Source organism: Promicromonospora iranensis (assembly GCF_028994775.1).
Taxonomy (GTDB): domain Bacteria; phylum Actinomycetota; class Actinomycetes; order Actinomycetales; family Cellulomonadaceae; genus Promicromonospora; species Promicromonospora iranensis_A.
This window is the reverse complement of record NZ_JAJQMN010000017.1, coordinates 1-94,520: the sequence shown is the minus strand read 5'-3', so window position 1 is coordinate 94,520 and position 94,520 is coordinate 1. Positions and strand designations below refer to the sequence as shown.

The following is a 94,520-nucleotide window of genomic DNA, read 5'->3' as shown; positions in this document are numbered from 1 at the left end:
CCCGGACCGGAGGAGGCGCAGAATCGCCCCACGCAGCCGACACCGGCGTGGACCCCGGCCGTCGGCATGGGCAACCCCAGCGGACGCATCCCACGCAGCCGCTACACGATCGGCTGCCACAGTCGCCCCGACCGAGGAGCCATCGCCTACCGGCCGGCCTCGAACACCGGCCCGGGGCGCCGGCCACCTCGGCGCGCACGTCCGGCCGACCTCTCCTGGGCTATGACACGACCCCCGGAATCAGCGCATGGGCGATCACCGTGATCGAGTTGTTGAAAGCGTGCACCGCCACGCCCGGCCAGACCGAGTCGCTGCGCCGTCGGAGCTCCGCGGTGATGATCCCGACCACCAGGGCGGCGGGCAGCACGACGTTGATGCCGTGGAGCAGCGCGGAGATTACGGCGCTGCCGACGGTCGCGATGACGGGGCCGTAGCGGAGCAGACCGGTCGTCACCACGCCGCGGAAGAGAAGCTCCTCGCCGATCGGCGTCAGGACGATGAGCCCACGGTCAACACGGTGGTGTCAGGGCACGAGGACGATCCGCCCGAACACCGTGCCGTCATCCATCTGCTGGTGCGCCTCAGCGGCCTGGGCCAAGGGCAGCACGTCGTGCACGACGGCGTGCAGCTCCCCACGCGCCGCCGCAGCGAACTGTTCGGCCCGGACGGCGTCCCTGGCCGGGACGGGCACGCTGTCGAGGCTGAACGTCGCGACGGAACGGGACTGCTGGAACGAGCTCAGGAGTCGGCCGCCGAAGTCGGCCGGCGGGAATCCCGCGACCGCCCCGACCAGGACCAGGCGCCCGTTCGGTGTGAGCCGGTCGACGAACTCGGCGGTATCCGGTCCCCCGACGATGTCGATGATCACGTCGAAGGACGCCGGCGCGTCCGGTTCGCCGTCGCCGGAGCGGTCGAGGGCGTGTGTCGCCCCGAGCTCCCGGAGCCGGGCACCGCGTTCGGCCGACGACGTCGTCACCGCCACCGCGCTCGCGCCACCACGTACCGCCAGCTCCACGGTCGCGATGCCGATGCTCCCCGCGGCACCGCGCACCAGCACCGACTCGCCGGGTGCGAGGTGCGCGTGCGCGAGCGCGAAGTGGGCGACAGGTGCCGAGCTTCCGAGGGTCACCGCGTCGATCGACGACAGCCCTTCGGGAAGCGCGACGACGTCGTCCACCCGGGCGAGCGCCTGCTCGGCGTAGCCACCGCCGAGACCCGTGAACGCCCATGTCCGGCGACCCACCCACGACTCGTCGACGTCCGGACCGACCGCCGTCACGGTGCCGGCCACCTCGCTGCCCAGGATCAGTCCCGTCGTGATGCCGTACCCGCTGATGGTGCCGCGGCGGATGACGGCGTCAACACCGCCGACCCCGATCGCCTCGGTCTCGATCAGGAGCTCCCCGGGCCCGGGGGCCGGGGCGGGGGCGTCCGTCATCGCCATGCCGCTCGGGTCGCCGAATCGCTCGACAGTCATTGCTCGCATCGTTCGTCTCCGTTGTTCTGTCCGTGGCTTCTGTCCCTGCGTCGGCGACGTTAACGGACGGGGGCGTCCGCTTCGGCGAAGTGAGAGCAACGGCGAATCCGTTGCCTCACATGCTCACGGTGGAGAGCGATGACACGATCCTGGGACGCTGTCCTCATGACGTTCGCCGACCTCCACCACGGCCCCCGACCACTCCTTCTCCCCAACGCGTGGGACGTCGCGTCTGCCCTGGCTTTCGTCGAGGCCGGCTTCCCGGCGGTGGGTACGACGAGCTTCGGCGTCAGCGCCGCCCTCGGAACACCCGACGCCGGCCGGACGAGCCGCCAGGCCACGGTGGATCTGGTCCGACGCCTGCGGGCACTCCCCGCCTACCTCACCGCCGACATCGAGGACGGTTACAGCGACGACCCGGCCGAGGTCGCCGACCTCGTCGCGGCCCTGGCCGACGAAGGGCTGGCGGGCGTCAACGTCGAGGACTCCACGTCCGGCGAGCTCATCGATCCCGCCGCACACGCCGCGAAGGTGGCGGCGATCAAGGCGGCGGCACCCCACATGTTCGTCAACGCCCGCGTCGAGACCTATTGGCTCAACAAGAACGCCACCGTCGACGCCACCCTCGACCGGGCCCGCGCCTACGTCGACGCCGGGGCCGACGGCATCTTCGTCCCCGGCGCCACGGACCCGGCAGTGCTCGAACGGTTCGCGAGCGCGCTGCCGCTGCCGCTGAACGTCCTCGTGGTCCCCGGCCGCACGGTGGGGCAGCTTGGTGAGCTCGGGGTCCGGCGGGTCAGCACCGGCTCCCTGCCCTACCGTGCGGCGGTCGACGCGGCGGTCGCCGTCGCGACCGCCGTCAGGGACGGTCACGACGTTCCGCCGGCCACGCCCTACCCGGAGGCGCAGGCCCGCCTCGAGCGGCACGTGCGTCGAGCGACGGACGGGTGACGACCGCGGGCTCCGGTCAGCTCCGTCCCAGGACGTCCGCGTTGAGGATGCTGCCGCCCAGGCTCCACCCGCCGTCGGCCACCTCCTCGAGGATCACGAGCGTCGACGCCCGCGCGCGCTCGCCGTACACGTTCGCGAAGGCATCGGTGACGGCGTCCTGGAGCTTCTTCCTCGATTCCGCGGTGAGGGTGTCCGCTGGCACCTTGAGGTTGGCGAACGGCATGGATGCTTCCTTCCGGAGTATGGCGACTGAGCCGGACGGCTCAGACTGACGACGGCCACGGTGCGCGGCACGACGTCGTCCACTCTGCGGGGCTCCTGCCGGGAGCAGGAGAGGACTCCTGATCGAGGGGCCCGCGATCCCTGGTGCGCTCGCTGTAGCGTGGCGCCGTGATCGAGGTCCCGGAGTCGTTTCGCGCGATGCCCAGGTGGTGGCACGCGACGCCGCCGGAGCTGCGGTGGCTCACCGGTCTGCCGCACCTGGTCGAGTCCTGGTGCGAGCGCTGGGACCTGACGGTCGACGGGCGGCCTCGGCACGGGTCGAACGCGCTGGTCGTACCCGTGCGCCGCGCCGGCCGGCCGGCCGCGCTCCGTCTCGCGCCGCCGGGCGACGACGTCGCCGCGCTCTCCGCCGCGCTGCGGTTCTGGCGCGGCCACGGCGTCGTCGCGGAGCACGCCGCCGACGCCGCGGAGGGCGTGCTGCTGCTGGAGCGGCTCGATCCCGACAGGTCGCTCGCGAACGAGCCCCTGGAGCTCGCGATCAGCGAGATCGCGCGGATCGCCCGCCTGCTCGCCGTCCCGGCCCGCGACGGCGTGGCCGCCGGCCTGCGGCACACCTCCGACGACGTGGCCGAGCTGACGCCACGGCTCCGCGTGGTGTGGGAGCGACTGGGCAGACCGTTCGACGGTGCGGACCTCGACGTCGCGACCGAGGCGGGGGCGACCATCCTGGCCGGCGACCGCGAGCCGGTCGCGGTGAACGCCGACCTGCACTTCGGCCAGGTCCTGCGCCATCCGGACGGCCGGTGGTGCGTGGTCGACCCGGTGCTGCGCCGCGGCGACGCCGAGCGCACGGCGGTGGAGGTGCTCTGGCACCGCGTCGACGAGATGGCCGACGGCGATATCCCCCAGTGGTTCGACCTGCTTGTCGACGCGGGCGGGCTCGACCCCGGCCTGACCCGTGCGTGGGCGCTGTGGCGGACCACCGACTACCGGCTCTGGGGCCTGGAGCACGGCCTGACGGAGGACCCGCCTCGGTGCGCCCGGCTGCTGCGCGCACTGCGCTGAGCCGCACCAGCACCCCCTCAAAGCGGACAGGATGCGAGCGGCATCCCGGCGCGGCACGGTGGGAGCGCGGGACACCCCGCCGTCGGCCCCCACGCAGGGAAGTCGTACCGAGGGAAGGAGCGAGACATGGCCCAGCAGACAGTTGCGGACGTCATGACCCCAGCACCCACCACGATCGGCATGTCCGAGACACTCGAGACCGCCGCCCGGACGATGGCCACGCAGGATGTGGGGGCGCTGGTCGTGCAGGCCGGTCCCACCACCGTCGGCATCGTCACCGACCGGGACCTCGTGGTGCGCGGCCTCGCGGAAGGGCTCGGCCTCGAGGCCATGGTGGGCGAGGTGGCGAGCGAGGAGCTGCTCTCGATCGGCCCCGGCGTCCCCGTGGAGACGGCCGTCGAGCTGATGCGCGTCGCCGCCGTCCGCCGCATCCCGGTGATGGAGGGCGACGTGCCGGTCGGCATCGTCTCGATCGGCGACCTCGCCGTCCTGCGCGATCCCACCTCGGCGCTGGCCGACATCTCCGAGGCGGAGCCGAACGGCTGAGGGCGTAGGCCGCGACATGGTCGCTCCCCGGATTCCGGTGCGCCTCGCGCGGCCGGCCGGACTTCTCTCGGCGGCCCACCGCGCCTGGCTGAGGCATCCGCGCTGGTCGCTCGCTGTCAAGGGCGCGCTGGCGGCGAGCCTGGCCTGGTTCGTGGCGCTCATCGCACCCGCGCCGTTCTCGGAGTACCCGTACTACGCACCGCTGGGCGCCGTGCTCGCCACGACGAGCACTGTGGTGCGCTCGGTCCGCGACTCCCTCCAGTCCGTCGCGGCGGTGCTGGTGGGCGCAGTCATCGCCCGCACCGTCGGCCTGCTGCCCCTGCCCGGCCTGCTCGAGCTGGCGCTGGTGGTGGGCATCGCCATCCTGTGCGTCGCTTGGCGGATCTTCGGCGACATGGGTAGCTGGACGGTCATGTCGGCCATCTTCGTGCTCATCCTCGGCAGCGGTGACGGGTTCGACTACATCGGCTCCTACGCCGGCCTGATCGTCGTCGGCGCGTCGATCGGCATCGGCATCAACCTGCTGCTGCCGCCGCTGCCGCTCACGCCGTCCGAGCTCGCGCTCGGCCGGCTCCGGAACGGCGTCGCCGAGCAGGCCGAGGTGCTGGCGAACTGGCTGGAGGACGAAGGGACTCTGGACCCGGACGAGTGGGAGGAGCGCCGCCGACAGCTCTTCCCCACCGTCGAGAGCGCGCGTGCGGCGATCGCACAGGCGCGCGAGGCATCGCGCGCCAACGTGCGCGTGCGGTACAAGCGCAACGAGTACTGGATGGCGTCCCTGATGCGGCGGGCCGGCGCGCTGAGCACCGCGGCCGAGGTGGTCGACGAGGTCGTGCGCCTGCTCGTCGAGTGGGAGCGGGACGGCCGTGACGACGTCGCGCTCGGGAAGGACCTGAGACCGGAGTTCGCCGTCACGCTGCGTGCCTTCGCCTCCGCGGTGCGCGCCGCGGAGACCGAGGACACCGGCGACGACACGACGGCCGACGCGGCCGGCAAGGAAGCCGCGGACTCGGTCACCCAGCTCGATCTGGCCGTCCAGCAGCTCCGGGCCGCGGTCCGTGCGGCGCAGCACTCGTCGCAGTACGACTACTTCGTGGCGGGCGCGCTCGCGGTGGCGCTCGGCCGTGGCGCCGACGCACTGCGTGCCTGATCTCGAAGGGCGCGCGAGCCACGGTCCGCGTTACGTTGAGAGAGGTCGAGAAGTGGCTGCCGATGCGACCTGCCGAGGTGTCTCCGTGAAGGCCATGTTCATCAGCTGCACCCTCAAGCCGTCCCCCGAACCGTCCAACACCGAGGCGCTCGCCGCGGTGGTCGCCGACGCCCTCCAGGAGCGCGGCGTCACCGTCGAGCACGTCCGGCTCGCCGACCTGGACGTGAAGCCCGGAGTCCAGACCGACATGGGCGCCGGCGACGCCTGGCCCGGCGTGCACGACCGCCTCCTGGACGCCGAGATCCTCGTCGTCGTCACCCCCACCTGGCTCGGCCGCCCCTCGTCCATCGCCCAGCGCATGCTCGAACGCATGGACGCGATGCTCTCGGAGACGGCAGACGACGGCACCCCGGTCGCCTACAACCGGGTCGCCGGCGTGGTGGTGACCGGCAACGAGGACGGCGCGCACCACGTGATCTCCGAGATCGGCGGGGCCCTGGGCGACATCGGCTACACCGTGCCAGGCCAGGCCTGGACCTACTGGAACCAGGGCCCCGGTCCCGGCGCCGAGTACCCCGACACCGAGCACGGCCACGAGTGGTCGCACAGCACCGGCCGCCTCATGGCCCACAACCTGCACGCCGTGGCGACGGCGCTCGCGGCCCACCCCGTGCCACCGCCGCCCGGCAGCTAGCGCGCCCGACAGCGAGCACGTCCGGCAGGCGAGCGGGATGCGAACGGGACGCCACCGAGGCATGGTGGATCTGTCGGTGAAGCAGCCCGCCGTCGGCCCTAGCGAGGGAGGAGAGCGACATGGTACAAACCGTCGCCGATGTCATGACCCCAGCGCCGACCACCGTCGACGTATCCGATTCGGTCCAGGTGGCCGCCCGGGCGATGGCCGCCGAGGACGTGGGTGCGGTGGTCGTCCAGTCCGAGTCGAAGGTCGTCGGGATCGTCACCGACCGCGACCTCGTCGTCCGCGGTCTCGCCGAAGGGCTCGGCCTCGACGCCACCATCAAGCAGGTCGCGAGCGAGCAGCTCGTCACCGTTGGCCCCAGCGACCCTGTGGAGACCGCCGTCGAGGTGATGCGCTCAGCAGCCGTCCGACGCGTTCCCGTGATGGACGGTGACGTGGCCGTCGGCATCGTCTCCATCGGTGACCTCGCCGTCGAGCGCGACCCCTCGTCCGCGCTCGCGGACATCTCCGAGGAGAAGCCGAACAACTGAGCGGACGCCGGCCGGGCTCGTCCGTCGACGTCCTCGGCGGACGAGCCCGGCCCGTGCCACCTGACGTGAGACCACCTCGGAGCGGGCCGCGCACCGAGTCCGGTGAGGAGACGCCATGAGCCCCACGCCCGTCGACCTGACCCCCGCCGAGAACGTGCGCGTCCTGGGGAAGGTGCTCGCCCCCCTGGTGGCCCAGGGAGCGATCGTCCGCCGCCCGCGGATGACCGCCTGGGCCGAACGCCACCAGACCGACCGCACCGCACGTGCCGTCCTGGCCGACCTGCGTGCGCGCCACGGCGGGGCGCCGCTCGTCGTACGCCTCGGCACGCGCCGCCTCGTCGTCGTGGTCGAGCCCGACGACGTGCGTCGCCTGCTCGAGGGCTCGCCCGAGCCGTTCACCCCCGCGACCAAGGAGAAGCGCGCCGCCCTCGCGCACTTCCAGCCCGAGGGCGTGCTGATCTCCTCGACCGCCGAACGGTGGCACCGCCGGCCGTTCAACGAGAAGGTGCTGCAGACCGACCAGCCGGTGCACGACGACGGGGCGGCCGTCGTCGACGCCGTGCAGCGCGGCGCGGCCGACCTGAGCCGAGAGCTGGGCGCGAGCGGGCGGTTCGACGCCGAGACCTTCACCGACGCATGGTGGGGCACCGTCCTGGAGGTCGTCCTCGGGTCGAGGGCGCGCGGGGACCGCGAGCTCGTGGCACTGCTCAACACACTGCGGGGCGACGCGAACTGGTCGTGGCTGCACCCGGCCCGACCGGATGTTCGCGAGGAGCTCGAGGGCCGTATCGCGTCCTACCTCTTGAACCCTGAGCCCGGCTGCCTCGCCGCCGTCGCCCACCAGTGCGGACCCGCCACCGCGGTGGGCCAGGTGCCGCACTGGCTCTTCGCGTTCGACGCCGCGGGTGCGGCGACCCTCCGGGCGCTCGCGATCGTCGCCGCCCGTCCGGCGGTCCGCGAGCGCCTGCTCGCCGAGGCGGAGCCGGCCGGGCAGGGTCCGGCGCTCCTGCCCTACGCGCGGGCGTGCGTGCTGGAGTCGCTGCGCCTGTGGCCGACGACGTTCGCCGTGCTGCGTGACTCGACGGGCCCGACCGACTGGGGTGAGCGCACCCTGCCCGCCCATACGGGTTTCGCTGTGGTGAGTTCTTTCTTCCACCGTGACCCGGACCGGCTGGAGCACGCCGACGCGTTCCTTCCGGAGGCGTGGCTGGACGGCCGCAACAACGCCGACTGGGGGTTGGTCCCGTTCAGTGGTGGTCCGGCCGCGTGCCCGGGACGCAACCTCGTGCTGCTGGTCGCGTCCCACATGCTCACGCGGCTGGCCGGCCACGATCTGCGGGTGGCCCGCGGCCGCTACCTGGCCCGTGACCCGCTGCCCGCCACGGTGGACCACCTGGGCTTGCGCTTCCGGGTCGCCGGCAGTCGCTGACCCCGCCGGAGAGGCGGAGAGAGGAGGCTCGCTCGATGGAGGAGCTCGGGATGCTGCCCGGCGTGCCGCACCTGCGTTCGCTCGCGGAGGTGCGGGAGCTCGTCGAGGCGGTCTCGCCGCTCTACGTGCGGTTCAGTGGGGGCCCGGTGGCTGACGCCGCCACCGTGAGCCGGGACCACGAGAGCGGGTGTCTGCTGCCCGGTCTGAGCGTGAACCCGCTGACGCCGGAGCCGTGGTGGGACCGGGAGGTCGAGCACTGGCTCGCGCGGCAGCTGTGCCAGTACGCCCACCTGCTGGCGCCCGACCGCTACCCGTGGGCGCTGACCGGCGAGATCGCGGGGCGCGGGCCGGACTGCGAGCCGCTCCTGGTCGCGACCACCGCCGTCGCCTCGATCGACCGGTCGGTGGTGGACGAGGCGGCGCGGCTGTACGCGCGCGTCTTTCACCCGGGGGCCGACGGGCGGTGACGGACTCCTCGCCGGCCCTTCAGCGGCGGGTGGTGTTCCTGCCGTGGAGCACCCCGGCCAGCAGGACCACCAGCAGGCCGGCCAGCGGCACCACCAACAGGCCGTAGCGCAGGCCGACGGCGTCGGCGACCAGGCCGACCAGCGGCGGGGATGCGAGGAAGCCCAGCCGCATCAGCCACGACACGATGGTCAGGCCGGTGCCGGCGCGCAGGCCCGGAAGCTCGTCCGCCTCGTGCATGGCGGCGGGCACCAGCGTCGCGCTGCCCAGGCCGACCGCGGCGAAGCCGATGATCGTGCCGGGCACGCTCGGGAAGGCCAGGGCCAGCCCCATGCCGAGCGCGATGACGACGCCGCCCCCACGGGCGACCATCCGCTGCCCGAACCGGTCGACCATGCGGTCGCCGAGCAGCCGTCCGACGAACTGGGTCCCGACGAGCGCGACGAACCCGGTGGCGGCCAGCGCGGCGGGGGCGCCGAGCGTGCCGGACAGGTACAGGGCCGCCCAGGAGCTGCCGGCGTCCTCCGCGAGGGTGCCGCCGATCGCGATCAGCACGAGCGCCGCGAGGATCAGCAGCGTGCGCGGGCTGGCCGCGGCGCCACGCAGCCTGCTGTCCGGCCTCGAGCCCGCCGCCGCGTCGTCGGCGTCGCCGTCCTTGCCGGGAAGACGGAACCGCAGCGCCACCAGCGCCACCGTCGCGAAGATCGCCGTGGAGATGCCGAGGTGCACGCCGAGCGGCAGCCCGATCGCGATCGCCCCGGCCGCCATGGACCCACCCAGCACGGCGCCGACGGACCACACCGCGTGGAAGCCGTTGATGATCGACCGTCCGTAGCGGCGCTGCACGCGCAGGCCGTGGGCGTTCTGCGCCACGTCCGTGACGGCGTCCATCGCGCCGCCCAGCAGCAGGGCGAGGATCAGGAGACCGAACGAGGGGGAGAGCCCGGCGGCCAGCACGCCCAGGCCGGTGAGGATGGTTCCCGCGACCGCTGCCTGCGCGGACCCGAGCTTGCGGACCATGAAGCCGGCGCCGAGGCCCGCGATGATCGCCCCGGCCGGGAAGGCCGCGACAGCCAGGCCGTAGGTCGCGTTGTCGAGGCCGAGTGCGGCCTTGATCTCCGGGTAGCGCGGGACCAGGTTCGCGAACAGGGCGCCGTTGGTCAGGAACATGGCGGCGACGGCGGCGCGGGCGCGCCGGTCGGCGGGCTGCGGGCCGGAACCCGGGACAAGAGGCATGGGCACGACCCTACCCACTCTGCGTACGCTCGTACACATCGCCCGCTAGGGTGACCGCATGACTCAGGACTACTTCGCCGGAGACTCCCGGACCAACCGCGAGCGCATGCTCGCCGGCGACCTGTACATCGCGGACGACCCGGAGAACGCGCGGCTCGCGCAGCGCGCCCTGCGGCTCGCCGACGCCTACCACCGCGCCTCGGTCGCGGACGACGCCGGTGCCCGGTCGCTGCTGGCGGACCTCCTCGGGACGCTGGGGGAGGACGCGTACGTCAAGCCGCCGCTGTTCGTCGACTACGGCGAGAACATCCACATCGGCCCGCGCACGTTCGTCAACTACAACCTGACGGCGCTCGACGTCGCGCCGATCACCATCGGCGCGGACTGCCAGCTCGGCCCGGGGGTCCAGCTCCTGACGCCGACCCATCCGGTCGAGCCGGAGCCGCGCCGGGACAAGCTGGAGGCGGCGCTGCCGATCGTGCTGGGCGACAACGTCTGGCTCGGTGGGGGCGTCGTCGTGTGCCCGGGGGTGACGATCGGGGACAACACGGTGGTGGGAGCCGGCGCGGTGGTCACCAAGGACCTGCCGGCGAACGTCGTCGCCGTCGGGAACCCCGCCCGCGTGGTCCGCGAGATCTGACGGGAGGCGGCGGATGACCGTACGGCGGCACGACCCCGACCGCAGGAGCCGCATCATCGACGTGTGCCTCGACCTCATCGCGGAGGTGGGGGTGGCGGGGGTGTCCCACCGCAAGGTGGCGGCCGCGGCGGACGTGCCGCTCGGGTCGATGACCTACCACTTCACCGGCATGGACGAGCTGCTGCGGGAGGCCTTCGGCCGGTTCTCGCGGGGCGTCAGCGACGGGTTCGAGCAGCGGATGAGCGAGGCCACCGACCTCACGACGGCGCGCGCCGCCGTGGTCGAGATCATCACGCGGGACGTGTTCGGCACCCACCGGGACCTCGTGCTGACCCACGAGCTGTACACGCTCGCGGCCCGTGAGCCCGCCTACCGGGAGCTGACCAACGCGTGGATGGCGCGGTCCCGCGCGGCGCTCGAACGACACTTCGACCCGGTCACCGCCAGGATGCTGGACGCCCTGATCGAGGGGCTGACGATCCACCGCGCCCTGGACACCGAGGCCCCGCGGCCCGAGACGGTGACGGAGGCGGTGCGGCGGATCACAGCCGCGGGCTGAGCGGGTGCGGGAACATCCGTGCACCCGACGTGTTGACCCGGGTGTGAGCGAGGAACTGCGCCGGGCGACGGCGGTGGTGATCGGCGGCGGGCAGGCCGGCCTCTCGGCGGCGTACCACCTGCGGCACCGGGGATTCGTCAGCGCGGTCGAGCAGCCGGACGCCGAGCGCACCTTCGTCGTCCTGGACGCGAACCCCGCGCCCGGCGGTGCCTGGCAGCACCGCTGGGAGTCGCTGCGGATGGCGACGGTCAACGGCATCTTCGACCTGCCGGGCCTGGCCCAGCCCGCCGTCGACACGACGGAGCCGAGCCGCGCCGCGGTCCCGCGGTACTTCGCCGGCTACGAGCGGGAGTTCGCGCTCCCGGTCCTGCGCCCGGTCCACGTGGTGGCGGTGCGCCGCGCCGACGACGACCCGGACGGCGACCTCGTCGTGACGAGCGACCGTGGCACCTGGACCACGCGCGCCGTCATCAACGCGACCGGGACCTGGACCAACCCCGTGCTGCCGCGCTACCCGGGGCAGGAGACGTTCGTCGGCCGCCAGCTCCACACCCGCGACTACGTCCGGGCCGAGGACTTCGCGGGCAGACGCGTGGCGATCGTCGGCGGCGGCATCTCCGCGATCCAGCTCCTGGAGGAGATCTCCCGCGTGGCGACCACTCGCTGGTACACGCGCCGGGAGCCCGTCTTCCGCGAGGACGGGTTCCAACCCGAGACGGCGGGCCGCGAGACCATCACCAAGGTCATGTCCGACGTCGCGGCGGGCCGGCCGACCGGGAGCGTCGTCTCGTACACGGGGCTGATCTGGACGCCGTACGCGCTCGCGGCGAAGGCCCGCGGCGCCCTGGAGCGGCGGCCGATGTTCCGGGCGATCGAGCCCATGGGCGTGCGCGAGGCGGACAACACGTTCACCCCGGTGGACGTCATCCTGTGGGCCACCGGGTTCAAGGCCGACCTGGCGCACCTCGACCCGCTGGACCTCCGCAACGAGCTGGGCGGCATCGCGCTGACCGGTACCCAGGCCGCGGCCGAGCCACGGCTGCACCTCATCGGGTTCGGGCCGTCGCAGTCGACGGTCGGCGCCAACCGCGCGGGCCGGGAGGCGGCGGCGACGGTGGTGCGCCGGCTGCGGGTGCCCGTGGCGGGCTGACGGTCGTGCGAGGGTCAGGCCACCGCGTACGGGTGGCCCACACCACCCCGCGGCGGCCTGCCGCACCGCCCGGCCGTGTGCCAAAATCGGATCAGGACCTGAGGAGGTCCCCGGACGAGGGTTGCCGTACCCGGTGCGCGACAAGACGGCAACGAGGGAGCACACCATGTCCTGGATCGTCCTTGTCGTCTCCGGCCTTCTCGAAGCCGTCTGGGCCACCGCCCTCGGCCGTTCCGAAGGGTTCCAGAACGTCGGACCGACCATCGTCTTCGGGGTTGCCCTGGTCGCGAGCATGGGCGGCCTCGCGTTCGCCATGCGCGACCTGCCCGTGGGTACCGCCTACGCCGTATGGGTGGGCATCGGGGCGGCGACCACCGTCGCCTGGGCCATGGCCACCGGCGCCGAACCCGTCTCCGTCGTCCGCGTGCTGCTGATACTCGGCCTGATCGGCTGTGTGATCGGGCTCAAGGTCACGCACTGACAGCTGGTAGGCCGATCGCCGGTGGCGAACATCGGCAGGAAGCGGCTGTCGACCTGCTTGTGGGCGTGAGGTTCCCGCGTGGTGCTCACTGGGCCTCCTTGTGCCTGTGCGCTCCAGCTGTGTTGCTGTGCGTCGACATTGTCCACTGCGGGCAACACAGCCGGAGCGCGAGGGCTCAGCCCTCGACGGACGCCACGACCAGCCAGGCGGTGATCAGCACGATCACCACCATCAGCGACGTCTCGCGTCCGGCGCTGCGCCGCAGCAGGTTGCTCGCCTTGCGCGCGCTGCGGATCCTGGAGCGCCGTGCCGCCAGCTTCGGGACCACCCGGAAGTGGTTGTACGTGCCGATCGCCCCGACGACGGCGACGACGGCGACCTTCGCGAGCAGGAGGAGGCCCCAGGCGCTCTCCCAGATCTGCGCCGGACGGTCCAGGATCTCGACCGCCAGCACCACCCCCGCCGCGCCCACCACCGCCACGGAGACCGCGGCGACGACGGAGAAGCGGGCGCCGAGGAGCGCGGCGTCGAGCGCCCGTCCGTCCCGGCGCCGTTGGCGCAGCAGGATCACCGTCGCGACGACGCCGCCCACCCAGGTGGCCGCGGCCGCGAGGTGTGCGACGTCGGCGATCACGACCACCCAGCGTGGCTCGGCCGTGTTGCTGTGGCCGCCGAGCACGTGCCCGGCGCCGACGAGCACGCTCCCCAGGATCGCCAACCACGAGCCCGGCAACGTGCGCCAGGCCCCGACCGCGATCGCCGTGGCGCCGACGGCCTGGAGCCCGAGCGCCCAGCGGGTCGTTCCGGTGAGCGAGGCTGCGATCGAGGTGGGCGAGACCGCGGCGGCCAGGTCGCCGTGCGCCAGGTGCACCGATCCGGCCGCGACCTGGACCGTCAGGCCCACCAGGATCAGCGGCCCCGTCCAGCGGACCGTCCGCAGCACCACCGGGACGTCCTCCCGGTCCGGCCCGCGAAGCACCAGACCGGCGAACACCAGGGCACCGGCTGCGACGAGCCCGCCCCAGAGGGCCGCCGCGCTGCCCACACGCGTGACCACCGCCGCGGCGTCGGCCGCCGGGCTGTCCATCTCGGCGGCGTCATGGCCCATGTCGTGGTCCATGCCGCCGTCACCCTCGTGGCCGGTGTGCGGGCTGCCGCCGGCCGTCTCCTCCGGCTTGCCGGGCGCGGGTTCGGACGGTGCAGGGTCGGTCCCGGTCCCGGTCCCGGTCCCGGTCCCGGCGACAGCGAACCCGAAGGTGCCCTCCAGCGGGTGTCCGTCCTGGGCGGCGGCGGTCCACCTCACCGTGTAGTCGCCGGCAGCCAACGGCTCGGCGGGCGTCGCGACGAGGACGAGACCGCCCTCGGCCGTGGCGACGTCGGCCGTGACGGTACCCGCCGGGCCGGCGATGACGATCCCGTCGCCGAGGGAGGTCACCGGCAGGGTGAACGTCAGCGCCACCTCGTCGACCGGGCCGTCGGACGTCGAGCCGGCGGCGGGCGCCGACGACTGCAGCTTGGTGTGCGCGGCGGCGGGCGGTGCGCACCACGTCGCCAGCACGAGCGCCGCGAGCAGGCCGACCACCCAGCGGGCGGAGGCGCGCGCGACCCAGGAAGGTCGGACCATGTCTGGCTCCTCACGGACGGGTGGTGCGCCGGCTCGTCGCCGGCGCACCACCCATCGGTCACATCGAGGCGAGGAGATTCTCCATCGCCTCGATCTCGGACGACTGGGTCTCGACGATGGTCTGCGCCATCTCGACGGCGCTCGCGTCGGTGCCCTGCTCGACCTCTTCCTGAGCCATCTCCAGCGCGCCACGGTGGTGCGCGATCATCTGCTCGAGGAACAGGCGGTCGCTCTCCGGGGCCGTGGCCGCGTCGAGCGCACGCAGGTCCTCCTCCGACATCATGCCGCTCATCCCGGCGTGGCCGGCGTGCTCGGAGGTGCGCTCGGCACCCCACGTGTCGAGCCACTGGGCGAGCTGCTCGATCTCCGGGGCCTGCGCGGCCTTGATCTCGGTGGCCAGCTCGGTGACCTGCGGGTTCGTCCCGTCCTTGGCGAGAACGGCGTCGGCCATCTCCACCGCCTGCTCGTGGTGCGGGATCATCATCTGCGCGAACATGACGTCCGCGTCGTTGTGCGTGCCGGACTCGCCGGACCCGGATCCCGGGTCGGCGACGGTGGACGTGTCCTGCGGCGTCGGCTCCTCGGAGCCTGAGCAGCCCGCCAGGGCGAGTGCTCCGGCCAGGACGACTGCGGACAGAAGGGTGCGCTTCATCGGTTCTTCCTCTAGCTCGTTCAGCTCATCGGGGTAGCACTGACCGGCACGACCACGGTGCGTGGTCGCGCTGGCCGGGTCGACGCGGTGCGCGTCGACGCCGGGTCTACGTCCGGGAGATGCAGAGCTCGTGCAGGGAAGGAGCCGCGAGCGCGCGGAGGTCGACCGCCACCCGGGGTGCGGGCACCGACCAGGCGGGCAGGACCCGCCAGAGGAACCGTCGTGCGGGCACGACGAGGGCGAGCAGCGCGACGAGGATCATGAGGCACATCGCCATGGCGGCGTCGTGCCCGCCGCACCCGTCGCGGCACTCGCCCTCAGAAACCGCGGCGTTCACCGTCGCGGGGCTGTCCGGGGCGGGGACCGAGGGCAACGCGATCCCGCCGGCGGCGGCCACATCCTGCGCGACGACGGTGGAGGCGTCGTGCGGCCCGTGGTGGTGCGAGGTCGGTGACCCGCTCATCGAGTGCATGGTGACCACGCCGATGATGACCATCAGGATCATCAGCGCGCCGTTCAGGCGTCGCCCCGGCTCGGCGACCGCCGAGCGAAGGAACGAGATCACGAGCACGGCACGGAGGCTATCGCAATCACCCGCCGAGGCGAACTCGAGCGAGTGACGCGACCGCGTATGACAATGGTTCAGGTGACCGATACAGACACCTGGTCGCCGACCACGTTCGTGCGCAACGGCGACGTCGAGCTTGCCTACGACCGCTTCGGGGAGCGTGGGGGAGTCCCGCTCCTGCTCATGATGGGCCTCGCGATCTCCCGGTTCTGGTGGCCGGACGGCCTCTGCCGGGCCCTCGCGGACCAGGGCTTCGACGTGATCCGATACGACCAGCGTGACACCGGCGCGTCCACCCGGTTCAGCGACACCGTGCAGCGCGGGTACTGGCGCATGCTGTTCGGCCCCGGCGCCTATACGGCGGAGGACCTGGCTGACGACGCCGTCGCGGTGCTCGACGCCGTCGGCTGGGACCGCGCGGTGATGTTCGGGCACTCGCTGGGTGGCATCGTCGCGCAGCGGGTCGCGCTGCGCCATCCCGACCGGGTGCTCGGGCTCGTTTCGTGCGACGCCCCGCCGAGCGACGCTGTCGGGTACCGCGCGCTGCGCTACGTGCGGTTCGGTCTGGTCGCGCGCAACGCGACGAAGCGGTATCCGGCGGGCCGCGAGGGCGACATCGCCGCCTCCCTGGCCATCGCGAAGGGGATGGCGTCCCGGGCGAACCCGTGCGACGAGGCGGCGGCCCGCGAGCGGATCGAGCGCGGGCTGGAGGCCGGCCCGCGGGACATGGCCGGGATCGGCCGCCAGCTGCACGCGAGGTGGCAGGGCCCGCGGCTGCGCGAGATCCAGGCGCCGACGCTCGTGCTGCAGGGCGAGGACGACCCGCTCATCCGGACGTCGGCGGCCCGCGACGTGGCGCGCGCGATCCGGGGCGCGAAGCTGGTGATCCTCGACGGCATCGGCCACGACCTGCCGCCCGTGGTCTGGCCGACGATCGCGGAGGAGACCCGGCGCCTGGTGGGCTCGCGGACCACCTGACCGGGCCGTGCGGCTCACCGGTGATCGGCACGCTCCAGCTGCTGCGACAGGTCGAGCATCTCGCGGGCGAGGGCGTTCAGGCGGGCGCGGAGACCTGCTGTGCCCCCGGCGTCCGGGGTCGGCGTCGCCTGGGCTCGCAGCCCTGTGAAGGCGTCACCCGGGCCGGTGGCGTCAGGCTCCCGGACCACGTTGATGTCGAAGACGACCCGGTCGGCCCGGTGCCACGTGCGGAACACCTCGACCGGTCGCGCCGCCTCGTCGGTGCTCGTGCCCTCCAGCAGGAGCGCCGGCGTCCCGACCGGCACCTGGAGCAGCTCGGCGGTCTCCGTGTCGGCCCCCACCGCGCGGACCTGACGCTTGCCGGCCACGATCCGGGTGCCGAACCGGCGTCGGATCGTGGCGTGCAGGGAGGCGTCGGTCAGCTCCTCGGCCGTCAGGTCCCCGAACTCCTCGGGCAGCCACGTCTCGATGACGGCGAGCGGCTCCCCGCCGGCGCTGCGCAGCCGTCGCATGCGCAGCACCCGGCCCGAGCCGAGCGCGCCGGTGGCCTCCGAGGCCGGCTCGGGGCCGAGCTCGAGCACCTGGGTGCTGACGTGCACCCCGCCGTCCTCGACCTGGGTCGAGAGCCCCGGGACGCGCTGCACGAGGCGGTGGAGCTCGCCCCGCTCCCGGACGGTGGTGCCCCGGCCCCGCCGCCGCTCCACGAGGCCCTCCTGCTCCAGCGCGGCCAGTGCCTGCCGGACCACCGAGCGGGAGACCCCGTAGCGTTCCTGCAGCTCGGCCTCGGTGGGCACCTGCGCGCCCGGGGCGAGCGCGCGGCCGAGGATCTGCGCGCGCAGCTCGCTGCTGAGCTTGCGGTGGAGCGGCGTGCCGTCCGGTCCCGGGAGCGCCACCGTCAGCTCGCCGTCTTCTGCGCCGTCTGCCACACGTGGTCCCAGCCGGGCGCGAGCTCGGCGGCCCGCTCGATCGCGAGCACGAGGCTGGCCTCCCGGGCGATGCCCTGGCCGGCGATGTCGAAGGCGGTGCCGTGGTCCACGGAGACCCGCACGACGGGCAGGCCGACGGTGATGTTCACGCCGTCGTCGCCGTAGACCGCCTTGAAGGGGGCGTGGCCCTGGTCGTGGTAGCAGGCGATGACCATGTTCCACTTCCCCTTGACGGCCGCGGGGATGAGGGCGTCGGCGGGCAGCGGGCCGTGGGCGTTGATGCCGCGGGCACGGGCCTCCTCGACGGCGGGAGCCAGGATGTCGGCGTCCTCGTCGCCGAACAGGCGGTTCTCTCCGGCGTGCGGGTTGAGGCCCGCCAGGCCGATCGCCTCGTCGGGCCGGCTGAGCGCGGCGGTGAAGGCGCCCGCGAGGTCCAGGACGTTGCGGGTGCGCTCCGGCGTGATGTCCTCGATCGCCTGGCGCAGCGAGACGTGCGTCGTGAGGTGGAAGAAGTAGAGGTCGCCCGCGGAGAGCACCAGCGAGAAGTTCATGACCCCGAACTCGTGCGCGAGGAGCTCCGTGTGTCCCGGCCACTTGTGCCCGCCGGCGTGCATGGCCGCCTTGTTCAGCGGCGGGGTGACGATGCCGTCGACCTTGCCCTCGCGGGCCAGGCGGCAGGCCTCGACGACGAACCGGTAGGCGCCGTCGCCGGCCGCGGCGCTGAGCTCACCGACCGGGACGTCCGCGAGCGACGGCCCGGTCTGGAGCAGCTCGATGGTGCCCGGGGTGTTCGTGGCCTCGTCCGGGGACCCGATCACGCGGACGGTGGTGGGGTCGGCACCGAGCGCGGACACGGCCCGGCGCATGGCGCCCTCGTCGCCGACGACCACGGGGACGCAGCGTGCGCGCAGGTCGTCGTGGCCGAGCAGGGCCTTGGCCGTGATCTCCGGTCCGATGCCTGCGACGTCGCCGAGGGTGACGGCGAGAGTGGGGATGCTCAAGGGTTTACCTCCTGGTGGGAACAGTACGACCTCAGGTTCGCGAGGACGTCGACGACGGTCCGTGGGGTGCCGAACCCGCCGGCCTTCGTCACGACGACGGTGCCGTCGGACGGCCCGCCCTCGAGGTGGCCGAGGGGGACGCCCTCCGCCACCGACCCGGCGACCTGCACGCTGCGGGCGCCGAGGCGGGCGAGGACGGCGCGGGCACCGTCCCCGCCGATGAGGACTATCGCGTCCGGGTGGGTCCGGGCCGTGACCGCGGCGACCAGCTCCGCCAGCGCGTCCGCGGCCTGCGCGGCGCGCTCGCGGCCGGCCGGGGCGGGCCGTGCTGTCGGCTTGGCTGCCGGCTCGGGGTCCGGCTCCGGGGTGCGCACGAGGACCGTCACGGGCCGGGTCCCCGGACCGAGACCGGCGAGCCACGACGTGACCGCCTCGTGTGCCCCGACGGCGGGGTCCGGCACCAGCACCTGTGTGCCTGGTTCGGCCCGCAGGAGCTCGTCGGCCTGCTCGCGGGAGACCTCGTTCAGGGAGCTGAGCACCACGAGCGCCCGGTCGACGGCGACACGCGGCGGCTCGGGCCGTTCGCCTCCGCCGTTCCACCGCGGCGCGAGCGCGCCCGCGAGGCCGGCCGAACCGACCGGGACCGCGAGGGCGCCGAGCAGGGCGACCGCGTCGGCCAGGTGCTCCAGGTCGGTGTCCTCGACGGCGTCGACCACCACCGTGCCCGCGACCTCGCCGGCCTCGGCGAGGCGGAGCGCGAGGGTGCGCGCGTCACCGTCGGCGGAGACGAGGACGGAGCCGGGCAGGAGGGTGGTCAGGTCGCTGTCCTGGACCGGGGTGACGGGGTCGTGGCCGGCCGCGGTGGTGGCGACAGGCGCGCCGTCGACCAGCAGGACGCCGCCGCTGACCGTGCGGCGCAGCGCCGGATAGCTCGGGCAGACGACGGCGAACGCGCCGGGCACCTGATCGCGCCAGGCGGCCAGCGCCCCGGCGACCTGTCCGGCGACGCTCCCGCGCATCGTCGAGTCGATCTTCACGTAGAGCCGCTGTGAGCCCGCCGACGCCAGCGAGCGGACGGCGTCGGCGGTGGCCCGCGCGGCGTCGTCGTCGTCGAGCGGGCGGGCGTCGGTGACCACGGCGACCGCCGTCCGCTCGCCTGCCGGCAGGGCCTGGCCGAGCGCCAGGTGGCTGCGCCACCCGGCGCGGGCGAACTGCACCACGCAGTCGCCCGCTCCGGTGAGGTCGTCGGCGACGACGCCGACCGTGTCCCGGGTCGTGTCGGGCTCGTTCATGGCGTCCTGGCTCATGCCGTGCCGCGTTCCTCGGTCGCGGCGGCAGGCGTGGGCTCGGCGTCGTCCGCCGGGGTGAGGCCACCCTGCCGCTTGAGGACCATGGTCGCGATGAGCGGCGCGAGGATCGCGCTGACCAGGACCGCCGACGCGACCTGGGCCGTCGCCACCGCGACGTACGGCTCGAACGAGGGGTCGATCGCGCCGATGATCGCCGGCGTGGCGACGGCGTTGCCCGCCGTCGTCGCCGAGGCGATGGCGACGCCCGACTTCGCGCCGCGGCGCAGGATGAACCGGTAGCCCGAGTAGGTGAGCGCCGCGGTCAGGGCGACGGCGATGACGCCGACGAGGATGCCGCTCGCCCCGCCGGACACGACGTCGCGCAGGTCGATCCCGGTGCCGAGGGCGAACGCGAAGAACGGGATGACGATGTTCGGCACCGGGCGCATGATCTCGGTCCACCGCGGGTCCAGGTTGCCGACGACGAAGCCGAGCACCAGCGGGATGATCGCCGCGAGGAAAGCCGTCAGCGGGATGTCCGCCAGCCCGGAGGCGCCGAGGAAGAGCATCGAGATGAACGGACCGTCGTTCAGGGCCGAGGCCATGTAGGCACCACGGTCACGGGCGTCGCCGTACTTGCCGGTGAAGGCGAGCCACAGGCCGCCGTTGCTGTTGTCCACGGTGGCCATGAGGGCCAGGATCGAGACGCCGAGGAAACCCTCGATGCCGAAGATGCTGCCCGCCAGGGCGACCAGCGCCGCGGGGATCAGGGACTTCGTCAGGAGCAGCGTCCCCGTCGCGGCCAGGACCGGCCCGGAGGTGCGGGCGGTGATCTGCATCCCGGTCGCGAAGATCAGGACGGCGATCAGTGGCAGCGCCGAATCCTTGAACAGCGCGGTGGTGAACGAGCCCAGCTCGAGGAAGCCCGGGAAGAACGTCCCCACTATCGAGCCGAGGACGAGCGGGATGAGCATGAGCCCGCCCGGGACCCTGTTCATCCAGTCGTAGAGGGGGACTATCGACCTCGGTGAGCGCCCGGCATCCATGGCGAACCTCTCGTTCGTGCGTCGCCGACCATGGCGCGCAGTTGTTAGGACAAGAAAGTACGGACGAAGTTACGCCCTTGCGCGGGCACGGGCAAGTCCCGGCGTCTAGCGTGGTCCCGGTGACGGACGTGTGGACCTGGCCGGCCGAGATAGGCGTGCTGTTCGGCGTGCTGCTGTTCGTCGTGCTTCTCGTACCGATCCTCGCGATCCAGGTCCGCAGGTACGGGGCCATCAGCCTGGTCCGCCTGATCGGCGCGGCGGCGCTCGCGATCTACGGGACGGCGCTGCTGGCGTACACCCTGCTGCCGCTGCCGGGCGGTGACCTGGCCGCCTGGTGCACCCAGCACGGCCACGAGGGCGCGCAGCTGCGGCCGGGGCAGATCTTCGCGGACATCCGCGAGCGCACCGCCGGGCTGTCCCTGGGCGCCACGGTGCGGGACATCTCGGTGCTCCAGGGTGTCTTCAACGTCGTGCTGTTCGTGCCGTGGGGCATCCTGGTGCGCCGCTACCTGGGCTGGGGCCTGCTCGCGTCGGCGGCCTCGGCGCTGGCGGCGTCGCTCCTGATCGAGACGACCCAGCTGACCGGGATCTTCGGCCTCATCCCGTGCTCGTACCGGCTGGCCGACGTGGACGATCTCGTCACCAACACGGTGGGCGGCGTGCTGGGCGCGCTGGTCGCGCCGTGGGTGCTGCGCTGGATGCCGGGTGCGCGGACCCTGACGGCGGCCCGGGGCGTGCCGCGTCCGGTGACGGTCTGGCGCCGCTGGCTCGGCATGGCCGTCGACGCCGCCGCGTACGGTGGGCTGAGCTTCGTGCTCAGCATCACGTGGGGCCTGGTCACCTACCTGACGACGGGCCTGGCCGCCTCCGACACTGCGGTGTCGTGGCTGGTCACCAGCGTGCTGCCCTGGCTGGCGGTGTTCCTCTACCCGCTCGTGACGGGCGCGGGGGAGTCGCTGGGGCAGCGCACGGTGTGGCTCGCGGTGGTGCCCGACGGCGACGGCGCGGGGCTGTCCGCGCGGGCGCGGGCCCGGCGCGGGCTGGCCGGGGGAGCGCTGTGGGGTCTGCTCCAGGTGCTGGCCGACGCCTCCACGACGTTCGACGTGGGCGTGCTCGACGGCGCGGCGGCGCTCGGCTTCGTCCTCGGTGTGGTGTACGTCGTGGCCGCGCCGTTCAGCGTGGGGAAGCGAGGGCTCTCGGGCAGGATGGCGCCGTACCGGCTCGCCGACGCACGTCAGCCCGAGCTTCGACCGTCGCGGCCGAGCAGGTGACGAAGGGCCGGCTCCAGGGTCGGGTGCCGGAACCGGTGTCCGCGCCCGAGCAGGGCCGCCGGGTAGAGCCGCTGGCTGGCCTCGGCGAGCTCGGTCGCCCCCTCCGGGCCGAGCAGCAGCCGCGGTCCCAGGCCGGGGACCGGCAGCACCGCCGGCCGGCGGAGCACGCGGGCCAGGGTCTTCGTGTACGCGGCGTTGCGGACCGGCTCGGGTGCGACGGCGTTGACCGGGCCGGACAGCCCGGCGTCGTAGAGCGCGCGGTGGTAGACGTCCACCAGGTCGTCGATGCCGATCCACGACTGCCACATGTGGCCGTCGCCGAGCCTGCCGCCCAGGCCCGCCGAGAACAGGGGGTAGAACAGGCGCAGCGTCCCGCCGCGCGGCGACTGCACGAGCCCGGTGCGCACGTTGACCACCCGGAGGCCGGCCTCGGCGGCATCGGCGGTCGCCTGCTCCCAGTCGGCGACGACGTCGGCGAGGAACCCCTCGCCCCGTGCGGCGGACTCGTCGAGCACCTCGTCGCCGCGGTCCGGGCCGTAGTACCCGATCGCCGAGGCGGAGACGAACACCGTCGGCCCGTCCGGGGTGCGCCCGGCGAGCTCGGCGAGCGACCGGGTCGGGGCGATCCGTGAGCCGCGGATCGCCGCGCGGTGCGCGTCGGTGAACCGGCCGGCGATCGACGCGCCGGCGAGGTGGACCACGGCGTCCACTCCGCGGAGCAGGTCGTCCGCCGGGGCGGCCGGGTCCCAGCGCCGCTCGTCGGGTCCGTGCGGCGTGCCGCGCACCAGACGGATCACGCGGTGGCCGGCGGTGGTCAGGAACGGCGCCAGCGCACTGCCGACGAACCCGCTGCTGCCGGTCATCGCGACGACCATCGGCCGGTCGCCGCTGTTCCGTGCGGTGGCCTGGGCCGCCAGGTCCATGCGGAGCTGGCGGTGCCGGTAGGCGAACATGGCGCGCAGCAGTCCGGGCGGCACGTTGGTGTGCACCGTGTCGGTGATGCGGGTGCGCGTGCCCTCGTCGCGCAGCTCGTGCACGTGCCGCCAGCGCACGCCCCAGCGCAGCGGCGCGGAGACCAGCTCGTCGACGAACCGTTCCGGTGGCTCGTAGTCCGAGTGCCGCGCCACCCAGCGCAGGCCGAGCGGGAGGCCCAGCACGGCCTCGCCGTCAGCCAGCGACGTCGTCTCCCGGACCACCCGCATCGGTGTCCACGGCGGCGTGAGCCGCGCGACGGCGCCGGGTCGCTCGTGCCAGGCGAAGACCTCGGAGCGCGGGTAGGCGACCACGCTCGACCAGGTCAGCGGCTCGACCAGCGTCATGGCAGGCCTCCGTTCCGTAGGACGTGCACGATGAGGATCATGGTCACGGCGGTGCCCACCGCGTAGTTGACCCACAGGAAGTGCCGCCACCCGCCGTTGGCCCGGGCGGAATCCTCGTCACGCAGCCGCGCGTAGGGGAGCGCGAGCGCGAGGTAGGGCAGCACGAGCAGGCCGGCGAGCGCGCCGGGCCAGCCCGTGGTGGCGACCAGGAGCCCCGCGGCGGTCCAGGCCGCGAGGGCGAGGCGGACCGTGGTGGCGGCGCCGAGCGCCGTCGCGATCGAGGCGATGCCTCCCTTGCGGTCCGGGACGACGTCCTGGACCGCGCCGAAGGCGTGGCTCGCCATGCCCCACAGGAGGAACGCGCCGAGCACCGCGTACGTCCCGGCGGTCGGGGCCGCCTGGGCGAGCGTCAGGCCGTACACCGCCGGGCTGACGAAGTGCACGCTGGACGTCAGCGAGTCGAGCACCGGCACCTCCTTGAAGCGGAACGGCGGCGCGGAGTAGGCGACCAGCGCGAACAGGCTGACCGCGAGCGCCACCCAGGACAGCGGTGGGCCGAGCAGGACCAGCGCCGCCACGAAGGGGACACAGGTGACGACCGACGCGACGAGGATCGTGCGGTGCCGCGCCGGCGGGAGCAGGGCGCCCTCGACGCCGCCCTTGCGGGGGTTGGCGAGGTCGGAGCCGTAGTCGAACACGTCGTTGATCCCGTAGAGCGCGAGGTTGTACGGGACGAGGAAGAACAGCGTGCCGATGATCAGCGAGGCGTCGACGTCCCCGGTCGTCAGCAGGTACGCCGCCGCGAACGGGTAGGCGGTGTTGATCCAGCTCAGCGGGCGCGAGGCGCGGACGAGGTCAGCGATCATGGCGGCCTCCGAGCAGGGACCAGAGTGCGGGCAGCAGGATGACGGCGGCCAGGGGGTAGGAGAAGTCCTCGATGGGCGCCAGGCCGATCCCGATCCCGGAGATGTGGGCCTCGGAGTAGGTGAACAGCCCGCTCGCGATCATCAGGTTGTCGAACACCGCGGTGAGGGTCAGCAGGGCGGCCGCGGCGAGCGCGATGGCGCGCCATCCCGCCGGGGGTGTCTTCGCGCGGTATGCCAGGACGGCGACCGTCGTGGCGAGCGCGAGGAAGCCGAGGGCGAGCAGGAGGTAGGTCATCGCCGGGCCTCCGCGCGGTCCAGGACACGCTGGGCGCCCATCACCAGCACCATCGTGAGCTCGCACAGGAAGAGCAGGAACACGAGCTCCTCGAGGGGCAGCTCGGGGGCGAGCATGACCCCTGTCATGTACTGCCCGGTGCCGTGGACGAACACGCCGAGCGCGATGCCCGCCACGTCCCACGCGAGGAAGAAGGCGGTGCCGACCGCGAGGACGGCGGCCGCGCGCGCCGGGGAGCGCCAGCAGAACAGCCGGAACCTGGCGTCCAGGACCAGCACCCCGGCCGCCGAGACCAGCAGCACGGCGAGGTAGGCGTAGCTCACCCGTCCTCCCGCAGGGGTCCGGCGGTCGTGTCGTCCCGGAGCCGCTTGACGACGAGCTCGGCGCTGATCAGGCACATGGGCAGCCCGATCCCGGGGATCGTCGTCGCGCCGGCGTACAGCAGGCCGGACACGCGCGAGGACGCGTTCGAGCCGCGGAACATGGCGCTCTGACGCAGCGTGTGGCCAGGGCCGAGGGCGCCGCCGCGCCAGGCGCCGAAGTCCCGCTCGAAGTCGGCGGGGCCGATCGTGCGCCGCACGACGACGCGCTCGGCGAGGTCGGGCGTGCCGGTCCACTGCGCGATCTGCGCGATGGCCTCGTCGGCGATGCGCTCCACTCCCGCGTCCCCGGCGCCGTCGACGCCGCCCGCACCGATGGTGGTGTCGGCGGGCACGGGGACCAGCACGAACAGGTTCTCGTGCCCGGGTGGCGCGACATCGTCGGTGGCGCTCGGGCGGCAGACGTAGAGCGACGTCGGCGTCGGCACCGAGCGGTGCTCACCGAAGATGGCGTCGAACCCCTGCTGCCAGTCACGGGCGAACAGCAGCGAGTGGTGCGCCAGTCGCGGAAGCTCGCCGCGGACGCCCAGGAGCACGAGCACGGCCCCCGGGCCTGGGTCGCGCCTCCGCCACCAGCGGTCGCTGTGGCTGCGGTGCGCGGGGTCGAGCAGCTGGTGCTCCGTCACGTGCAGGTCCGCGGTCGACACCACGACGTCCGCCTCGAGGTGGTGCGTGCCGCCGGTGCCGTCGTCGACCTCGACGCCGGTCACGGCGCCGTCCGCCACCGTGATCCGTTCCACGCGCTGGCCGGTGCGTACCTTCGCACCCGCACGCTGGGCGACCCGGGCGACGGCGTCGATCACCGCGCCGAAGCCGCCGCGCGGGTACAGGACGCCCTGGGTCACGTCCAGGTGGCTCATGAGGTGGTACATGCTGGGTGCGGCGTGCGGTGAGGTGCCCAGGAACACCGCCGGATAGCCGAGGATGCGGCGGGCCCGGTCGTCCGTCGTGTGGCGCGCGATGAAGTGGTCCAGCGGCTCCCCGAGCAGGCGGGCGAGGCGCGGCGCCTGGCGGACGAGGTCGCGGTCGAGCAGGGGCCCGAGCGACGCGTACGTCGCGTACAGGAACCGCTCCGTGGCGATCCGGTACGTCTCCGCCGCGGAGTCCAGGTAGGCGTCCAGGCGCCGGGCGGACGGCGGGTCGAGCGCCATCAGCGCCTCGCGGGCGCCGTCGGCGGGCAGGTCGAAGGGTTCGGCGTCGCCCTCGAAGAAGACCCGGTAGGAGGGGTCGAGCCGCACGAGGTCCAGCTCGTCGCGGGCGCTGGTGCCGAGCAGCCGGAAGAAGTGCTCGAAGACCTCCGGCATGAGGTACCAGGAGGGGCCGGTGTCGAACCGGAAGCCGTCGCGCTCCCACCGCCCGGCCCGGCCGCCGAGCTCTGTCCGCGCCTCCAGCAGCGTGACCTCGGCCCCGTCCCGCGCGAGCAGGGCGGCGGTCGCCAGACCCGAGATGCCGCCGCCCACGACGACGACCCGCCGGCCACGGATGTTGTCGGTCATGCCCGTGCCCCCGTCCGAGTGCCGGCGAGGACCGTCGCGGCGATGCGCAGCTTGACGGCTGTCGGCACGGACACCCGCTGCCCGCGCAGCCGGTCGGCAGGAGTGTGCCGCAGCCGGTCGTTGAGCTCGGCGAAGAGGCCGGCGGCCAGTGCCGTGGCCCGGCGTGGCCCGATCGGGAGCAGCGGGATGACGGCACGCGCGGCGGCGAGGTCGCCGTCGATGTCCTTGACGATCACCGCCTTGTGCTCGTCGTCGAGCCGGTCGGGACCCGTGCCCGGAAAGTAGGACCGGCCCAGGCGGTCCTCGTCGTCACCGAGGTCACGCAGGAAGTTGATCTTCTGGAACGCCGCGCCGAGCCGGCGCGCTCCCTCTTCCAGGCGGCCACGTGCCGCGGGGGAGACGGGCGACCCGTGCAGGAAGGCGCGCAGGCACATCAGGCCGACGACCTCCGCCGAACCGTGCACGTAGGCGTCGAACTCCCCGGCGCTGAGCGTGGCCATCGGGTCGAGATCGCGGCGCATCGAGGCGAAGAAGGGGCGCACCAGCGTCTCGTCGATGCCGACCGTCCGCGCGGTGGTGGCGAACGCGTGCACCACGATGTTCGCGCTGAACCCGCAGCGCAGCGCCGCGTAGGTCTCGGTCTCCAGCGCGTCGAGGGTGCTGCGGCACTCGGCGGGCGCCAGGCCCGCCTCGTGCGCGGGGCCGTCGACCACCTCGTCGGCCACCCGCACCAGCGCGTAGATGTCCTCGATCATGGCGCGCTGCGCGGGCGGTAGCAGCCTGGTGGCCAGGCTGAACGACGTCGAATAGGCGCCCAGCACCTGGGCCGCGGCCACGTGGGCCGTGTCCGTGTAGAGCGCGAGGGAGGACGACGGGTTCATGACTCACGCTCCGCGAGGGTGTCCGCGAGGCCGACCAGCTCGCGCCGCAGGCTCGTGGGCAGCGCGGAGCCGCCGATCACGGCGATCGCCTCACGCCGCATGACGTCGACGAGCTCCGTGGTCTGGTCGCGCGCACCGCTCGCGACCAGGGCGTCCCGCAGGAGGCCGGCGCCGGCCCGGTCGAGCTGGGGATCACCCCACAGGTGGCGCACCGCCGTCCAGGCCGGCTGGCCCTCGGCGAAGGCGACGAGCAGCGTCCGCTTGCCCTGGCGCAGGTCGCTCGTCGTGCTCTTGCCGGTACGGTCCCCGTCGCCGAAGACGCCCAGCAGGTCGTCGCGCAGCTGGTAGAGCACGCCCAGCGCGATGCCCACCCGGTCCAGCTCGATCGAGACGTCCGCGCCCGCCCCGGCGAGGGCCGCCCCCGCCCGCAGCGGTGCGGCGAACGAGTAGCCGGCGGTCTTGTTCTCCATCATCCGCACCACCCGTTCGGGTGTCGCCGACGCCGTGCCCAGGCCGAACGCGATGTCTTCATGCTCGCCTGCCGCGGCCCGGAACAGGCTCTCGTCGACGATGTCGGAGAGCTCGGCGCGCACCTCCGGCCGTACCCGGCCGACGAGGGTGTGTGCCGCGCTGAGCAGCAGGTCGCCGCCCAGGATCCCCGACGCGTCGCCCCACGCCGCAGCGACTCCTGGAGACAGGCCGTCGTCCGCCACGTCGTTCGCGAACTCGGCGGAGACGGTGGGCCGTCCCCTGCGGCTGAGGTCCTGGTCCATGACGTCGTCGTGCAGCAGCAGGGCGGTATGGAGCAGCTCGAACGCCGCGGCCGCCGTGGTGGCGTCCTCGAGGTGCGTGCCGCCGAACGCCGCATGCGTGTTGAGCAGCAGCCGAGGGCGCAGGCGCTTGCCACCCTCGGACGACCGGGCCAGCCGCCGCCACAGGAGCGCGTAGTGCTCGGCGAGCGGGGTGGCACGCCGGATCCGGTCCTCGAAGAAGTCGGTGAGGACGGCGTCCACGGCGTCCCGGGCGAGGGTCTCGGTCATCACGGCGTCCCTCCGGCTGGAACCGTTCCGAGGCTGAACGTGCCGGTGGAGCCCGGGGGTGTATAGAGCGTCAGCTCGTAGGCCTGACGCACGAACCAGGGGGAGAACGCCCACGGTGCCGACCGGAGCGCGGTCCCCAGCGCGGCGGGATCGGTCCAGTGCTCGTCCATGACCTCGGCCGGGTTCGGCCACGGCTCGCCGTCGGTGACCGCGAGGTAGACGGGGCAGACCTCGTTCTCCACGATTCCCGAGGCGTCGACGGCTCGGTAGCGGAAGTCGGGCAGTACCACCCGTAGGTCGCGCACGGTCAGGCCGAGCTCCTCCTGGGCGCGGCGGACGACGGCGTCCTCCATCGGCTCGTCCGGCTGCGGGTGGCCGCAGAAGGAGTTGGTCCAGACGCCGGGCCAGGTCAGCTTGCCCAGCGAGCGGCGGCTCACCAGTACCTGGCCGGCGGCGTTGAGCACGTGGCACGAGAAGGCCAGGTGCAGCGGTGTGCTCTCCGAGTGCACGAGGTGCTTGAGCTCCGACCCGATCGGCGCGTGGTCCTCGTCCAGCAGGACGACTCTCTCTGTCGGCACGTGCCCTCCTCGATGGGTTTAACTAGCCAGGCTATATTCAAGCACAGGAAGCATTAATCCAGGGAGGGGAGCGGGCGTGGTGCCTGAATCTGAGCCGGTCGAGCCGACCGAGCTGTCGATGTTGGATCCCCGTGTCCTGGATCCCCACCAGGAGATCGTGCGGAGAGCCGGCCTCGACGACGACGAGGTGGACCAGGTGGTGCGGGTCCTCGCGGGGCTCCGGAGCTGGCGGGAGGCCGAGCAGCGGCTGAGCGAGGCGTCGCGCCGGTACATGAAGCTGGGCGAGACCGACATGCGCGCGCTGCGCTTCGTCATCGCCGTCCAGCACCGGGGAGAGATCGCGACGCCGGGGGCCATCGCCGCGCATCTCGGCATCTCGTCCGCCTCGACCACCAAGGTGCTCGACCGGCTCACGAAGGGTGGGCACGTCCGCCGCCTTCCCCACCGTTCCGACCGGCGCAGCCTGGCGATCGAGGTCACCGAGGAGACGCGTCAGATCGCTCAGCGAACCGTCGGCCGCAGCCACGCCCGGCGGTTCGAGGCGGCAGCGCGCCTGAGCCCGCGGGAGCGGGAGATCGTCACCCGCTTCCTGAACGACCTCGCGGGCACGGGCGATGAAACCCTCCCGGCACCTCAGTCCCAGCATCCGCGCCGTCCGGCGAAGTAGTCCCGGGCCACGCGTGCGTGCTGGTCGTTCACCAGGGCGGGCAGCTCGTCCTCGGTGAAGTGGGCGAGCGCGCGCGTCTCGGCGCCGTCGCACGTCAGGGTCCCGGAAACCGCCTCGGCGACGAAGAAGGTGGTGATCGCCTGCGCCGAGTCCCCGTTCGGATACGTGTCGATCCCGGCGCTGTACACGCCGAGGAGGGAGGCCACGGAGACCGTCAGCCCGGTCTCCTCCCGGCACTCGCGCTCAGCCGCGTCCGCGACGGTCTCGCCGAGCTCTACCGCGCCCCCGGGAAAACCCCAGACGGCCGTGTCGCGGTCCCCCCGCTGCTGCAGGAGCACGCCGCCGTGCTGGTTCGCGATCACACAGCCGGCGAAGTTGAGAATGATCGTCTGCCGGCCGACGAGGCTGCGGATCCAGCCGATGTAGTCCTTCATGTGCTCCCCAGGTGGTGTAGACGGAGTGCGGTACATGACAACTGTCATGCATCGACCGGTGCAGAACGCACCCGAGCACATGACCGGTGACACTGCCCCGCACCAGGCCGCGGCAGCAGAATGAGACGCATAGCGGATCGGACGACGGTCAGCGCACACCGGTTCGAGACCTTCGTGCGCTGGTCCACCTACACGGTCACGTTCGCGCCCGTCGCCTCGCTCATCGGCGGGGCGCTCGCTGACGAGCGGGTGGTCGGCGAGCATCGCACCGCGTTCGTCGTCGCCCTCGCGCTGTCGCTCGCGCTCGTCGCCGGGAACGTCATGATCAGCCGCTGGAGCGTCGACCTCCTCGTCGGGCGCCCACGGCCGGTCGCCGCCCGCGCCGTCGTCGTCTGGCTGCTGGTCCTCGCGGGACTCGTCGCGGTGACCCTCGCCATCCCCGTGCAGGTGATGGGACTGACCGCGGCGGTCGCGGTCGGGTCGGCCGCCGCGGTGCTCGTGCTCATGCTCGACGCGCGCCGGACGGCCTACCTCAACGCCGCGATCGTCGTCCTCGCCGCCCCGCTCGTCGCCGTCGCAGACACCACGCTCGTGGTGACCGGCGTGCTCCTGATCAGCCTCACCCTGTGGAGCTACTGGTCCAGCGGATGGCTGCTGCGAGTCCTGCGCGAGCTCCAGGAGGCGCACGAGGACCGGGCGGCCCTGGCGCTCGCGAACGAGCGCCTGCGCATCTCCCGCGACCTGCACGACGTGTTCGGCAGGACGCTGGCGACCATCGCGGTCAAGAGCGAGCTCGCCTCCGAGCTGGTCCGCCGGGGCAAGGGCGACCGGGCCGCCGAGGAGATCACCGCCGTGCGAGGACTCGCCCAGGAAGCGGGCAGCGAGGTGCGGCGCGTCGTGCGGGGAGAGGTCAGCGTGACGTGGGACGGCGAGGTGTCCGGTGCACGTTCGCTTCTGGGCTCCGCCGGCATCCGCTGCACCGTGGCCGGCGACCCCGTGCCCGAGGAGTGTGCCGAAGGGCTCGGGTGGGTCGTCCGGGAGGGCGTGACGAACGTGCTGCGCCACTCCGCGGCGACGCACGTCACGCTCGCGACCTCGAACCAGGACGGCGAGGTGGTGCTCACCGTCGCGAACGACGGTGTGGGCCGAGGGCCGGACGGCGCTCATGCTGCGGCAGAGCCGAGCGCGGCGCGGCCCGACGGCGGTACGGGCCTGCGCGCGATGTCCGAACGGATCAGGGTGCTCGGCGGGAGCATCACGACGAGCCGCGACGGAGACTGGTTCCTGCTCGAGGCAACGATCCCCCTCCCGGAGAGAGTTCTCGCATGATCCGCATCCTCGTCGCCGACGACGAACACCTCATCCGCGACGCCATCGCCGGGCTGCTCGACCTCCAGGAGGACTTCGAGGTGGTCGGGCAGGCGGCGTCCGGCACAGAGGCGATCGCGGCGGCGCTCCGGCTCCGGCCCGACGTCGCGCTGCTCGACCTCCAGATGCCCGGGCCGGACGGCATCGACGTGGCACGCCGGCTCTCCGCCGAGCTACCCGAGTGCCGCTCCATCGTCGTGACGTCGCACGGACGCCCCGGCTACCTGAAGTCGGCGCTCGCAGCGGGCGTGCGCGGCTTTCTCCCGAAGACGGTGTCCTCCCGCATGCTGGCAGATGTCGTGCGGAAGGTCGCGAGCGGCGGCCGACACGTCGACCCGGAGCTCGCCGCCGAGGCGATCGGCGCGGGCGACTCCCCGCTGACACCGCGCGAGACCGACGTCCTCGCCCTCGCGCGCGACGGTGCCCCCGTCGACGAGATCGCCCAACGGGTCTCCCTGTCGCGGGGGACCGTGCGCAACTACCTGGCGGCGGCGATCGCGAAGCTCGGTGGTGCCAACCGCCACGAGGCCGCGCGCATCGCCGCCGAGCACGGCTGGATCTGACCGACCACGAGCTTTGGAGCATCGATGTTCAAGGAGTGGTCGACGGCCGGCATCACCCGGAATCCAAGCTGCCGGCCGCCTTCCCGGTGCCAGGCGGGGTCATCGAGGTGGCCCCGACGCCGTTCGGCCTCAAGCGCAGGGCTGACTCAGGACGCCCCCGCTCGCGCCTCGGCCTCGAGGAACTCGGTCGGTGGGTCGAACTGCGCCAGGACGAGCTCGGCGCCGAACGGATCGCGGATCGTCGCCTCCTTCGACCACTCGCCGTCCTCCGTGGCCAGCACCGTCGCACCTGCCCGCTCCACCTCCGTGAGCGACCGATCCCGGTCGGCGACGGCAAAGGCCACGGACCATCGCGCCGGCCCGTCGGAGGGCACCACGCCGGCGACCGCGTCGGCGAACCCCGGAGGCACGTTCGCCTGGCGTTCGTGGATGCCCGGGTCGACCGTGTTCGCCAGGTGGTCGCCGTACCCGGGGACACGCGCCATGCCGACCGCGAGGTCGTCGCTCCGTTCCCACCCGAGCAGCGGGCCGTAGAACTGCAGGGCACGGTCCACGTCAGGTGTGAGCAGGTTGCTGAAGTTCCACGTACCCGGCGCATTGACGACCTGGGCACCGATCCGTGTGCCGGCCTGCCACAGGCGGCTGGGCGCCCCCTGCGGGTCGACGATCCGCGCCATCCGGCCCGCCGGCTGACCCGCAGGTCCCACCGCCTCCGGCGGAGAGCTCACGATGCCGCCGAGCTCTGCGACCCGAGCCGCCGAGGCCGCGACGTCGTCCACGGCGAGATAGGTGTGCCACGCCACCTCACCGACGTAGCCCTCGTCCGGTGTGGCGATCGCGGCGACGGCTGTCGCGTCCGTACCGTCCCGGGACGCGACGACGTAGCGTCCCGGTGCTCCGGGCGGCAGCTTCTCCTCGAACCGCCAGCCGAACAGACCGCCGTAGAAGGTGAGCGCCGCGTCGACGTCCTGCACCTCCAGATCGATCCAGCTGGGCACGCCGTGCGGGTAGGTGTGGGCGGTGTGCGAGTCAGCCATGACATCCTCCGGTTCGGTTCTGGTACCCCGATGCTGCCTCGGACCACTGACACTCGCGGCGCCGGGATGGTCAGGACGCTCCCGGCGCCGCGAGCGCCTCCTCCAGGCGGTCGACGAACGCGGCCTGTGCGCTGACGGCGAGGCGTCGCGCGTCGTCGGGCGCCAGCCAGGCCACCCGGTCGATCTCCGGGACCTCGATGCGTCGTCCCGACCGCGGGGGCCACTCGATCTCCACGGTGTTGCCGGCGATCTGCTCCAGGGCAGGGCCGTCCTGGGGCCACTCGCGTGCCCAGGCGAAGACCTTCTTGCCCGAACGCTGGCGGACCTCGCCGAGCTCGATGTCCGGCGCCGACGGTGGTGGCAGCTCGATCCCGAGCTCCTCGCTCGCCTCGCGCAGCGCCGCGGCGTGCGGCTCCTCGTCGGGGTCGAGCTCACCCTTCAGCAGGGTCCACGCGCCCTCGTCCTTGCGCGCCCAGAACGGCCCGCCCATGTGGCCGAGCAGCACCTCGAGCCCGCCGTCGGGGAGGCGCCGGTAGGGGAGAAGGCCCGCACTGGTCGTTGGCATGGGTCCAGTCTCGCGCTCCTTGGCGGTGGGGCGAACTACGGGGGGCTGGAGCGGTTCATCGAAGCGGCCCGCGACAGCGCAGCTGATGTCTTCCCTGACGTGGACGGGATCGAGGGTGCGCTTCGGCTCGTCTCCGAGCATCTGTGGGCGGAGGCCGGATCCGTAGAGGGGAGGGTCCTCGCGGTCGGCGTCGATCGGCGTGGTCAGACCTGGCGCCGCGCGGAGCTTGCGCCGCACCGAAGCGCCTTGCCCCCAGGCGACTACCGCTGGTCCGCGGAGCGTGAGGGTTCCGATTCCCCTGATCCGGGCTGACGCCGTCGGGCCGAATGCCGTGGCAACTTGTTCTCGCGAGTCGGTACGGTCCACGCATGCCCACGCCCCTGCTCCTGGTTCCGTCCGATCCGCTCGCCCTTCGGTTTCCTGACCAGCACTTCATGCATGAGGCCGAAGCCGCATTGCAGGCTGGCATGGAAGTCGCAGTGGTGGACCATGAGGCGATCGTCGCTGGAGATGTCCGGGCGGCAGTGCGCCGGGTTCCGACGTCCGACGGTGAACGGGTCGCCTGGTACCGCGGCTGGATGATGCCCTCCGCCGCGTACTCACGGCTCGATGCCGCGTTGCGTACCTGCCGAGTCCGGCTGCTCACCGACCCCTCCGCGTACCAGGCCGCGCACGAGCTGCCCGGGTGGTACGGCACATTCGCGGACCTCACCCCGGCGAGCGCCTGGACGCCGTGGGAGCCAGGGCGGACACCGACAAGCGCGCACGTCGGCGCCTTGGCCGAGGAACTGGGCGGCGGTCCGGGCGTCGTCAAGGATTACGTGAAGTCCCGCAAGCACGAGTGGCACGAGGCGTGCTTCGTGCCCGATCTTGCCGACATCGCGGCTGCCACCCGTGTGATCGGAAGGATGGTCGAACTGCAGGGAGACGACCTGGCCGGCGGGATCGTCGTGCGCGACTTCGAGCAGTTCATGCACCACACCGACGGGTATACCCAGGAGGCGCGGATCTGGTGGGTCGCGGGGGCGGCCGTACTGATCACCCCGCATCCGGACGCGCCCGTTGGCGCCACAGTGGATGTTCCGTCTGCCGTATGCGACACGGTCGGCGCGAGCGTGCGTGCCCTGGGCGCACCGTTCGTGACCACAGACGTTGCGATGCGGTCCGACGGCGTGTGGCGCGTGATCGAGGTCGGCGACGGACAAGTGAGCGACCTGCCTGCCGTCGAGGAGCCGGTCCTGCTCATGCGGGCGCTCGTCGCGGGAGCTGACGGCGTGGAGGTCTCCAGGGCTGGGACTCGGCGATAGCTGACCGCGACCCTGTCGTCATAGCTGGCGTCGACCGATGGCAGGGCCACGGGGAGCCCGGTTCACCCCCGTCTGAGTGGGGCTCCCGCCGCAAGCAACAAGGCCCCGAATCCCCAGACGAACTGGGGCTTCGAGGCCTTTGGATGCTCCCGCGGTTGGACTTGAACCAACGACCGTCCGATTAACAGTCGGATGCTCTGCCAGCTGAGCTACGCGGGATCGCGTTCGCCCGTCCCGTGCACCGGGAGGGCGACCGGTGAAAACTCTAACAGGTTCAGGCGGGTAGTCCTGCCGCATTTCGAACCCGGGCCTCAGCGGCGTCGATCACACCCGCTATGTCCGGATCGGCGAGGTCGAGATCGCTCCCGCCGATCACCTGGGAGAACAGCTCGCCGTCCACGCGGCGTCGGACCGCGACGCGGGCGGAACCGCCGCCGGGGAGCTTGACCGGCTCCGCCAGGACCACCGACCACTGCACCCGCTCGCGTAGCACCTGCGGCAGGACGGACCGTCGGCCGTCGAGGGGGAGCGGCGTCGGCTCGGCGCCGTCGACCCAGTGCACGCGGATGACGTTGGACTCCGTGTCGTAGGTCGCCCGGTCGACGTCGGCCCACTCCCGGTGCACGACGACGGACGGTGCGCCCCGTGACTCGTCGTCGGCCTGTCCGGCCGGTGCCTCGGGCGCCGAGATCATCAGGAGCTCGGCGCGCGTCGCGAACGCCCATGCCTCGCCGGTGGACGTGACCAGCGCCGCCCGCGCCAGCACGGAGTCGGTGCGGTGCGAGCGCACGGTGCGGCGGACGGCCTTCTGCGGGCGGTGCTCGAACCACGATCGGAACCCCATGCTCCCACCGTAGTGCCGCGGACCGGGCGAACGAACGAGGCCGATCCCGTGTCTCCCGCGGCGGACGCAGAAAGCGCGTCGAGAGCCGAGAGTTCACCCCCTGGCGGGTCGGCTCCAGGGTGTCGGTTGCCGTAGGTTCTGGCCAGTGACCTCGACGAACGCCATGCCACTTGTCGATCCCCCCGGCACGAATGCCGGCGGGACAGCGAGAGAGCGGCGCGAGGCGAAAGACCGCCGTCGCCGTGCCATGCGGTCGATGATCATCGTGACGCTCGTGGTCGTCCTCGCGATGGGCGGGGGCGGGCTCGCCTGGTATGTCGTCGCGGAGACGGACGACCTGGCCAACCAGACCGCCGCGGCAGAGCAGCTGCTGGCCACCTCCGAGGGCAAGGTCGCGGAGCAGACGACGCGCGTCGGACTCTCCGCACAGATCGCCGAGGCCCAGTCCGTGCTGGACGAGTCGGTCCTCACCCGGCTCACCACCGGAACCGGTGACGCCCGGGATACCCTCGAAGCGGCGACGGACGCCGTCGATGCCTCCATGGTCGAGTTCGCCCGCGGCCGCGTCACCGAGGCGCGCGAGAGCCTCGCGGCCGCTCAGGCCCGCGGGGAGAAGATCTACCAGGCGACGAAGGGCAAGGGCGTCGACGACGCCGTCCGAGCCCGCCTGCAGGCCGCCCTCGAGACCATGGCCGCCGCCGACGCCGCCGCGGACAGCACCCTCGGCAGCGAGGACCTGACCGAGCTGGCACAAGCCGCGGATGAGCTGAGCACGAACCGCTCGGTCGTCACCGTCGCGACCCAGGCGCTGTCCGACGCGCAGGACGCGATCACCTGTCCCGCACCCGACCAGACGTGGGACCCGGACAGTGGCAAGGTGCCGAGCTCTGCCCTGGCGGAGATCCCGTGGGCGCCCACGCACTTCGTGCGCGCCGACGTGCTGCCCGGCCTGATCGAGCTCGACGCCGCCTACCAGAAGGCATTCGGCGAGCACCTGACGATCAACTCCTCGTACCGCACGTACGAGTCGCAGAAGTCGCTCTACGACCCGTCGTCACCGATCGCCGCCCCGCCCGGCTGCTCCAACCACGGCCTCGGCCTCGCGGTCGACATCGGCGGCGGTGTCGAGACGTTCGACACCGAGCAGTACACCTGGCTCAAGCAGAACGCCGAGACCTACGGCTGGACGCACCCGGACTTCGCCGAGCCCAACGGGCGCGTGCCGGAGCCGTGGCACTGGGAGTCCGTGCTCGCCCGCGCCGGCCTGTGAGATCTGGCGGTTCCCTTCCGCGCGCGAAGTCCATGCGGGTGAATTAACGTCGTCGCGGAGATCGCGCCGATGGGAGACTTGTGAGCAGCGGGACGACGACGCCGACGTCGGCACTATCGAGGGGCCGGACGCTTCGGCGCACCGCGGCCCTCGCCGTAGCCCCGATGCTGGCGGTGATGCTCCTGATACCCGGCCTGATGGGGCCGCGCACGGCGTCGGCGCAGGAGGCCACCGGGCACCTGTCGCTGTTCAAGCGCATCGAGAACCTCGACACGGGTGCGTCCGAGGGGCGGCGCGAACTGTGGACCATGCGTGCGGAGAACCTGGCGACCGGCGAGGTCATCGAGGGTAACGGTCTCAACGGCGTGCAGGATCGTGTGGTCCCGGCCGGCACCTATCGCATCTCGGAGAGCGGGGGCGTTGCCGGCTACCGGTTCCAGAACTGGAACTGCGGTGGCGAGGACATCCTTGACCCCACCCCTGAGATCACGGTGACCGAGGGTGGCAGCATCACGTGCACGGTGGACAACGAGGCGATCGCGCCGACGCTGACGCTCGTCAAGGACGTCGTCGGGGGGACCGCCTCGCCCGAGGACTGGGAGCTGCGTGCCCAGGGACCCGAATCGATCGCCGGTGCCTCCGGATCGGAGGCGGTGACGAACCAGTCGATGCGGATCGGGCAGTACACGCTGTCCGAGGAGGGCGGGCCGGACGGCTATCTCAGCGCAGGCTGGTCGTGCGACGGGGCGGAGCTGACGGGCGACGTCGTGACGCTGGAGCTGGGCCGCTCTGTGACATGCACGGTGCGCAACGTGGGTTCCGGACCGACGCCGTCGCCTACTCCGACGCCTACGCCGTCGCCTACTCCCACGCCGACTCCCACGCCCACGCCGACGCCCGTACCCACTCCGACGGTGAAACCCACACCGACGCCAACACCCACTCCGACCTCCACGGGGACCCCTGCACAGGGCCCGGACGAGTCCGACGGGTCGGACGACCGTGGCACCGGCACCGGCACCGGCACCGAGGATCCATCCTCCTCCCTGGCGGCGACCGGTGCGGACGCGGCGACCTTCGCTGCGGTCGCCCTCGCCGCCGTGGCCGCGGGCCTGGGCCTGATCTGGCTACGCCGGCGGCACGGCTGATCGCTCCGTGAACGCGATGAGGTCGGCGCGCATGCGCTGGACCTCGGTGATCGGCTCGAACACAGACCACTGACACCCAGGTCGTCGGCCCAGGGGGTTGCCATCTGAGAAACCGGTTACTAGGATCCGGGAAACCGGTTCCCCACTGGTTGGAAAATCATCCGGTGGGTTTGCCCCAGCGTCGGCGCGGACGCGCCTGGCGGCCCCGCATCGCACTACACAGCAATGTCCCGCTTTCAACGACGAACGTGAGGCAATGACGATGAGACGACCAAGAGCAGTACAGCTCCTCTCGGCGGTGGCAGCGGTGACGCTCGCCGTCACCATCGGGGTGACAGCCCAGTCCGCCCCGGAAGCGGCGGCGGCCACCGGCCCCGCCACGGGCTTCGCCACCCAGAACGGCGGCACCACCGGCGGTGCCGGCGGGCAGACGGTACGGGCGAGCACCGGGACGGCGATCCACACGGCGCTGTGCAACCGCGCCACCAAGAGCACCCCGATCATCATCGAGGTCACGGGGACCATCAACCACGGGAACACGACCCAGGTCTCGGGTCCAGGTTGCAGCACGGCCTCCGGGGTGATCGAGCTCAAGCAGATCAGCAACGTGACGATCGTCGGTGTGGGGAGCGGCGCGGTCTTCGACCAGATCGGCATCCACATCCGCGAGTCCAGCAACATCATCATCCAGAACGTGACCGTCCAGAACGTGAAGAAGTCGGGGTCGCCCACGTCCAACGGCGGTGACGCCATCGGCATGGAGAGCGGCGTCCGGAACATCTGGGTCGACCACGTCAACCTGATCGCGTCGGGTGGTGAGTCGGAGGGCTACGACGGCCTCTTCGACATGAAGAACGACACCAAGTACGTGACGCTGTCGTACAGCGTCCTGCGCAACTCCGAGCGTGGCGGCCTCATCGGGTCCAGCGAGAGCGACCTCTCCAACGGGTTCGTCACGTTCCACCACAACCTGTACCAGAATCTCAACTCCCGCACGCCCCTGCTGCGCGGCGGCATCGCGCACATGTACAACAACCACTACGTGGGTCTGGTCGAGACCGGCATCAACTCCCGGGCCGGGGCCAAGGCGAAGGTGGACAACAACTACTTCGAGGACTCCAAGGACGTGCTCGGCACGTTCTACACGGACCAGGCCGGCTACTGGCAGGTCGCGGGCAACGTCTTCGACAACGTGACGTGGTCGGCCCGCAGCGGCGACCACAACCCGGCCGGGCCCAACCCGACGTCGAACACCTCGGTGAGCATCCCTTACTCGTACCCCATGGACGGCGCCAGCTGCGTGCCGGCGATCGTGAGCCAGACGGCGGGGGCGAACAAGGGCAACCGCGTGTCGGACGGCAGCTGCACGCCGACCAACCCGACGGACCCGCCCACCGACCCGCCCACCGACCCGCCCACGGACCCGCCGACCGACCCGCCCACCGGCACCAACCTGAGCCTCGGCGCGGGCGCCGACGGCTCCAGCAAGGCCAGCGGCACCAGCTACGGCAGCGTGCTGGACGGCAACGCCAGCACCTACTGGTCACCCGCGAGCTCGACCGGTCGCGTCTCGGTCAAGTGGGCATCCGCCAAGACGGTTTCCAGCGTCAACATCCGTGAGGCGTCCGGCGCCGTCGGCAACATCGGCTCGTGGCGCATCGTCAACAACGACAACGGCGCGGTGCTGGCCACCGGGAGCGGCGCCAAGGCCGTCAGCTTCCCGTCGACGTCGCTGACCAAGATCAACTTCGAGATCACCAGCTCGAGCGCCACCCCGCGGGTCGCCGAGTTCGAGACCTACGCCGGAGCGCCGTCGTCAGGAGGCGACCCCACCGAACCGCCGGACGACGGCGGGCCGATCGAACAGCCCAGCGCGGACGCGCTCTACGTGGCGCCCGGTGGCACCGACAGCGCCGCCGGCACCGAGGCGAACCCGACGACGCTCGCGTCGGCGATCAGCCGGATCAACCCCGGCGGCACGATCTACCTGCGCGGAGGCACCTACAACTACTCGCAGACGATCGCCATCCCGCCGGGCAAGAACGGCCTCTCGGGCAACCGCACGGAGATCTTCGCGTACCCCGGCGAGCGGCCGGTGCTCAACTTCTCGGCGCAGAGCGAGAACTCGGCCAACCGCGGCCTCGCGATCGGCGGCGACTGGTGGCACGTGCGCGGCATCGTCGTCGAGTGCGCGGGCGACAACGGAATCCTCCTCGGCGGGGACAACAACGTCATCGAGCGGGTGGTGACCCGGTTCAACCGCGACTCCGGGCTCCAGCTCTCCCGGTACACCGCCGGCGCTCCCCGGGCCGACTGGCCCGCGAACAACCTCATCGTGTCCACGGAGTCGCACGACAACGCGGACTCCGACGGTGAGGACGCGGACGGGTTCGCCCCGAAGCTCACCGTGGGCTCGGGCAACGTCTTCCGCTTCACGGTGGCGCACAACAACATCGACGACGGCTGGGACCTGTACACGAAGTCGGACACCGGCGCGATCGGCGCCGTCACGATCGAGGACTCGCTCTCCTACGAGAACGGGACCCTGTCCAACGGCGGCCAGGCCGGCAACGGCGACCGCAACGGCTACAAGCTCGGCGGCGAGGACATCGCGGTGAACCACGTCGTGCGGCGCAGCATCGCCTTCGACAACGGCAAGCACGGGTTCGGCTACAACCGGAACCTCGGCTCGCTGACGGTCGAGAACAACCTGAGCATCGGCAGCACGGAGCGCAACTTCAACTTCGACGGCGGATCCTCGACCTTCCGTAACAACACCTCCTGCAACAGCGGGTCGAACGACCGGATCATAGGCAACGACGCGGGCGGCAACCAGTGGTGGTCCGGCTCCAACGGCTCCCGGTGCGGGCAGTACGCCGGGGCGCTGAGCTGGTCCTTCGCGTCCGACGGTCGCCTGGCCGTGACGATCGGGGGTCGGGCGGTCAACCTCTGACGGACCGGCTGAAGCAGCGGACTGCCGACGAGGGCGTCCTGGGGAGCGCGAGAGCGCACTTCTCAGGACGCCCTCGTCGGCTCTGCCAGACTGCCTGCATGTCGTTCAGCAAGATCTCGCTGGAGGGTCGGCTCACGGTGATCGCCGGCCCGCGGCCGCCGTCGGACGAGGGCTTCCGCTCGGACCGGCTCCAGGTCCTGCACTGGCGCGTCGACGAACCGTTCCGCGACGACGGAACGCACCTCCATCGGGCGAGCGACGAGGTCTACGTCGTCCTGGAGGGATCCATCGACCTCGAGATCGAAGGATCGCGGATCACGGTGGCGGCGGGGGAGGCGGTCACCGTCGGCGCGGGCGTCTCCCATGCCCTGGTGGCTGTCCACCACCCGGCTCGGGGTATGACGATCCGTGGTCCCGCGATCGACGACAAGGTGATCACGGACGACGATTCTCCGGGCGGCGGCTCGGGAGTCGAGCGACCGTGGCGCGACGGCCGGTGACCGCATGAGAGAGGCCCGGGATCGGCGGGATCCCGGGCCTCTGGTGCCCCGTACAGGACTTGAACCTGTGACCGAGAGATTATGAGTCTCCTGCTCTGACCAGCTGAGCTAACGGGGCCCGCGGCATCGAAGCCGCGGGAGGATCTTACTGCCTCGAGCAGGGAATGCAGGGCCACCCACGCGTCCGCGGACAGCGGCTGTGCCGAAATCTCCTGGCGCACGTCCGATGACGGCCCATAGGTTCTGCGAGCCATTCCCGCACAGAACAGGAGCACTTCCATGTCCTCGAACTTCCCGGTCGCTCTCTCGGGCGCCCGGGCCCAGACCCTCATGTGGGCGCACGAGCACGACGTCGACCACGCCGCGCTGAACCAGCTGCGCAACATCTCGGCCCTGCCGTGGGTGGCGGGCGTCCGGGTGATGCCCGACGTCCACCTCGGCAAGGGGGCGACCGTCGGCTCCGTGATCGCCATGCGCGACGCCGTGTCGCCGAACGCCGTGGGTGTCGACATCGGCTGCGGCATGATCGGTGTCCGTACCTCGCTGACCGCGGACGACCTGCCGGACGACCTCTCGCGCCTCCGTGCGCGGATCGAGGCCGCGATCCCGGTCGGGTTCCACTCGCACGACGAGCCCGTGGACCTGCGTCGCCTGCGGCCCGTCAAGGGGTCCGGAGGTCAGGAGCGGCTGCGGGGCGAGCAGGCGTTCTGGGACAGGTTCGAGACGCTGGACCCGAAGGTCCGCCAGCTCGAGACGCGGGCGCGGAAGCAGCTCGGTTCGCTTGGCTCGGGCAACCATTTCGTCGAGCTCTGCCTCGACCAGGACGACCAGGTCTGGCTCCAGCTCCACTCCGGCTCCCGCAACATCGGCAAGGAGCTCGCCGAGCACCACGTCGGCATCGCGAAGCGCCTCGAGCACAACGTGGGCCTCGTGGACCGCGAGCTCGCCGTCTTCCTGGCGGGCACGCCCGAGATGGACGCGTACCTCAACGACCTCTGGTGGGCGCAGGAGTACGCGGCCCGGTCCCGCGCGGTCATGATGGCCCTGACCGTCCAGGCGGTCCGGGACGAGTTCGCGCAGCTCATCGACGGCGGCCGGGCGCTCACCTTCGACGAGGGCGTGAACGTGCACCACAACTACGTGGCGCGCGAGCAGGTCGACGGCGAGGAGCTGATCGTCACCCGCAAGGGCGCGATCCGGGCGGGCCAGGGCGACCTCGGCCTCATCCCCGGGTCGATGGGGACGGGCTCGTACGTGGTGCGCGGTCTGGGCAACCCGGAGTCGTACTGGTCGGCGTCGCACGGCGCCGGCCGGCGCATGTCCCGGACCCGGGCCAAGAAGGAGTTCACGGTCGAGGACCTCGCCGCTCAGACCGAGGGCGTCGAGTGTCGCAAGGACCGCGGCGTGCTCGACGAGATCCCCGGCGCGTACAAGGACCTCGACGCGGTGATCGCCGCGCAGTCCGACCTCGTGGAGGTCGTCGCCCGGCTGCGTACGGTGCTCTGCGTCAAGGGCTGACCGCCTCGGCAGCGGACCGCGGGCTGGAACGAAGGTGGGTGCCTCTGGCAACCTGTGCGCGGTGAGCGTCGCACGGAGGGGTGGGGACGAGGCACCGGTCGTCTCCGCCCGCGTCCGCTGCCTCGTGGTCGTGGTCTGGGCGTTGCTGCTCGGGCACTTCGTCGCCACGTTCCTCTGGGCGGCTCCCGGTTCCCTGACCGGCCGGGCCGACGACAAGCCGGCCAGCCGTGCGGACACCGGCGCGCTGAGTGCCTACATGACCCCGGTCTTCGCGCAGAACTGGTCGGTCTTCGCGCCGTCGCCCCTGCGTGTGGAGTACGCGCTGCGGGTCCGCGGCGTGTACCCGCGGGCCGACGGCGGCCTGACGCCGGGGCCCTGGATCGACGCGACCGCCGTCGAGCTCCGCGCGCTGACCGGGCGTCCGCTCCCCGGGGCGAGCGAGCGGCCGGCTCGCCGGCTGGCCTCCGACACGCGCGCCGCGTACCTGGCGTTGCCCGAGGAGGCGCGGGTCGTCGTCCTGCGGTCGCCCACGGACGCTCCGGCCCCGGAGCGCGCCCCGCCCGAGCCCTGGCCCGCGCTGCGGGCATCATTGCTCGACGCCGGAGCCGCGCCCGGCGTCGTCGACGACTATCTCGCCCGGGACCGCGCCCTGGCCGCCTACGCCACCCAGGTGCTGCGGGCCGGCCACGTCGCGGACGGCCCGGCGAGCGGCTCCGGGGTGGTGGCGTCCCTGGCCTACGTCCAGGCGCGCATCGTGCGCCACGGTGTCGCTCCCTACGGGGCACGGGAGCGTCCGGAGCCTGCGGGGCTCATCATCGGGGCGCGCCCGCCGCACGTGGTCACCGGCCAGGACGACGCGGCATTCCATGGCACGTGGGATGCGCTGGACGGGTCCGCAGCGGCCGGCGGGAGAGCCGGGTGACCCGCGTGCCGGCCCGGCCCGGCCACTCCCTGACGGTGCTCCTGGACGCCGGCGCCCGCTGGATGACCACCTCCGCGCACGCGACGTACGGCATCGCGCTGATGCGCATCACCTTCGGCGTGGGCATCGGCGGGTATGTCGCGGTGAACTTCCCGGCGCGCCACGCCCTGTGGGGCGCGGGCGCCCGCTGGACGACGCCGCTCGGCGGGCAGGCGCTCACCGGCGGCCTGGTGGTGACCGTGGCCTGTGCCGCGCTGCTCGTGGTCGCCGTGCTGGTCACGCTGGGCTGGCGCGCCCGCTGGACGGTGCCGCTGCTGCTGGTCGGCTGGGCCGGGCTGACCTCGATCAACCCGCTGATCGCCGACCAGGGTGACAACATCGCACGCATCCTGCTGGTCTACCTCTGCTTCGCGGACACGTCGGCCCGCTGGTCCCTCGATGCCCGACGGCGGGCCCGGTGCCCTGCCGGGTGCCCTGCCCGCCGCCGACGCGGCCGGCTACGAAACCTGGCCCACAACGCCGCCGTGCTGGCCGTGGGCGCGCAGATCTGCCTGGTGTACGTGCTGTCGGGGCTGTTCAAGCTCCAGGGCCCGGAGTGGCGCGACGGTTCGGCCGTGTACTACCCGCTGCTGCTGCCGCAGTTCCGGCCATGGCCGGAGCTGGCCGACCTGGTGGCGGGGACCGGCTGGCTCGTGGCAGCGGTGACCTGGGGGACGCTGGCACTGCAGCTCACGTTCCCGCTCCTGCTGCTGCACCGCCACCTGCGGACGGCGGCGGTGGCCGGCGCGTTCCTGATGCACGCGGGCATCGCCGTCGTGATGGGGCTGCCGTTCTTCTCGCTGTTCATGATGGCGGGGGACTGTGTGTTCCTGCGCGACTCGACGGTCGCGCGGTGGGCGACACGCAGGAAGCCCGGCGCCACCCAGCGATCCGGCCCGGAACCCGCGAGGGTTCTGGACCGGATCCCTGGGTAGGGCCGGGCTACCGGGAGACGCCCCCGGGAGGAAGAGGGGGTCGTCAGCCCACCTGGTGGAGCCACCGGACCGGGGCACCGAGGCCCGCGTACCGGAACGGCTCGAGCTCGTCGTCCCAGGCGGCGCCCAGAGCGAGGTCGAGCGCCTCCCGCATGGCACGCGGGTCGGCGAGCTCCAGGGCGGCACGGACACGGTCCTCCTGGACCACCACGTTGCCGTGGACGTCCGTCATGGCGTGGAAGATGCCGAGATCTGGAGTGTGTGACCAGCGGGCGCCGTCGGCCCCGTTGCTCGCGTCCTCCGTGACCTCGTACCGCAGATGGGACCAGCCGCGCAGGGCGGACGCCAGCTTGGCGCCCGTGCCCTGCGGACCCTGCCACGAGTACTCGGCACGGTACAGACCGCGACCCGCTGGCTGCGCGGTCCAGTCCATGGAAACGCGCACGCCAAGTACGTTCCCCGCTGCCCACTCGATGTGGGGGCACAGGGCACGAGGCGCCGAATGCACAAAAAGCACACCCCGCGTGATGACACCGGCCATGTCTTCCTCCCTGGGTCGAGGTACGTCTTCCCCTACGTCCTCACCAGGGCGGTGACGCTGTGGTCGGCTGCACAGCGGTGCTTCGGACCACATCCTGCCCGATTCGTCGACGAGATGCGAGGCGAAACGGCGCGCAGGCGTCGAATGAATCACCACGTACGACGAGTTCGTGCGGCACATTCTTGCCTAAAAAGGCGCACCACCACTAGTGCCCCTTAAGACTTTCTTGAGATTGATCCCACAGGGCGTGGCATGTACGAAACGGGGCGGTCAGGCCCTCACAGGCGCGCGCGAAGCTCCCGCATCGCGGCGCGGCGCGCCTCCTTCTGGAGGCGGTCGAGGTAGACCATGCCGTCCAGGTGGTCGCACTCGTGCTGCAGGCAGCGGGCCATGATCCCGGTGCCCTCCACGGTGATCGGCTCGCCGTCCAGGTTGATGCCCTCGACCCGGGCGTAGTTCGCGCGCACGGTGGGGTACCAGAGGCCGGGCACGGACAGGCAGCCCTCGCCGCCGTCCTGCTGCTCCTCGCCCAGCTCGACGATGCGGGGGTTGATCACGTAGCCGATCTCACCCTCGATGTTCCACGAGAAGGCCCGCAGGGAGACACCGATCTGGTTGGCGGCGAGTCCGGCACGCCCTTCGTCGTCCACCGTCTCGACCAGGTCCGCGACCAGGCTGCGGACGCGGTCGTCGATAGTCGTCACGGTGTCGCACGGGGTGCGCAGCACTGGGTCGGGAACCACACGGATCTCACGCATTGCCATGCGGACATTCTCCCATGTCAGAAGGAAGGGGCGCGGGCACGACAGGCCCGGGCGGCGACGTCGGATCGGACGCGACGATCGCGACCGCCGGTAGACGTGCCGACGCTCAGGTCACCGGGGCGACCTGAGCGTCTGACACGTACGAGGGCCTTCGGGGCGGGGTCAGTGGTTCTGGACCACCAGGGCGACGTTGTGCCCGCCGAACCCGAACGAGTTGTTGATCGCGGCGATGTCGCCGCCCGGCAGCTTGGCCGGCTCGTCGCGGACGAGCGGCACCTGGAGCTCCGGGTCGGGGTTGTCCACGTTGATCGTCGGGGGAGCGACGCGTTCGGACACGGCCTTGACCGCGAACAGGGACTCGATGGCGCCGGCACCGCCCAGCAGGTGACCGGTCATGGACTTCGTCGCCGACAGCAGCACGTGGTCGGCGTCGGAGCCCAGGAGCGTCCGGATGGAGTACGTCTCGGTGAGGTCGCCCACCTTGGTTGAGGTGGCGTGCGCGTTGACGTGCACGATGTCGGCGGCGGTCACACCGGCGTCCTCCATCGCGGAGCGCATGGCGGCGACCTGGCCCTTGCCCTCTGGGTCGGGGGAGGTGATGTGGTACGCGTCGGACGACAGGCCCACACCGCCGATCTTCGCGTAGACGCGGGCCCCACGGGCCGCCGCGTGCTCGGCGCTCTCCAGCACCAGGACCGCGGCACCCTCGCCGAGGACGAAGCCGTCGCGGTCGATGTCGTACGGGCGGGAGGCGCGTTGCGGGTCGTCGTTGCGCAGGGAGAGCGTGCGGGACGCCGCGAACGCGCCGAGCGGCATGGGGTGGATCACGGCCTCGGTACCGCCGGCGACGACGACGTCGGCCCGGCCGGTGCGGATCATGTCCGCCGCGTAGCCCACGGCCTCGGCGCCGGAGGCGCACGCGGACACCAGCGCGTGCGTGCCGGCGCGGGCGCCGAACTCCAGGGAGACGTAGGCGGACGGCGAGTTCGGCATGAGCATGGGGACGGTCATGGGCAGCATGCGGCGTGCGCCGCGCTCCCGGAGCGTGTCCCAGCCGTCCAGGATGGTCCAGAGCCCGCCGATGCCGGACGAGACCACGGCGCCGAGCCGTTCGCCGTCGACCTCGGGGCTGCCGGCGTCGGCCCAGGCCTCGCGTGCCGCGACGATCGCGTACTGCGTGGACGGGTCCATCCGCTTGGTCTCAGGGCGCGAGAGCACCTCGGCCGGGTTCACCTTGATGGTGGCGGCGAAGTTGACGGGCAGGCTGTACTTCTCGGCCCAGTCGTTCTCGAGGGTGCGTGCCCCCGACTCGCCTGCGAGGGCGGCCTCCCACGTGGATGCCACGTCCCCGCCGATGGGTGTGGTGGCGCCGAGGCCCGTGACGACGACTTCGCGTGCGGAGGTCATGATGATGCTCCCGAGGGTGGTGGGACGAAGGGGGCAGGTGCGGAAGGTGCTGCCTTGTGGGCAGCGAGTGCCCGACGGCGGCGCGGGCCCTGTCGATCAGGTCGACCAGGTCGACCAGGTCGACCGGGCCACGCGGCCGCCGCCGGGGGGCGGCTCAGTCCTGGGCGCCCTTGATGAAGCTCACTGCGTCACCGACGGTCGCGAGGTTCTTGACCTCCTCGTCCGGGATACGAACCCCGAACTTGTCCTCGGCGTGCGTGACGATGGTCATCATCGACAGGGAGTCGATGTCGAGGTCGTCCGTGAAGGACTTCTCCAGCAGGACGTCGGCCTTGTCGAGGCCCGTCTCCTCGGCGACGATCTCGGCGAGGCCCTCGAGGATCTCCTGGTCCGTGTTGGCCATGGGACTTCCTTATCTTTCGTAACGGTCACCGGCGCCGTCGGGCACCGGAGTCTTGCTGGTCAGATCTTGGCGCATCCGGAGACCGGAATGCACGGCGGGGTCATTCTCCGCCACTGCGCACCCTGCTACGGCAGCACCACTACCTGGGCGGCGTAGACGAGGCCCGCACCGAACCCGATCTGCAGGGCGAGGTCACCGGACCTGGCCTGACCCTCCGCGAGGAGACGGTCGGCGGCCAGCGGGATGGACGCCGCGGACGTGTTGCCGGTCTCAGCGATGTCGCGGGCGATCACCACGGAGTCCGGCAGGCCGAGCTGCTTCTTCATCTGGTCGATGATCCGCATGTTGGCCTGGTGCGGGATGAAGACCTGGATGTCCTGGGCGGTCACGCCTGCCTCGGCCATCGCCTTCTCCGCGATGGGCGCCATCTGGAAGCTCGCCCACTTGAACACGGTCGGGCCGTCCTGGCGCAGCGTGGGCCAGCCGAGCGAGGGGTCCTCGCGCAGCTCGGTCCAGGAGTGTGTCTGCCGGATCGCGGTCGCCTTGGCGCCGTCGGAGCCCCAGACCGTCGGGCCGATGCCTGGCGTGTCCGACGGGCCGACGATCGCGGCGCCTGCACCGTCACCCAGCAGGAAGGAGATGGACCGGTCGGTCGGGTCGATGATCTCGCTGAGCTTCTCGGCCCCGATCACCAGCACGTGCCGGGCGAGGCCCGCGCGGACCAGGGCGTCCGCCTGACCGATGCCGTACGCGTAGCCGGCGCAGGCCGCCGACACGTCGTACGCCGCAGCGGGCGTCGCGCCGATGCGCTCGGCCAGGATCGCGGCACCCGACGGCGTCATGTGCATGTGCGTGATCGTCGAGAGGATGATCGCGTCGATGTCGGCGCCCGTGAGGCCGGCGGCGTCGAGCGCCTTGCGGGCCGCTGCCTCGGACAGGTCGAGCACGTCCTTGTCCGCGCCGGCCCGACGGCGGGTGATGATGCCGGTGCGCTGGCGGATCCACTCGTCCGACGAGTCGATGGGGCCCGCGATGTCGTCGTTGGTCACGACGAGCTCGCCGCGCTCCGCGCCGATCGAGAGGATCCGCGAGAACTGCGTGGGCTGGGCCTGCTGCAGGATGGTCACTGGTCTGCTCCGGTCGCGTTCGTGCCGCTGGGAAGAACGTTGCTGTGCGCGGCGATCAGCGCCCGGGCCGCGTCGAGGTCAGCGGGCGACTTGACCGCCACCGTCTCGACACCCTTGAGGCCGCGCTTGGCGAGACCCGTCAGGACGCCGCCCGGCGCGAGCTCGAGCAGACCGGTGACGCCACGCTCGGCGAGGCCGGTCATGATCAGGTCCCAGCGGACCGGGGCCGTCACCTGGCGCGCCAGGTTGGTGAGCACGTCCGCGCCGGTGCCGTGGCCGTGGGTGCCGCCGGTGTAGGCGGTCCCGTCGAGGTCGGCGAGGAAGGGCAGAGTCGGGTCGGTCGCGTCCCAGCCGAGGGCCACCGGCTCGAACTCGGCCCGCGCCGCGTCCATGAACGGCGTGTGGAACGCCCCGGCCACCTGCAGCGGGATCACGCGGGCCCGGGTCGGCGGGTTCGCTGACAACTCTGCCAGCTTGTCCAGCGCGCCGGCCGCCACCGTCTGGCCGGCGCCGTTCACGTTGGCGGGCCACAGGCCCGCGGCCTCGATAGCGGCCAGCACCTCGTCCGGGTCACCGCCCACGACGGCGCTCATACCCGAGGGTGCCGCCGCTGCCGCCGTGGCCATCGCCCGGGCGCGGCGCGCGACCAGACCGGCCGCACCGTCGTCGGACAGGGCACCTGCCACCGCGGCCGCCGACAGCTCGCCGACGGAGTGACCTGCGGTGACGTCCACGACGTCGGCCGCGGGGCGCCCGTCGAGCAGGGCGCGGAGCGCGAGCAGCGAGGTGGTGACGATCAGGGGCTGGGCCACCGCGGTGTCGCGGATGGTGTCGGCGTCCGACGTCGTGCCGTGCGCCACCAGGTCCAGGTTCGAGGCCTCGGATGCTGCGGCGAGGCGTTGTTCGGTTCCGGGCAGCTCGAGCCAGTCGCTGAGCATCCCGGGGGTCTGAGAGCCCTGTCCAGGGCAGACGACGGCGAGCACGCGTCCACTCTGCCAATCCGGAGAGCCCGCGGGACGTCGCGACCTGTACCAACCTGGTAGAGGCCCATTGTGGAGAACCTACAAGGCGCTGACCTCGGTGAAGAGTTAGGACACGACGGTCAGCCGCGGCCGAGCTGGCCCAGCGCCAGAGCCACCTGCAGCACGAACGACTCGCGGGCGTCCAGCGGGTCCCAGCCCGTGATCTCCGACACCTTGCGGAGCCGGTAACGCACCGTGTTGGGGTGAACGTACAGATGCCGTGCCGCCGCCTCCAGCGAGCGGCCGGTGCCGAGGTAGGCGGACAGGGTCTCCAGCACGGCGCCGCCGGACTCCTGCAGCGGGGTGAACGCCTGGGCGATCAGTGTGGCCCGGGCCGTGTAGTCGCCGGTGAGGACACGCTCCGGAAGGAGGTCGTCGGCCATGACCGGACGGGGCGCCTGCGGCCACGCCGGGGCGGCCGTCAGCCCGGCGAGCGCCGACCGTGCCGACCGGGCGGCGTCGGTCAGGCTCGGCACCTGGGTGCCGATCACCACCGGACCGGTGCCGAAGCGGCTGAGCAGCGACGTGGCGGCGGCGACCAGGTCGCCCTCGCCGCCGAGCACGAGGACCAGGCGGTCGCCGTGGATGCCGACGAGGGCGTCTCCTGCGGCACGCCGGGCGACCCGGCGGATCTCGGCGGTGCGGATCTCGTCGAGCTCCTCGGTCGCGAGCCCGACGACGACCAGCGCGTTGCCACGGCCGCTCCAGCCGAGCGCGGAGATCCGCGAGCGGAGGGAGTCGTCACCGTCGCCGCGGACGAGCGCGTCGACCACCAGCGCCTCGAGGCGGGCATCCCAGGCGCCTCGCCACTCGGCCGCGCGGGCGTAGACCTCGGCCGCGGAGAACGCGACCTCACGGGAGTAGCGCAGCACCGCCTCGCGCAGGTCGCGCTCGCCACCCGGCGCGGCGATCCGGTCGGAGTGCGTCTCGACGACGTCGACCACGACGCGCACGAGCTGCAGGGTGTGCTGCAGCGAGATGGAGCGGGTCAGCTCGGTGGGCGCCGCGGCGAAGATCTCGCTGACACCGTGCGGCGGCCGGTCGGGGTCCGTGAACCACGAGGTGAAGGCGTTGATGCCGGCCTGGGCGACCAGTCCCACGTACGAGCGGTCCTCCGCCGGCAGGTCGCGGTACCAGGTGAGGTCCTCGTCGAGCCGGCGCATCGCGGCGGCCGTCAGCAGGCCGCTGGCCTCGCGGACCCGCTGCAGGTTCATCGGGAAGCCGGCCGGGTCCGTCGCCGCCGCGGAAACCTCTCCGGGGACGGGCCCGGGGGTCGCCTCAGTGGCCTGATCGGTCTCCTGGCTGTCGCCGCGGTCGGCTGCCGGCCCGGGCTCCGGGCCGGTCTTCTGGGCGCTGACCCGCGCGGCCCGTCGTGGTGGTGGCACCCCGGCAGCATACGAGTCCGAGTTGTGGGGAGTCCACAAACGGACTTTCAAGACAGCAGGATCCCAGTGCGCGGCGGAGTAAAACTGTAGGGTCGAGGTATGGCCCTGATGCATCGGCTCCGCCGCCTCATCCGTCGGCCCCTGTCTGCGTCCACGGTCGGTGCTCGTCGACCGTCGCCGTCGGCGCCCCGACGAGGGGACGCGGGACACGAGGACGCGTTGCGCGCCCAGCTGACCGACGATCCCAACAACGAAGAGGCTTTCGGCGCCCTGGCAGAGATCGTTCGCCGTCGGGCCGCCGAGGACCCGACGCTGGAAGACCCCCTGCGGGACTCCGACGAGATCCCCGAGTCCAAGCAGCGTGAGGCCGACCTCGCGGTCTGGGCGCTCGCGGAAGAGCTGGCCGGGCACCCACGAGGCTGGTACCCGCTGATCGAGCTGGGCAGGCTGTCGCTCGCCGACGACCCGGACGGCGCCGTCCGGCGGCTCATCACCGCGGCGGAGCGGGACCCCGACGGCCGCGCGCTGGCGGAGGGCATGGCGATCCTGCGCGACGCGGGGATGCCCGTGGAGGCCCTGGGTCTGGGCGTGGGGCACTGGCGCGTGCGGGAGCACTCGCCGGTGGTCGGCAAGCACCTGGTCCTGGCCGCGCTCGAGGCCGACCGGGTGTTCGAGGCGAAGCAGCACCTGCGGTCGCTGGAGATGCACCCGGACTCGAAGGCGGTCAAGCCGCTTCGGGACGAGCTGGAGAAGGCGATCGCCGCGAGCGAGCAGCAGAAGTCGGGCACCTGACGCCCGCCGGACCACCGATCGGTGGTCCCACGCGAATCGGTGGCCGAGCTCGTCGAGACCAGGTCTCGACGAGCTCGACCACCGATAGGCGTTACCTCGGCGGACCGAGGGTCAGCTGTCGCCGCCCGCGACGCCGGACGTGCCGGCGTTGACGTCGAGCAGGCGGTACTTCTCGACGGCCTTGGCCACGACGTCGGTCGACACCTCGCCGCGGCGGGCGAGGATCTGCAGCGTCTTGACCACCATCGACGGACCGTCGATGAGGAAGAACCGACGTGCGGCGGCCCGGGTGTCGGAGAAGCCGAACCCGTCGGCGCCGAGCACCGCGTAGTCGCCGGGGACCCACGCGCGGATCTGGTCGGGCACCAGGTGGTCGTAGTCGCTGGTGGCGACGAACGGCCCCTGGGCGCCGGACAGCTTCTCCGTGACGTACGGCGTGCGCATCGGCGTCGCCGGGTCGATCAGGGAGTCGTGCTCCGCGGCCAGCGCGTCGCGACGCAGCTCGTTCCAGCTGGTCACCGACCACACGTCGGCCGAGACGCCCCAGTCCTCCTTGAGGAGCTGCTGCGCCTCGAGCGCCCACGGCACACCCACGCCGGAGGAGAGGAGCTGGGCCTTGGGGCCCTCGGCGTCGGACACCGAGATGCGGTGGATGCCGCGCTTGATGCCCTCGACGTCGACGTCCTCCGGCTCGACCGGCTGGACCATGGGCTCGTTGTACACCGTGAGGTAGTACATGACGTCCTGGTCGCGACCGTCGGAGCCGTCCCCGTACATGCGCTCGATGCCGTCGCGCATGATGTGCCGGATCTCGTACCCGAAGGCGGGGTCGTACTGCACGATCGACGTGTTCGTACCGGCGATGAGCGGGCTGTGCCCGTCGGCGTGCTGCAGGCCCTCACCCGTGAGGGTGGTGCGGCCCGCGGTGGCACCGATGATGAAGCCGCGCGTCATCTGGTCGCCGGCCGCCCAGAACTGGTCGCCCGTGCGCTGGAAGCCGAACATCGAGTAGAAGATGTAGACCGGGATCATCGGCTCGCCGTGCGTCGCGTACGACGTGCCCACCGACTGGAACGCGGCGGCGGAACCGGCCTCGTTGATGCCGGTGTGCATGATCTGGCCCTGCTCGGACTCCTTGTAGCTCAGCATGAGCTCGCGGTCCACGGCGAGGTAGTTCTGGCCGAGCGTGTTGAAGATCTTGGCGCTCGGGAAGATCGAGTCGAGGCCGAAGGTGCGGGCCTCGTCCGGGATGATCGGCACGATGCGGTTGCCGAAGTCCTTGGCCTTGAAGAGGTCCTTGAGCAGCCGCACGAACGCCATGGTCGTGGCGATCTGCTGCGTGCCGGAGCCCTTCTTCAGCAGCTCGTACGTCTTGTCCTCGGGCAGCTTGAGGGTCGTCTTCGCCGTGGTGCGGCGTTCCGGCACGAACCCGCCGAGCTGACGGCGGCGCTCCAGCATGTACTGGATCTCCGGCGAGTCGGCGCCCGGGTGGTAGTACGGCGGCAGGTACGGGTCGGCCTCGAGCTCGGCGTCCGAGATCGGGATGCGGAGCGAGTCGCGCAGCGTCTTGAGGTCGTCGGCCTTGAGCTTCTTCATCTGGTGCGTCGAGTTGCGTCCGGCGAAGCCGGAGCCCAGGCCGTAGCCCTTGACGGTGTGCGCCAGGATGATGGTCGGCTGGCCCGTGTGCGCGCGTGCCGCGGAGTAGGCGGCGTAGAGCTTGCGGTAGTCGTGCCCGCCGCGCTTCATGTTCCAGATGTCCTCGTCGGTCATGTTCTCGACGAGGGCCTTCGTGCGCGGGTCGCGCCCGAAGAAGTGCTCACGGATGAACGCGCCGGACTCCGCGCGGTAGGTCTGGTAGTCACCGTCGGGCGTGACGTTCATCAGGTTGACCAGCGCGCGGTCCTTGTCGGCGTTGAGCAGGGCGTCCCACTCGCGGCCCCAGACGACCTTGATGACGTTCCAGCCGGCGCCCTTGAACTGGGCCTCGAGCTCCTGGACGATCTTGCCGTTGCCGCGGACCGGCCCGTCGAGGCGCTGCAGGTTGCAGTTCACGACGAACGTCAGGTTGTCCAGCTGCTGCTGGGCGGCGTGCTGGATCATGCCGCGGCTCTCGGGCTCGTCCATCTCGCCGTCGCCGAGGAAGGCCCAGACGTCCTGCTGGCTGGTGTCCTTGATCCCGCGGTTGTGCAGGTACTTGTTCGTCCAGGCCTGGTAGATGGCCGACGCCGGGCCGAGGCCCATGCTGACGGTCGGGAACTCCCAGAAGTCCTGCATGAGGCGCGGGTGCGGGTAGGACGGCAGGCCGCCGCCCGCGTGCGACTTCTCCTGGCGGAACCCGTCGAGCTGGTCCGCGGACAGGCGACCCTCGAGGTAGGCCCGGGCGTAGACGCCGGGGGAGGCGTGGCCCTGGAAGTAGATCTGGTCGCCGCCGCCCGGATGGTCCTTGCCCCGGAAGAAGTGGTTCAGCCCCACCTCGTAGAGCGTCGCCACGGACGCGTACGAGGAGATGTGCCCGCCGACGCTGAGACCTTCGCGCTGGGCGCGGGTCACCATGACCGCCGCGTTCCAGCGGATCCACGAGCGATAACGGCGCTCCATGGCCTCGTCGCCCGGGAAGTACGGCTCCTCGTGGACACCGATGGTGTTCACGTAGGGCGTCGCCATCGACGCGGGAATGCTCACATTCCGCTCTCGCGCACGGCGCAGCAGGTTGAGCATGACGTACCGGGCGCGGGGTCCGCCCTTGTCGTCGATCAGCCCGTCGAAGGACTCGACCCATTCCTCGGTCTCGGCCGGGTCGATGTCAGGTACGGCGCTGAGCAGACCGTTGATCAGCGGTCCGGTCTCGTCAAACGAAGCCACCAGCAACCTCTCTCGGTGTCGCGCGGCGCGGTCGCGGTTCGCGCTCCTCGCCGCCTCGTCAGAACCCGTCGCGTCGGCGTAGCGTCGCCACAGCTGGGGTTGCGACTGTGCACGCCCACGCACAGGTGGTCCTAGCCATTCTGTCCCCTCACAGCGTGTCCTCACACCATAGGGCGGTCAAGAGTGCGTGATCTGCGTTACGTCTGTGCCGGTTCGCACCAGTATTGATACGGGGTATCGCAATGATGAGACTGAGTGCATGACTGATGCGTTGCCGAGGTCTCATCGATTCATCAAAAAGACACCACGCGTCCTGGTTGCGAGGCATGGCCGGGGTGCGTGCACTACCTTTGGCGACGGAGGGCCCGACGCAGGGCCGACAGAACAGGCATACGACCCGGCTGCGAGTGCCGGACAGAGAGAGGGACGATCAACCAAGTGAGCACGGACACCCAGGGCGCGGGGCGCCTCGGTTTCGAGGCCGGCCAAGTGGTGCAGGAGTTCGGCTGGGGCGACGACGTCGACGAAGCACTCCGGGCCGACATCGAGAAGATCATCGGCAGCGAGCTGGAGGACGAGGACTTCGGCGACGTGACCGACGGAGTCGTCCTCTGGTGGCGGGAGGACGACGGCGACCTCACCGACGCACTGGTCGATGTGCAGACCGTCCTGGACGACGGCGGCCTCATCTGGATCTTCACGCCCAAGCCCGGGCGCGACGGCGAGGTCGGCCACAGCGACATCCAGGAGGCCGCGACCACCGCAGGCCTGCAGACCACCAGCACGTTCGCCATCGCGGAGGACTGGTCGGCGACCCGGCTCGCCTACCGGGGCCGCGGTAAGTGAACGCCTGACAGGACAGCAGCCATGACCGAGCCTGCCGCCGCCGCGTCGAGCGCTCCCGTGGTGCCGTTGAAGTCGGGTGACCCCGCACCCGACTTCACGCTCCCGGACACGCACGGCACCCCGACCTCACTGTCGGACCTGCGGGGGGCGCCGGTGCTCGTCGTCTTCGTCCCGTTCGCGTTCTCCGGCACGTGCACCAGCGAGCTGTGCGAGCTGCGCGACAACATCGAGGACTTCGAGACCGCCGGTGTGCGGCTGCTCGTCGTGTCGACGGACGCCGTCTTCACGCTCAAGGCGTGGCAGGCGGCCGAGGGATACCAGTTCGACCTGCTGTCCGACTTCTGGCCGCACGGCGAGGTGGCGCGCGCTTACGGCGTGTTCGACGAGGGTTCGGGGATCGCGCTGCGCGGGACGTTCCTGATCGACGCCGACGGGATAGTCCGCTGGTGCGTGGTGAACCCACGCGGCCAGGCACGCGACCTGGAGGACTACCGCAGGGCGGTCGCGGAGATCTGATGCGGGTCAGCCGGGAAAATTAGGCTGGATCGGGTCGCGGGCCAGGTATTGTTGTCCGCTGCCGGGGCTCGTAGCTCAGTTGGTTAGAGCGCCACGTTTACACCGTGGATGTCGGGGGTTCGAATCCCTCCGGGCCCACCATGTGATGACGCGGGACATCGTTCATAGATGTCCCGCGTCATCATTTTCTTCAGGCAGCCGGCCGGCGGATGTCGGGAACGTCCGCGCCGCCGTCCGGCAGCCCGGCTCAGAGCAGGTCGCGCGGGTCGAATCCCTGGGCGAGATCGGAGAGCGACTGGCCCGCTCCGGAGACCTGGTCCCCGAGGCCGGACAGCGCACCGTCGGCCGAGCCGGCGAGATCCCCGACACCCGCGGTCGCCTCGTCGAGGGCGCCGGTGCCGAGATCCCCGATGCCTGCGGTCGCCTCGTCGAGGGCGCCGGTGCCGAGATCGCCGACCGACGAGGTGAGCCCTTCGACGTCGACGCCCGACGCGAGCGCCTCGAAGTCCACCCCGAGGTTCGATGCGTTCTCCAGGAGCGGGCCCGCGACGCTGCTCACCGCCGCACCGGCCGCGACCGCGCCGAGGACGCCGACCGCGCCGACGGCAACTCCCGCCACGGCCCCGCCCGTGCCGACCTTGGCGAGCATCGAGCGCATGGCGCCCGGCTGACGAGCCTCCGTGCGTGCGGCTGCCCGGGACAGGTCGGCGACGTCGGCAGAGCGAGGCTGCTCATGCGCCGGAAGCTCCGTCTGCATGCGCTGCAGCACGGCCTGGCGCTGCGCCGGCGTCAGTCGCGCGAACGACTCGGCGTGGATCTGCTCGATCTGGTGCGGTTCGGCGGTCTGCATGAGGTAGTCGTAGCGGGCGATGGCCTGCCGGTCGGCGTCGGAGCCCGCCGAGGCGCTCGGCCGTCCTTGCGGTGCGGGGGCGCTGGGCCGGCCCTGTGGTGTGGGTGCGTGGCCCGGCGCTTGCGCGTCCTGGGAACGTCCGCCCACCGCCGCTGCCACGTCCTCGAGCGTGGACCGCCAGGACTTCTGACCGGTCGAACCGCCCTGCTGCGTCCCCTGTGGCGTCCCCTGCTGAGGTTGCTGCCCGGTCTGGGAGTCGAGCATCTTCTTCGCGAGGCCGATCATGTTGGAGAGCTTGGACATGCGGTCCGTTCCTTCCGTCGGTCGGGCGGACCACACTGCCAGGCCGGGATGAGAAGTTCGTGAGAGCGAGATGAGAGTTTTCGCCCGTTCGCGGACCGACGGCGCGCCTCTTTGCGCTTGCCGTCCGCGCCCTGTCGCCGTCAGGCTGAGCAGGATGTCTACCGACGAAGTGGTCCTGGACTGGCGCGGGCCGGTGTCCGACGCGGAGATCGTAGATCTCACCCAGTCCCACGGCGGCACCCCGGCGCCCGGATGGTGGGACCGGGTCCGCGGTCACTCGCTGGGGTGGGTCACCGCCCGGAGCGCGGGCGGCCTGCTGGTGGGGTTCGTGAACGTGGCGTGGGACGGCGGGGACCACGCGTTCCTGATCGACACCAAGACACGGCCGACGCACCAGCGGCAGGGCCTCGGCACAGCCGTGGTACGTCGTGCGGTCGAGGGGGCCAGGGCGGCGGGGTGCGAGTGGCTCTCCGTCGACTTCGAGCCGCACCTCGAGGCGTTCTACCTTGAGTCGTGCGGTTTCCGCCCGACGCTCGCCGGGCTCGTCCACCTCACCGACACCTGACCGTCCGGGCGTCCGACGTCGCTCCACCACGGTGGGTACGTGCTACAGCGCTGACCGGCGATGGGTTACGGAATGGCGGAGACCGTGCGGGTGGCGGCACGCAGCCTCAGGGTCGCCGCCACACCGAGGACGACGGCGGCCGCGGCGGCCGCTGCCACCGCGGTCGGGGCGGACTGTGGCGCACCGTCCCATCGGGCCACCGCGATCCACGCAAGTCCCCAAGCGATCGCGGCGGCCACGGCGATACGGCCCCCGCTCCGCGCCGCCAGGACCACGCCGACACCGCCGACCACCACGAGGACCGCGACCGCCCACCAGTCCGGGTCGATACCTGCCCCGTCGAACCCGGACCCCGTGAGCGCCGCCGCGATGTTGGCCGCCGTGGCCACGCAGACCCAGCCGAAGTAGAGGCCGAGCGAACCGTCGACGAGGAGGCGCTCCAGCATCCCGGCGGGGCGCGTCCGCACGAGGATCACGAACACCCGGCTGAGCAGCGCGAGCAGCGCACCGATCACGGCCACGCTCGCCCAGAGCCAGCCCGCCTGGACCACCAGGATCCACGCGGCGTTGAGCAGCATGGTCCCGGCGACCGGCAGCCGGAGGCTCCGCTGACGGTCCGCGGACGCCGGGGCGGGGAACCACTGCAGCACCGTGTACCCGGCGAGCCCGGCATAGACGACCGTCCACACCGAGAAGGCAGCGGAAGCGGGTGCGAGCAGCGTGGCGTCGGCGGCGAGCGCGCCGCCGGCCGCCGAGGCGATACGGGTCCCGCCGAACACGCCGACGCCGATCATGGAACCGACCAGGCAGGCCAGGTAGCTGAGCGTCACGACGATCTGCTGGGTCCGGTCGGTCGAATGCTGTCCCGTCATGGGTCCTCACTCCTCGGGTCGGTGGTCCGCTCCCGCCCGCGTGCCTGAGCCATGAGCGGCGAATATCGCTAGCCTATCTAGTAATCTGCCAAGATTCAGGTTGTCGAGCGAAAGGCGGTGCTGCCATGACGGACGGCGCTACGGTCCTCGTCACCGGGGCCACCGGCTACATCGGCGGACGGCTGGTGCCCGAGCTGCTCGCAGCCGGGTACCGGGTGCGCGTGCTGGCCCGGCACCCCGAGCGCATCTCCTCGCGTGAGTGGTCCGACGACGTGGAGGTGGTCGCCGGCGACGCCACGTCCCGTCCGGACCTGCGGCGGGCGCTCGACGGCGTCGACGTCGCGTACTACCTCATCCACGCCCTCGGGTCCGGGCCCGGGTTCGCCGAACGCGACCGCGACACCGCCCGCGGCTTTGCGGTCGTGGCGCGAGAGCTTGGTGTCGCTCGCCTCGTCTACCTCGGCGGGCTGCACCCGGACGCCGAACGGCTCTCGCCCCACCTGGAGTCCCGTCGCGAGGTCGGGGAGATCCTGCTGGACAGCGGTGTGCCGACGGTCGTGCTGCGGGCCGCGGTGATCCTGGGCTCGGGCAGCGCGTCCTTCGAGATGATGCGGTACCTCACCGAACGGCTGCCGGCGATGGTGGCGCCCCGCTGGATCAACAACCGGATCCAGCCGATCGCCGTGCGCGACGTGCTGCGCTACCTCGTCGGAGCGGCGAGCATTCCGCCCGAGGTGAGCCGGGGCTTCGACATCGGTGGCCCCGACGTCCTCACCTACCGCGAGATGATGCAGCGCTACGCCGCCGTCGCGGGCCTGCGCCCCCGGGTCATCCGCGCCGTCCCGGTGCTGACGCCGGGCCTGGCCAGCCTGTGGGTCGGTCTCGTGACGCCGGTGCCGCCGGCGATCGCCCGGCCGCTGGTCGGATCCCTGGTGCACGAGGTCGTGGCACGGGAACGCGATATCAAGGCGTACGTGCCCGACCCGCCCGAAGGGCTGATCGGCTTCGACCAGGCGGTCGAGCTGGCGCTCGCGCGCATCCAGGACCTGGATGTGCGCACGAGCTGGGTGTCCGCCTCGACCCCGGGTGCGCCGTCCGACCCGCTGCCCGAAGACCCCGACTGGGCGGGCGGGAGCCTGCTGGTGGACGACCGGTCGGTCGTGGTGGACACGACCCGCGAGTCGCTCTGGACGGTCATCGAGGGCATCGGCGGGGCACACGGCTGGTACTCCTGGCGGCTCGGCTGGGTGGCCCGCGGCGCTCTGGACCGCCTCTTCGGCGGCCCGGGCCTACGCCGCGGACGGCGCCACCCGCACCGCCTCGCCCCTGGCGACGCGCTCGACTGGTGGCGGGTGGAGAAGGTGGTGCCGGGCGAGCTGCTGCGGCTGCGCGCCGAGATGCGCCTGCCGGGGCTCGCCTGGCTCGAGCTGTCCGTGGAGGGTGAGCCGGGGGAGCGTCCGACGTTCCGGCAGCGCGCCGTCTTCCTGCCGCGCGGGCTCCTCGGGCAGCTGTACTGGTGGGTGATCAGCCCGTTCCACGGGATCGTGTTCGGTGGGATGCAGCGCAACATCGCCCGTGCGGCACAGGAGCACGGGGCGGAGCAGGGGCACTCCGCGGGCCGAGGCGGCCGCACCGGGTGACAAACCGGTGATGGAGACGAAAGTGAACCCGGCGAGCACGGCGGCCGGGCTACGCTGCCGCCCGTGACGGCACAGGAACACGCGGACAGCGCTACCGACATCGGCGTCCGCTCGGAGTACGGCTTCGTGCCCACGCGGGCGGACTACGTGGCGTTGCTGCGGACCAGCCCCGTGGTGCGTGTGGGCAAGGCGCTCGCGTGGTTCTTGCTCGCGATGCTCGCGCTCCTGGTCCTGGCGAGGTTCTTCGTCGTCGATGCCGAGGGTCGACCCGTCGGTGATCCCGAGGTCGTGGCGGCTCTGGTGGCGTTGGGGACACCCCCGGCCCTGTTCATGCTCGCGTACGCCCAGCTGGGCGCGTATGCAGGCTGGCGCAAGCCGCAGAACCGCGAACCGGTGCACGCCGTGCTCGACGCCGACGGGTTCAGCCATGCCGGCCCCAGCGGCCGGCAGTTCATGGTGTGGGGCGTGGCGTCCCGTGCCCGCGAGACGGCTTACGCGTACTACGTCTACGTGCCGAGCGGTGTGGCCTCGATGGTCTACTGGCTGCCCAAGCGGGCGGTCCCGGTCGGTGAGCAGGCCGCCGTCAGAGCGCAGATCCAGGCGCACGTGCCCCGGTACCGGATCCGCTGACCGCCCGGCCGCTGCTCACGTGACCAGGCCGTTGCGGTAGGCGTAGACCACCGCCTGCACACGGTCGCGCAGGCCGAGCTTGGCCAGGAGGCGTGACACGTACGTCTTGACCGTCTCCTGGCTGATCACCAGCGTCGCCGCGATCTCACCGTTCGACTGGCCGTCGGCGATGAGGCGCAGCACCTCCAGCTCGCGCCGGGTCAGCTCGGTGTCACCGGCCGCGCTCTCCGTGGGCCGGATCCGCGCCGCGTACCTGCCGACGAGCTGCCGGGTCACCTCGGGCGCCAGCAGCGCGGCCCCGGACGCGACGGTACGGATGCCGGTCAGCAGCTGCGCCGCCGGGGCGTCCTTGAGCAGGAACCCGCTGGCCCCGGCGCGCAGCGCCTCGTAGACGTACTCGTCGAGGTTGAACGTCGTCACCACGAGCACCTTGACGGGCTCCTCCACCCCGGCACCGGCGAGGAGACGGGTCGCCTCGATGCCGTCGAGGACGGGCATGCGGACGTCCATCACCACGATGTCCGGGCGCAGCCGGCGGGCGAGGTCGACGGCGGCCCGTCCGTCCCCGCACTCGCCGACCACCTTCAGGTCGGGCTGGGCATCGATGATGGTCGCGAACCCGGTGCGGATCAGCACCTGGTCGTCGCAGACCAGGACCCGGGTCGGCGCCGTCACGAGCGGCTCCCGGTGGGGATGCGGGCCAGCACGACGAAGCCGCCGTCGTCCGTCCGGTGTGCACTGAGCTCGCCACCCAGGGCGGTGACCCGTTCCCGGAGCCCGACGAGGCCCCGCCCGCTCCCGGGCGCGGCACCCCGCGCACCGGCCCGGTGGCCGCGCTGTGTGCCGGTGTCCGCGGCAGGCGCTGCCGTGCTGACCTCCACGCTGATCTCCCTGTCGTCGTAGTGCACGGTGACCGCCGTCGGGCGGCCGTAAGCGTGCTTGAGGGCGTTCGTCAGCGACTCCTGGACCACCCGGTGCGCAGTGCGTTCGGCGCTGCCCGCCTCCTGGGCGGGCGTGCCCTCCTCGGTGAGCTCCACCGGCTGCCCGGCCTGGCGGGTCTGCTCGACGAGGGTCCGGAGGTCGCCGTCGGGCTGCGTCCTGGCGGGGCCCTCGTGCCCGGGGTCGAGGAGGTCGAGCAGGTTCCGCAGGTCGCCGATGGCCCGCCGGCCGGTATCGCCGACGGCCGTCAGGGTCGCGTCGAGCCGGTCCGGCGCGGTGGTCAGGTACCGCGCCGCTTCCGTCTGCACGACCATCGCCGTGACGTGATGGGTCACGACGTCGTGCAGTTCGCGGGCGATGCGGGTGCGCTCGGCGGTGCGGGTGTCCTCGGCGACCCGGCGGCGGCGTTCCGCCTCCGCCGCCCGGCTGGACCGCAGCCAGGCGCCGACACCCCACGCCAGGGCCATGACCAGGTAGAACGTGAGGTACTCATCCACGCGCTCCACGCCGGTCAACCGGTCGAGCGTGATTGCCAGCCCCACGTACGCCACGGAGAGCACGGCGCCGACGAGCCGACGGCGGTGCGCCAGGTGCGCACCCGTGCTCACCAGCGCGATGCCCAGCGCGTTGGCCCCGAACGAGTGGTAGCCCTGGACCTGGCTGACCACGAAGCCGAGCGAGACCAGCGCGATGCACAGGGCCGGCCACCGCCGGCGCACGGCGAGCGGGAGGCACTGGAGCGCGATGACCAGCACCGCGACGCCGTCGAACGGACGGGCGGGCACCTCGCCCACCTGCGTCCCGTACTCGCGCAGCACCGGCACGAACGCCGCACCGGCGAGTGCCAGGGCGAGCGGCAGGTCCCGGACCGTGACGTCGAGCCGGTGCCACCGGTCGCGCCACCGGTCATGCCGCTGGTTCGAGACCTGCCGGAGATCGATCACCGGGGGAGCGTAGCGGCCGCGTCGGCCCGGGCGCCGCGACGACGCGGGATGACGTGACCGCGCCGGTAGGCCAGCCGCATGAACACCGCGGCGACCAGCACGCAGAACAGGATCGAGAGCACGCTGCCCTCCGGGCCGAACTCGCCGCCGGTGAGCAGCACGGGGCCCGACGTCGAGGCGTCCAGCAGGCCCTGCGGCGTGTGGTTGCCCGAGACCTCGGTGCTGAAGATGGCGCTCCCCGCGATGTTCCAGCCGAGGTGCAGACCGATCGGCACCCACAGCTTGCGGGTGGCGACGTACGCAGCGGTGAGCATGCCGCCCGCCTCGATGGCGATCGCGAGGGCGCCCCAGAGGCTGGCGTTCGGGTTGAACAGGTGGGCCATGCCGAACAGCACGCTGGTCAGGACCAGGGCGATCCAGGTGCCGGTCCACCCCTCGATGATCCGGAACAGGACACCGCGGTACATCAGCTCCTCCGTCACGGCGACGGCCGCCATGACGCCCAGCAGCCCCACCGCGCCCGCCGTCGTGCCAGGGCCGTGGACCGTGTAGCTGCCGAGGAGAGCGAGGTTCACGATGACCAGGCTGAACAGCGCGACGCCGAGCAGCGTGCCCCAGCCGAGACCGGACACGGCCCCCTGCCGGGACACCTCCATGACGGCGCGGTGCTCGGTGCGCCGCACCACCCAGGCGTAGACGAGGACCGCGACCACGGCGGTCGCCAACCCGACGACGAGCGCCAGCCAGGGGTTGTCGCCGACCAGCAGCGAACCCTGGCTGCCGAGGAACGAGACCGCTACAACGGCCAAGAGCTGCCACACCAGACGCACGATGACTCCTTCGAGAAGCCGCAGCCGGAGTGCCGCGGGCTACCCAGAACGCTATGGATCCGGCCGTCCCGGGTAGTCACCGCACGGTGGACACTCGCAGGTAGCTCGCTCGGGGGACAGACTGGCCGCCATGCGCAGCACTCTCGACCGGATCCGGGCGGAGATCGTCGCCCACGAGTCCAACGCCTGGGCGCGCGACCTCGGCTACGAGCCGCTCTATGCGGCGGCGCCCGGCGCACGCATCGCGCTCATCGGGCAGGCGCCCGGCCGCAAGGCCCAGGAGAGCGGCATCCCGTGGAACGACGCCAGCGGTGTGCGGCTACGGAACTGGCTCGGCGTCGACGACGTGCAGTTCTACGACCCGAACCTGTTCGCGATCATCCCTATGGACTTCTATTACCCGGGCAAGGCCGCCTCCGGCGACCTGCCGCCCCGCAAGGACTTCGCGAGACTGTGGCACCAGCGGATCCTCGCGGAGCTGCCGGACCTCCGGCTCACCGTCCTGGTCGGCGGCTACGCTCAGAAGTACTACCTGGGGGGCCGGGCGAAGCCGACCCTGACCGAGACCGTGCGCGCCTACACGGAGTACCTGCCGTCCGCGATCCCGCTGGTCCACCCGTCGCCGCTGAACTTCCGCTGGCAGACCAAGAACCCGTGGTTCGAGGAGGAGGTCGTACCCGCTCTGCGCTCGCTGGTGGCGGGGGCGCTCGCGGGTGGGTGAGGGGGCGGCGGCCTCACGTCGGCGAGTCCGTCCTGAGGCGAGCCTGCCGTGAGCTGAGCCTGCCGTCAGGACGTCAGGCGGCGTCCTCGGCCGGAGGTGTGGGTGCCGGACCGGGTTCTGACGGCTCGATCCCGCCGAGCGCGTCCCTGAGCAGCCGGGCCCTGTGGGCCAGCTCCAGGATCTGCAGGCCCTTCGCCGTCGGCTGCCAGCCCTGGCCGGTGTAGGTGAGTACATCGTCGCCGTAGGCCAGCCGGGTTGCCGTCAGGTGGTACTTGACCGTCGCGGAGTCCCGCTCGATCGCGTTGGCGGCAGCGCCGTACGAGCCGCGCTCGTGCAGCGCCAGCACGGCAAGCAGGTTCTCGCTCGTGGCCTTCTTGGCGCGCCCCATCGTGGCAGTTCCTTCCCCCTGGCGGCACTGGTGTGGCATACGGCTACACCGTAGGCATGCTGACATGTAGTCGTCAAAGTCCGACAAATCCAAACATTCGATTTCACCCGTAGGTTTTCTTCCTCTGTTCGGCCCTGGGCAACCGCTGGTTGGGTACCGATGGTTCGTTGACCTCTGCCTGAAACGGGCAGGGGCATTGCTCAGGGGGATCTGATGGCTCGCAGGACGACGACCGGTCCGGTCGCGATGTCGACGACGTTGCCCATGCCCGGCGCGCGGTGGTGGACGCGGACGGTGACAGTCGCGGTCACGGCAGCTGCCCTGGTCGGCGTCTACCTGGTGCCGGCCGTGCCGGCGGTCGCGTCGAGCCTCGACAAGCAGTCGGAGGCGGACCGCGCCGCCGCCGCGGCTGCTGCTGCTCCGCCTGCCTCGAGCAAGTCAGAGGGCAAGAGCGACGACGAGGGTGGCAACTGGTTCACGGACCTGTTCGAGGGCGGCGAATCGACCGAGGCGGATCCCATCCCGGCGGACGCCGAGCTGGCGCCCGAGGAACACTCGGTGGATCCGACGGTCGCGACGCCGGCCGAGCCGGGCGAACGCGTGCGCGAACTGACCGGCAAGCGCACCGTCAACACGAGGACGTTCCTGCTGGACGACGGCCAGCGGCAGGTCGAGGTCGCCGGTGAGCCGCTGTTCTACGAGACCGCGCAGGACGACCTGGCGGAGATCGACACCGCCGTCACCGCGACGGGCAAGGCGGTGGCCGCCGCGGGCGCCAAGGGTCTGTCCGCGAAGGCGGGCAAGGCCGCGACCTCCGAGGGCTGGTCCCACGCGAGCGTGGCGAACACCGCTCGGTCGTACTTCGGTGAGAAGGCTGACCGGGTCGTCCGGGTGGAGGACGCCGATGGTCGTGGCGTGACCGTCGGTCTGCCCGACGCCGAGGACGCCGAGCTGTCCTCGCCTCGGGTCGACGGCGACACGGTGACGCACGAGGACGTGGCGGCACTGGGCGGCGCCGACCTGTCGTACGAGGTCCTGCCGGGCAGGGTCAAGGAGTCGATCATCCTCTCCGAGGCACCGGACGACGCGGGCCAGGTGGAGTACACGTTCACGCTGTCCGATCTCGCCGAGCTGACCCCGCGCCTCGAGGAGGACGGGTCGATCGGGTTCTACGGTGAGCTCGATCCGGAGCCCGCCGTGGTGATCCCGGCGGGGGTGATGTGGGACTCCCGCGAGGCGGAGACCTCTGAGGGCGGCAAGATGTCCGCGCCGGACGACCAGGGCGCGTCGGTGTCCGAGGACGTGACCTACGAGCTGGAGCCGTCGGGCAGCGGCGAGTGGACGCTGACCGTCACGCCGGACCTGGACTGGCTCACCGACGAGGACCGGGTCTGGCCGGTGACGGTGGACCCGACGATCATCATCTCGCCGACGGGGAACTTCTCGAAGGACACGATGCTCCTGTCGGAGGCGCCCTCCACGGAGTACTACGCGAGCAGTCGGCTGTCGGTGGGGCGCACGGAGGGCGGCGTTGCTCGCGCCATGCTTGCCTTCCCGCAGCTCGGTGACGTGGTGCCGAACGGTTCCACGGTGACGGATGCGGACCTGGGGCTCTACTTCGACCAGGCGCACACCGACTGGGCCACCCGCGTGCCACTGGAGGTGCGAGAGGTCACCGGTGCGTGGGACTCACCCACGGCCAACTGGTCGAACGCAAACGGCCTGGAGGGCGGGATCGCCGGGCTCCAGCGCACCTTCGACAACACGCACGCCTCGGCGCAGTTCACCGGATCCTGGCCGGCGTCGGCGAACACCGCGCTGACGCAGTACGCGTACGGGCGCACCTACCAGTACACGTACGGCAACGGTGACGGCACGACGGACGAGTTCTCTGTGACGCCGAACCTCCCCGAGGCCGGGGTGTGGCAGATCCGGGTGGCGCACGTCCCGGGGGCTGACCGGGCGCGGGCGGCGAAGCTGCAGGTGACGTTCCCGGGCGGGAGCACGCGCACCTACAACGTGGATATGACGCGGGGTACTGCGACGTCGGGTGGGGTGTGGTCGGTGGTGCAGTCGCACACCCTGAACCCGGGGGCGCGGGTCGCGGTGACCGACCAGGACGTGCAGACCGGGAACGTGGTCATCGCCGACGCCATTCGCCTGATCAAGGGCGGTACGGCGACCCGGACCCCGGGCCAGATCGGCAAGTGGCACAACTATGACGTGACCCAGACGGTGAAGAAGTGGACCACCGGTTCGTTGGCGAACAACGGGTTCATGGTCCGCGCCACCGATGAGACCGTCAACGGCCCGGTGGGCGGACCACGGTACGAGGCGGGGGAGAACGCCTACGGCGGCGAGACCCGCAACATGCCGCGCCTGACCGTGACCTACGGGCAGCCGGGCGTCGTCATGGACATCCCTGACACCATCCACGCGACAGGCGCCGAGCTGTCCTGGTCGACGTACCGGGACCCTTCGTCGGGCACGGGCGACAACCTGGTGGAGTACCAGGTGCACCGGTCGGTCTCGCAGACGTTCGCGCCGTCGTCCTCGACGCTGGTGGCTCCGGTGGCCCCGGGAACGACGGAGTTCGTGGACACGACGGCGGTCCCGACGCCGGCTGACGCCACCGACGAGGGCAAGCTGTACTACTACCAGGTCGCGGTCAAACGGCGTGACGGCAGCATCGTCCCGTCGTCGACGCAGATCGTGCGCCTGCCGAAGGCGGGGCACACGACCAAGGTGCTGGTCGCCTCGGGGGACACCTCGCTGGCCAGCGGCAAGCCGACCCAGAACTGGAACACGATCCAGGACATCACCACCCAGCACTGGGACCTGGTCGGCAACGCGTCGGCGGTCTACGGCGACACCCGCACCGTCATGGAGTGGGACGACGCCACGTGGGACATCCCCGACGGTGCGGTGGTGACCGATGCGTCCCTGCGGATGTGGCAGGAGACGACGGAGACCACGCGCACCAACTCCGACGGCAGCATGGTCTACCCGACTCTCGGCGAGTACGAGCTGCGTCGTGCCACCGTCGACTTCGACGAGACCACCGCCACGTGGAACGACCCGGACGGAGCCGGCCCGGGCACGTGGAACCCAGGCGGCTCGCACTCCTCCGCCGTCCAGTCGACCGTCTCGGGCGTCGGTGAGGGCCCGTCCCGCCTGGCGTGGGACGCCAAGGCCGTGACCCAGGCGTTCGTGAACAACCCGTCCTGGCACAAGTCCCTGATCGTGCGGATGGCTGACGAGGCGGAGTCCCAGGACCGGTCCCTGTTCGCCTCGAAGGAGGCGGCAGCCAACGGCGGCCTGGAGCGCTCCGGTCCCCGCCTGTCCGTGACGTACCTCAGCACCGCGCCGGAGGACACGTTCTACGCGCCGGACACCCCGGAGCGCATGAACCCCGGCTCCACGTACAAGGTGCCGGTGACCGTGTCGAACACGACCCAGACGACCTGGGTCGCCGGGGCCCAGGAGCTGGTCGCGTCCTGGACGCTGCCGGACGGCTCGGTGGCACCGGGCTCGGAGTCGACCACCACGGCTCTGCCGCAGGACCTCTCCTCCGGCGAGGTGGCGGACATGACGGCGACCGTCGTCGCGCCGCCCGTCAGCGACGGCAACCTGCGCTCGGACTACGAGCTGTCGTGGGAGATCGCCAACGGCACGTCGGCCGCGCAGGAGAAGACCGCCCGGCAGGACGCGGAAGCGGCGGGCGAGGACTCCGCGCAGGCCGCGGCGTCCGCCCAGGGGCTGGACACCACCGCGACGGGTGACGTGGCCGAGGAGACCGAGGCGAGCACCCTGGCCGACGCCGGCATCGCGGCGCTGCCGGCCGGGAAGCTGAAGCAGAACGTCGCGGTCGAGGACCCGACGTCGGACCAGCTGGGTCTGGAGAGCTTCTACACCTACGCCGGCAAGAACACGGGTGCCGGTGGCACCCTCATGACCAACGTGGCCGCCGGCAACGCCGTCTGGTCGTACGACGCGCTCAGCAACCCGGGCCGCGGCCTGTCGACGTTCGCGCGGTTCTCGTACAACTCGCAGGACACCTCCGACACGGTGTCCGGGTTCGGCTGGTCCGCGCAGGTGGCCGGGCCGATCCGGCTGGGCGCGCCGCTGGAGTTCCACCCGAACAACGGCCCGCGCGAGATCATGCTGCCGGACGGCGACGGCACCACCCACGTGTTCCGGCTGAACTCCACCACCGGTCAGTGGGACGCGCCTGCGGGCGTGAACTACCGGCTGACGCAGAGCGCCGCCGACGTGACCTGCCCCGGCAACCAGGACTATGTGGCGGACGCATGGCAGCTGCTGCGCCCGGACGGCACGACGTTCGTGTTCGGCTGTGACGGCTACCTGAACAAGGTGATCGACAAGAACGGCAACACGCAGCAGTTCACCTACGCCGAGCGGCAGTCGAACAACCAGCCCCGCAAGTTCCTGCAGTACGTCACCGACCCCGCGGGCCGGCAGACCCTGACCGTGGACTACTGGACCAAGGGCCAGACCGGCTGGCGGTACGTCGACGAGACCACCGGGAACCTGGTGACCGGGTCGGGCAAGCTGACCAACTCGAAGATCTACGACCACGTGCGGTCCATGACGGACGTCTCGGGGCGCAAGCTCGAGTTCTACTACACCGACAAGGGCCTCATGGGCCGGATGATCGACGGCGCGGGTGCCACCGACGACGCCGGCGAGTCGATCGCGAAGCACTTCAAGTTCACCTACGACGCCGACCAGGGCAACAAGAACGCCAAGCTCACCGCGGTGACCGACCCGCGTGGCAACACCACGCGCATCGGGTACTACTACCCGTCCGAGGGGGACGACCCGAAGGACCACTGGTCCGTGCAGACCATCACCGACCGGCTCGGCGGCGACACCTCGTTCGACTACGTGCCGCACGCGACCAACGACGACTGGTGGACCTCGACGGTCACCGATGCCGAGGGGCATGCGACGAAGTACGTCTCGGACGACTTCGGCCGGCCACGGTCGGTCACGAACGCGAAGTCGGAGACGGTCGCGCTCACTTGGGACGGCGACAACAACGTCCGGACCCTGACCGAGGCCAACGGCGCGGTCACCGCGTACTGCTACGACCCGAAGACCGGGTACCCGCTGTGGCAGCGCGACGCGGAGCAGAACGATGCCCGGGGTGGTGCGCCCGCAGCCGCGGAGTGCGTGCCCGGGGAGACGGCCGAGCAGGCACCGCCGGGTGCGCAGGTCATGGAGTACCGGCCCTGGGAGAACGGGTACGTCGCGCAGATCGCACGGACCACGTCGCCCGAGGGGCGGAAGAACCAGTTCACGTACGACGCCAAGGGCAACCTGCTGACCGTCACGGACGGCAAGGGCATCGCGACGGCCACCGCTGGTGACTTCACGACGTCGTACACGTATGACACGTACGGGCAGCTGCTGACGGCCAAGGACGCGAACGAGAACGTCACGAAGTATCGCGGGTACACCGCGGTGGGGTATCCGGAGGTGACCGAGGACGCGCTCGGCAACGTCTCCCGGACCACGTACTCGAACGACGGACGTGGCCTGGTGACCCAGGTCGAGGACCCGCTCGACGGCCTGGTGACGCAGGCGTACGACGCCTTCGGCCGGCCGCTGGCGGGTACGCAGCGCAAGTCGGCGGACGAGACCATCACGACGCCGGCACCGGTCTACGACGCGAACGACAACGTGACCGTCTCGACGGCGCCCAACGGCGCCGTGTCGACGGCGACGTACGACAAGACCGACCAGGTCACGAAGTCGACGATGCCGAAGGACACGTCCACGGGGCCGGAGCGCGCGAGCGTGTTCACCTACGACACGGTCGGCAACCTCGAGACCGTGACCGAGCCCAAGGGCGTGGCCACCACCGGGGACGCCTCCGACTTCGTGACGCGGTACGGGTATGACTCGATCTACCAGCAGACGTCCGTGACGAACGCTGACGGCGACGTCATCAGCTACTCGTACGACGAGGTCGGCAACCTCGTGAAGACGGTGGACCCGAAGAAGAACGCGTCGGCGGACCCGGACGACTTCACGTCCACGACGAAGTACGACCTGAACCACCGGCCTATCTCGGCGACGGACGCCGCGGGCAACACAAGCACGACGGATTACGACGCTGACGGCCTGGCCGTGTCCTCGACGGACCCGGACGGCAACACGTCCTACGTGACCTATGACGTGCGCGGTGCCCAAGTCGAGACGAAGACGCCGCACGAGAGCGTCGGCGGTGTGGTGCAGTACCGGACCACGAAGGTCGAGTACGACGAGGTCGGCAACACCACACGGGTGATCACGCCGCGCGGTGTCGCAACGGCCGACCCGGACGACTTCGCCTCACGGACGGAGTACGACGCGCTGAACCGGCCGGTCAAGCAGTTCCAGCCGTACGACCCGGCGGACACCCGGCACAACGACGCGAACGTCTACACAGAGACGACGTACGACGCCGCCGGGCGAGTGGTGAAGACGTCGATGCCGCCGTCGGAGGACCAGACGGTGCGCAACGACTCGACGACCGAGTACTTCGACAACGGGTGGATCAAGAAGTCCAGCGATGGCTGGGACATCTCGACCGCGTACGAGTACGACGACCTGGGTGCGCAGACGGCGCGGACGCTGACCTCGGCGGACGGGTCCGCGAACCGGACGATGACGTGGTCGTATTTCCCGGACGGGAAGCTGAGGACCAAGGCCGACGACGGTGTGCCGGTGGGATCGCACTCGGTGGTGACGGACAACGACACCGAGGGTCTGGTTGAGCCGACGGGTACGTGGGCGACAGCCTCGGCCGCGGGCGAGCAGGGCACCAACCACCGCACGCATGCTGCGGTGTCGGGGGCCTCGACCGACAAGTTCACCTGGACGCTGGATGTCCCGGCGGACGGCACGTACTCGGTGGCGGTGACGTACCCGCAGGTCTCGGGTGCCGCCTCGGACGCGACGTTCGAGCTGACGCATGGCAAGGACGGTGACGGTCACGGTGGTGTGGTGACGGAGCCGGCGTACACGGTGAACCAGACGACAGGTGCGGGCGGGTGGTCCGACGTCGGACGGGTTGCGCTGCGCAAGGGCGACCCGGTCACGGTGACGTTGAAGCCGTCGGCGACGGGCAAGGTTGTCGCGGACGCCGTGCGGTTGGTGCGGGACAACTCCGCGGACACCGACACGGAGGCGCATGCGTTCGCGTACTCCTACGACGTCAACGGGAACATGACGGGGATCAACGACACGAGCTCTGGTGCCCGGGCGGACGACTACCAGGTCGCGTACACGGGGTTGAACCAGGTGGCGTCGGTGAAGGAGGCGTTGGCGGGTCAGGAGACGGCGACGACGTCGTACTCGTACGACGTGCTGGGACAGCCACTGACGGTGGCTCACCCGGACCAGCGGTCGGAGTACACCTACGACCTTGCGCTCGACCCTCGCGGGCCGCTCACTTCCCTGTCGGTCGACGATCTGAACGACAGCGCCGCGGCGAAGGTGACTCGGTACACCTACGACGCTCTGGGGCGTCAGGCGACGCAGACCAAGGCCAACGGGAATGTCGTCACCAACGGGTACTTCCTGGACGGTGCGCTGAAGTCGCTGCGTGAGGAGAAGTCTGGTGGGGCGCTGGTCGCGTCGCATGCCTACACGTACGACGACAACGGGAACAAGCACACCGATGTCGCCTCGAAGGCGAACGCGGATGTTGCCGGTGCGTATCTGAACAGCACGACGACGTACTCGTACGACCCGGTAGACCGGCTGAGGAAGTCGGTCAAGACGGGTAACGGTGCCAAGACCGAGACGTATGTGCATGACGACAACGCGAACGTCATCGAGCAGTCGGTGGGTGGGACGGCGACGGCGTACTCGTACGACCGCAACCGCCTGCTGACAGCGACGACGGGCACTGCTGCGGCGTCGTACCGGTATGACCCGTTCGGCCGGCAGACGTCGGTGGTCTCGGTGGGGCTGACAATCTCCCGGACGACGTATGACGGGTTCGACCACATCGCGCAGTCCGAGCAGATGAACGACGCCGGGGTGCTGGAGTCGACGACGTACGAGTACGACCCGCTGGACCGGACGGCGTCCAAGACGACGGGCAGCGGCACAACGGAGAAGACGACCAACTTCAGCTACCTCGGTTTGTCCGAAGAGGTTCTGGGCGAGGAGGTTGCTGGGCAGCTGACGAAGTCGTACCAGTACTCGCCGTGGGGTCAGAGGCTGTCACAGGTCACCCAGAACGATGACGGGACGTCCGAGGACGCGTACTACGGCTACAACGCTCACACCGACGTCGAGACGCTCACCGACGAGAACGGAAACGTCGAGGCCACCTATGGGTACACCGCGTACGGGAACGCGGACGAGTCCGAATACACGGGGATCGACAAGCCTGAGGCCGGCTCGCCGGAGGACGCGGAGCCGTACAACGCATACCGGTACAACGCCAAACGTTGGGACGCGGCTTCTGGGACGTACGACATGGGGTTTCGTGACTACGCACCCGGCCTGAACAGGTTCACGACGCGAGACATGTACAACGGCGCCCTCGCCGACATGGGCCTCGGCTCCGATATCTACACCGGAAACCGTTACGCCTTCGGCGCCGGCAACCCAATCTCAATGATCGAGATCGACGGCCACTTTTCGCTCGACGGTTTTATGGGCAGCGCTGCCAACCTTTGGGAAGAGAACAAGGCTGACATCATCGGGGGCGCGGCGGGCTTAGCGGTGGGCGTTGTCGGGGGCGCCGCCTGCGCGGCAGTTGGCGCTGTAACGTTCGGAGTCGGAGGCGTGATCTGCGGAGCTGCTGTCGGGGCGCTCTCTGGCGCAGTAGCTGGCGCGGTCACGAGCACAGTCCAGGGGAACGAGGTTGGATCGGGCGAGTTCTGGAAGGACACTGGTGTCGGCGCCGCAACCGGCCTAATTGGTGGATCCGTCGGTCGCGCTGGCGCCGCTGCCGTCCGGAGCGCGACAAGTAAGGTAGGCATTGTCGACGAGCTCGGTGGGGCGATAAAGCGACCAGACTGGATCGCGAGGACGCTCGAGCGGTACACCAACAAGGCGCTGCAAGAGGCAAGTCGTGGAACGAATAAGCTCTCCAGACATCTCAGTAGCAAAGAGATCGGTCATCTTTCCAATCCCCGCTTGAGTAATGCCACTCTTGGGAAGTATGTCGATCGACGTGTTAAGGAACTTGTCGACAACAGCCGACTTATGAGAATGTTGGGCGTCAGGACGACACCGAACGGTGCGAAAGGCGGGGGGCCCGACGTGGTAAACCGCGGGAGAGAAGCTGGCGGCGTGTCGTGGTATGACGTTACAACCGTTGGTCACTGGGCGGCTCACACAACTAGGAGCTACAGCGGGAAAGGCGTTGGAATTCTGTGGAACCAGATAAAGTAGAAGACCTGCGACACCGCTGGTCTACGACAGCAGGGCAACAAGTACTCGCCGAACTAGCTGGTCGAATCGTCAGGCGGAAAGACTTCGATGGCCTTCCGCTCGGCCGAGTAAATGGGCGAATCGACTTGCGGTACGCGCCAATTCCGGGCGACTATCTTGAGGTCCGAAAGATGAAGGTTACTGATGTGGACTTCACTGCCGCCAGTTTTCCGAGTACACGAATGGAGTTCTCGATGGTGGAGAACTGCCTCTTCAATTACGCGAAGTTCGACGGTATTGTCATTGCGGGATCGGCGGTCCGTGACTCGTCATTTGTGGGTGCGGATCTTCATGAAGCGCGCCTTGGCCAGGACACGAGAAAATTGCCGAGGTCGCTAGTCAGTCATTTTAGTGAAGTCAGCTTCGAACACGCTTTATTGCGCGGCGCGCACACCACCGGGGCCGAATTTGTCGACTGCAATTTCCGAAACGCATCTCTGGACCAGGTGAACTTTAGCGGGAGCCTGCGAATGATTCGCTGCACTTTTGGCGGCGATGTACGCGGAGCGACCTTCCAGGGACAAACGTCCCGAAAATCAGTATTGTCCGATGTGGACTTTTCGGATTCGATGTTTAGTGATGTGGACGTCATTGGATTCGACTTGTCGAGCGTGCGCCTGCCAAGGGATAGGCGAATCTTCGTCATTAAAGCCGGACGCCTCGCCGATGAACGCGTCCGAATGGAATCACTGGTCAGGTCTGAGGAGACGCCAGCTAGGGATCGCAAATCTGTTTCCTTAATTCTCGAGTGCGTCAACTCCATTTCGTCACTGGGTGGAGGTGATGTTCTTATCAATTGCGCCGACCTGGGGCTAGGCTTCGAGGAAGTTGAACGGGTTCTGAGCCTCATTGACTCTGAAATAAACTCACCGCGCGGCGAGTAGTTCGGCCTAAACATTTCTTCATTGTTGAATAGATTGGCGTCCTCCTGAGGTCTGCCCAGTGACGCCCCCGTCTAGCCGACGGGCGCTGCGGGCAACGCGAGCTCTACCGAGTACGACGCGGACGGACTGACGGTCTCTTCGGCAGATCCGGACGGCAACACCTCGTATGTCCTGAATGACGAGCGAGGGACGCAGATCGAGACGAAGACGCCGCACGAGACGGATAATGGCGTGGTGCAGTACCGGATCACACGGATCGAGTACGACGAGGTCGGCAACACCACGCGGGTGATCACGCCGCGCGGTGTGGCCACGGCTGACCCGGACGATTTCGCCTCACGGACGGACGGGTTCGACCACATCGCGCAGTCCGAGCAGATGAACGACGCCGGGGTGCTGGAGTCGACGACGTACAAGTACGACCCGCTGGACCGGACGGCGTCCAAGACCGCAGACGGTAAGACGACTGACTACACGTATCTTGGGTTGTCGTCGGAGGTGCTGGGTGAGGAGGTTGCTGGGCATCTGACGAAGTCGTATCAGTACTCGCCGTGGGGTCAACGGCTCTCCCAGATCACGCACCAGGCCGACCCGGAGGCGGGGGTCGAAGCGGGGGAGAGCGCGTACTACGGGTACAACTCGCACACCGACGTCGAGACCATAACCGATGACGCTGGTAACGCAGTCGCGACGTATGGGTATACCGCGTATGGAGACGCGAACGAGTCGGAATACTCGGGGATCGACAAGCCCGAGGCCGGTAGCCCGGAGGACGCGGAGCTGTATAACGCGCACCGGTACAACGCCAAGCGCTGGGATGCCGGCTCCAGCAGCTATGACATGGGCTTCCGCGACTACGCACCCGGCCTGAACCGGTCCACGACTCGGGACATGTACAACGGGGCTCTCTCGGATATGAGCCTCTGTTCGGACCCGTACACAGGAAACCGATACGCGTTCGGATCCGGCAACCCGATTTCTATGGTCGAAATCGATGGCCACCTCGCGTTGGACATGTTCGGTGGGGACTTCGTTTCGGATCCCTGGATCGACGCCGCAATCCACGGCGGCGAACTCATATCAGGCACGCGCGACGGTGCTGCTGGGCTTGGCCGAGACAGCAACCAGATCATGTACCGCGAGTCTGGATCGAGCGGGAGTGGGACGTCAGGTGCTGGCAATGGCAACGTACGAGTCCCAGTTGGGGACGAGCGCGGATCGGGCAATTGGATCGAATACAAGCGAACTGGGAGAGGGATGGACTACCAGAGCCAGGTCGCGGGTGTAGAACGCGGATGGGAATCTCGTATTGAGGTCCCAGGTCTGAGCAAGCCTGTTGACTTCGATGGGTGGGACGGCGCGCGCAAAACCCTTATGGATTCGAAAGGCGGTTATGGCGGGGACTCCTGGGTCAAGGATGGCAAGGTTACTGAATTGTTCGCCGGCAAGATCAGGACGGAAGTCGATCGGCAACTGGAGACTGCGGGTGACACCGACCTCGAGTGGGTGTTTTCTGACCGCACCGCGACGAGCGCCGTTGAGACATTTTTCGAAGAGAACGGTTACGACGTGGCTGTTAGGTTCCAGGCGAAAGCAAATAGCACGGGCAAGGGGCCACGGCCCGTGTGAGTCCACCAGCGTTCGGGATGGCGAGGACAGATGCTGGTTTCCGGATTGGTCGGCTGTGTGGGGTTGGGCCCGCCCTGGAGAAGGGGTTAATGAGCTGGAGGTCTCCCATCCTGTATCTGAGTGACCGAACGGTTCGGCATGATAGCGGTATGCCGTGATTGACCGAATGCTCCTGCGTGGATTTTGGGGTGCGCGCCAGGAGGATGTTGACCGACTCGCCGACAAGTGGAGCGGTTTTCTCCAGTCAATATCCCAAAACTTGGACCTGCCCGGCGATGGGTGGAGTGGCGCAGACTACGGGGAGATTGATATTTCGAGTGCGGACGCGGTCTCGGACTGGGTCGATCGATCGATCTCGGAGTCGATTTCTGCGGACACGCCAAACCTTCAGTTCTCAATCACTTCGGACGGTTTGCCGGCGGGCGCATCGGTGTCAGTAGCTGCCAGGATGGGCTATGAGGGAAGCGCAAGAAAGGTCCTGAACGCGGTAGTTATCACAGTCGACTACAGAGAACCGCTTGTCGTAGTGTCACTACACCTTTCTCGTTTATTGGAGGCACTGGTTAGCGTTTGGCGTCCGGATTGGGTAGAAGTTTCAGACCGAGAATTGCGCGCGATGCTCGCCGATTCGCGACCCGCGTCGGTGAGGAGCCCGCGCGCCGGGTATGTGACGTACTTGTCTGCCGGGCGCGCTCAGGCTATTACCGGCCTGCCCAGCGCTGTGCTGTCGAGGCACTTTGATGGTGGTCTGATTCTGGAATTTCCTACAGCGAATTGGCAAAGTTCGAGAGAGTTGGCGCTGGAGTTGGATACTCGGCTCGCGCGGTCCTCGGCCATGGAGGAACTCCCGATTGGGTTTTCTGTTTGGAGCTGAACTCGATCGTGTGGTCAGGGTGAGTGACCTCGGGACAATTCTTAGTTGACAACCCGGCTAGCGGCCCAAGGGAACGGCTTGCCGACATCGAAACAAACTTGAGGGATGAATGGCACGATATCACTCAGTCGTCCTCAGGGAGGCGGGGTATGGCTCTGGTCGGGCCAGTGGGGATAGCGCCAACGGTCGCCTCATGTATACGAAAGTACGACGGCATCGTTGGCCTTAGGGTGTTATTCAGCGGTTCGGGCGTGATCATGAGTGCGTAGCGTTCTGACCGGCGGCGTGCGGGCCGTTCTTGCGATTCTTGGTGTTACGACGATGGACGTACGGAGCCCATTCAGGGAAGCCGTTTAGCCCGGGAGGGACTGAATCACGATCTTGACGATTAAACCAGGTGGCGACTACTTCTATGAGCCAATCGAGACCGGACCTGCCATACGGTCGAGCCCGCGGCCCCGTACGACCTCGTCGACCACCGGCGCGCTGTCGAGTCTGCGCGCCGATCGAACCCTCGATCGAGATTCCGCCCATACGAGTTCCACGGGAGTGGTTCTGTAGGATTGAGCCTGAACGGCTACAACAAGGGACGCTATGTTGAGCTCACGGGACCGCGTCGTGGCGATCATGCGGCCACCCTCGGTTCTCGAGAGCCGTGGATGGAACGCTTTCGAGACAATTTCCCGGGCCCGCCCCCCGAGCGACTATTCCTGGCTGATCGAGACCTACGGCGCCGGTGGCATTGAGGGGTACGTAACGATCCTCGACCCGGGTAGGGGCGGGGACTTTGCTGGGTCAGTACGCGGGGAGACGGATACAGCGCGTGCTGCTTGGCGGCAGTGGGGCGGGTCCGCCGCTGCTTGCGGTGAAGCGACGGAGCCGATCGCGTGGGGCGTCAGCGCAAGCGCCGACCTGCTGTGCTGGAACCCGTCCAAGGCTGATCCGGACGAGTGGACAGTCCTTGTCTGGTCACGAGCGTCAACGTCATGGACCGAGCTGCCTTTCGGGATCCTCGAGTTCCTGACGTCGATCGTTGACAACTCACTTGATCCCTGGCCGCTGGGTGACGCCGGAATCCGGGGAAAGTGCAGCCTTCGCTTTCTCAGCTTCGAGGAAGAGCGGCGAAGCTGGATGAACGACGTGGACCCATGGGCAAGCTAGGGCGTGTTCTACGGCGACTGGCGCATGACCGGATGACCGGCCAGTGCCCCTGCCCCGGAGGTTGAAGACCTCTGTGGTGACCACATCGGTCGAGGGCTGCGCATGCACAGATGCCGCAGAACCGGCCCGTGCTGTACGTTGCATCGGTGCTGAACGAGACGCCCCTCTGGCCGGAGCTGCAGGCGCCGCCACGGTCGCGGAGGCCGGCGCGAAGCGCACGCGCTTCGCGCCGACGGCGGACCGTGGGCATCGTGGCCGTCACCGTGAGCCTCGTCATCGCTGCGGGGAGCGCATACGGGCTCGGTCTGTTCGACCCGGGTGCAAGGACAGCGGACCCGCAGCCCGTCGTGGCGGACGCCCACGCGGCGGTAGCGGAGAACGCGGCGCTGCGCGGCCACCTGGCCACCGAGATCAAGGATGCCCGGGCCGTCCTGAAGAGTCCCGACGGTAGGGCTGCGGCGAAGTCCGACCGCCAGGCGCTCGACGCGGCGATCGATGACGCGCGCTCCCTGGTGAAGTCACTGGAGTCGGTGGCGTCGTCGCCGCCGGGCACAGCAGCCGAAGTCAGCGCGGTGCTCGAGCGGACCAGCGAGCTCCACCAGGACGCACCCGCTGTCACCGCCGCACTGCGCGACGCCACCACCGCCGTGGTCACCTCGGGACGACTGGCTCGTCTGGAGCGGGCAGGATCCGGGCTGGAGGAGGCCCGGACCACCCTTCAGGCGGTGATGGCCGACGGTGAGCGGGCCTATGCCGAGTCGGAGGCGGCTGCCGAGGTGCCGGACCGGGACAGCCTGCGCGTCGCGCTGGACGAGTCCGGCGACCTGGTCGCCCGCGCCGACGGGCTGCTGGAGACGGCTGCGGGCGTGAAGCCTCGCTCGGACGCTCTCGCCGACCTCCTGGGCCAGGCGAGAGAGCTGACCACGGCGATGTCCGAGGCGGCCGCCCGGATCGAGGACGCCATCGCCGCCGTCGTGACGGCGGCCCAGGAAGACGGTGCGGACGCGGAGGCGGACGGCTCCGACCCGGCCGCCGGGGATACGGGCGGCGAGGCTGCAGCCGACGTGGCCACGGAGGAGAACGCGGGCACGACCGCCCCGGCGGGCACCTGTCCCGAGCCGGACCAGGTGTGGTCCGCGGAGAACGGCCACCTGTCGTCGTCGGAGCTGGCGCAGATCCCGTTCGCCTCCGGGCACTACGTGCGGGCGGACGTCGTCGGTGGCCTGACCGAGCTGAACGAGGCGTACGCGGCCGAGTTCGGCGTGAACCTGACCATCAACTCCTCCTACCGCACGTACGCGGATCAGGAAGCGCTGTACGACCCGACGTCCAAGACCGCAGCTCCGCCCGGCTGCTCGAACCACGGCACCGGCCTGGCGATCGACATCGGCGGGGGCGTGCAGACGTTCGGGTCGGCCCAGTACGAGTGGCTCAAGGCGAATGCCGAGGCCCACGGCTGGGTGCATCCGCCGTTCGCCGAGCCGTCCGGCCGTAACCCCGAGCCCTGGCACTGGCAGTCGGTCCACGCGCCGAACAGCTACTAACGCGTACGCCGTCGTGGTGCTCACGACCGGCGAGCGAATTTGGCTGCTGCGCGAGGCCAAGAGCCCACTCGCCCCGTGGTTGCCGGCTCAACCCCAAATGGCATACTCCGAAATTATTGGGCGTATTGCCAGATCGATCCTGATCGTCCTGCTCTTGGGATGGCCATGGATTGTCGGCGCCATCGTGCTGAGTCGCCCGAAGAAATGGGCGAACCTATTGTTCAAACGGCTCGAATTGCGATATCCGAAAGGTCAAGAGTCGTTAACGCGCCGAATGGCCGGACTTGACAGCGAGTCGGCTAGGCTTTTCTGCATCATCTTCTGTGGGATCATCGCGGCGCTTATTGGCATACCTCTCGTAATCATTACGGTTCGGGAAGTGTCTAATGTTTGGTGATGAGGAATTCCGTTGGCGATCCGACTTCAGGTCTCGTGAGTCGCCGCTGTAGCAGCGTTCAGTCAGCGACTCGACTCGTGCTGAGTACTCCGGATGCGGGCGGGAACCTCAATCTCGGAGCAGTGCAGGGCCTCGTGCATGACCATGGCGGCTGAATTGTGGCCAGGGCCCGAAGGGCCTAGTTTCTACCGGTGATGTCGAGTGCACGCTTAGGCCGCAGGTCGTGACGCCTGCCATCGTGATTAGGTGAGGGAGTCAAGCTGCCGCTGCCCTTCTGCATGAGGACTAGATGCCCGACGACAATCAAGAAATCTGGCACTGGGCGGAGACTCCGAAGTCACTTGTCTACCTTGCAAGTTCAATTGCTGGAAACTCGGTTCAAACCTCAGGGCTGTTTGCGGGGCAGCCGACGATCTACGCTCGGGAGCTGAACATGCCTTCGGAAGCGGGATACACCCGGACTGGAGACTACATGGCGTCTCCGAAATGAGGCCAGACCTGGGGCTACTCGATTTGCCGGGAGGGCCGGGCGAGCCTGCTGCCGAGTCGTGGTGGAAACAAGTAGCGGATTCGCTCTCGCAGGACGAGCCCGGATGGCTGGCTGCCACGGAGCGGGCCGCCGAACTCAACATTGACCGCGCATGGACCTTATTGTCCTGGGTTGAGTTCGCCGCCAGCGTGGTCGGCCGTCAGCGTAGCCATCACCATCTCGAACTTGCGGCCTTCGCTATGTCGCTGCTGGAGGAGGCCGATGTCGACCGACGAGACCGTGCCGTTGTGGCTGCATTGCTCCATCGGGCGGCGGTCTTCAGCGACATAGACTTCGTAGCATGTGTGACTCTTGGGTGCAGTCGCGCAGGCAAACGAGGTGCGGCCTGCATCGGTTGGCTTGCGAAGGTTGAAGGAGTAGTGCCGGACACGCACGACGAGATCCAGAGTGACGGAGCCTTGACCTTCACGCGAAATCCGCATGCGTTTGACGTTTCGGACCTTGAGACATGGCTGGAAGGTGGCAATTAGGGCTCGGTTCACGAGGACACGCCTGTAATGAACGTGCAGGGCTTCGTATCCCCACACGATCACGATGCTTTGGAACAGCAGAGTGACGAAGGCGATCGGTTCTGTATGGTCTACAAACACGAATGCTGGAACCCCGGGATGTCAGGCAACAGACCGATCGCAACCAGAAAGGGGGACGCTTCTGTTGGATGGTCTCGAACCGTGGGTCCAGCGGCTGACCGATTCGGTCGGATTCAGGGCTGTTCGACAAGAGGTGAATTGGCCTAATGTCGAGGCGGAACTCGGGATTGAGCTGCCCAAGGACTACAAAGAACTGGTTGAGATCTTTGGCGGTGGTGTTATTTCCCGAACGGCGATCATCTACACAACGGGACCAGGTGATCCTTACGACCTGGTTCGACGGTGGCGTAGTCTCGAGACCTCGTGCCGGGAAAATCCTTGGTCACGATCGCGGTATCAGCCATATGAGTTCTTTCGGCCTGATTCGCCGGGCCTGCTCGAATGGGGTTCAAGCACTGCAGATGACCGATACTACTGGCTCGTCGACCCGGTCGGAGCCAAGCGATGGCCGATATTGGCGCTGTCGGCAGACTGGCCGCCCTTTTATCAGTTCGACATGACGGCTTCGGAATTTATCTGGCGTATCGCCTGCGAAGAAGAGTTCAGTCAGTTTGGCGTGGCACGACATATGCAACCGCCGACATTTGATGACCCGGAGGGGAACACCTATGCAGCCATTGGTAGCCGTGATGGCTGGCCTTAGCTGGCGCTGTGGGGTGGGTGTGAACCGTGGCTGACCGTACCGCCGATGGTAGAACCCGCGATGATCTTGATCAAACCAGGCTCAACGCCCTTTCGGGGCTCGGATTTGCCCTCGGGATAGTTGCCATGATGGCACTCGGGATGCGTTGGGTGGTTGACCTTCCTTCGCTAGTGGAACTAGCGGCACTTGTGCTGCTGATCGTTGCGGCCGGTGCCGTATTGTCCGGGCTGATGATGGAATGGCATCGATCAGAGTTCTCGGTTCCCAGGGTGTTTCGCATGCTTGTGAGGGCGGCGTTCGGACTTTTTGTCAGCTTGAGATCCTGGTTCCTGCCTCAGCCTGGAGAAAAGCCTGGCCGGGCTCCGGACTTGCCCGGGATTGGTGGCGATCTCGGTGAAAAGCGTGCGGCGACCTTTTAGTGTTGTTCGAGGAGCTGAATCATGAGCCTAGCGATTCAATATGGTGAGACACGCCTCTACGAGCCAACTGAGACGGCTGCCGCGCTCCTCGGTGACTGGATCGACGTTGGCCGAGATGGTTCTGGACCGATGGTGGGAGTGCTGGAGATGTTCGTAGCTCCGTGCTCGTGGCGGCCTTCGGCCAGGTGTTCGCCAGATCATCTGTTGCGCGTCGCTGTAAACGCCGTGAAGGGATATGTGGCACTGGTTTGGGCCCCCTTGGGGCACGCGTCGGTTCTGACGTCGTTTCGCAGAGCGTTTGGGTGTCGAGCCCCCCGCCATAACTCTTGATGTCGAGCCTCAGATCCCCACGAGGTATCAAGGCAACCCGTTCCACTCGCGGCTGAGCGCGCTCGTGATCTCGGACCTGATGACCGTGGTGAGCAACTTTTGTGACACTGGATCGGGCGCGCGCCCGGAGGGTGTGCCGTGGGTTCCAGGCGAGATGGACGGCCAAAGGCTCTGAGCCCGCCTTGCATCTTCCGAGGCGGCTCTGATGGGCGGCCCCGGCCTACCGGTTCACCCGAACCGGCTCCCACGCGAACCCGTCCGGGTCCGTGAACTCGCCGAGGTCGCTGTGCAGCGCGAGCCGGTGCGAGCCCGTTCCCTCCGGCGGCACGCCGGCGTCCTTGGCGAGCGCGGCGCGCTTGTACAGGCCGAACCCGATGGGGCTGGATCCCATCTTGAAGTCGACGTACGAGCCGAAGCTCTTGCCCACGGTCAGCCCGTGGGCGACGTAGAACTTCTTGCTCGCCGACACGTCGTCCACCCCGATGAGGAGGACGACCTCGTCGAACTCTCGCGAGGCCGGCCCCGAGTCCTTCTTCGCGGAGGTCGTGAACTTCCAGATGGTGCCATCGGGCGCCTGGACCACAGCGCCGTAGCCCCAGAGCGACTTGGTGACGGGTTTGAGCGCGGTGGCTCCCGCCGCGACGGCGGCGTCGAACAGGGCCTTCACGTTCGCCGGCTGTGACGAGACCAGGGAGATGTCGAACCCGCGGAACCCGTCGCTGGGTGCGTCGGTCTCGCGCAGACGGAGGCGGTCTCCCAGGTCGAAGGCGGCGTCGTAGAAGGAACGTGCGGCGCTGAGGTCGGTCACCTCAAGGGTGACGGAGTCGATGTGTGCCATGCCCATGACGTTAGGTTCGGCGTGCCACCGGGCGCTTCTCGATTCCTGACCACTCGCTGCTGACGGCCGGGCCCGCTGGAAAGTAGCCTGCTCACCATGGCACCGGAGCTGCTCACCTGGCTGCTCGACTTCGACCCGGCCCTGCGCTGGCAGGTCGAACGCGACCTCGCCGGCGCGCCCGAGGGCGTCTGGCGGGCCACCCGGGCACGCGTCGCCACCGAGGGATTCGGAGCCCGGCTCCTCGCGCACCAGGACCCGGATGGCCAGTGGGCGGGCGGCGCCTACTTCCCGGCCGGCTTCCAGGGCGACGAGGAGGGCCAGCCCTGGACCGCGACGACCTGGTCGCTCAGCAGCCTCCGCGACTGGGGTCTCGACGCCGCCGTGCTGGCCGGGACCGCCGAGAAGCTTGCCGCGAACAGCCTGTGGGAGTACGAGGACCTGCCCTACTGGGACGGCGAGGTCGACTGCTGCATCAACGGCTTGACGCTCGCCAACGGGGCGTGGCTGGGCGTCGACGTCTCGGGCATCGCCCAGTGGTTCGTGGACCACCGCCTCCCCGACGGCGGCTGGAACTGCGAGTGGGTGGAGGGTTCGACGCGCTCCTCGTTCCACTCCACGCTCAACTCCCTCAAGGGCCTCCTGTACTACGAGGCAGCGACCGAACCGGCGGCCGGCGGCAACGACGACCTGCGCGCCGCGCGCCGGGCGGGTGAGGAGTACCTCCTGGAGCGGCGGCTGCTCCGCAAACTGTCGACGGGCGAGCCTGCCGGCCCATGGGCGACCTATTTCCGGTACCCGTTCCGCTGGGGCTTCAGCGCGCTCAACGCCCTGGACTACTTTCGCGCGGCGGCGCTGCACGACGGCATCGGGCCTGAGCCTCGGCTCGCCGACGCCGTCGGCGTGGTCCGTGACGCCCGCCGCCCGGACGGCACCTGGCTGCAGGAGGGGCGCCATCCGGGCCGGGTCTGGTTCGAGGTGGACGTGCCGCCGGGGGAGCCGTCCAGGTGGCTCACGTTCTACGGCACCCGCGTGCTCGACTGGTGGGACGGCGCTGGCCCTGTGTGAGGCTCGGGTCGCGGAGCTGTGCAGGGCTGCAGGCTCGCTGCCCGACTGATGGCACACGTTTGACTGCCGATTTACAGCGCTGTAAATTCCCCCGGTCGCAGTGATCAAGGGAGATGCAGCGTGAGTTCTGGTTTCAGTCGTCCCGTTCCGCTGAGTCGTCGCTCGTTCCTCGCCGGCTCGGCTGCGCTCGTCGCGCTCGGCGCCGCCGGGTGCGCGCCCGCCTCGCGAGCCGCCGGCGGAGGAACCGGCCTGCGCTTCTACCTGCAGAAGCAGGAGGTCATCGCGTACTTCGGCGAGCTGCTCCAGCGCTTCGAGAAGGAGCGTCCTGGCATCACCGTGGTGCACGACTCGACGGTGGCCATCGCGCCGCAGTTCGTGCGCAACGAACCGGCCGACGTCGGCTGCTTCAACGACAACCTCGAGCTGGCCCGGTACATCAAGCGCGGTGTGCTCGGCGACCTGTCCGACCTGCCGTCCGCGCAGACCGTCCGGACCGACATCGACGAGCTGACCGACCAGTACGCCACCTACCCCGGCCGCACGAGCGTCCTGCCGTACTCGCTCGCGGCCGCCGGCGTCATCTACAACAAGAAGATCTTCGCGGACCACCAGCTTCCCGTGCCGGAGACGTGGACCCAGTTCGTCGAGGTGTGCGACGAGCTGACCCAGGCCGGCGTCACCCCGATCTACGCGACCGACCGGGACACGTGGACGCTCTGGCAGGGGCTGTTCGACTACTCCGTCGGCAGCCTCGTGGCGCCGGGCGAGTTCTTCCGCCGCATGAAGGAGCTCGGCACGGACGTGGGGCCAGACTCCGAGGTCTCGTTCGAGAAGGACTTCGCGGTGCCGATGGAGCGCGCGAAGGTCATCTCGTCGTACTTCAACAAGGACCACGCGGTGCGTGCGTACGCGGACGGCAACCTCGCCTTCGGCAAGGGCCAGGCCGCCATGTACCTGCAGGGGCCGTGGGCGCTGAGCCAGATCGAGCTCGTCGACCCGGACCTGGAGGTCGGCACGTTCCCGCTGCCCGTCTCGGAGAACCCCGACGAGCGGCAGGCGCGCGTCAACATCGACCTCGGCCTGTGGATCCCGACGGCGTCCACGCACCAGGACGAGGCGCGTGAGCTCGTCGAGTTCCTCATGCGGCCGGACATCCTCAACGCCTACAACGCCGACAACCTCGCCTACTCCACGCTCGTCGACGCGCCGCCGCAGCAGGACGAACGCCTCGCGGGGCTCCAGGACTACGTCGACCGTGCGGCGTTCTACCAGGGGGCCGGCACGTTCGTCCCGACGTCGATCCCGCTGGGCAACTACCTGCAGGCCGCGATCCGCAGCGGCAACTTCGAGGGCATGCTCCGCCAGCTCGACGCCGACTGGCGCCGTCTCGCCGGACGAGGAGCGACCGTATGAGCGGCACAACGTTGTACCGGCGCGAGAGGCACCAGTTCGAGACGTCCCGGCTCACCGAGGAGCGACGATGACAGCACACGCCACCCTGTCCGTGCCGACGGCGCGGGAGGCCGGTCCGCCGAGCCGCCGTCCGGCCGGCGGACGACGGGTCGAGCCGGTGTACTACCTCTTCCTCGTGCCGACGCTGCTCGTGTTCACGGCGTTCGTCGTCGTGCCGGCCCTGATCGGCATCTTCTACAGCCTCACGGACTACGTCGGGTTCGGCCGCTGGTCGTTCCTGGGGCTGCGGAACTACGCGGCGCTCGTCACCGACCCGCGGATACTCGAGTCGTACGGCTTCACGCTCGGGTTCGCGCTGGTCACCGTCGTGGTTGCGCAGGTGATCGCGCTCGCGCTGGCCGTGGCGCTATCCCGCCGGATCCGCTTCGCGACGACGCTCCGCACCGTGTTCGTCATCCCGATGGTGGTCTCCGGCATCGTCGTGGCCTACGTGTTCAACTTCCTGTTCTCGAACTCGCTGCCGGCCGTCGCGACCGCCGTCGGCTTCGGGCCGCTGGAGGAGAGCATCCTCGGCAACCCCGACCTCGCCTGGCTCTCCATCGTGATCGTGTCCGCCTGGCAGACCATCCCGGGCGCGCTGCTGGTCTACACGGCCGGGCTGACGTCGATCCCGGACGAGCTGTACGAGGCGAGCTCGCTCGACGGCGCCTCCCCGTGGCGGCAGTTCCGCTCCATCACCGTCCCGCTCATCGCGGGCTTCATCCTGATCAACACGATCCTCGGCGTGAAGGGTTACCTCGGCGTGTACGACGTCATCGTCGGTCTGACGGGCGGAGGGCCCGGCACCGCCACGAGCAGCGTCGCGATGACGATCTTCGGCGGCTTCACCGGAGGCGACTACGCCTACCAGATGGCCAATGCCACGGTGTTCCTGGTCGTGACCGCGCTCATCTCCGTCGCCCAGATCGTCGCCACCCGTGGAAGGGCGGTCAAGCTGTGACCACCGTGAACTCCGCCAGCCGTGCCGGCCGCGTCAACCGGACGAACTGGCCGCTGACGATCGTCCTCGGCCTCGCGACGCTCACTGTCCTCGTGCCGCTGTACGTCACGCTGTCGATGGCGTTCAAGACCAGCGCCCAGTCGGCGGACGGCAACGCGTTCTCGCTGCCGGCGCCCTTCAACCCGGGCAGCTTCGCCGAGGCGTGGGAGCTCACGCGGTTCCCGGTGTCGTTCGCCGTCTCACTGGGTGTCGCGGCGATCGCCGTCGTGCTGACGCTGTTGCTCAGCTCCCTCGCCGCCTACGCCATCGCGCGCAACTGGTCGCACCGGTTCTTCCGCTGGTCGATGATCTACCTGTTGGTGGCGCTGTTCCTGCCGTTCCCCGTCGTCGCGCTGCCGCAGATCCAGCTGACGGCGCTCACCGGCCTGGACACCCCGATCGGTGTCGGCATCCTGCACGCGATGTTCCAGCTGTCCTTCAGCGTGCTGCTGTACACCGCATACCTGCGCTCGATCCCGGTCGAGCTCGAGGAGAGCGCCCGGATCGACGGCGCGAGCACCTGGCAGATCTTCTGGCGGATCATCCTGCCGCTGCTGGGGCCCATGAACGCGACGGTCGGCATCTTCGCGTTCCTCGCGTCCTGGAACGACTTCATGATGCCGTCGCTCATCACGTCCGACCCGGCGCTGCAGACTCTGCCCGTGGTGCAGAACATCTTCCAGAGCCAGTTCGGGACCAACTACAACGTCGCCTTCGCGTCGTACCTGATGGCGATGGCACCGACGATCGTCGCCTACCTGTTCGCGCAACGCTGGGTGATCAGCGGCGTGACGCAGGGCGCCGTCAAGCACTGAGCAGCACCGAACGAGTACGAGGAGATTCATGTCAGAGATCGCCGAGAGCCTGCCCGTCATCCGGCCCCTGCCGGAGGCGGCGCCGCACGCGCGGCCCGAACAGCAGGTGCACGGCGCCGGCTGGCGGATCACCGTCCTGACCGATGGCGTCTTCCGCATCGAGCGGTCGGCCGACGGCAGCTTCGAGGACCGCGCCTCCACGTTCGCCATCCGCCGGGACCTGCCCCCTGTCGACTTCGCCGTCGAGCGGGTCGGCGAGGGCGTGGTGCTCACCACCCGGCGCGCCCGGCTGCGGTACGACGGCGGTGAGTTCTCCGCGAGCGGCCTCGTCGTCGAGGTGCTCGGGCACGACGCCGGCCGGTGGCGCTTCGGCGAGCCGACACGAGACCTCGGCGGCACCGCACGGACCCTCGACGACGTCGACGGCCGGACCGCGCTGGAGCCGGGGGTCGTGGCGCCTGACGGGATCGCCGTCGTCGACGACACCGTGTCGTTCCTGTTCGAGGACGACGGGTGGGTCGGCTCGCGGGTCCCCGGCCGGCAGGACCTGTACGTGTTCGCCCACGGCCGCGACTACCAGGACGCCGTCCAGGACCTGTATCGGGTCTCCGGCCACCCGATGCGGCTGCCGCGCTGGGCGCTCGGCAACTGGTGGAGCCGCTACCACCCGTACAGCGACGAGTCCTACCTGGCCCTCATGGACCGCTTCGACGACGAGGGCATCCCGTTCTCCGTCGCGGTGATCGACATGGACTGGCACCGGGTCGGATCGGTGCCCCCGGAGTTCGGCAACGGCTGGACCGGCTACTCGTGGGAGCCCACGCTCTTCCCGGACCCCGCCGAGTTTCTGCGCACGTTGCACGACCGGGGTCTGCGCACCACCCTCAACCTGCACCCCGCCGACGGCGTCCGCGCCTTCGAGGACGCCTACCCCGCTATGGCCCGCGCCCTGGGCGTGGACTCGGACGGCGGTGAGCCGATTCCCTTCGACCCCGTCGACCCGACCTTCCTGCAGGCCTACTTTCGCGAGCTGCACCATCCGCTGGAGGCCCAGGGTGTCGACTTCTGGTGGATCGACTGGCAGCAGGGCCGCACGTCCGGGCTGCCCGGCGTCGACCCGTTGTGGGTGCTCAACCACTTCCACCACATCGACGCTGCCCGGGACGGCGGTCCGGGCATGACGTTCTCCCGGTACGCCGGGCCCGGGAGCCACCGGTACGCCGTCGGCTTCTCCGGCGACACGGTGGTCTCGTGGGCGTCGCTGCACTTCCAGCCCGAGTTCACGGCCACCGCGGCGAACATCGGGTACTCGTGGTGGAGCCACGACATCGGTGGCCACACGCGTGGCGTGCGCGACGACGAGCTCGCCACCCGGTGGGTGCAGTTCGGTGTCTTCTCGCCGATCATGCGGCTGCACTCCGCGAACAACCCGTTCATCAGCAAGGAGCCGTGGGTGTTCCCGCCGGAACACCGTGCAGCCATGGGGGACGCGCTGCGCTTCCGGCACCGCATGGTTCCCTACCTGCACACGATGAACCATCGGGCCGCCGAGGGAGTTCCGCTCGTCCGGCCGATGTACCACCTCGAGCCGCGGCGGTCGGAGGCGTACTCGGTGCCCAACCAGTACGCGTTCGGCAGCGAGCTGCTGGTCGCGCCGATCACGGAGCCGCGCAGTCCGCTGTCGCTGCGGGGCCGCGTACGGGTCTGGCTGCCGGACGGCCTGTGGACCGACATCTTCACCGACGCCGTCTACCAGGGCGGACGGACCGTGGAGATGCATCGGACCGACGCGTCCATCCCGGTCCTGCTGCGGGCCGGCGGGATCCTGCCGCTCGACGCCGGACAGGACCTCGACGCGACGCGAAACCCGACGGCGTTCGAGGTGCTTGTCGCGCCGGCGGCGTCCGGCGAGCTGGTCCTGGCCGAGGACGCCGAGGACGACTCGGTCGGTGACGGCAGCGGAGCCGCGGCACGGACCGTGCTGTCCTGGGACCGTGAGCGGGGCGAGTTCCGGATCGGGGTGGCGGAGGGAAGCACCGGCGTGCTGCCCGCGCGCCGGGAGTGGACGGTGACGTTCCTCGCCGCGCTGCCCGAGGGTCCGGTCACGGTGAACGGCGCGCCCGCCGAGGTGAGCGGCGTCGACGGGCGGTGGAGCGTGAGCGCCGCCGGTGCCACGGGCGCCGAGCTGGTCGTCCGGGTCGACGGCGGACCCCTGCGGGTCGGCTCGGACCGGCGTGAGGCGGCGCGCGTGATCCTGGAGTCCGCGCAGATCGGCAACCCGGAGAAGCTCGAGGCGTGGGACGTCGTCAGTAGTGACCGGAGTGCCACCGAGAGGCTGGCGGAGCTCACGGCGGTCGAGCTCCCGGAGCCGGTCCGCGCGGCACTCGTCGAACAGCTCGCGGCGCGGACTGGCTCGGTCCGGTAGGGCGGTTCGCGTCGGGGCGCAGGGTGCTGTTGCGGTGGGTGCCGGGTGGGCTGAACTTCGTTCGGCTCAGGCAGGTGCATGTCGCCTGAGCCGAACAGTTCAGCCAGGGTTGAATGTGCAGGGCCTGGCTGAACGAATTTCACCGGACCTGGCACCCACCGCCCAGGTCCACCCGACCCAGGCGAGCTGTGAGCCGCGCCGATCCGCGCCGCGCCCAGCCGCTCGTCCGAGCCTCGGTCGAGCCGTACGCCGGCTGGATCAGCGCAGCGCCGGGGCGCTCTCCCGGAACAGGATCGTGTGCCCGACGGTGACGTGGCGGCCCGGTACCTCGAGCCCGTCCAGTCGGTCGAGCAGCAGGTCGAGGGCGCGCTCGGCGAGCGCCCGGGTGTCCGGCGCGACCGACGTCAGGCTCGGTGCGGTGCTCGCGCCGAGCTCTATCGCGTCCCAGCCGATGACCGCGACGTCGGCCGGGACGTCCAGGCCGTGCCGGCGCAGAGCGCGCAGAGCACCGATGGCGGCGAGGTCGTCGCGGCACAGCAGACCGTCCAGCTCGAGGCCGGCGTCGAGTGCGGCGCTGAGGGCTTCCTCCGCGTCGCGGGCGTCGCCGTCCTGCCGCCGGGGGACGAGCAGGCTCGGGTCGACGGGCAGGCCTGCGTCGTCGAGAGCTGCGCGGTAGCCCTCGATCCGTAGTGTCGATGTCCAGGACAGGCGGTCGGTCTCGTGGCCGAGGAACCCGATCCGCCGTCGGCCGAGCCGCAGCAGGTGCTCCACCGCCTCGCGGGCCGCGGCGACGTTGTCGATCGCGACCTGGTCGGCGCTCGCGGGCTGCGGGTCCTCGCCGAGGAACACGATGGGCATGCCGCGCCGCAGACCGTCCAGGTCGCGGGCGGCCAGGACCTGCGGCTGCATGACCATCCCGTCCATGATCCCGGCCTCGCGGTCGTGCAGCACCGACCGCTCGCCGTCCGCCGTCGCGCCGGTCTCCGCGAGCAGGAGCCGGTAGCCGCGCGACTCGGCGACCCGCGCGAACATGTGCGCGAGCTCGGCGAAGTACGGCCGCCGGAGATCAGGGAAGGCGAGGCCGAGCATGCTCGAACGGCCGGTCGCGAGGCTGCGGCCGGTGCGGTTCGGCCGGTACCCGAGCTCGTCGATCGCGGCCTGCACCCGCTCGCGCATCCCCGGGCTGACGTGACGGTATCCGCGGACGACGTTGGACACCGTCTTCATCGAGACCCCCGCACGGTCCGCGACGTCCTGCAGGGTCACCCGGTTCATGTCGGAAGATTATCGGGCCGCCGGAAAGACCCGCCTCCAGCACCCGGCCACGGGCGGGCGACGGACCCCGGGCGCCTCAGACCAAGCCGAGGGCGAGCATCGCGTCCGCGACCCGCGTGAAGCCCGCGATGTTCGCGCCGGCCACGTAGTCGCCCGGCACGTCGTACTCGTCGGCGGTCTCGAGGGCGCTGTCGTGGATGGACCTCATGATCTCGGCGAGACGCGCCTCGGTGTGCTCGAAGGTCCACGAGTCCCGCGAGGCGTTCTGCTGCATCTCGAGCGCACTGGTGGCGACACCGCCGGCGTTCACCGCCTTGCCGGGCGCGAACCGTACGCCCGCGTCCCGCAGGAACCGGATCGCCTCCGGCGTGGTCGGCATGTTGGCACCCTCGGCGACGATCTGGCAGCCGTTCTCGACCAGGACCTTCGCGTGGGTGCCGTCCAGCTCGTTCTGGGTGGCGCAGGGCAAGGCGATCTCGCACGGCACCTGCCAGATGGACCCGCCCGCGACGTAGTGGGCGTCGCCGCGCCGTGCCGCGTAGTCGGCGACCCGGCCGCGCTGCGCATTCTTGATCTCCTTGAGCAGGTCGAGGTCGATCCCGTCCTCGTCCACCACGTACCCGCCGGAGTCGGAGCACGCGACCACACGGGCGCCGAGCTCGTGCAGCTTCTCGATCGCGTAGATCGCGACGTTGCCCGAGCCCGACACGACGACGCGCTTGCCGTCGAGCGAGTCGCCGGTGTGCCTGAGCATCTCGTCGACGAAGAAGACGGTGCCGTAACCGGTCGCCTCGGTGCGTACCTGAGACCCGCCCCAGCTCAGGCCCTTGCCGGTGAGCACCCCGGACTCGTACCGGTTGGTGATGCGCTTGTACTGCCCGAACAGGTAGCCGAGCTCGCGCTGGCCCACCCCGATGTCACCGGCGGGGACGTCGGTGTGCTCACCGAGGTGCCGGTACAGCTCCGTCATGAACGACTGGCAGAACCGCATGACCTCGGCGTCGCTGCGCCCCTTGGGGTCGAAGTCGCTGCCGCCCTTCCCCCCGCCGATCGGCAGCCCGCTGAGGGAGTTCTTGAAGATCTGCTCGAACCCGAGGAACTTCACGATCCCCAGATACACCGACGGGTGGAAGCGCAGACCGCCCTTGTACGGACCGAGCGCCGAGTTGAACTCGACCCGGAAGCCGCGGTTCAGCTGCACGCGTCCGGTGTCGTCGGTCCACGGCACCCGGAAGATGATCTGCCGTTCCGGCTCGCACAGGCGCCTGATCACCGCGGCGTCGGTGTACTGGGGGTGCTTGGTCACGACCGGGCCCAGGCTCTCCAGTACCTCCCGCACGGCCTGATGGAACTCGGTCTCGCCCGGGTTGCGGGTGACGACCTCGTCGAAGACGGGTATGAGGCGCTCGTCCAGGAGGGGCACGGTACTTCTCCGTTCAGGCGGTACAAAGGGCGGCGACACCATAAGCAGCACAGACCACCGTCTGTGACGCCGTCCCACGACGCGACCCCCGGCCCGTTGAGTGCTGGATATTTGTTGATCCAGGTCCGCCTAATCAACAAATACCCAGCACTCAACGATGAGGGAAGGGGGTTACTCGACCAGCTTGCCCGCCGTGGAGACCTCCTGGTCCTGGATCAGGGTGGCGATCTCGTCCGAAACGGGCGGGATCTCCTCGCGGACCACGCCTGTGCGCGGGGACCAGACCAGGTTCACCTGCAGCGTCGGGTCGAGGTCCGGGTAGTCGGAGCGGTTGTGGCAGCCGCGGGTCTCGCGGCGTTGGAGTGCTGTTTCGAGTGTGGCGCGGGCGGCGATGAGTGACGCCTTGAGGTCGAAGGCGTGCGCGAGGTCCTGGAATCCGGCGATGTCGGGGTGGATGCCGACGTTCTTGGCGCGCACCTCGATCTCGTCGAGCTCGCGCAGGCCCGCGAGGAGTCC

The 94,520-nt window shown here is 70.3% G+C and carries 85 protein-coding genes, 3 tRNA genes, 1 pseudogene and 1 riboswitch; of the genes and pseudogenes, 45 read left to right on the top strand and 44 right to left on the bottom strand.

Annotated features, from left to right (window positions below):
* Window positions 1–220 precede the first annotated feature (220 nt).
* Both LUU90_RS23960 and LUU90_RS23955 read right to left on the bottom strand, forming a co-directional pair.
* Window positions 221–493 (bottom strand): CPBP family intramembrane glutamic endopeptidase, encoded by a 273-nt coding sequence (locus LUU90_RS23960; protein ID WP_275006533.1) that lies wholly within the window; start codon window positions 491–493, stop codon window positions 221–223.
* A gap of 30 nt (window positions 494–523) precedes the next feature.
* A complete protein-coding gene (locus LUU90_RS23955; RefSeq protein ID WP_275006526.1) occupies window positions 524–1,477 on the bottom strand; it encodes a zinc-binding dehydrogenase in 954 nt (317 codons plus the stop codon).
* 165 nt (window positions 1,478–1,642) lie between these two features.
* Between LUU90_RS23955 and LUU90_RS23950 the strand changes: the two genes are divergently transcribed.
* The gene (locus tag LUU90_RS23950) at window positions 1,643–2,428 is read left to right on the top strand and encodes an isocitrate lyase/PEP mutase family protein (protein WP_275006523.1); all 786 of its coding nucleotides are present in this window, start codon (window positions 1,643–1,645) and stop codon (window positions 2,426–2,428) included.
* 16 nt (window positions 2,429–2,444) lie between these two features.
* Here the strand turns inward: LUU90_RS23950 and LUU90_RS23945 are convergent, their stop codons facing one another.
* A complete protein-coding gene (locus LUU90_RS23945) occupies window positions 2,445–2,651 on the bottom strand; it encodes a tautomerase family protein (protein ID WP_275006521.1) in 207 nt (68 codons plus the stop codon).
* Window positions 2,652–2,818: 167 nt separating this feature from the next.
* Between LUU90_RS23945 and LUU90_RS23940 the strand changes: the two genes are divergently transcribed.
* From LUU90_RS23940 to LUU90_RS23910, 7 genes are all read left to right on the top strand, one after another.
* Entirely contained in the window at window positions 2,819–3,715 is an 897-nt protein-coding gene (locus LUU90_RS23940; protein ID WP_275006519.1) for an aminoglycoside phosphotransferase family protein, read from the top strand.
* Between the two features lie 126 nt (window positions 3,716–3,841).
* Window positions 3,842–4,261 carry a CBS domain-containing protein gene (locus LUU90_RS23935; RefSeq protein ID WP_275006517.1) on the top strand — a complete coding sequence of 140 codons (420 nt, stop codon included), beginning with the start codon at window positions 3,842–3,844 and terminating at the stop codon, window positions 4,259–4,261.
* Window positions 4,262–4,277: 16 nt separating this feature from the next.
* Window positions 4,278–5,411, top strand: a complete 1,134-nt coding sequence (locus LUU90_RS23930) for a hypothetical protein (RefSeq protein WP_275006515.1) — start codon at window positions 4,278–4,280, stop codon at window positions 5,409–5,411.
* A gap of 94 nt (window positions 5,412–5,505) precedes the next feature.
* Window positions 5,506–6,105, top strand: coding sequence for a flavodoxin family protein (locus tag LUU90_RS23925; protein WP_275006531.1), 600 nt, complete (start codon window positions 5,506–5,508; stop codon window positions 6,103–6,105).
* Window positions 6,106–6,224: 119 nt separating this feature from the next.
* Entirely contained in the window at window positions 6,225–6,641 is a 417-nt protein-coding gene (locus LUU90_RS23920) for a CBS domain-containing protein (RefSeq protein WP_275006513.1), read from the top strand.
* 115 nt (window positions 6,642–6,756) lie between these two features.
* Complete coding sequence (locus LUU90_RS23915) at window positions 6,757–8,070, top strand: cytochrome P450 (RefSeq protein ID WP_275006510.1); 1,314 nt, start codon at window positions 6,757–6,759, stop codon at window positions 8,068–8,070.
* 35 nt (window positions 8,071–8,105) lie between these two features.
* Window positions 8,106–8,537: a DUF6098 family protein gene (locus LUU90_RS23910; RefSeq protein WP_275006508.1), complete on the top strand. Its 432-nt coding sequence runs from the start codon at window positions 8,106–8,108 to the stop codon at window positions 8,535–8,537.
* A gap of 19 nt (window positions 8,538–8,556) precedes the next feature.
* On the opposite strand, the gene LUU90_RS23905 is transcribed toward LUU90_RS23910, so the two are convergent.
* On the bottom strand, window positions 8,557–9,771 hold the full coding sequence (locus tag LUU90_RS23905) for an MFS transporter (protein ID WP_275006506.1): 1,215 nt from the start codon (window positions 9,769–9,771) through the stop codon (window positions 8,557–8,559).
* Between the two features lie 58 nt (window positions 9,772–9,829).
* Here LUU90_RS23905 and LUU90_RS23900 point away from each other — a divergent pair, with 58 nt between their 5' ends.
* The 4 genes from LUU90_RS23900 to LUU90_RS23885 all read left to right on the top strand — a co-directional run bounded on the left by LUU90_RS23900 (window position 9,830) and on the right by LUU90_RS23885 (window position 12,601).
* Window positions 9,830–10,411 (top strand): sugar O-acetyltransferase, encoded by a 582-nt coding sequence (locus LUU90_RS23900; protein WP_275006504.1) that lies wholly within the window; start codon window positions 9,830–9,832, stop codon window positions 10,409–10,411.
* Window positions 10,412–10,424: 13 nt separating this feature from the next.
* Complete coding sequence (locus tag LUU90_RS23895; RefSeq protein WP_275006501.1) at window positions 10,425–10,970, top strand: TetR/AcrR family transcriptional regulator; 546 nt, start codon at window positions 10,425–10,427, stop codon at window positions 10,968–10,970.
* A 43-nt stretch (window positions 10,971–11,013) separates the two neighbouring features.
* Window positions 11,014–12,120, top strand: a complete 1,107-nt coding sequence (locus LUU90_RS23890; RefSeq protein ID WP_275006500.1) for an NAD(P)-binding domain-containing protein — start codon at window positions 11,014–11,016, stop codon at window positions 12,118–12,120.
* A gap of 90 nt (window positions 12,121–12,210) precedes the next feature.
* A riboswitch (guanidine-III (ykkC-III) riboswitch) is annotated at window positions 12,211–12,275 on the top strand.
* A gap of 11 nt (window positions 12,276–12,286) precedes the next feature.
* Window positions 12,287–12,601 (top strand): DMT family transporter, encoded by a 315-nt coding sequence (locus tag LUU90_RS23885; RefSeq protein ID WP_275006498.1) that lies wholly within the window; start codon window positions 12,287–12,289, stop codon window positions 12,599–12,601.
* A 175-nt stretch (window positions 12,602–12,776) separates the two neighbouring features.
* On the opposite strand, the gene LUU90_RS23880 is transcribed toward LUU90_RS23885, so the two are convergent.
* The 3 genes from LUU90_RS23880 to LUU90_RS23870 all read right to left on the bottom strand — a co-directional run bounded on the left by LUU90_RS23880 (window position 12,777) and on the right by LUU90_RS23870 (window position 15,448).
* Window positions 12,777–14,225, bottom strand: coding sequence for a copper resistance CopC family protein (locus tag LUU90_RS23880; RefSeq protein WP_275006495.1), 1,449 nt, complete (start codon window positions 14,223–14,225; stop codon window positions 12,777–12,779).
* A gap of 58 nt (window positions 14,226–14,283) precedes the next feature.
* The gene (locus LUU90_RS23875; protein ID WP_275006493.1) at window positions 14,284–14,877 is read right to left on the bottom strand and encodes a DUF305 domain-containing protein; all 594 of its coding nucleotides are present in this window, start codon (window positions 14,875–14,877) and stop codon (window positions 14,284–14,286) included.
* Window positions 14,878–14,983: 106 nt separating this feature from the next.
* Window positions 14,984–15,448 (bottom strand): DUF6153 family protein, encoded by a 465-nt coding sequence (locus LUU90_RS23870; protein ID WP_275006491.1) that lies wholly within the window; start codon window positions 15,446–15,448, stop codon window positions 14,984–14,986.
* A 75-nt stretch (window positions 15,449–15,523) separates the two neighbouring features.
* Between LUU90_RS23870 and LUU90_RS23865 the strand changes: the two genes are divergently transcribed.
* Complete coding sequence (locus LUU90_RS23865; RefSeq protein WP_275006490.1) at window positions 15,524–16,423, top strand: alpha/beta fold hydrolase; 900 nt, start codon at window positions 15,524–15,526, stop codon at window positions 16,421–16,423.
* Between the two features lie 14 nt (window positions 16,424–16,437).
* Here the strand turns inward: LUU90_RS23865 and LUU90_RS23860 are convergent, their stop codons facing one another.
* From LUU90_RS23860 to LUU90_RS23845, 4 genes are read right to left on the bottom strand one after another with little or no spacing between them, the layout of a single operon-like run.
* Window positions 16,438–17,349 (bottom strand): GntR family transcriptional regulator, encoded by a 912-nt coding sequence (locus LUU90_RS23860; RefSeq protein WP_275006488.1) that lies wholly within the window; start codon window positions 17,347–17,349, stop codon window positions 16,438–16,440.
* On the bottom strand, window positions 17,319–18,350 hold the full coding sequence (gene pdxA, locus LUU90_RS23855; protein ID WP_275006486.1) for a 4-hydroxythreonine-4-phosphate dehydrogenase PdxA: 1,032 nt from the start codon (window positions 18,348–18,350) through the stop codon (window positions 17,319–17,321). The genes LUU90_RS23860 and pdxA overlap by 31 nt, the downstream gene beginning before the upstream one ends.
* Window positions 18,347–19,657 carry a four-carbon acid sugar kinase family protein gene (locus LUU90_RS23850; protein WP_275006484.1) on the bottom strand — a complete coding sequence of 437 codons (1,311 nt, stop codon included), beginning with the start codon at window positions 19,655–19,657 and terminating at the stop codon, window positions 18,347–18,349. Before LUU90_RS23850 ends, pdxA begins: the two co-directional genes overlap by 4 nt.
* Window positions 19,654–20,685, bottom strand: a complete 1,032-nt coding sequence (locus LUU90_RS23845; protein ID WP_275006481.1) for a 2-keto-3-deoxygluconate permease — start codon at window positions 20,683–20,685, stop codon at window positions 19,654–19,656. Before LUU90_RS23845 ends, LUU90_RS23850 begins: the two co-directional genes overlap by 4 nt.
* A gap of 119 nt (window positions 20,686–20,804) precedes the next feature.
* On the opposite strand from LUU90_RS23845, the gene LUU90_RS23840 reads away from it, so the two are divergent.
* Complete coding sequence (locus LUU90_RS23840) at window positions 20,805–21,956, top strand: VanZ family protein (RefSeq protein WP_275006479.1); 1,152 nt, start codon at window positions 20,805–20,807, stop codon at window positions 21,954–21,956.
* Here the strand turns inward: LUU90_RS23840 and LUU90_RS23835 are convergent.
* The 8 genes from LUU90_RS23835 to idi are packed head-to-tail and all read right to left on the bottom strand — an operon-like array spanning window position 21,920 to window position 28,811.
* Window positions 21,920–23,275, bottom strand: a complete 1,356-nt coding sequence (locus tag LUU90_RS23835; RefSeq protein ID WP_275006476.1) for a TIGR01777 family oxidoreductase — start codon at window positions 23,273–23,275, stop codon at window positions 21,920–21,922. The genes LUU90_RS23840 and LUU90_RS23835 overlap by 37 nt on opposite strands.
* The gene (locus tag LUU90_RS23830; protein WP_275006474.1) at window positions 23,272–24,141 is read right to left on the bottom strand and encodes a prenyltransferase; all 870 of its coding nucleotides are present in this window, start codon (window positions 24,139–24,141) and stop codon (window positions 23,272–23,274) included. Before LUU90_RS23830 ends, LUU90_RS23835 begins: the two co-directional genes overlap by 4 nt.
* Complete coding sequence (locus LUU90_RS23825) at window positions 24,131–24,436, bottom strand: lycopene cyclase domain-containing protein (RefSeq protein ID WP_275006473.1); 306 nt, start codon at window positions 24,434–24,436, stop codon at window positions 24,131–24,133. Before LUU90_RS23825 ends, LUU90_RS23830 begins: the two co-directional genes overlap by 11 nt.
* Window positions 24,433–24,759: a lycopene cyclase domain-containing protein gene (locus LUU90_RS23820; protein ID WP_275006470.1), complete on the bottom strand. Its 327-nt coding sequence runs from the start codon at window positions 24,757–24,759 to the stop codon at window positions 24,433–24,435. Before LUU90_RS23820 ends, LUU90_RS23825 begins: the two co-directional genes overlap by 4 nt.
* The gene (gene crtI / locus LUU90_RS23815) at window positions 24,756–26,312 is read right to left on the bottom strand and encodes a phytoene desaturase family protein (protein WP_275006468.1); all 1,557 of its coding nucleotides are present in this window, start codon (window positions 26,310–26,312) and stop codon (window positions 24,756–24,758) included. Before crtI ends, LUU90_RS23820 begins: the two co-directional genes overlap by 4 nt.
* A complete protein-coding gene (locus tag LUU90_RS23810) occupies window positions 26,309–27,193 on the bottom strand; it encodes a phytoene/squalene synthase family protein (protein ID WP_275006466.1) in 885 nt (294 codons plus the stop codon). The genes crtI and LUU90_RS23810 overlap by 4 nt, the downstream gene beginning before the upstream one ends.
* Window positions 27,190–28,233 carry a polyprenyl synthetase family protein gene (locus tag LUU90_RS23805; RefSeq protein WP_275006464.1) on the bottom strand — a complete coding sequence of 348 codons (1,044 nt, stop codon included), beginning with the start codon at window positions 28,231–28,233 and terminating at the stop codon, window positions 27,190–27,192. The genes LUU90_RS23810 and LUU90_RS23805 overlap by 4 nt, the downstream gene beginning before the upstream one ends.
* Window positions 28,233–28,811: an isopentenyl-diphosphate Delta-isomerase gene (idi, locus tag LUU90_RS23800; protein WP_275006463.1), complete on the bottom strand. Its 579-nt coding sequence runs from the start codon at window positions 28,809–28,811 to the stop codon at window positions 28,233–28,235. Before idi ends, LUU90_RS23805 begins: the two co-directional genes overlap by 1 nt.
* Before the next feature lie 76 nt (window positions 28,812–28,887).
* Here idi and LUU90_RS23795 point away from each other — a divergent pair, with 76 nt between their 5' ends.
* Window positions 28,888–29,478 (top strand): MarR family winged helix-turn-helix transcriptional regulator, encoded by a 591-nt coding sequence (locus tag LUU90_RS23795; RefSeq protein WP_275006461.1) that lies wholly within the window; start codon window positions 28,888–28,890, stop codon window positions 29,476–29,478.
* On the opposite strand, the gene LUU90_RS23790 is transcribed toward LUU90_RS23795, so the two are convergent.
* Window positions 29,445–29,912 carry an NUDIX hydrolase gene (locus LUU90_RS23790; protein WP_275006459.1) on the bottom strand — a complete coding sequence of 156 codons (468 nt, stop codon included), beginning with the start codon at window positions 29,910–29,912 and terminating at the stop codon, window positions 29,445–29,447. The genes LUU90_RS23795 and LUU90_RS23790 overlap by 34 nt on opposite strands.
* A gap of 120 nt (window positions 29,913–30,032) precedes the next feature.
* On the opposite strand from LUU90_RS23790, the gene LUU90_RS23785 reads away from it, so the two are divergent.
* Together LUU90_RS23785 and LUU90_RS23780 are read left to right on the top strand one after the other, a co-directional pair.
* The gene (locus tag LUU90_RS23785; RefSeq protein ID WP_275006456.1) at window positions 30,033–31,241 is read left to right on the top strand and encodes a sensor histidine kinase; all 1,209 of its coding nucleotides are present in this window, start codon (window positions 30,033–30,035) and stop codon (window positions 31,239–31,241) included.
* Window positions 31,238–31,843, top strand: a complete 606-nt coding sequence (locus LUU90_RS23780) for a response regulator transcription factor (RefSeq protein WP_275006454.1) — start codon at window positions 31,238–31,240, stop codon at window positions 31,841–31,843. Before LUU90_RS23785 ends, LUU90_RS23780 begins: the two co-directional genes overlap by 4 nt.
* A gap of 146 nt (window positions 31,844–31,989) precedes the next feature.
* Here the strand turns inward: LUU90_RS23780 and LUU90_RS23775 are convergent, their stop codons facing one another.
* Window positions 31,990–32,880, bottom strand: coding sequence for a VOC family protein (locus LUU90_RS23775; protein WP_275006453.1), 891 nt, complete (start codon window positions 32,878–32,880; stop codon window positions 31,990–31,992).
* Between the two features lie 70 nt (window positions 32,881–32,950).
* Entirely contained in the window at window positions 32,951–33,445 is a 495-nt protein-coding gene (locus LUU90_RS23770; protein WP_275006451.1) for an NUDIX domain-containing protein, read from the bottom strand.
* A gap of 368 nt (window positions 33,446–33,813) precedes the next feature.
* Here LUU90_RS23770 and LUU90_RS23765 point away from each other — a divergent pair, with 368 nt between their 5' ends.
* The gene (locus tag LUU90_RS23765; protein WP_275006449.1) at window positions 33,814–34,752 is read left to right on the top strand and encodes an ATP-grasp domain-containing protein; all 939 of its coding nucleotides are present in this window, start codon (window positions 33,814–33,816) and stop codon (window positions 34,750–34,752) included.
* A 146-nt stretch (window positions 34,753–34,898) separates the two neighbouring features.
* On the opposite strand, the gene LUU90_RS23760 is transcribed toward LUU90_RS23765, so the two are convergent.
* Together LUU90_RS23760 and LUU90_RS23755 are read right to left on the bottom strand one after the other, a co-directional pair.
* A tRNA-Asn gene (locus LUU90_RS23760) sits at window positions 34,899–34,971 on the bottom strand.
* A 55-nt stretch (window positions 34,972–35,026) separates the two neighbouring features.
* A complete protein-coding gene (locus LUU90_RS23755; protein ID WP_275006447.1) occupies window positions 35,027–35,596 on the bottom strand; it encodes a hypothetical protein in 570 nt (189 codons plus the stop codon).
* A gap of 256 nt (window positions 35,597–35,852) precedes the next feature.
* Between LUU90_RS23755 and LUU90_RS23750 the strand changes: the two genes are divergently transcribed.
* The 4 genes from LUU90_RS23750 to LUU90_RS23735 all read left to right on the top strand — a co-directional run bounded on the left by LUU90_RS23750 (window position 35,853) and on the right by LUU90_RS23735 (window position 41,467).
* Window positions 35,853–36,866, top strand: coding sequence for a M15 family metallopeptidase (locus LUU90_RS23750; protein WP_275006445.1), 1,014 nt, complete (start codon window positions 35,853–35,855; stop codon window positions 36,864–36,866).
* 176 nt (window positions 36,867–37,042) lie between these two features.
* Window positions 37,043–38,014 carry an LPXTG cell wall anchor domain-containing protein gene (locus LUU90_RS23745; RefSeq protein WP_275006444.1) on the top strand — a complete coding sequence of 324 codons (972 nt, stop codon included), beginning with the start codon at window positions 37,043–37,045 and terminating at the stop codon, window positions 38,012–38,014.
* 262 nt (window positions 38,015–38,276) lie between these two features.
* Complete coding sequence (locus LUU90_RS23740; RefSeq protein WP_275006441.1) at window positions 38,277–40,967, top strand: pectate lyase family protein; 2,691 nt, start codon at window positions 38,277–38,279, stop codon at window positions 40,965–40,967.
* Between the two features lie 98 nt (window positions 40,968–41,065).
* Entirely contained in the window at window positions 41,066–41,467 is a 402-nt protein-coding gene (locus LUU90_RS23735) for a cupin domain-containing protein (protein ID WP_275006440.1), read from the top strand.
* Window positions 41,468–41,508: 41 nt separating this feature from the next.
* Here the strand turns inward: LUU90_RS23735 and LUU90_RS23730 are convergent.
* Window positions 41,509–41,585, bottom strand: a tRNA-Ile gene (locus tag LUU90_RS23730).
* Window positions 41,586–41,746: 161 nt separating this feature from the next.
* On the opposite strand from LUU90_RS23730, the gene LUU90_RS23725 reads away from it, so the two are divergent.
* The 3 genes from LUU90_RS23725 (at window position 41,747) to LUU90_RS23715 (ending at window position 44,881) form a co-directional block, all read left to right on the top strand.
* The gene (locus tag LUU90_RS23725; RefSeq protein WP_275006438.1) at window positions 41,747–42,985 is read left to right on the top strand and encodes an RtcB family protein; all 1,239 of its coding nucleotides are present in this window, start codon (window positions 41,747–41,749) and stop codon (window positions 42,983–42,985) included.
* 61 nt (window positions 42,986–43,046) lie between these two features.
* Window positions 43,047–43,907: a DUF5819 family protein gene (locus tag LUU90_RS23720; RefSeq protein ID WP_275006436.1), complete on the top strand. Its 861-nt coding sequence runs from the start codon at window positions 43,047–43,049 to the stop codon at window positions 43,905–43,907.
* Window positions 43,904–44,881: an HTTM domain-containing protein gene (locus LUU90_RS23715; RefSeq protein WP_275006434.1), complete on the top strand. Its 978-nt coding sequence runs from the start codon at window positions 43,904–43,906 to the stop codon at window positions 44,879–44,881. Before LUU90_RS23720 ends, LUU90_RS23715 begins: the two co-directional genes overlap by 4 nt.
* A gap of 43 nt (window positions 44,882–44,924) precedes the next feature.
* Here LUU90_RS23715 and LUU90_RS23710 read toward each other — a convergent pair whose 3' ends face one another.
* From LUU90_RS23710 to LUU90_RS23680, 7 genes are all read right to left on the bottom strand, one after another.
* A complete protein-coding gene (locus tag LUU90_RS23710; protein ID WP_275006433.1) occupies window positions 44,925–45,422 on the bottom strand; it encodes a DUF3145 domain-containing protein in 498 nt (165 codons plus the stop codon).
* A gap of 278 nt (window positions 45,423–45,700) precedes the next feature.
* Complete coding sequence (gene def / locus LUU90_RS23705) at window positions 45,701–46,186, bottom strand: peptide deformylase (RefSeq protein WP_275006431.1); 486 nt, start codon at window positions 46,184–46,186, stop codon at window positions 45,701–45,703.
* Between the two features lie 162 nt (window positions 46,187–46,348).
* Window positions 46,349–47,593: a beta-ketoacyl-ACP synthase II gene (gene fabF, locus LUU90_RS23700; protein ID WP_275006429.1), complete on the bottom strand. Its 1,245-nt coding sequence runs from the start codon at window positions 47,591–47,593 to the stop codon at window positions 46,349–46,351.
* Between the two features lie 154 nt (window positions 47,594–47,747).
* Window positions 47,748–47,996, bottom strand: a complete 249-nt coding sequence (locus tag LUU90_RS23695; RefSeq protein WP_274993587.1) for an acyl carrier protein — start codon at window positions 47,994–47,996, stop codon at window positions 47,748–47,750.
* Between the two features lie 125 nt (window positions 47,997–48,121).
* The gene (locus LUU90_RS23690) at window positions 48,122–49,123 is read right to left on the bottom strand and encodes a beta-ketoacyl-ACP synthase III (protein ID WP_275006427.1); all 1,002 of its coding nucleotides are present in this window, start codon (window positions 49,121–49,123) and stop codon (window positions 48,122–48,124) included.
* On the bottom strand, window positions 49,120–50,106 hold the full coding sequence (locus tag LUU90_RS23685; RefSeq protein WP_275006425.1) for an ACP S-malonyltransferase: 987 nt from the start codon (window positions 50,104–50,106) through the stop codon (window positions 49,120–49,122). The genes LUU90_RS23690 and LUU90_RS23685 overlap by 4 nt, the downstream gene beginning before the upstream one ends.
* Before the next feature lie 119 nt (window positions 50,107–50,225).
* Window positions 50,226–51,530, bottom strand: coding sequence for a helix-turn-helix domain-containing protein (locus LUU90_RS23680; RefSeq protein WP_425596294.1), 1,305 nt, complete (start codon window positions 51,528–51,530; stop codon window positions 50,226–50,228).
* 99 nt (window positions 51,531–51,629) lie between these two features.
* Here LUU90_RS23680 and LUU90_RS23675 point away from each other — a divergent pair, with 99 nt between their 5' ends.
* Entirely contained in the window at window positions 51,630–52,322 is a 693-nt protein-coding gene (locus LUU90_RS23675; RefSeq protein WP_275006423.1) for a hypothetical protein, read from the top strand.
* Between the two features lie 111 nt (window positions 52,323–52,433).
* Here LUU90_RS23675 and aceE read toward each other — a convergent pair whose 3' ends face one another.
* Complete coding sequence (gene aceE / locus LUU90_RS23670; RefSeq protein ID WP_275006422.1) at window positions 52,434–55,184, bottom strand: pyruvate dehydrogenase (acetyl-transferring), homodimeric type; 2,751 nt, start codon at window positions 55,182–55,184, stop codon at window positions 52,434–52,436.
* Window positions 55,185–55,622: 438 nt separating this feature from the next.
* Between aceE and LUU90_RS23665 the strand changes: the two genes are divergently transcribed.
* The 3 genes from LUU90_RS23665 to LUU90_RS23655 all read left to right on the top strand — a co-directional run bounded on the left by LUU90_RS23665 (window position 55,623) and on the right by LUU90_RS23655 (window position 56,687).
* A complete protein-coding gene (locus LUU90_RS23665; protein ID WP_275006420.1) occupies window positions 55,623–56,030 on the top strand; it encodes a DUF3052 domain-containing protein in 408 nt (135 codons plus the stop codon).
* 21 nt (window positions 56,031–56,051) lie between these two features.
* On the top strand, window positions 56,052–56,546 hold the full coding sequence (locus LUU90_RS23660; protein ID WP_275006419.1) for a peroxiredoxin: 495 nt from the start codon (window positions 56,052–56,054) through the stop codon (window positions 56,544–56,546).
* 64 nt (window positions 56,547–56,610) lie between these two features.
* A tRNA-Val gene (locus tag LUU90_RS23655) sits at window positions 56,611–56,687 on the top strand.
* 106 nt (window positions 56,688–56,793) lie between these two features.
* On the opposite strand, the gene LUU90_RS23650 is transcribed toward LUU90_RS23655, so the two are convergent.
* Window positions 56,794–57,699 (bottom strand): cation-transporting ATPase, encoded by a 906-nt coding sequence (locus LUU90_RS23650; protein ID WP_275006418.1) that lies wholly within the window; start codon window positions 57,697–57,699, stop codon window positions 56,794–56,796.
* A 154-nt stretch (window positions 57,700–57,853) separates the two neighbouring features.
* Between LUU90_RS23650 and LUU90_RS23645 the strand changes: the two genes are divergently transcribed.
* Complete coding sequence (locus LUU90_RS23645) at window positions 57,854–58,264, top strand: GNAT family N-acetyltransferase (RefSeq protein WP_275006416.1); 411 nt, start codon at window positions 57,854–57,856, stop codon at window positions 58,262–58,264.
* Between the two features lie 65 nt (window positions 58,265–58,329).
* Here the strand turns inward: LUU90_RS23645 and LUU90_RS23640 are convergent, their stop codons facing one another.
* On the bottom strand, window positions 58,330–59,136 hold the full coding sequence (locus LUU90_RS23640; RefSeq protein WP_275006415.1) for a tryptophan-rich sensory protein: 807 nt from the start codon (window positions 59,134–59,136) through the stop codon (window positions 58,330–58,332).
* A 125-nt stretch (window positions 59,137–59,261) separates the two neighbouring features.
* Here LUU90_RS23640 and LUU90_RS23635 point away from each other — a divergent pair, with 125 nt between their 5' ends.
* Window positions 59,262–60,776 (top strand): SDR family oxidoreductase, encoded by a 1,515-nt coding sequence (locus LUU90_RS23635; protein WP_275006414.1) that lies wholly within the window; start codon window positions 59,262–59,264, stop codon window positions 60,774–60,776.
* Between the two features lie 63 nt (window positions 60,777–60,839).
* Window positions 60,840–61,406 (top strand): YcxB family protein, encoded by a 567-nt coding sequence (locus LUU90_RS23630; RefSeq protein ID WP_275006412.1) that lies wholly within the window; start codon window positions 60,840–60,842, stop codon window positions 61,404–61,406.
* Window positions 61,407–61,421: 15 nt separating this feature from the next.
* Here LUU90_RS23630 and LUU90_RS23625 read toward each other — a convergent pair whose 3' ends face one another.
* The 3 genes from LUU90_RS23625 to LUU90_RS23615 are packed head-to-tail and all read right to left on the bottom strand — an operon-like array spanning window position 61,422 to window position 64,119.
* Entirely contained in the window at window positions 61,422–62,081 is a 660-nt protein-coding gene (locus LUU90_RS23625; protein WP_275006411.1) for a response regulator, read from the bottom strand.
* Window positions 62,078–63,289 (bottom strand): sensor histidine kinase, encoded by a 1,212-nt coding sequence (locus LUU90_RS23620; RefSeq protein WP_275006409.1) that lies wholly within the window; start codon window positions 63,287–63,289, stop codon window positions 62,078–62,080. The genes LUU90_RS23625 and LUU90_RS23620 overlap by 4 nt, the downstream gene beginning before the upstream one ends.
* Window positions 63,286–64,119, bottom strand: a complete 834-nt coding sequence (locus LUU90_RS23615; RefSeq protein WP_275006408.1) for a CPBP family intramembrane glutamic endopeptidase — start codon at window positions 64,117–64,119, stop codon at window positions 63,286–63,288. The genes LUU90_RS23620 and LUU90_RS23615 overlap by 4 nt, the downstream gene beginning before the upstream one ends.
* A gap of 130 nt (window positions 64,120–64,249) precedes the next feature.
* Between LUU90_RS23615 and LUU90_RS23610 the strand changes: the two genes are divergently transcribed.
* A complete protein-coding gene (locus tag LUU90_RS23610) occupies window positions 64,250–64,840 on the top strand; it encodes a uracil-DNA glycosylase family protein (protein ID WP_275006406.1) in 591 nt (196 codons plus the stop codon).
* Window positions 64,841–64,913: 73 nt separating this feature from the next.
* On the opposite strand, the gene LUU90_RS23605 is transcribed toward LUU90_RS23610, so the two are convergent.
* On the bottom strand, window positions 64,914–65,228 hold the full coding sequence (locus LUU90_RS23605) for a hypothetical protein (RefSeq protein WP_275006405.1): 315 nt from the start codon (window positions 65,226–65,228) through the stop codon (window positions 64,914–64,916).
* Between the two features lie 213 nt (window positions 65,229–65,441).
* Between LUU90_RS23605 and LUU90_RS23600 the strand changes: the two genes are divergently transcribed.
* From LUU90_RS23600 to LUU90_RS23580, 5 genes are all read left to right on the top strand, one after another.
* A complete protein-coding gene (locus tag LUU90_RS23600; RefSeq protein ID WP_275006404.1) occupies window positions 65,442–74,651 on the top strand; it encodes a DNRLRE domain-containing protein in 9,210 nt (3,069 codons plus the stop codon).
* A 185-nt stretch (window positions 74,652–74,836) separates the two neighbouring features.
* Window positions 74,837–75,574: a pentapeptide repeat-containing protein gene (locus tag LUU90_RS23595; protein ID WP_275006403.1), complete on the top strand. Its 738-nt coding sequence runs from the start codon at window positions 74,837–74,839 to the stop codon at window positions 75,572–75,574.
* A 231-nt stretch (window positions 75,575–75,805) separates the two neighbouring features.
* Window positions 75,806–77,203 (top strand): Tox-REase-5 domain-containing protein, encoded by a 1,398-nt coding sequence (locus tag LUU90_RS23590; protein WP_275006402.1) that lies wholly within the window; start codon window positions 75,806–75,808, stop codon window positions 77,201–77,203.
* A gap of 2,286 nt (window positions 77,204–79,489) precedes the next feature.
* Window positions 79,490–80,782, top strand: coding sequence for a M15 family metallopeptidase (locus tag LUU90_RS23585; RefSeq protein WP_275006401.1), 1,293 nt, complete (start codon window positions 79,490–79,492; stop codon window positions 80,780–80,782).
* A 16-nt stretch (window positions 80,783–80,798) separates the two neighbouring features.
* Window positions 80,799–81,179, top strand: a complete 381-nt coding sequence (locus tag LUU90_RS23580) for a hypothetical protein (RefSeq protein WP_275006400.1) — start codon at window positions 80,799–80,801, stop codon at window positions 81,177–81,179.
* Window positions 81,180–81,827: 648 nt separating this feature from the next.
* Here the strand turns inward: LUU90_RS23580 and LUU90_RS23575 are convergent.
* On the bottom strand, window positions 81,828–82,319 hold the full coding sequence (locus LUU90_RS23575) for a hypothetical protein (RefSeq protein WP_275006399.1): 492 nt from the start codon (window positions 82,317–82,319) through the stop codon (window positions 81,828–81,830).
* Between the two features lie 64 nt (window positions 82,320–82,383).
* On the opposite strand from LUU90_RS23575, the gene LUU90_RS23570 reads away from it, so the two are divergent.
* Both LUU90_RS23570 and LUU90_RS23565 read left to right on the top strand, forming a co-directional pair.
* A complete protein-coding gene (locus tag LUU90_RS23570) occupies window positions 82,384–82,962 on the top strand; it encodes an SMI1/KNR4 family protein (protein ID WP_275006398.1) in 579 nt (192 codons plus the stop codon).
* Window positions 82,963–82,988: 26 nt separating this feature from the next.
* Window positions 82,989–83,381, top strand: coding sequence for a hypothetical protein (locus LUU90_RS23565; protein WP_275006397.1), 393 nt, complete (start codon window positions 82,989–82,991; stop codon window positions 83,379–83,381).
* 550 nt (window positions 83,382–83,931) lie between these two features.
* On the opposite strand, the gene LUU90_RS23560 is transcribed toward LUU90_RS23565, so the two are convergent.
* Window positions 83,932–84,549, bottom strand: coding sequence for a glyoxalase (locus tag LUU90_RS23560; RefSeq protein WP_275006396.1), 618 nt, complete (start codon window positions 84,547–84,549; stop codon window positions 83,932–83,934).
* Between the two features lie 96 nt (window positions 84,550–84,645).
* On the opposite strand from LUU90_RS23560, the gene LUU90_RS23555 reads away from it, so the two are divergent.
* From LUU90_RS23555 to LUU90_RS23535, 5 genes are all read left to right on the top strand, one after another.
* The gene (locus tag LUU90_RS23555) at window positions 84,646–85,614 is read left to right on the top strand and encodes a squalene cyclase (protein WP_275006395.1); all 969 of its coding nucleotides are present in this window, start codon (window positions 84,646–84,648) and stop codon (window positions 85,612–85,614) included.
* Between the two features lie 120 nt (window positions 85,615–85,734).
* A complete protein-coding gene (locus tag LUU90_RS23550) occupies window positions 85,735–87,027 on the top strand; it encodes an ABC transporter substrate-binding protein (RefSeq protein WP_275006394.1) in 1,293 nt (430 codons plus the stop codon).
* A 67-nt stretch (window positions 87,028–87,094) separates the two neighbouring features.
* Complete coding sequence (locus tag LUU90_RS23545) at window positions 87,095–88,027, top strand: carbohydrate ABC transporter permease (RefSeq protein ID WP_275006393.1); 933 nt, start codon at window positions 87,095–87,097, stop codon at window positions 88,025–88,027.
* Window positions 88,028–88,032: 5 nt separating this feature from the next.
* Window positions 88,033–88,881 carry a carbohydrate ABC transporter permease gene (locus LUU90_RS23540; protein ID WP_275006392.1) on the top strand — a complete coding sequence of 283 codons (849 nt, stop codon included), beginning with the start codon at window positions 88,033–88,035 and terminating at the stop codon, window positions 88,879–88,881.
* Window positions 88,882–88,909: 28 nt separating this feature from the next.
* Window positions 88,910–91,306, top strand: coding sequence for a glycoside hydrolase family 31 protein (locus LUU90_RS23535; RefSeq protein WP_275006391.1), 2,397 nt, complete (start codon window positions 88,910–88,912; stop codon window positions 91,304–91,306).
* A gap of 258 nt (window positions 91,307–91,564) precedes the next feature.
* Here LUU90_RS23535 and LUU90_RS23530 read toward each other — a convergent pair whose 3' ends face one another.
* The 3 genes and pseudogenes from LUU90_RS23530 to LUU90_RS23520 form a co-directional block, all read right to left on the bottom strand.
* Complete coding sequence (locus tag LUU90_RS23530) at window positions 91,565–92,581, bottom strand: LacI family DNA-binding transcriptional regulator (protein WP_275006390.1); 1,017 nt, start codon at window positions 92,579–92,581, stop codon at window positions 91,565–91,567.
* A 76-nt stretch (window positions 92,582–92,657) separates the two neighbouring features.
* A complete protein-coding gene (gene gdhA / locus LUU90_RS23525; RefSeq protein WP_275006528.1) occupies window positions 92,658–93,995 on the bottom strand; it encodes an NADP-specific glutamate dehydrogenase in 1,338 nt (445 codons plus the stop codon).
* 180 nt (window positions 93,996–94,175) lie between these two features.
* Window positions 94,176–94,520 (bottom strand): annotated as a pseudogene (locus LUU90_RS23520) (succinate dehydrogenase); the annotation flags it as partial.

Coding starts and splice junctions, on each gene's coding strand:
- LUU90_RS23955 (WP_275006526.1), bottom strand. CDS start 1,477: ATGACTGTCGAGCGATTCGGCGACCCGAGCGGCATGGCGATGACGGAC.
- LUU90_RS23950 (WP_275006523.1), top strand. CDS start 1,643: ATGACGTTCGCCGACCTCCACCACGGCCCCCGACCACTCCTTCTCCCC.
- LUU90_RS23945 (WP_275006521.1), bottom strand. CDS start 2,651: ATGCCGTTCGCCAACCTCAAGGTGCCAGCGGACACCCTCACCGCGGAA.
- LUU90_RS23935 (WP_275006517.1), top strand. CDS start 3,842: ATGGCCCAGCAGACAGTTGCGGACGTCATGACCCCAGCACCCACCACG.
- LUU90_RS23930 (WP_275006515.1), top strand. CDS start 4,278: ATGGTCGCTCCCCGGATTCCGGTGCGCCTCGCGCGGCCGGCCGGACTT.
- LUU90_RS23925 (WP_275006531.1), top strand. CDS start 5,506: ATGTTCATCAGCTGCACCCTCAAGCCGTCCCCCGAACCGTCCAACACC.
- LUU90_RS23920 (WP_275006513.1), top strand. CDS start 6,225: ATGGTACAAACCGTCGCCGATGTCATGACCCCAGCGCCGACCACCGTC.
- LUU90_RS23915 (WP_275006510.1), top strand. CDS start 6,757: ATGAGCCCCACGCCCGTCGACCTGACCCCCGCCGAGAACGTGCGCGTC.
- LUU90_RS23910 (WP_275006508.1), top strand. CDS start 8,106: ATGGAGGAGCTCGGGATGCTGCCCGGCGTGCCGCACCTGCGTTCGCTC.
- LUU90_RS23905 (WP_275006506.1), bottom strand. CDS start 9,771: ATGCCTCTTGTCCCGGGTTCCGGCCCGCAGCCCGCCGACCGGCGCGCC.
- LUU90_RS23900 (WP_275006504.1), top strand. CDS start 9,830: ATGACTCAGGACTACTTCGCCGGAGACTCCCGGACCAACCGCGAGCGC.
- LUU90_RS23895 (WP_275006501.1), top strand. CDS start 10,425: ATGACCGTACGGCGGCACGACCCCGACCGCAGGAGCCGCATCATCGAC.
- LUU90_RS23885 (WP_275006498.1), top strand. CDS start 12,287: ATGTCCTGGATCGTCCTTGTCGTCTCCGGCCTTCTCGAAGCCGTCTGG.
- LUU90_RS23880 (WP_275006495.1), bottom strand. CDS start 14,225: ATGGTCCGACCTTCCTGGGTCGCGCGCGCCTCCGCCCGCTGGGTGGTC.
- LUU90_RS23875 (WP_275006493.1), bottom strand. CDS start 14,877: ATGAAGCGCACCCTTCTGTCCGCAGTCGTCCTGGCCGGAGCACTCGCC.
- LUU90_RS23850 (WP_275006484.1), bottom strand. CDS start 19,657: ATGAGCCAGGACGCCATGAACGAGCCCGACACGACCCGGGACACGGTC.
- LUU90_RS23845 (WP_275006481.1), bottom strand. CDS start 20,685: ATGGATGCCGGGCGCTCACCGAGGTCGATAGTCCCCCTCTACGACTGG.
- LUU90_RS23835 (WP_275006476.1), bottom strand. CDS start 23,275: ATGACGCTGGTCGAGCCGCTGACCTGGTCGAGCGTGGTCGCCTACCCG.
- LUU90_RS23830 (WP_275006474.1), bottom strand. CDS start 24,141: ATGATCGCTGACCTCGTCCGCGCCTCGCGCCCGCTGAGCTGGATCAAC.
- LUU90_RS23825 (WP_275006473.1), bottom strand. CDS start 24,436: ATGACCTACCTCCTGCTCGCCCTCGGCTTCCTCGCGCTCGCCACGACG.
- crtI (WP_275006468.1), bottom strand. CDS start 26,312: ATGACCGACAACATCCGTGGCCGGCGGGTCGTCGTCGTGGGCGGCGGC.
- LUU90_RS23810 (WP_275006466.1), bottom strand. CDS start 27,193: ATGAACCCGTCGTCCTCCCTCGCGCTCTACACGGACACGGCCCACGTG.
- LUU90_RS23805 (WP_275006464.1), bottom strand. CDS start 28,233: ATGACCGAGACCCTCGCCCGGGACGCCGTGGACGCCGTCCTCACCGAC.
- LUU90_RS23790 (WP_275006459.1), bottom strand. CDS start 29,912: ATGAAGGACTACATCGGCTGGATCCGCAGCCTCGTCGGCCGGCAGACG.
- LUU90_RS23785 (WP_275006456.1), top strand. CDS start 30,033: ATGAGACGCATAGCGGATCGGACGACGGTCAGCGCACACCGGTTCGAG.
- LUU90_RS23780 (WP_275006454.1), top strand. CDS start 31,238: ATGATCCGCATCCTCGTCGCCGACGACGAACACCTCATCCGCGACGCC.
- LUU90_RS23775 (WP_275006453.1), bottom strand. CDS start 32,880: ATGGCTGACTCGCACACCGCCCACACCTACCCGCACGGCGTGCCCAGC.
- LUU90_RS23770 (WP_275006451.1), bottom strand. CDS start 33,445: ATGCCAACGACCAGTGCGGGCCTTCTCCCCTACCGGCGCCTCCCCGAC.
- LUU90_RS23765 (WP_275006449.1), top strand. CDS start 33,814: ATGCCCACGCCCCTGCTCCTGGTTCCGTCCGATCCGCTCGCCCTTCGG.
- LUU90_RS23755 (WP_275006447.1), bottom strand. CDS start 35,596: ATGGGGTTCCGATCGTGGTTCGAGCACCGCCCGCAGAAGGCCGTCCGC.
- LUU90_RS23750 (WP_275006445.1), top strand. CDS start 35,853: ATGATCATCGTGACGCTCGTGGTCGTCCTCGCGATGGGCGGGGGCGGG.
- LUU90_RS23745 (WP_275006444.1), top strand. CDS start 37,043: ATGCTCCTGATACCCGGCCTGATGGGGCCGCGCACGGCGTCGGCGCAG.
- LUU90_RS23740 (WP_275006441.1), top strand. CDS start 38,277: ATGAGACGACCAAGAGCAGTACAGCTCCTCTCGGCGGTGGCAGCGGTG.
- LUU90_RS23735 (WP_275006440.1), top strand. CDS start 41,066: ATGTCGTTCAGCAAGATCTCGCTGGAGGGTCGGCTCACGGTGATCGCC.
- LUU90_RS23725 (WP_275006438.1), top strand. CDS start 41,747: ATGTCCTCGAACTTCCCGGTCGCTCTCTCGGGCGCCCGGGCCCAGACC.
- LUU90_RS23710 (WP_275006433.1), bottom strand. CDS start 45,422: ATGGCCGGTGTCATCACGCGGGGTGTGCTTTTTGTGCATTCGGCGCCT.
- def (WP_275006431.1), bottom strand. CDS start 46,186: ATGGCAATGCGTGAGATCCGTGTGGTTCCCGACCCAGTGCTGCGCACC.
- fabF (WP_275006429.1), bottom strand. CDS start 47,593: ATGACCTCCGCACGCGAAGTCGTCGTCACGGGCCTCGGCGCCACCACA.
- LUU90_RS23695 (WP_274993587.1), bottom strand. CDS start 47,996: ATGGCCAACACGGACCAGGAGATCCTCGAGGGCCTCGCCGAGATCGTC.
- LUU90_RS23675 (WP_275006423.1), top strand. CDS start 51,630: ATGGCCCTGATGCATCGGCTCCGCCGCCTCATCCGTCGGCCCCTGTCT.
- LUU90_RS23660 (WP_275006419.1), top strand. CDS start 56,052: ATGACCGAGCCTGCCGCCGCCGCGTCGAGCGCTCCCGTGGTGCCGTTG.
- LUU90_RS23650 (WP_275006418.1), bottom strand. CDS start 57,699: ATGTCCAAGCTCTCCAACATGATCGGCCTCGCGAAGAAGATGCTCGAC.
- LUU90_RS23645 (WP_275006416.1), top strand. CDS start 57,854: ATGTCTACCGACGAAGTGGTCCTGGACTGGCGCGGGCCGGTGTCCGAC.
- LUU90_RS23640 (WP_275006415.1), bottom strand. CDS start 59,136: ATGACGGGACAGCATTCGACCGACCGGACCCAGCAGATCGTCGTGACG.
- LUU90_RS23635 (WP_275006414.1), top strand. CDS start 59,262: ATGACGGACGGCGCTACGGTCCTCGTCACCGGGGCCACCGGCTACATC.
- LUU90_RS23610 (WP_275006406.1), top strand. CDS start 64,250: ATGCGCAGCACTCTCGACCGGATCCGGGCGGAGATCGTCGCCCACGAG.
- LUU90_RS23605 (WP_275006405.1), bottom strand. CDS start 65,228: ATGGGGCGCGCCAAGAAGGCCACGAGCGAGAACCTGCTTGCCGTGCTG.
- LUU90_RS23600 (WP_275006404.1), top strand. CDS start 65,442: ATGGCTCGCAGGACGACGACCGGTCCGGTCGCGATGTCGACGACGTTG.
- LUU90_RS23560 (WP_275006396.1), bottom strand. CDS start 84,549: ATGGCACACATCGACTCCGTCACCCTTGAGGTGACCGACCTCAGCGCC.
- LUU90_RS23555 (WP_275006395.1), top strand. CDS start 84,646: ATGGCACCGGAGCTGCTCACCTGGCTGCTCGACTTCGACCCGGCCCTG.
- LUU90_RS23545 (WP_275006393.1), top strand. CDS start 87,095: ATGACAGCACACGCCACCCTGTCCGTGCCGACGGCGCGGGAGGCCGGT.
- LUU90_RS23535 (WP_275006391.1), top strand. CDS start 88,910: ATGTCAGAGATCGCCGAGAGCCTGCCCGTCATCCGGCCCCTGCCGGAG.
- LUU90_RS23530 (WP_275006390.1), bottom strand. CDS start 92,581: ATGAACCGGGTGACCCTGCAGGACGTCGCGGACCGTGCGGGGGTCTCG.